Raw genomic sequence first — 108,120 nt, forward strand, 5'->3', positions numbered from 1 at the left:
CATTCACGCCGCGCTGACCCGCCCGAATCCGCAAACGCGCGCGCGTTTGTCAGGTGCGAGCGGAATCGCCCCGTTCGAGCCAGCAAATTCGCGCGCGTTCAGCGAATGCGCGCGCGTTTGCGGTGAAACCCGGCCTCGACCCCCGCCCGAGGACCCGAACCCGTGGCCGAGAGTCTTGCCACGGCCTCGGCGGGTCGGGATGTCCGCAGCGGTCAGCGCGGCGTGAATGCGGCGGCACCGGACTGCAGAGGGGCCAACCGAGTGAGTTGCGTGACGTGTTCCGGGGTCAGTTCCGCGAGTGAATTGACCTGCAGCAGTTGCATGGTGCGGATGATCTCCTCCCTCAGAATTTCGATCATGCGGTCGACGCCCGCGCGGCCACCGGCCATCAGGCCGTACAGGTAGGCCCGGCCGACGAGCGTGAACGACGCTCCCATTGCGATGGACGCGACGATGTCGGAACCGTGCATGATGCCTGTGTCGACGGCCACCTCGAAGTCGGAGCCCACTTCACGGACAACCTGTGGCAGCAGGTGGAAGGGAACGGGAGCCCGATCGAGTTGTCGGCCTCCGTGATTGGACAGAACGATGCCGTCCACACCCAGTTCGGCCAGACGCGCCGAATCCGCCACCGACTGAACACCTTTGACGACCAGCTTGCCAGGCCAGATTTCACGGATGACGTCGAGATCCTCGAACGAGATGGAGGGATCCATCGCTGAATCGACCAGCTCTCCGACCGTGCCGCCGGTAGAGGTCAGCGACGCGAATTCCAGCTTGGGCGTGGTGAGGAAGTCCCACCACCACCATGGACGCGGAATGGCGTTGGCGATGGTCGACGCGGTCAACTGCGGCGGAATGGAGAACCCGTTGCGTTTGTCTCGCAGGCGAGCCCCGGCGACCGGTGTGTCGACCGTGAACAGGAGGGTGTCGAAGCCAGCTTTCGCGGCGCGTTCGACCAGACCGAACGAGATGTCGCGGTTACGCATGACCTAGAGCTGGAACCAGTTTCGGCCGTTCGGGTTGGTGGCCTTCACGTCCTCGATCGACGTGGTGCCCAGCGTCGAGAGGGAGAATGGAATTCCAGCAGCGCCGGCGGCGGCAGAACCGGCGTATTCACCCTCGGTCTGCATCAGGCGCGTGAAGCCCGTCGGGGCGATGCCGAACGGAAGCGCGGAGGGCCCACCGAACACCGTCGTCGAGGTGTCGACGTGGGAGACGTCTCGCAGGATCGAGGGGTGGAATTCGACGTCACGGAAGGCCTGCCGGGCCCGGGAGAGTGAGATCTCGGCGTCGGCCGCGCCGTCGGTGTAGTCGAATGCCGCGCGCGGGGTGCGGCGACGGGCGATGGTGCGGAGATCGTCGATGGTCAGTGCCGCGCTGAGGCGTCGTCGACGCAGGTTCAGATCGGGCTTCTTGAACGAGAGCACCTCGCGCAGGTCGGTGGCTTTCGGTATCTGCCGGGCAATGGGCATGCGTTGTCTCGATTCTGTGGGCTGATCCTCTCCCCACCACACCACCCGAGGTGTTGGCAACGACAAGCAGGGTGGCGCACCGGTTCGATCCAAGCCTTGAACGCGCGCGCGTTTGCGAAAAATGACTGGCAATCCCCGCGAAACCCTGGCAATTTTGCGCGCGCATGGCAAGTGCGCGCGCGTTTGCGGCGAACCCCACAATTGGTACCCAGCCACCAGGTTCCTGACTGCGAGATCGGTCGGCTCATCCCTCGCGAGTGACGGCCGCCAACACTGCGGTCAGCACTCGAACGGCACCCTCTTTGTCCAGGGGGTCGTTACCGTTTCCGCATTTCGGGGATTGCACGCAGGACGGGCAACCGGTCTGACATTCGCAGGAGACGATCGCGTCCTTGGTGGCGGCGAGCCAGTCGGCGATGGCCACGTGTCCGCGGTCTGCGAAGCCTGCTCCGCCGTCGTAACCGTCGTAGACGAAGACCGTCGGCAGCCCGGTGTCGGGGTGTAATGCCGTCGACACTCCACCGATGTCCCATCGATCGCAGGTCGCGACCAACGGCAGCAACCCGATGGCGGCGTGCTCGGCCGCGTGCAGCGAGCCGGGGAATCGCTCGAACGGAACACCGCTGTGCTCCAACAACTCCGGGGTTATGGTGTACATGACGGCGCGGGTGTCGAGGGTCTGCGCCGGCATGTCGAGTTCGATGGAATCGAGGACCTCTCCCGACGGGAGGTGCCGAAGATATCCCACCACCTGATGGGTGACGTTCACCTGCACCAGCGCGACGCGGACCTCGCCGTAGTCGACGGATTCGTGCACCGCCGTGATCGCGATGTCGGTGATCTCGCGGGCCGAGGTGTTCCACTCGGGTTGTTCGGCATGCACCAGCGCGAGGCCGGCCTCGAGATCCAGCTCGTCGACCACGAAGGACTCGCCCTGATGTATGTGCACCGCACCGGGATGTGCTGTGGCAGGCGCACGTCCGCCGTCGACGGTGCCGAGCATGCGGCCGGACTCGCCGTCGACGATGGCGACCTGCACGCCCGTGCCGCCGCGAATGTTGACCGCACCGTGCGGAGACAGCTGCTGCCCCTCGGGGGTGATGAACCACCCGTGAGGACGCTTACGCACGTAGCCCTTCAGTTCGAGCTCTTCGAGTACCGATTCCGCGCTCAACGCCTCGGCCTCGGCTAGGGTGATCGGTAGTTCGACTGCAGCGCAGAGCAATTGGGGAGCGAGGATGTACGGATTGGTCGGGTCGGTGACGGTTGCCTCGACCGGCTTGTCCAGTAGGGCCGCCGGGTGATGCACCAAGTAGGTATCCAACGGATCGTCGCGCGCGACGAGTACCAGCAGTGAGCCCTCCCCGCGACGTCCGGCACGCCCACCCTGCTGCCAGAACGAGGCGACGGTGCCCGGGAAACCGGCGACGATCACCGCGTCCAAACCGGCGATGTCGACGCCGAGTTCGAGGGCGTTGGTGGTGGCCACTCCCAGCAGGGTGCCGTCGGAGAGGTCCCGTTCGAGTTTTCGTCGATCCTCAGCCAAATAGCCTGCGCGATAAGCGGCGACGCGTCGGACCAATTGCGGATCGACGTCGGCGAGAATTCTCTGGGTCCCCAACGCAGTGACCTCGGCTCCGCGCCTGGACCGTACGAACGCGAGTGTCCGTGCACCCTCGATCAACAGATCCGCCATGATGCGCGATGCCTCGGCCCCCGCCGATTTGCGTACCGGCGCACCGTTCTCGCCGGTGATCTCCTTGAGCAGCGGCGGTTCCCAGAGTGCGACGGTACGCGCTCCGTGGGGCGAGCCGTCCTCGGTGATCTCCTCGCAGGGCGCTCCGATGAGTCGACTGGCTGCGCGTCCCGGCTCCGAGGTGGTGGCACTGGCGAGAACGAACACCGGAGACGCTCCGTAGCGCGCGCAGAGGCGTCGCAACCGACGGAGTACCAGGGCGACGTTGGAGCCGAAAACACCTCGGTAGTAATGGCATTCGTCGACCACCACGTACCGAAGGTTGCGCAGGAAACGCGACCATCGCTCGTGTGCGCCGAGGATGCCCAGGTGCAACATGTCGGGATTGGTGAAGATCCAGCGCGCATTGGTTCTGGCCCACTGCCGAATCTCGATCGGGGTATCGCCGTCGTACGAGCTGGGAAACACCTCGGCGAGATCGTCTGACAGCGAACGTAACTCGTCGGTGATCGAGATGGTGGTGCGTAGCTGATCGGCTCCGAGGGCCTTGGTCGGTGCGAGATACAGAGCCGTCGCCCGGGCGTCGGCGGCCAGCGTCGTCAGAATGGGCAGCTGATAGGCCAACGATTTGCCCGACGCGGTACTCGTCGAGAGCACCACGTGACTGCCCTCGGCGGCGAGCGTCGCGGCCCGGGCCTGATGCGTCCACGGTTGTGCGATGCCCCGAGAGGTGATCACCTGCACCACTTCCGGGCCGACCCACGACGGCCATGGTGCAAAGCTGGACGATCGAGCCGGCAACTCGGCGACGTGCGTGACGGGGCCGTCGTCGGCGGGGGTACCGGCCAACACTCGATCCAGCAGCCGCTGCCCGTAACTCCGGACATCCGCACCGTCGTGCGGATGCTTCTCGCTCACTGCCGGTCTCCATGCATTCGTTCGATCTACTGGCCAGCCCTTCGGGCTTGCTGGGTCGTTCCGCAGGCTCCACTCCTGCCTAGGTGCGACCTGGGGTCCTCATGCTATCGCGGACCCGAAACGAGCGGCTCGAGCCCTGGTGAGAGCCGCATTCCACCCGTCCGGCGTTGTGTGTTGTTACAAGACGGGCAATTTGTTCGAAAAGGGTCGGTTTTCGACTGTTGCGAACGCGGAGTTCATGGTTCACTTGACGCGGTCGCAGCTTCTGTGTTCGTTCTACGCTTCGCAGGATCTTATGTTGCGGGCGCGGTACTGGGAGAGCTCGTCCATCAGGGGGAATCCTGAGGGGGATTCGTACAAGTGCAGCGGTCGGAACCGGCCCGATGGATCGAAAGTGCGCTCCATCGAATCCGGTGTTAGAAAGAGAAGGAAAAGCATGGCACAGGGAACTGTGAAGTGGTTCAACGCCGAAAAGGGCTTTGGATTCATCGCACCAGAAGACGGCTCCGCTGACGTTTTCGTTCACTACTCCGAGATCCAGGGCAGCGGCTTCCGCACCCTCGAGGAGAACCAGCGCGTCGAGTTCGAGGTCGGCCAGGGCACCAAGGGTCCTCAGGCAACGGGCGTTCGCGCAGTCTGATTCTTTTCTCTTCGGAGACGAGAACCTTCATCCCCCTTTCTCGATCGGCCGTGAAAAGCCGTTCGAGAAAGGGGGATGTTTCGTTCGTGGCGAACCACCAGGAAGAGTCGAAAGCAGTGTCTGCCGGTGTCGATGTCCTAATGTCCATGCTGTGAACCAGCTGTCCTTCTTCTCTGCCGAGTCGTTGCCGCCCGCGGTGACCGATCTCAGCGGACTGCTGGCTGCCACCGGCCACGTCGTCACGTCCTCGGGATCGGCGCGTATCTCCGTCGTCGTCGACGCGCAGTGGCGGGCCGATGCCATTGCAGAGTTGATCGAACAATGTGGTCTGTCGGCAGAGCTGGGACGGTCCGAAGAAGACCGTCCTCTCGTTCGCACCGCGTCGGTCCCGGAACTGTCCGCGCTGGCGTCGTTGTGGACCAAGGGCGCGGTGAAGGCCGTGCCTCCCGGGTGGGTGCCCGGTTCTCGGGAGTTGCGGGCATGGGTGCTCGCGTCGGGGCGTCCCGAGGCGGAGGGGGAACGCTACGTACTCGGCCTCGATCCGCACGCGCCGGAGACTCATGCGGTCCTCGCTCAATCGTTGATGCGCGCGGGCATCGCGCCGACTCTGATCGGCACCCGCGGGTCCAACCCCGGCCTTCGAATCACCGGCCGACGTCGGCTGTTGCGCCTCACCGAGAACGTCGGCGAGGCTCCTGCGAATGTGGACGCACGTACCAATTGGCCCCACGCTGAGTAGGAAGATGAATGACTGATCTGCGAGTATTTGCTCGACGTATGTCAGTCTGTTAGGAGTGGGGCAGGCAAATCTGCTTGTGAAAACGCACTAGGGAAGGTTCGGCAGCAAGGTGGCAGCACGTAACAACGGCTCGGGGGACAGCTCCGCCGAGCCGCGTCGTCTGGTCATCGTCGAGTCTCCGACCAAGGCCAAAAAGATCGCTCCCTACCTCGGGAGCAACTATGTCGTCGAGGCCTCGGTCGGCCATATCCGCGACCTTCCTCGCGGTGCTGCCGACGTGCCCGCCAAATACAAGGGCGAGCCCTGGGCACGTCTGGGCGTGGACGTCGACCACGACTTCGAGGCCCTCTACGTCGTCTCGCCCGAGAAGAAGGGCAAGGTCGCAGAGCTCAAGAGCCTGCTCAAGGACGCCGACGAGCTGTATCTCGCCACTGACCCCGACCGCGAGGGTGAGGCCATCGCCTGGCATCTCCTCGAGACCCTGAACCCCAAAGTCCCGGTTCGACGCATGGTCTTCCACGAGATCACCAAGCCGGCGATCCTCGCGGCCGCCGCCGATACTCGCGACCTCGACCAAGACCTCGTCGACGCACAGGAAACCCGCCGCATCCTCGACCGTCTCTACGGCTACGAGGTCAGCCCGGTGCTGTGGAAGAAGGTCATGCCGAAGCTGTCGGCAGGCCGTGTGCAGTCCGTGGCCACCCGCATCATCGTCCAGCGTGAACGCGAGCGGATGGCATTCCGTAGCGCCGAGTACTGGGATATTTCTGCCACCCTCGACGCCGGGGCCGAGGCAAGCCCGCGGAGTTTCGGAGCTCGGCTGGTCAACGTCGACGGCAATCGCGTCGCCGCCGGCCGCGACTTCGGTCCCGACGGCAAGCTCAAGACCGAGTCGGTCACCGTTCTCGACGAACCGCATGCCCGACGCCTCGCCGACGCGCTGGAAGGCGTCGACCTCACCGTCGCGTCCGCCGAGGACAAGCCGTACACGCGTAAGCCGTACCCGCCGTTCATGACGTCGACGCTGCAGCAGGAGGCCGGCCGCAAGCTGCGGTTCAGTTCCGAACGGACGATGCGTGTCGCGCAGCGTCTGTACGAGAACGGCTACATCACCTACATGCGTACCGACTCGACGTCGCTCTCCGCGTCTGCGGTCTCCGCAGCACGGGCGCAGGCGACCGAGCTGTACGGCCCGGAGTACGTGCACCCCACTCCGCGGCAGTACACCCGCAAGGTCAAGAACGCGCAGGAGGCGCACGAGGCCATCCGCCCCTCGGGTGACGTGTTCCAGACTCCCGGTCAGCTGCATTCGGCGCTGCAGACCGACGAGTTCCGGCTCTACGAGCTGATCTGGCAGCGCACCGTCGCGTCGCAGATGGCAGATCTGCGCGGCACCACGCTGACCCTGCGCATCACCGGAACCGCCGGTACCGGCGAGGAGTGCACGTTCTCCGCGTCGGGCCGCACCATCACGTTCGCGGGCTTCCTCAAGGCCTACGTCGAGAGCGTCGACGACGAGGCAGGCGGTCAGACCGACGACGCCGAGTCGCGTCTGCCTGCGTTGAAGGCCGGCCAGGCAGTGACGGCCACCAAGCTCGATCCCGACGGTCACACGACCAACCCGCCTGCCCGATTCACCGAGGCGTCGCTGATCAAGACGCTCGAAGAGTTGGGAATCGGTCGGCCGTCGACGTATTCGTCGATCATCAAGACGATCCTCGACCGCGGTTACGTCTACAAGCGTGGCAGCGCTCTCGTGCCGTCGTGGGTGGCGTTCTCGGTGATTGCGTTGCTGGAAGCGCACTTCGGACGTCTGGTGGACTTCGACTTCACCGCAGGCATGGAAGACGACCTCGACGCGATCGCGGGAGGCCGTGAGCGGCGCGGAGATTGGCTGCAGAGCTTCTACTTCGGCGGCGAGACCGGTGCCGAAGGTTCGGTGGCACGCTCGGGTGGCCTGAAGAAGATGGTGGGCCAAAACCTCGAAGACATCGACGCGCGCACCATCAACTCGATTCGTCTGTTCGACGACTCCGAGGGACGCGAAATCCATGTGCGCGTGGGCCGTTACGGTCCGTACCTCGAGCGCATGGTCAAGAACGACGACGATCCGGACGGCGATCTGATCAGCCAGCGCGCCAACCTGCCCGACGATCTGCCGCCGGACGAGTTGACGATCGATTTCGCCGAAAAGCTGTTCGCCACACCACAAGAGGGCCGCAAGCTCGGTGTGGATCCGCTGACCGGTCACGACATCGTGGCGAAGGAAGGCCGTTTCGGGCCCTACGTCACCGAGATCCTGCCCGAGCCGGAACCCGAGCCGACGCCGCCTCAGCCCGACATCGTGCCGATCTCGACCGGTGGCGACGGTGATGGTGGCGGTGGCGGTGGCGTCAAGACTGCGGTGAAGAAGGCTGCAGCCAAGAAGGCACCGGCCAAGAAGGCTGCCGCGAAGAAGGCCACCGGCCCCAAGCCGCGGACCGGTTCGTTGCTCAAGTCGATGGATCTGGCGACGATCACGCTCGAGGACGCGCTCAAGCTGCTGTCGTTGCCGCGCGTCGTCGGTGTCGATCCCGAGTCCAAGGAAGAGATCACCGCACAGAACGGCCGCTACGGCCCGTATCTGAAGAAGGGCACCGACTCTCGCTCGCTCGCCGACGAGGATCAGATGTTCACGGTCAGTCTCGAAGAGGCTCTCAAGATCTACGCCGAGCCCAAGCGTCGGGGCCGTCAGGGCGAGGCCAAGCCGCCGCTGCGGGAACTGGGCGTCGACCCGATCAGTGAGAAGCCGATGGTGATCAAGGACGGTCGATTCGGGCCGTACGTCACCGACGGTGAGACCAACGCAAGTCTGCGCAAGGACGACGAGGTCGAGACGATCACCGACGATCGCGCGTCGGAGTTGTTGGCGGACAGGCGTGCTCGTGGCCCGGTGAAGAAGAAGGCACCGGCGAAGAAGGCCGCTGCCAAGAAGGCTCCGGCCAAGAAGGCTGCCGCGAAGAAGGCTCCGGCCAAGAAGGCTGCGGCCAAGAAGACCGCCACGAAGACGACGGCGGCCAAGACCACGACGAAGAAGGCTGCTGCCAAGAAGGCACCGGCGAAGAAGACCGACGGCGAGTAGCTCGCGAACTCGAAGTTGTGGATGGAATCGGCAGCGATTATGTCCATAGCTTCGAGTTCGGCACTGTCCGGGAACAGTGCGCCGGGAGTAGTCGGTCCCAACCGTTAGGGTTGCCAGCATGGCGGGTGTGTTCGATCGTTTGGTCGGTCAGGAAGATGTCGAGGCCGATCTGACGGCTGCAGCAGTGGCTGCTCGTACGGGCGTCGACTCGTCGGCAATGACGCATTCGTGGCTCTTCACCGGCCCTCCCGGGTCCGGGCGTTCCATCGCCGCTCTGTGCTTCGCTGCGGCGTTGCAGTGCACCACCGAGGGCACTCCCGGGTGTGGGCATTGTCAGGCGTGTTCGACAACGATGGCAGGCACTCACGGCGATGTTCGGCGCGTCATCCCGGAGGGTCTGAGCATCAGTACCAAGGAGATGCGAGACATCGTCTCGGTCGCGTCGCGTCGGCCGAGCACCGGTCTGTGGCAGGTGGTCGTCGTCGAGGATGCCGATCGACTCACCGAGGGTGCCGGAAACGTACTGCTCAAGGTCGTCGAGGAGCCGCCCGCTCGGACGGTGTTCCTGTTGTGCGCTCCATCGGTCGATCCGCAGGACATCTCGGTGACGCTGCGCTCGCGCTGCCGGCACGTCTCGTTGGTGACGCCCACAGTGCCGGCCATCGCACAGGTGCTGCAGACCCGCGACAAGCTCGACGCCGAGACAGCGGAGTGGGCCGCGTCGATCAGCGGCGGCCATGTGGGCAGAGCACGCCGACTCGCGACCGACGAGGACGCGCGGGCGCGACGCAAGCGGGCACTTGCCCTGGCGTCGGCCGCGGCCCGTCCCAATCAGGCGTACCTCGCAGCCGAGGAACTGGTGAAGGCTGCCGAGGACGAGGCCAAGGAAATGAGTGCCACTCGTGACGAGGCCGAGACCGAGGAGTTGCGCACGGCCCTCGGAGCCGGAGGCACAGGTAAGGGCGCTGCCGGAGCATTGCGCGGCTCGGCGGGCGTGCTCAAGGACCTGGAGAAGCGGCAGAAGTCTCGCGCCACCAGAACCGGCCGCGACTCGCTGGACCGGGCGTTGATGGACCTGGTGGGCCTGTACCGCGACGCGCTCGCGCGTTCGTACGGCTCGACCGCGACGGCTACGCACCCCGATATGGCCGAGCAGGTCGAGCGAATGGCGAAAGCCGTACCGCCCGAGGCTCTGCTGAAAAGTATCGAGGCGATCCTCGAATGCCGAGAGTCTTTGGCTGTCAACGCAAAACCCAAATTTGCGATCTATGCGATGGTCGCGACGCTCGGGGACGTGCTGCGTTAGGAGCAGGCCCGCATCGAGGCTCGGGGGAGGGCGATTTTCGTTTCGACCCGATGCTCCGTTAGACTCACCAACGCCGAAAGGCACGCCGCCTTAGCTCAGTCGGTAGAGCATTTCACTCGTAATGAAAAGGTCAAGAGTTCGATTCTCTTAGGCGGCTCAGACTCAGCCCCTCACCGATACAAATCTGTGAGGGGCTTTTTCGTATCCCGCTCCGGTGAGCATCGGACCCGTCAGCCTCGCGGACCCCGCGACATCCATCACCGAACGAACAGGAACACCACATGATCGACGCCGTCATCTTCACCAACTACTCCGATACCGAAACCCCCGTCCGAATCAGCACCATCGACGGACACCAGCATGTCGGCAAGATCGGGGCCGTCGACAACAACGATGACGACGGTGGCTTCATCACCGTCGCCCTCACCGAGGTCCCCACAGGGTCTCCCTACGTCACCGTCGTCATCGCTGTCGACGCGATCACCGCCATCGAAAGCTGAACCGCAGACACCCTGACCTTCCGCACCACCGTCGACGGGCACACTGGACGAGGTGTTCGCCTCCCTCGCCCCGGCCCGTCGTCGTCTCGCGTACGTCGTAATCGCTCTCGTCCTGATCGGGCTCGTCGTGGCCGTGGCGGTCTTCGTCGCATCGCGGTCCACGAACGACCCTGTCGCAAGCGTCGACCAGTCGGTTCCCGGCCCGGTGCTGCTGGTACCCGGGTTCGGCGGATCCACCGATGCTCTCGAGGTACTCGCGGCGGAACTACGGGAGAACGGCCGCGACGCCACCGTCGTGGCCCTGCCCGATGGTGGCGTCGGCGACCTGACCGCACAGGCGCAGACACTGCGCGACGCCGTCGACGCGGCACTGACTCGGACGGGAGCGACCTCGGTCGACGTCGTCGGGTACTCCGCCGGCGGGGTGGTGGCCCGGATCTGGGCTGCCGATCTGGGCGGTGCCGAGCAGGCTCGACGCATCGTGACCCTGGGCTCCCCGCACCACGGCACCCAGGTGGCGGGGCTGGCTGCCCAGGTCCTGCCCGACCGGTGCCCGACGGCCTGCCAGCAACTGGCCCCGGACAGCTCCGTGCTGGCCGGCTTGAACTCGGGCGACGAGACGCCGGACGGGCCGCAGTGGGTGTCGATCTGGACCGAACTGGATCAGGTGGTGACGCCGCCATCGTCGGCCCGGCTCGACGGGGCGATCGACATCCCCGTCCAGAGCGTGTGCGCGGACTCGGCCGTCGACCACGGAAACCTGCCCCGTGATCCTCTCGTCGGCGCGATGGTCTCGGCCCAGTTGGACGGCAGCTCTACCGTCGAGCTCGGCGCAGCCGACTGCAGCCGTCTCAGCTCGTGATGTCCTTGGTCGTGAAGTTCGCCCACGCAGCCCCCAGGAGCACGACGACGTAGACGCCCTGCAATCCGACGCCGCGCACCAGGTCCCGCGTCGGCACCGGGTCGCGGAAGAGATCGACGAAGGCCAGCCAGTACCGCGTCGGAAGGTACGGCGCGATGGCGTCGGCGGCGTCCAGCGTCAGCAGTAGCGAGCTGGCGATGAGGAAGGCCAACGCGCCCAGCGTCGCCGCGAGTGGCGAGTCAGTCAGGGTCGACAGGAACAACCCCATCGCGGCAACTCCGAGCATCGACAGGGTCACGTAGAGGACCGCTATGACGGTGCGTACGGCGACCTGTTCGTCGGTCAGTACCGTGCCTGACACGCTCGAGACGCCGGCCAACGACGTGGTGTCGAACAGCGTCGTGCCGACGAAGTATGCGACGGCTGCCACGATGACGACGGCCAGCAGCACGAACGCGGCCACCGAGATCAGCTTCGCGACCAGTAGCTTCGTTCGTCCCACCGGGCGAGCCAGCAGGTAACGCAGGGTGCCGGCCTGGGCCTCCCCGGCGACGGAATCGCCGGCGATGACCGACACCGCGACGGGCAGGAACAGCGGGAGCACGATGGCGAGAGCGGCGAGTGGGAAGAGCTGGCCGTTCGTGGTCACCGCGGACAGGAAGGCAGGGCCGTCGCCGGGACGCGGACCGACGTCGGTGAGGGCCAGCAAGCCCGCGACGATGGTCGGCAGCAGGTTCAGCAGGAGAATGACGACCCAGGTGCGGGGTCGGCGAAGCATCGCGCGCAGTTCGACGCCGATCATGCGGTCACCTCCGATCGGACGGAACCTTCGCGAGGGCCAGCGGGACCGTCGACTCGGTCCGAGCTGGCACCGGTGACCGCCAGCACCGACTGCTCGAGGCTCATCTGCTGCGGGCTCAACTCGCTCACCCGGACTCCGCCTTCGACGAGCAGTCGATTGAGCAGGGCCGGATCAGGGTGTTCGATCACGAGTTGCTGCCCGTCACGCTCGAGCACGGTGGCGTCCTCCACGTCGGACAGGACCGTCACCGCGTCGGCGGGGTCGGGGGTACGCACGAGCACTCGGCCGGTGGGTTGTTGGAATGCAGAGAGCTGATCCTGCAGAACGAGGCGACCTCGATCGAGCACTCCCACTCGGTCGCACAATTGCTCCACTTCGGCCAGCAGGTGGCTCGAGAGGAAGACGGTGGTGCCTCGGGAATGCAAGTCCAGCAACAACTCTCGAATCTCGAGGATTCCCTGTGGATCGAGGCCATTGGTCGGCTCGTCGAGTATCAGCAGCTCGGGGGTACGCATGAGGGCCGCGGCCAAGCCGAGGCGCTGCCGCATGCCGAGCGAGTACTGCTTGACCGGCCTGCGTCCGACCCCGGCGAGGCCCACCTGCTCGAGGGCCTCGCCGACGCGGGCGGTGCGGGTGCGCCGAGAACCACCGGGGCCGGCCGCGTCGAGCAGCGTGAGGTTTCGTCGCCCGGAAAGATTGGGGTAGGCGGCGGGGTTCTCGATCAGTGCACCCACCCGCGGCAGCACGCTCCTGCGTCGTCGGGGCATCTCCTCGCCGAGCACCTGCATCTGCCCGGAGGTGGCCAGGACCAGCCCGAGCAGCATCCGAACGGTCGTCGTCTTGCCGGAGCCGTTCGCGCCCACGAAGCCGTAGATGTCGCCGGCGCGCACGTCGAGGTCGACGCCGTCGACGGCCCGCACCGATCCGTAACGCTTGGTGAGGCCGGTCGTGCGGATCATGTGGCTGCTCCTTCGAGCTGCTGGGCGGCGGTGGCCAAGGTTTCTGCGGTGACGGTGCCGGAGAGCAGATATCGGCGGCGGTCTCCGGCGGGCTCGGTGATCAGGACGTTCAGCGGTCCGATCGACAGCGCCACGCTGTCGCCGGTCACGACTGCGCCGGGAGCGGCCCGCAACTGGTCGACGAGCCCGCGCGCGGCGCGACGCGGCAGCGGAGCGGCGATCAGCTCGGTCACGCCGCGGCCGTATATCCCGACGGAACCCGGTTCGTCGCGGGCCCGCAGATCCAGTCCGGACAGAGTCGACGGAAGACGGGGAGAGTCGATCCCGTCGGCGAACGAGGCGATGTCGAGACCGTCCTGCTGCTGCACATCGGTACCCGGGGGCGGGACGAAACGGACGGTGTCGGCGTCGGGCATCTCGGGTGAGAAGTCCAGGAACGCGGTGCTGACAACAGGGCGAGCGGCCCCGCCGGCGAGCACGTCGACCTGCAGTGGCAGCCCGCTGTCGGGGTCGGCCCACACGTCGACCTCGGTGATGGTGCTCTGCGACTCGGCGGGGACGAGCCGCAGGCCAGGGGCGTCCCGGCCGGCAATGCGGCGGGTCGGCAGCCGGGTGACCTCGTCGGTGGTCGCCTCACTGAGCAACCGCTGCCCGAGCTCCGGCGGCAGCAGATCGGCCTCGCGCGGCAGACGCAGGCTCGGTTCGGGGACCGGGTTTGCCACGGCCGTGTTCTGTTCGTAGTCCCATCTCCACAGCAGAGCCGGGGACCGGTAGAGACCGCGTTCACCGGCGAGGCGGACGGTGTCGACGCGAAAGCTGTCCGGGGCGCGGTACCAGGCGCGCAGGGTCGTGGTGTCGCCCAACAGATCCGGTAGGCCGCCGAGTCCGTCGGTGACCGGCAGGGTGACGCCGCCAACGGCCTGGGCGTAGCCCGAATACGGTGTTGCGGTGGAGGACTGGACCCGAGACAGCAGTTCCGCCGCACCGATGTCCGACGCGGCGACGGGCAGGCGCTCGATCACCGAGGGCGCGGCGACGAGCACGGCGATGCCGAGCACCACCGCCAGCCACCGCCACTGTCCACGCACCTCATCGACCGTACGGACGTAGCCGATGTGCCGCATGTGCGTGGTACAAAACTCGCGGCTAGCGGACGAGCACGAACTCCGCGAGACCGTAACTCACACCGTTGATCTGGAGCTCGATCGAGTGCGGGCCGGGGTAGTACTTGCGTGTGGTCAACGTTCTGAACGAGTGTTGCCGCGCTACCTCGATGCGCTCTCCGGGCGCGATCGTCTTGGTCGTCAGCTTGAACGTCTTTCCCGTCACCCCGCCGTTCGCTTTGGTGTGGTGCACGACGTAGTCGATCGCGACCTTGGCGGGCTCGACGCCGACGTTGCGAATTTTCGCGGTGAATCCCAGGCTGTCGCCGATCTGCAGCTCGCTCACGTCCGCGACTGGGCCCGTCACCTCGAGGTCGGCCGGGGCGAAACCCAGTAGCGCGAGCGCGTCGGTGTTCCCCTTCTTGATCACCGTCCGAAGCGCATGGCGCGCAAGCCGGTCGGTGTTGGCGTCCGGCTCGCCCAGCCACCGCGCCGCGGTCCCGACGACGACATCCGGGATGTCTCGGCTGAAGTCGTTGAGATGGTTGGCAACCGATCGCCGAACGTAGTCGCTGTCGTCTCGGTACAGCCTGTCCAGAATCGGCACGGTGACGCCGGGGCGCGCAAGTATTTCGGGCACTCTCACCGACCACGGCAGGTACGGTCGAGTGCCTTCCGACGCGAGGCGGCGTACGTGTTCGTCCGGTGATTGCGTCCACTCGGCCGCGATGGCGAGAGCCCGATCCAGATCGGTTCGGAGGAAGGTCCGGATGGCGAATTCGGAGGTCAGTCGGCCGGTGAGCTCGGCGAGCAAGGACATCCCGTCGTCGAACGCGGTCGCAGTGCGCTCGTCGACGGCCTTCGATGCGACAGCACTCGTCACGGGCCAGACCGACCAGCCTCGAAAGTCGGGATCCCCAGCGGCCAGTCGGATGGTCCGAGCGAACTGGGCGTAGTCGCCCGGCAGCCCTGTCAGTAGCGCGTCACGCAGCAGGTCGGCGCGGGCGCGGAGTGCGAGTGGACCCAACCCGTCCGACGACTCTCGAAGCAACGACAGATCCGCGTTCGGAGCAGCCGTACGAATGGTCCGAAACAGCGTGTGGGCTGCGTCCGGACCGAGTAGTTCATCGGCGAAGGGCATGAAAGCTTCATACCCGACGCATCGCGTTCGTTCGGCGGCGGACCGAAGGTGCGGATTTTCCGGCGAAACGCCCGATCTTCGGCTGCCCGAACGGCAGCAGTGTAAAAAGAACTGCGATAACCTTCGCGAAACACAATGTGCTGAAACGCTGGTCAATGCGGGTATCCGGTGGTGAAGTATCGAATTCCGGTCTCGGTCCGATCATTCTGTGCAACGCGCTACGAACCTTGGGGGGGTCGCATCGTGCTCGTCGTCGACTCGAACCGACTCGTGAGCCCGGTGTACCGAGCCGATGAGCGATCGCGGTGAGCGGGTGGCTCTGGGTGGTGATCCTCAACGGGATCACCGCTGCTGCTTACTCGGGGATCGTGCTGTTCATCGTCCGAGGGCTGTTGCGAACCGGGCAGTTTCGTAACAACCGGCTCGCGGTCGCCACCGCCGCGATCTTCACGACGTGTGCCGCCCGCCACTTGATCCATGCGTGGCATCTGACGGCCGGGCTCGGCACTCACACATCGCATCTCGGTACCGATTCCGGCATGGGAACCCTGGACGCGATGCGGGAGTCGATGGGCGGGACCGTCGATGTGATGGTGACGGCCTCGACGGCAGTCGCCGGCGTCGTCTACCTGGGGATGCGCCGCTTCTACGGACCGTTGCTCCGCTCACCTGCGATGTTCGACAACGCGAGCGAGGCCCGGTACCGGCAGCTAGCGGCGAACCTCCCGCACACGTCGGTGCTGGTCGTCGATCGCGACCTGCGATTCATACTCGTCGAAGGTGCCGGACTGCTGGCGGAAGGATACGACCCGCGGCGGATGGAGGGGCAGCTGCTGCAAGACACTGTGCCGCCGGAGGTCTATGCCCGGCTGAAGCCGTTACACAGCGGCCATCGATGGGGAGGAATCGTCCTTCGACTCCGTGGGTTCCCGGACGGGTGCGATCTTCGCCGTGAAGACCAGACCTCTGCGCGATGACACAGGTCGAATCGTCGGCGCGATGGTGCTGTCCCAGGACGTCACTGCCGAGCGTGAGGCGCGCGCCGAGCTCGAGCAGGCGCGCGCGTTCCGTGATGCGGTGCTGACGGCATCGCCGGACGTCACCATCGTCACCGATGTCGATACCGGGACCGTGAAGTGGGCCTCGCGCAACGTCAGGTCGTTGTTGACCGGGCCGAACCAGGACGGCTCACCCGGCGACACCGCCGCCCCCGAGGACGGGTTGGAGTCGGTGGTGCCCGAGGACATCGACGTCGTCCGGGCAGCGGACCGGGACGCTGCCTCCCTGCCGGATGGGGAGAGCGTCAGCATCCGGTACCGGGTGCGTGCGGCGGACGGCTCGCACCGGCGCTGCCGCGGCGGTGCTGTTCTGCGATTTGGACGGGTTCAAACGAATCAACGACACCGGTGGCCATGCGGCCGGAGACGCCGTGCTGGTCGAGGTCGCTCGCCGCTTGCGCTCGGTGCTGCGAGCCGAGGACTCGATCGCCCGCGTCGGCGGCGACGAGTTCGTTCTGGTCCTCGATGCGTTGCCTGCGGAGAACGGGACAGGCAAGCCTGCGGGCGGCGCGCTTGCCGCACAGGTCGCCGAACGAATCCGGACGGTACTCGCAGCGCCCATCGCGTACGGAGGCCGTAAGTACGTGGTGTCGGCAAGCGTCGGGATGGTGTTGGTCCGCGGGGGCGTCAGTGCCCAGGAAGCGCTGCGCGATGCGGACTCCGCGATGTACCGGGCGAAGCAATTGGGCAAGGACCGAATCGAACTGTTCGACGACGCGCTGCGGGTGCACGCGATCGAGCGTGCGTACATCGAACAGACCCTGAGGGACGCGCTCGATCCTGATCGCGGCGGTTCCGCGACATTCGGTGTGGCCTACCAACCGGTCTACGATCTCGGCAGTCGGCGACTCGTCAGTTTCGAGGCGCTCGCTCGCCTGCGGGACAGCACGGGCACAGCGATTTCACCCGACAGATTCATCCCGGTGGCCGAGGACACGGGGCTCATTTCCGATCTGGGTGAGCGCGTGCTCGACGACGCTCTCGGCACCCTCGCGCGGTGGAAATCCGAGAACCCGCCTACCTCCGCGTCCGACGAGCCCGTCACGATGGCCGTGAATCTCAGTGCCCGACAGGCTCAACACGTCGACATTTGTGCGGCAGTGGAAACAGCCCTCGAGCGGCATCGAATGGCTCCGGGGGACCTCGTTCTCGAACTCACCGAGTCCGTGTTGCTCGATTCCGGCTCGTCGGTCCTGCGTCAACTCGGCGAATTGCGCATGCTGGGTGTGGGAATCGCCATCGACGACTTCGGAACGGGCTTCGCGAGCCTGCGATACCTCGCTACGCTGCCGGTGAGCGCAGTGAAGATAGACCGGTCCTTCACCTCCAGCATGACCAGTGACGCGACGAGCAGCAGCATCGTCGGAGCAATCATCAATCTGGCCCGCGATCTGAAACTCGGCTGCGTGGTCGAGGGCATCGAAACTCTCGACCAACTCGAAGCGCTGCCCAATTCTGTTCAGGGACAGGGCTATCTGCTGGGCAGGCCTGCCGAGATCGCGTCGGATACCTGGAACTCCTGAGTGGTACTGCTGGGCGTGCTCGACGAATTTCTCGCCTGAGCTGCGGTAACCGGGAAGCATTGCGCGCTGCGACGCGTTGAACACGAGTAATGGATGATCTTCTGGTTGCCCCCACTCGACTCTGGACACCCTCGCGTGTCCTGGTCACCAAGTCTGCGTCCGAGCTACCGCACACCGCGGAAATTCTCCGTCGGTGCGAAGCAGCAGGCGTCGCCGACATCGACATTCTGTCCGGTGACCGCCTCACCGGACTGCGTGGTGAGTCCGAGCGCGAGACCTACGCACGAGCCAAGTCGACGATGGCCGTGGTGGTCGCCCCGCCGAGTGTGCTGAAACCGCAACCGATTCCGCCGAGCGCGGACTGGCGGATCGACCTGGCCAAGGGATGCCCGGCGCATTGCCAGTACTGCTATCTCGCCGGCTCCTTGTCCGGTCCGCCGATCACCAGGGTCTTCGCCAACCTCGACGACGTATTGGCCGGTATCGGCACTCACGCAGGCCGCGGTTCCATCACCTCCGGCACCGACGAGCGCGGGCACGAAGGCACCACATTCGAGTTATCCTGCTACACCGATCCTTTGGGGATCGAACACGTGACGGGCTCTCTTGCCGAGGCCGTTCGCAGAGTGGGCGCGGGCGTGTACGGCGACGACGTATCGCTGCGTTTCACCACCAAGTTCGACGACGTCCGCGAGTTGGTGACGCTCGACCACGGCCGCCGAACGCGAGTTCGGCTGTCGGTCAACGCCGATGACATCGCGCACCGCTTCGAGGGCGGCACGGCACGTATGCCGGCTCGGATAGAAGCTCTGCGGCAGTTGGCACTGGCCGGTTACCGAGTGGGGTTGACGATCGCGCCGATCATGCCGATCCCGCAGTGGCGCGAGCAGTACGGTCGATTGCTCGCGAATGTCTCCGACGCGTTGCGCGATGTGACCGATCTCGATCTGACCGCCGAAATCATCACTCACCGCTTCACGCCGTCGAGCAAGGATGTGTTGTTGAGCTGGTATCCGGGAACGAAACTGGAGATGGACGAGGGCGCGCGCACAGCGAAGAGAAACAAGTTCGGCGGCGTGAAATACGTCTATCCGAAGGACACGATGGCCGAGATGCGCAGCTGGTTCGTCGACGAACTTCGCGACGTTCTGCCCGACGCGCAGCTGCTGTACTGGACGTGAACCGTCACAGGGCATCGAATCGGTCTCGCGCTCGGTCGATGTCGTCCATGTGCGTGGTTGCCCACGCTAGCAGGACGTCGACGGGAGTTCGAAGCGTTTTGCCCAGGGGAGTGATTCGATATTCCACCGCCACCGGGCGGGTGCTCAGCACCGTGCGTTCGATGATTCCGTTGCGTTCGAGCTTCCGCAGCGTTGCGGTGAGGGACTTCTGAGTCACCTCGGGAATCCCGCGGCGGAGATCGTTGAATCGGCAGGGGCGCTCGCACAATTCGTTGAGTACTTGCAGCGACCATTTGTCCAGCACCTGATCCAACAGTTCGCGGTGCGGGGCAGTGATTGTGAGTTCTGCGGTGCCGTCGGCGGTATCGGTCATGAAACCAGGTTCCCTTGAAGTGTCCTTTGTGTACCAGGTATCAACGTTATACCTGAATTTCTACGACGAAGGACCAACCATGAGCGTCACTCGATTCACCCCGCCCGGAATGATGCAACCCACCCCGTATCACCACGTGGCGGTGGGTCAGGGTTCTCGACACATCCACGTCAGCGGTCAGATCGCCCGGAACGAGGACGGGTCGGCCATCGATACCGACGACCTCGCCGGTCAGGTTGCGCAGGCTCTGCGCAATACCGCGATCGGATTGACCGGTGCAGGAGCAACATTCGAGGACGTACTGCGGCTGACGTTCTACGTCACGCACTGGGCTCCCGAGCTGATCGGTGAGTTCATGGACGGCGTCACGCGCGTCGCCGACGAGATCGGACTGCCGACTCCCATGCCGCCTGCGTCGTTGATCGGAGTGGATTACCTCTTCGAACCGGACGTGCGGGTCGAGGTGGAAGCAACCGCGATTCTGGACTGAATCCGCGGATAGGCCGGTGACTTCTCGGCGGTGCGGAGGTCGATACCGGCAAACCCACCCGGCCTCTGGAGTGACATGGCGATTCTGACCTACAACCTGCATGTTTCCCTCGACGGCTACATCGAGGATCCCGACGGCAGCCTCGACTACTCGATGCCCGACGAGGAATCGCATCGGTTCTCGAATCGACAGACCGTGGAGACGAGCGTCTTTCTGTTCGGACGGCGGCTGCACGAGGCCATGGAGGACTACTGGACCGACCCGGAACGGGCGGCCGGCGACCCCGTCGAAGCCGAATTCGCCGAGCTGTACAAGGCAACTCCCCGGGTGGTCTTCTCGGACACCCTCACTTCCGTGCCCGACGGTTGCCGGCTGGTCCGTAGTGCCGATGCCGTCGCGGAGGTGGAGCGAATGAAACGGGAGACCGAGGGCACGTTGGCCGTCGCCGGCGCGTCGTTGGCCGCATCGTTGTTCGACTCTATCGACCAGTTCGAGCTCATTGTCGTCCCGACGATCCTGGGTGGTGGAAAGCCGTACTTCCCCGTGGGGCACCGACTGAACCTGGTGCTGGAAGAGCAGAGGCACTTCCCCACGTCGGGCTGGATGTATCTGCGGTACAGGGTGGTTCGATAAGCAGACCTGTCGTCCGGCCCGATCGCGCAGAATGGGCTCATGACATCCGGTGATCGTCGTCAGTGGTGGACCTTGCCCGCGCACCAGCGGTGGCTCGACACGGAATCGGCTCGGCTCCTCCGGTTCGGTAGCTCGCTCGAGCATCCTGCCGGGGGAGCGGCGTGGTTGAACGACCGCGGACATCCGGACCTGAGACATCCGGCCCTGACCTACATCACTGCTCGGATGGCGCACGTGCATTTCCTGGCCTCGATGCAGGGGTATCCCGGGTCTCGTAGGAAAGCCGATCGAGTGTTCGACGGTCTACTGACGACGTTGCGGGACAGCACGAACGGCGGGTGGTTCGAGTCCAGCGCCGACGCCTCGTCCCCCGACGCGACGAAGACGGCCTACACGCATGCCTTCGTGGTGTTGGCGGCAGCCGCAGCCGCAGCGGCGGGACACCCCAGTGGACGGGGGCTTCTCGACGAAGCCCTCGAGGTCGTGGATCGGCGATTCTGGGACGAGAACCACGGCATGTGCGCAGACACCTGGAATGCGAGCTGGACCGCGCTCGACGGTTATCGCGGTATCAACGCCAACATGCACATGGTCGAGGCACTGCTGGCGGCGGCCGATGCGGGTGCGCCCGAGGTCTGGCGGAGCAGGGCAGTACGCATCTGCGACAACGTGATCGGCTGGTCGCAGGCGAACGACCATCGGATACCCGAGCATTTCACTGCCGAATGGCAGCCGATGCTCGAGTACAACAGCGGCGACACCGCAAACCAGTTCAAGCCGTACGGAGCAACGGTGGGGCACGGTTTCGAGTGGGCTCGGCTGCTCGTGCAGGCGAGTCTCGTGGCCGACAGCCCTCGTGGCCACGATTACGTTGCCGCCGCCGCGTCCCTGTATCACCGCGCGGCGCAGGACGGATGGCAACCCGGCCCGTTGCCTGGCTTCGTCTACACCACCGACTGGACCGGGCGACCGGTAGTGACAGAGCGTCTGCACTGGGTGCTGTGCGAGGCGATCGCGGCCGCCGCGACACTGGGTCGTCGGACCGGAGAAGAGCGCTACGACAACGACTATCGCGCATGGTGGGACATCGCCGCCGACTCCTTCATCGACCTCGTCGACGGCTCCTGGCACCACGAACTCGACGCGGACAACAGGCCCGCAGCCACGGTGTGGAGTGGCAAACCCGACCTGTACCACGCTGTGCAGGCAACATGGATCAGCCGAGGTGTGAACAGCTCGAGTATGGTGGCGGCGCTGCTGGCGGCCTGAGTGGCCGCATCGGACGAAAACCGTCCGTTGGGTATGTAGTGTCGTCTCGTGCGCGAAGGTAGAAGACACAACGCCGTCATCGACTTATCGGTCATCGTCACGGTGGTCGCACTCGGTGTCGTTGCGGCCGGACTGCTGCATTCGCCGGAAAGTGAACTGCCGCGCGGAAATGCTGTGTCATCCGGAGAGGCCGCACGCGACGGTGACTACTCCATCGTCTCCGAGCCCGTCGAGTATCCGGCCGACATTCCGGGGTGCTCCGAGGTCGAACCGCCCCCGCCCAGTGAGGATGGGCGCCTCATCTCGGTCATCGGAAGTCAGGCTCCGTCCTACGACAATCCTGCCTACCCGTGGTTGACCGCGAGCAAGGCAGGAGCGATGACCGACGCTCTTGTGGGCGCACTTCCAGCGGATGTCACCGTGAAGTTGGCCGCCCCATCCCAGTCGCTGACCTTCCAACCGGTGGAGGACTTCGGCGGTAACGTGCCGGAGGGCCTCGAGGCCAGCACCAGTGCCCGTGGCGATCTAGTTCGTGCGGGGGTGTCTGCGTTTGCCAGCGTCGATGTTCGACCGTCGTCGACGGGGATTCCGGCCTGTGTCGCAGGCGTTCTCGATGCCCGCAGTACCGAACCCGATGGGACGGTGGTCGATACCGACGACAGTTGGTACGAGATCGGCGGTGACCGCACGAACAGTCGCAGAGCGACGGCGTATCACCCTGACGGAACTCTGGTCACCGCGAATCTCAGTACTACCGTTCGTCCCGAATTTCCCTTGGATACATCCGATTTGACCCGAATCGCGGCGCTGCCGGGCCTCCGAGTCGGTTCGCCTGCACCGGCGGGAAGCGCTGAGCCGCGTCAGGATTGCTCGGTCCCGTTCGTCGGGGAGGCGACTGCGGTGAATATCGACGAGGTGTCCTTGGACGCCGCGAACGAGGCGTTGTCGACAACCTGGCAGGCGCTACCCGATGCGCCGGTACTGAACCGGCCGATCGGGTCACTGGTACCCGATCGCACGGGCAGGGGTGCCTGTACGGACATCGACGTAGTGAACTCCGATGTAGCGCTGTCGATTTCTGTGTCCTCCGGCGCGGCACTCCCGGTGGCGAGGGACCCCTACGATCCGGAAAATGCGTACGAACCTGTTGTCGAGTTGCGAACACTGCCCGACGGTTCGGTGCTCGAATCGTACGACGTCGATCTGTCGAGCAGCATGACCGCGGAGGACGGAACCATGCGGTTGGCGAGGTCGGTCACGCTGACGCGACCGTCCGGCGTGCAGGTGTCGGTTCGGTCGACGGCGGATTTCGTTCCTGGCGGGGGCCGTTCGACACGGCCGGAACCGCTGCCATTCGAGCTACTGAATGCAGTGGCCCAAGCTCCGATCACGGAGTGGCCGTGAAAGATTCGACGACACGCACTGTTCTCGCTGCAGCCGCGGTGATGGTGGCAGTGGTATCCGTCGCCGCGGCTGCGGTCGTGCTGGTGAATGTGGACGTGTCCGTGAAGCCGTCGATGGACGATGCAACGACGTCGGCCTTCGACGAGATGCCGACGTTCTCGGAGGAGACGGAGACAATTGAGGCACCGGCTGGGCCGGCGCTCGAGCCCAGCTGGCGGATCGACGCAGAGACCGTCTACGGCAGGCAATTCGCTGCATTCCGTTCGCCGACCACAAGTTTGACGTTCGATCTCGGGGTCACGGGCGTGATCGACGCCGGCGATGTTCTCGTCACCGCAATGGGCCTGCCGAATCCACGGTCGTCTTCGCTCGATGCAGTCGAGTTCGTGGCCCTCGATGCCGACGACGGCAGTGTGCGATGGAAGGCGTCGCCCGGCACAGTCGACGAGTGTGCGAGTGTTCCCGTTCAGGGCGACATCGTCTGTCTCGACACGTATTCCGATGTGCAGTCCCTCGTCACTATCGGTACGAACGACGGGGTGGTGAAGCGGATACCGGTCCCCGAGGACTGGTACGTCTACGCGATCGAGAGCGACGGGACATCGGTGCTGTTGTTGGAAGGCAGCCCTGAGGATGGCGAATCCGTGTTGCACGGCGGGTCGGTGAATGCACTCGACCGAATGTGGACGCTACCGATCACCACATCCATGGGGTGGGAGGGCCTGAGTGGCACGGTGATTCACACGGCCGACGGGCGAGGCGTCGTGACGATGGGCGGAGAGGCTACATTTTTCGATCCGACCACCGGAGCACCCGTCGAGGGTCTCGACATGACCTCGGACGACACCGTCGTCGACTCCACCGGCGCTACTGTCTGGGAGTTGCCGGATCCGTTCGATACGGACAAGGTCATCGGCAACACTCGTTATTCGATCGACGGTCCGGCGTATGTCGCGACGACGGATTCCGGTGATGTGCGGTGGCATTGGACCATCCCGGCTGGATCCGATGGGTTCACCGACAGCGGCACTATCGCCCAGACGCGGTCGGGTGTGTTCTTCCTCGGAACCGATTCGATGGTTCGTCTCGAATCGGTTCCGAGTTGACGCCGAGCAGCACTACCGTGCGGCAGTGCTATTCCCGGTGCGGAGTGCGCTCACCGGTGTTCGGGTCCACGTCGAACAGTTGATCGGTGTTGTCGGGGGAGTAGACGACGGTGTCGACTTCCCGCGCGCGTCGTCGGGCACCGTCGCGAACGGCGAAGAACGCGGCTGCGAACAGTACGACCACGGTGATGCCGGCGACGATCGCCCATCCCTCGAAGCCGCCCGCCAGAGCCGCGATCAGACCGCCCGCGGATGCGATTCCGGCGAAGATCAAGATGACGGCCAGCATGTTCTCGACTGCACGTGCCCAGCTCGTTTTCGAAGGCCTTTTCTCGACCATGGGGATGTTCCTCTCACTAAGTTCCGTCGCCGAATACCCGAAACCCGGTCGTCTAAGCCCTGCGGTGCTACTGGGCCTTGCGTGCGCGGTACGCGGCAACTGCCGCGCGGTTGCCGCAGGTGGTGCTGCAGAAGCGGCGAGAGCGGTTTCGGGAGAGGTCGAGAACCAGCCCGTTGCAGTCCGGATCGGCGCAGACGTCGAAACGAGAGAGCTCGTCGGCTCGGATGACGTCGATCATGGCCATCGCGGTCTCGACGACGATGCGGGTTGCCAGCGGACTGTCGTCGGCGACGGCATGGATGTGCCAGTCGAGAGTGTCGTGCCGGACCAGTCGGGGCAGGGCCGAGGATTCGGCAAGCAAGCGGTTCACCTCGAGCACGGCATCGTCTCGACTGCTGGTGAGCAGTGATCGCAGGGTCGGACGCAGTGCCCGCACCGCCTCGAGCTCGGCGTCGTCGCCGTCGAACCGTCCGGAGTAGCCCTGGTCGGTGAAGAACTCGGCCAGCTCCTCGCGGGTGGTCAGCGTGTCCGGGTCTTCGGCGGAATTGACCAATGCCACGGCGGACAGAAGCGACAGTTCTGCGTCATGAGCAAAAAGCATGTTGACACCTTACCAATTCACTCCCTACTGTCACATGTCATGACGGCTTACACTCATGACGCGCTGGTGGATCGCGCAGCTGCACACGACGCTGCGGCACGGTCGCGTCGACTCTCGGGGCTCGGGTTCGCGCTCCTGTCCGCGGCATCGTTCGGGCTCTCCGGCTCACTGGCCAAAGGCCTGCTCGATGCCGGCTGGACCGCCGGTGCCGCCGTGACTGCGCGCATCCTGCTCGCGGCAGCGGTGTTGCTGATTCCGTCGATTCTCGCGCTGCGTGGACGCTGGGGCCTGTTGGTCAAGAATTGGAAGCTGCTCGTGGCCTACGGTGCCTTCGCGGTGGCCGGTTGTCAGCTCGCGTTCTTCAACGCCGTCGGCCGAATGGACGTGGGTGTCGCACTGCTCATCGAATTCACCTCGCCCGTAGCCGTCATCGGCTGGATGTGGTTTCGGCACCAGCAGCGTCCGGGCCGGCTGACGCTGGTCGGTGCGCTGTTGGCCGCAATGGGGCTGGTACTCGTTCTCGACCTGATCTCCGGCGCGGACGTCGACAGCGTCGGCGTGCTGTGGGCGCTCGGTGCGATGGCGGGAGCCGCCGTCTACTGGGTGCTCTCCGCCGACGAGAGCAACGGCTTGCCGCCGATCGTGCTCGCCGGGGGCGGTCTGCTGGCAGGTGGACTCATTCTGCTCGCCGCTGGGCTGGTCGGCATCGTCCCGTTCGCGGCTCCGCTGACCGACGTCACGTTCGTCGATGCCGTTGTGCCATGGTGGGTTCCGATCATCGGTCTCGGTGTGGTGACCGCCGCTCTGGCGTACGTGCTCGGAATTGCAGCCGGTCGACGCCTCGGCTCGCGGCTGGCGTCGTTCATGGGTCTGATGGAAGTTGTTGCGGCGCTTGTGTTCGCGTGGCTGTTGCTCGGCCAGGCTCCGGGACCGATCCAATTGGCCGGTGGCGCACTGATTCTGCTCGGTGTCGTCGTCGTCAAATCAGGTGAACGCGTCACCTCGGACGAACCTGTGGAGCCGCTGCAGAGCAGAGCATGACAGCTGCTCAGCCGTCGACGCGTCCGAATACGACGGCGGCCAGAATGGTGTGCGCGCTGGCGATCACGGAGTCGAGAGGTTCGCGTTCGGGGGACAGCAACCATTGCTGAGCAATGGTGAGTACCGCGCCCACCAGGCCCATCGCCAGCGTTTTACGGTTCGGCCCGGCCAGGCCACGGCTGGACCCTACGGTGTCGGCGACCTGTAGCACCGTCGCCGAGAACGAGGTGGTGGTCTTGCGGTACAACGCGTCGACGGTGGGGGATACGCCGAGGATTTCGACGAAGGCGATACGAGCGGATTTCGGCTGCTCGGCGACGAACGTGAAGAATCCGGTCAGGGCTCCTCGGAGCACCTGTTCGCTGGACTCCGTTTCCGAGGCCGCTCCGGCGAGGATGCTCTCGCGCATCGCGTCGGTAGCGCGGGCGTAGGTGGCCATCAGCAGGTCTTCGCTGTTGGTGAAGGACTCGTAGAAGTAGCGCTTGGTCAGGCCCGCTTCGGTGCAGACTTTCTCCACGGTCGCCGTTCGGTACCCGGTGGTGCCGAACACTTCGACGGCGGCATCGAGCAGGCGGGTTCGACGCTCCTGCTGCCGCTGCTGCGGGGGAGCTCCGCGATACGTCCTGCCGACGTCACTGTGATGGGTAGTCACAGACAGATCTTGACACCGCTCGGTATCAGATGCAAAGTGTTCGCAGGAATGCATCTCGATCGAGGGGGAGACATGGCGTCATCGACGCTCCGGAACAAGGTCGTTCTGATCACAGGCGCGGCACGAGGAATCGGTGCCGAGACCGCACGTGCGTTGGCAGGTCGTGGAGCCAAGTTGGTACTCGTCGACGTCGACGAGGCTCCGCTGCGGGAGGTCGCGACGCAGCTGAAGGCCGAGGCGTTCGTCGCCGACGTCCGAAATCTGGACGACATGCAGCGCGCCGTCGACGGCGGCATCGAGGCCTACGGAGGCATCGATCTGGTGCTCGCCAATGCGGGAATCGCCAGCTACGGATCGATCCTGCAGGTGGACCCGGCCACGTTCCAGCGCGTCATGGACATCAACGTGATGGGCGTGTTCAACACCGTCCGAGCTGCGTTGCCGTCGCTGATCGAACGCAACGGCTACATCCTCGTCGTCTCCTCGCTGGCCGCGTTCACCCCGTGCCCCGGCTTGGCCGCGTACAACGCCAGCAAGGCCGCAGCCGAGCATTTCGCCAATGCGCTTCGGCTGGAAGTGAACTACCGAGGAGTCGACGTCGGCTCGGCCCACATGGCCTGGATCGATACCCCGATGGTCCAGGACGCGAAGTCCGATCTCACGGCATTCCAGGATTTGCTCGCGGTACTGCCCGGCCCCCTCGGGAAGACGATGACCGTCGAGCAGTGCGTGGATGCGTTCGTCGACGGCCTGGCCAAGCGCAAGCGCCGCGTCTACGTACCGCGGTGGGTGGGTGCGGCGTCCTGGTTCAAGGCCGTCATCACCTCGCGCGTCGGCGATCGCAGCATGTTGGCGCACGTGCCAACGATCCTGCCCAAGATGGACGAAGAAGTAGCGCGTCTCGGTAGGTCCGAGAGCGCACGCAACAAAATCAGCTGACCCCCCCACCGAAGGAATCGTTGCTCATGACTGCCGTACTGACCACCCCCGAGGTCGATGTCCTCATCATCGGTGCCGGCCTGTCCGGGATCGGTGCCGCGCGTCACCTCGGGCACGATCTGCCCGGGAAGACGTACACCATCCTCGAAAGCCGCGGGGCGATCGGTGGCACCTGGGATCTGTTCCGCTACCCCGGTATTCGCTCCGATTCCGACATGTACACCCTCGGGTACAGCTTCAAGCCGTGGACGGGAGAGAAGTCCATCGCCGACGGTTCCGACATCCGTAACTACATCGTCGAAACCGCGCGAGAAGCGGGTGTGGACAAGCACATTCGATACCACCACAAGGTCGTCGCCCTCGAATGGTCGTCCGAGCAGCAGTTCTGGACGGTCACGGCGCAGCGCAGCGACACCAACGAGACCGTCACGATCACCGCGTCGTTCGTGTTCTCCTGCAGTGGTTACTACAACTACGACAAGGGTTTCAGCCCGGAGTTCGTCGGCCAGGAGAACTTCGGTGGGCAGGTGATCCACCCGCAGCACTGGCCCGAGGATCTGGATTACGCGGGCAAGAAGGTCGTCGTCATCGGCAGCGGTGCAACGGCGATCACGTTGGCACCCAATCTCGCTCGCGAGGCCGAGCACGTGACGCTGCTGCAGCGCTCGCCGAGCTACATCCTCTCGCTGCCGTCCAAGGACCCGATTGCGCAGACACTGCGTAAGCGACTGCCGAAGAAGTTGGCGTATAGCGTGACTCGGCTCAAGAACGTGTCGATGGCCATGTTGATCTTCACGTTGAGCCAGAAGTACCCGGAATTCACGAAGAAGCGGATCCGGAAGATGCAGGAGGGATGGCTGCCGAAGGGATACGACCTCGACACCCACTTCACCCCGTCCTACAACCCGTGGGATCAGCGCCTGTGCCTGGTGCCCGACAACGATCTGTTCCGCTCGATCCGCAAGGACGAGGTCTCGATCGTCACCGATCACATCGACAGCTTCACCGAGACCGGCCTGAAGTTGAAGTCCGGCCAGCACCTCGACGCCGATATCGTGGTCACTGCAACGGGATTGAACCTGTCCGCACTCGGCGGCGCGACCTTCCGCGTCGACGGTGAAGACGTGGACCTGCCCAGCACCATGGCGTACAAGGGCATGATGCTCACCGGCATCCCCAACTTCGCTTTCGTCGTCGGATACACCAACGCGTCGTGGACACTCAAGGCCGATATGGTCTCGAACTACGTCATGCGTCTGCTCGCTCACATGGACGAGAACGGGTACAGCACCGTCGAGCTCGAACGCGATCCCTCCGTGGACGAGGAGCCGTTCCTCGATTTCGCCGCCGGTTACGTGCTGCGGGCCGTCGACAACTTCCCGAGGCAGGGCAGCGAAACTCCGTGGAAGCTGCGGATGAATTACTTCCGCGACCTGCCGGTTCTGCGGTACGGCAAGCTCGTCGACAAGGCGATGAAGTTCGGGCGGCCTCGATCGAAGGCCGCGGTCGCCTCCTGACGGGAATAGATCGAGTCCCTGATCGTTTGTTCCGGACATGAAAATTGGCATCATCGGAAGTGGATTCATCGGCGGAACGCTCGTGCGTCGGTTGACGGCGCTCGGTCACGAGGTTCGATTCTCGAACTCACGCGACCCGGAGACTCTGGCGGAGCTGACGTCGGAAACCGGAGCGACGGCGGTGTGGGCAGCGGACGCGGCGCAGGATGCGGACCTGGTCATCCTCAGCATTCCGCAGAAGAACGTGCCCGACCTCGCCGCCGGTATCGCCGGCGCACGCAAGCCCGGAGCGCCGATCATCGAAACGAACAACTACTACCCGCAGCAGCGCGACGGTCTGATCGAAGACATCGAAGGCGGCACACCCGAGAGCGTATGGGTGTCGCAGCAGCTCGGTGAGCCGGTGATCAAGGCGTTCAACGGAATTTGGTACAAGCATCTGCTCGAGAAGGGTGTTCCTGCCGGAACCGACAAGCGCATCGCACTGCCGATCGCCGGGGACGACGCAGAGTCGAAGAAGTTGGTGTTCTCGGTGATCGACGAGCTCGGCTTCGACCCGGTCGATGCCGGTTCTCTCGCCGAGTCCTGGCGTCAGCAACCGGGAACCCCGGTGTACGGCAAGGACTTCGGCGTCGACGACACGGTGAAGGCGTTGGCCGAGGCGTCCCCGGAACGCTCCGCGGAATGGAAAGCTTGAGCCGAGCTGCTGAACTACCTGACGCGACCCTCGCGGAGTGTGCGCTCCGCGAGGTCGCGTAGCGGCCCGGTCAGGGCCGAATCGCCGACCCGGCACGATTGCTCGCCCACCGACACGTTCCACACGAAGGTGTCGCGGGCCTGCGACTCGGCCGGCTCGGGTGGGGGCGGCTCAGCCAGGTACGGGCGCGCAGCCTCGACCAGCGACTGCCATTCCGGCTCGTCGGTCTCGACCACTCCGCGCTTGGACATTCCGGCGATCCCGCCGGTTCGCAGTACCTCGATGCGCAGGCTCATGCCCCTCGATCACACCCGATCGTCGCTCGGCTCCCGTGTTGACTGAACTCCCACGGTAGACCAACCGGTGGCCACGGCCCGTGCGACGTCGGAATCGGCACCGAATCGCTTCTGCGCTGCGAGCAGCGTCGCCGCGGAGAAACCCGCGAAGTCGACCGTCGGTGCCAGACCCCCGACAGTCATGGTGTCGAACCAGACCTGCCCGACGCGGTCCCACGCCGGGCCACCCAAGGTGGTTGCGGCGACGGCGAACGCGCGGTTGGGAATGCCCGAGTTGATGTGCACACCGCCGTCGTCCTCGGTGGTGACGACGAAGTCGTCCATGCTCGCCGGCTGTGGGTCTTTGCCGAGTACATCTTCGTCGTACGCGGTACCGGGCTCGAGGAGCGAGCGCAGCGCCTTGCCCTGCACCGCAGGCAGGAACAGACCTTCGCCGATCAACCACGACGCGTCCTCGGCGTTCTGCTTCGCGGTGTACTGCTCCACGAGTGCACCGAACACGTCGGAGATGGATTCGTTCAGTGCGCCGGCCTGGTCCTTGTATTCGAGCGGGGTGGTGTACTGCGTGAACCCGTGCGCGAGCTCGTGCGCGATGACGCCCAGAGAAACGGTGAAGCGGGCGAACACTTCGCCGTCGCCGTCGCCGAACACCATGCGAGAGCCGTCCCAGAACGCGTTGTCGTAGTCCCGGCCGTAATGCACCGTCGCATCGAGGGGCAGGCCGCTGCCGTCGAGACTCGAGTAGCCGTACACCTCGTCGAAGAACAGATACGTGGCACCGAGACCGTCGTATGCCTCGTCGGTCGCAGCATCACCGGTGGGCTCCTCACCCTCGGCGCGAACCTGCTGACCCGGGAGGTCGCGGGTCGCTTTCGCATCGGAGATGGTGCGTTCGAGGGTGCCGCCGGTCCGCGGTGCGATGGCGGTACGTGCCTGGACGACCTCTCGGCCCGCCCGCATCTCGCGGTCGGCCAGCAGAGTCGCGCGGGCACCGGCTCCCTGCAGACGCTCGAGCAGAAACGGTGGAACTACGCCATGCGAGTGGAGCCTGCGGAACGATCCGGAATCGGTATCTTTCGTCATGTGCGGTGACCCCCTAGGTCCGTGGCATGTGCGGTGATGGTTCCCAGTGTGCCCGAGGGCACCGACACATTCGGGTCCACCGCACCGAGCTCACTCACGCAGCGTCGACAGATCGATACTGTCCACCTCGCTCGGGGGACGCAGCGCGGTGACGGTCGCCCAGTTCCGTGCCAGTAGGGAGGCGTCGGAGTCGTCGTCCTCGGCGTGGATTTCGTCGAACCGGACGGTGACGAAATCTTCTCCGCGATCGCCTATTTCGGCCTGCACCGCGCCGTACCGGGCCAGCGAGGCCGGAACGATCCCGGCAAAATCCGACCGTGCAACGTCGGGAATGTTGACGTTGACGACCGCATCGACGGTCAGATGCGAGATCATCCATGTCACCGCCAGATGCGCGACGTGTTCGGCGGTGTCCCAGTGCGACGGCCGGGTGGCGAGCGACGACAGCGCCATGGCGGGAACCCCGTGCGTCAGGGCTGTCAGCGCCGCGCCCACCGTCCCCGAATGCAGCACGGCCGCACCGGTATTGGGGCCGTGATTGATGCCGGAGAGGACCACGTCGGGTGGATCGCCGAACGCACCTCGAGTGGCGACGAACGCGATGAGGGCCGGTGAGGCCTGTACCGCATACACTTCGACACCGCGCAACCCCTCGATCTCGGTTCGCCCGATACCCAGGTGATCGTCGACGCCCATCCCCGTCAGCGATGCACTGGCACCGCTGCGTTCCTCGTGGGGTGCGGCCACCACGACGTCGAGGCCGGCGTCGAGCGCGACCCGCGCCAGCAGCGCGATGCCTGCGCTGTCCACACCGTCGTCGTTGGTGATCAGCGCCCTCATTTCTTGCCAGCCTTGCCGTACGGACGCACGTCGACCGATTCGGTGAGTCCGAGAACCAGGTCTTTTCGGCCGCTACCGAGGCCGCGGCGGGTGACGTTGGCAGTGCCCGCGCCGCCGCCCAGGCGGAGCGCCTCCGGCATCGACAGTCCCTGAGCGATTCCGGCGGCGATGCCGGCGCTCATCGAATCGCCTGCACCGTGGTGGTCGACCATCTGTAGACCCGGGGTGACGATCTCCAGCACGTCTCCTTCGACCAACGCCAAGGCGGGGTCTCCCGCTCGGGAGATCACAACCACCTCGGCACCGTCGTCGTGCATCTTTTTCATCGCGTCGATCAGGTGCTTCGGGTCCTCGGACTCGGCTCCGCCGTCGGCAATGAGGTCCTCGTGGCTGACCTTGAGCACCGTGAGGCCGCCGGCGAGGGCGGCCAGCATGGTGGGGCCTGACAGGTCCGCCACCACCGGGACGTCGAGCGCACGTAGGTCTGCGCACAGTCGCTCGTAGACCTCGGGCGGCACGATGTTGTCGGCGTGCGGACCGCCGAGAATTGCCACGTCGCTGCGGGCGCCGGTGGCCAGTGCCGCGCCGAACAGGTCGTCGAGCGCGTGCCTGGCCAGCGGCGGCGGATCGACCGTGGCCAGTACCTCGCGCTCTCCGCTTCGGCGATCGTGCACGTAGGAGCCGCTTTCCTGGCCGATGTCGACGGAGACGACGGAGATGCCCTCGCTCTCGACGATGCCCCGCAATACGGCACCGATCTCGCCGCCGAACACCCCGGCGAGGGTTACATCGAGACCCAGCACCGACGCCATCCTGGCGATCCAGTGACCCTGACCGCCCGCGTGCACGTGCAGTTCGGTACTGCCGTTGGGGGCAGCGTCGAGGGTCACCGTCAGTAGTGGGGACGGCGCGAAGACGAGCGCGCTCGGTGCGCGAGAGGAGGTGGACATCGTGAGCGAATGCCCGATATGTCAGGTCCGAAACAGCTACAACTCGAAAACGTGGACTCAGAATCGACGACGCAGGCGCATCCCGATAGGGCGTCCGTCGGGGTCGACGAACAACCGGTAGGCGAGTGCGGCAAGTCGCTGCTGCCAGACGGGCGGCACCGTGATCTCGTGCATTCGCAGTCGGCCGACGGGCCGGGGCTTCGCGGACGGGTTGCGGTGCCAGTTGTCCAGGGCCGTCGCGCTCGCCGAGATCACGTCGAAGAACTGCTGCGGGTCGACGAGGTCGGCGTCGTCGCCGTCGGCCCGCCCGAGGTGTTCGCGGATCAGTTCGAGTCTCAGGTTGCGCGCGTGGGTTCTGGCGCCGTCGCCGAGGCCTGCTGGGTCCAAGGGTGCCCGATCGTCGCGCTGCTCGTCGACAATGGCCGCGGTCAGCTCCGAATCATGGGTCCAGGAGCGGCGATTGAAGTTGTCCGACCCCACTGCCGCCCACACGTCGTCGATGATGCAGACCTTCGAGTGCACGTATACCGGTATGCCACGGTCGTTTTCGATGTCGAGTACCAGTACGCGGTCACCGCCGGCTGCGCGGATGACCCCGAGCGCCGCCGAGTGTCCCAGCAGCGCAGAGGGAATGGTCAAGTTGCTGTCGTCGTCGAGGTGCTTGGGGACCACCACCACCAGCCGCAGGTTCGGCTTGCGGCGCAGTGCCGCGGCGAACACGCGCGCGACGTCGACGGACCACAGATACTGGTCCTCGATGTAGATCAGCTCGGTGGCACGGTCCAGGGCTTTGGCGTATGCGCGGGCCGCGCTGCGCTCGCCTCTCGTCGCGAACGGGTAGGCGGGGCGTCGACGCGGGTAGGTACGCAGCAGCTGAACCGAGCACGTGCCCTGCGGCTCCGGGGCGGCGGCAGCGGGTGGCAACTCCGACGGTTCACGCGTGACTCCGCGCAGGAAATCGGGAATGGCATGCCACGGTAGACGCGAGAGCGCCGCGGGATCTTCCCACCGTTCGCGAAAGACGTCTTCCACGTCTCGTACCGCCGGGCCCTCGATCTGCACCTGCACGTCGTGCCAGGCGGGAATCTCGCCGTACTCGGGCGGGAAGGGGCGCGAGACGGGATCGCCGAAGTGATCGGCGTCGTCGCGTCGAGCTCGGGCAAGATCGATGCCTCCGACGAACGCGACGTCGGGCAGATCTTTCCTGCCGTACCGGATGACGACGAACTTCTGGTGGTGGCTTCCGGTCACCAGCACACGCTGGTCGAGAATGACCTCGCCGCCCGCTTCCTCCAGCCGCAGCGCGAGCTTGCGGTTCTTCGGACCGGTGAAACCGAGGGTTTCCATGTGGGAGCGCCACACCATCCCCTTGACGACGCCACCGCGGTGCGCGACGGCGGCCAGCGCATCCTCGACGGTCACGCCGTCGTCGGTGAGCAGCTGCTCCGGGTCCCCGCGCCAATCGGTGAAGAGCACCAGATCGTCGCGCTCGGTCTGCTCGAGGGCCCGTGCGAGTGCCGCGAAGTACGTCTTGCCGTGCACGAGGTTCTCGACGCGATTGCCCTCGGTCCAGGCCGAAATTCGGGTGTCGTCGTTGCCTCGCTCGGGCGCGGTCAGGAACCATGGGTGCCCCGGATCGAAACTGCGCTCGGGAGCTGTCAGAGCAGAGGTGGACCGACCGAATTTCTCGGCAACTCCGTCTACGACGCGCCGGATGCGCTGCACTATCACGATGGCATTGTTCCACCCGGTTTGAAGGCCACAGTGGGCGGGCACCCCGGCGATATGACTCAGGTACCCAACGTCACGCTCAGAAACGGCAAGCAGATTCCCCAGCTCGGTTTCGGCGTCTTTCAGATCGACGCCGACGAGACCGCGAAGGCCGTCGAAACGGCGCTCGAGATCGGCTACCGACACATCGACACCGCGCAGATGTACGGCAACGAGAAGCAGGTCGGCGAGGGCATTCGTAACTCCGGCATCGACCGCGAATCGGTGTTCGTCACCAGCAAGCTCAACAACGGTTTCCACCGGCCCGACGACGCGCGCTCGGCGTTCGACAAGACGCTCAGCGACCTCGGGACCGACTACGTCGATCTCTTCCTCATCCACTGGCCGCTGCCCACCCGGTACGACGGCGACTTCGTCTCCACGTGGAAGACGTTGGAGGAGTTCGCGGCCGACGGCCGGGCCCGCAACATCGGCGTCTCGAACTTCCAGCCCGCTCACCTCGATCGCCTCGCCGAAGAGACCGAGACGGTCCCCGCGGTGAACCAGATCGAGGTGCACCCGTACTTCGTCAACCACGACGTGTGGGCCTACGGCCGCGAACATGCCATCCCCACCGAGGCGTGGTCGCCGATCGCTCAGGGCAACGTTCTCGACGACGCGGAACTGAAGCGAATCGCCGACGCCGCAGGCAAATCCGTTGCACAGGTGGTGCTGCGCTGGCACATTCAGCGTGGCAACATCATCTTCCCGAAGTCGGTGACTCCGGAGCGCGTGAAGGCCAACTTCGACATCTTCGACTTCGAGCTGAGCTCGGCCGACGTCGATGCGATCACTGCACTCGACAAGGGCGAGGAAGGCCGGAACGGTCCGAATCCGGACACGTTCGACATGATTCCGGACTAGAACGTAACACTGTGGGCCCGAGCGTCTTCGGACGTTCGGGCCCACAGTGCTGTTCGGACGGCTGTCAGTGCTTCGGTGCTTCGGTGCTTCAGTGCTTCAGGGTTGATCCGGTGGCGGCGACGACCTGTTCGGTGGTCACGCCAGGTGCCAGTTCCACGAGCTCTAGCGTGCCGTCGCCGACGACGTCGATGACGGCCAGGTTGGTGATGATGCGGTCGACGACGCCCTGGCCGGTCAGCGGCAGGGTGCACGCGTCGAGGATCTTCGGATTGCCGTCGCGGTCGGTGTGTTCCATGACCACGATGACGCGTCGAGCCCCGTGCACCAGGTCCATCGCGCCGCCCATGCCCTTGACCATCTTGCCGGGGACCATCCAGTTGGCGAGGTCGCCGTTACGGGAGACCTGCATGCCGCCGAGAACGGCTGTGTCGATGTGGCCGCCTCGGATCATGCCGAAGCTCAGCGACGAATCGAAGTACGACGCACCGGGATTGACGGTGACGGTCTCCTTTCCGGCATTGATGAGGTTGGCGTCGACCTCGTCCTCGGTGGGGTATGGGCCGGTGCCGAGGATGCCGTTCTCCGAATGCAGAGTGACGTTCACCTTGTCGGTGAGGTAGCCCGGGATCAGCGTCGGCAAGCCGATGCCGAGGTTGACGTATTCGCCGTCGACCATCTCGGCCGCCGCACGCTCGGCCATCCGGTCTCGGGTCCATCCTGCGGTCATGCTCGAACTCCTGAACTGACGGTGCGCTTTTCGATGCGCTTGTCCTGTGGACCGGTATGTACGACACGTTGGACGAACACTCCGGGGAGATGCACCTGGGCCGGGTCGATTTCGCCCGGCTCGACGAGCTTCTCCACCTGAGCGATGGTGATCCTGCCCGCCATCGCTGCCAGCGGATTGAAGTTCATCGCGGTCTTGTCGAACACGAGATTGCCTGCGGTGTCGCCGATCTCGGCGTGCACGAGAGCGAAGTCGGCGTTGATCGCTTCCTCGAGCACGTAGCGTTTGTTGCCGAACACCCGTGTTTCCTTGGGCGGTGACTCGATCGAGACTGAACCGTCGGCGTTGTAGCGCCACGGCATTCCGCCGTCGGCGATGGGGCTGCCGACCCCGGCGGGGGTGAAGAAAGCGGGTATGCCGGTGCCACCGGCGCGGAGACGTTCGGCGAGCGTGCCCTGCGGTGTCAGCTCCACTTCGAGTTCGCCGGCGAGGTACTGCCGGGCGAACTCCTTGTTCTCGCCGACGTACGACGCAGTGACGCGGCGAATACGTCCGGCTGCCAACAGGATTCCCAATCCGTAGCCGTCGACGCCGCAGTTGTTGGAGAACACCTCCAATTCGTCCGCGTCGGTGTCGGCGATGGCCCCGATGAGGGCATCGGGGATGCCGCACAGGCCGAAGCCGCCGACCGCGATGGTCGCTCCTCTACCGATGTCCGCCACCGCGTCGGCTGCGGAGTCGTAGGTCTTTCCTGTCACGTGAACTCCTGATGTGTTCGTTGAGCAAACGATGGGTTCAGTGAACTCGACCAGCGGGCAACGTGGCTGGTTTGAGAAATTTTGCTCGAATGTCGAACATGAAGTGCGTTGGCGTTCACTCAGCGGACGTACAGTGGTGCGGTGACCGTACTCGATGCCAACGCAGGCGTCATCGCCAAAGTGTGTGCTCTGCTGCGTGCCGCCAGTGCGGCGGAGGCGGCCGGTACCTCGACCACCGAGTTGGCGAGGTCTGCTGGCGTTGCGCGCCCGACGGCGCATCGGCTGTTGACGGAATTGGCCGACGAGGGATTCGTCGACCGCGATACGGGAACCGGACGGTGGGCACTGGGACCGGAAATCTATCTCCTCGGCTCCATGGCCGCGTTGCGCTACGACGTCACCGATCAGGCCCGAGATATCGTGCAGGACTTGGCAATGCGGAGCGGCGAGAGCGCGTTCCTGTCCGCGCGTCGAGGTGGCGAGACGGTGTGTCTGCTTCGGGTGGAGGGCAGCTTCCCGCTACGGTCGCATGTGCTGTACGAGGGCATCCGATTACCGCTGGGTGTGGCCTCCGCAGGCTTGGCCGTTCTCGCTCATCTCCCGGACCGCGAGGTCGACGACTACCTCGACGGAGTCGATCTGGTGCCCGAGTGGGGAGCCGATCATTCGGAGTCGGCGATTCGCCACCGGATCGAGCTGACGCGGTCCTCGGGCTACGCCGTCAACCCGGCGTTGCTCGTGGAAGGCAGCTGGGGACTGGGCGCGGCGGTGTTCGACCGCGGCCGCAGGCCGGCATGGGCGTTGAGTCTGACCGGTGTGGAAACGAGGTTTCGAGAGGACAGACGTCGGGAGTTGGGAAAGATGCTGCTCGACGCGGCGCATCGGCTCACCCTGCAGGTGGGCACCCGTCCCGATCCGATCTAGCCGTCCAGTTCTTCGAGAATGTCTGCGGCATCCTGGCTTCCGCCGGCTGCCAGCCGCTGCAGTTCGTCGCGGTCCTCGCGCTCTCCGGCGATTTCGACGAGCATGTCGACGGCGTCGCTGTTGCCGGCTGCGGCAAGTGAACGCAGGTCGTCGACGGTGCCCTGCTCCACCAATTCGTCGATCGCGTCCTGGTCACCGCCCGCAGCCCGTGCACGTAGCGCGGTCAGGTCGGATGGCGTGGGTTCGGTCATGTTCGGAGTCTAGGTCGCCGGTGCGAGGCGAGGAACAATTCTGACGTACGCGATCATGCCGATCAGCTCCACCAACGTCTGCGTCACCACGACGACTGCGGCGAGGGAAAGAGCCGGCGGCAGCGCGAGCGCGAGAGGCAGCACCACCAGCGAGTTCCGGGTCGCCCCGGAGAAGATCAAAGCCCGGGTCGCGGGCACGTCCTGGCGGGTGACCCGAGCCGTCGCGAGTCCCACGACGGCCATGACGACCAGGAACGCCACGAAGATCGGCACTGCTGCGATCAGCTGAGATGCCTCGCTGCGGACTGCGTCGACCTGAGATGCGACGACGACGGCGAGGGTCGCCATCATGATCGGCACCATCGCCGCTGCCATGGCGTCCATGATGCGAGTGCCGAGGCGTGTGCGTCGTGCCAACCACTGCGTTGCCGCAGCCAATGTCAGTGGCAGCGCGATCAGTAGGACGAACGCCTCGACGAACGGTGCGACGTCGATGATCTTCACCAGGTCGGGTCCGACGAACAACCAGAGATACAGCGGCAAGAACGCGATCTGCAGCAGCATCAGCAACGGAGCAGCGGCGAGAAGTCGTTCCGATGCCGCCCCGGCCAACCCGCTGAAAACGATGACGTAGTCGATGCACGGAGCCAACAGCACGAGAAGTATCCCGACGAGCACCGCTTCGTTACTCGCAACGAACCGGGTCAGACCGAACACGACGATCGGAACGAGCACGAAATTGAGCACCACGACGCTGAGCAAGAAATTTGTGTCGCGCATCGATACACCGATGGCGGAGAACGGAACTGAGTGGAACGTTGCGTAGAGCAAGACGATCAGCACCGGATTGATGGCGATCTCGAACGCGGGAGCCGATGCCGGTGCCGCCGACCCGACAACAACTCCGACGGCCAACGCCAATAGGTACAGCGGGATCTGGAACTTCTCCAGCCACGCCACTGCCGAACCGGTCACGTGGTACTCGTTGGTGAAGTGCAGAGGGTGGGCACGTACCGAGGATAGGCGTTGTCGAGTATTCGGGGGATGTGGCTCGGGTACGCGATCATCGCCGCGTCGGTCCGACGACCTGGGGTTCGACGGGTCCGGCGTTTTTGTCGGTGGGTCGGGATACTCTTCTTTCAGTTCGAACATGCGTTCTTGTTTCGATTCACTGGGGGGTGAAGAGATGGCGATACCGACGGTGTCGTTGGATGCGTTGACCGCTGCTGCGCGGGAAGAGAATCGGCTGGCGGCTCGCAAGATTTCCGCGTGCTACGACGTCCATCGGAGCTGGATCACTCTCGACACCAAGCACAAGCACTACAGCCGGTATGGGCGCACCGAGATGGCGGTGGCGTTGGGGTGTTCGGCGACGGTCGCCGAGGCGTATGTCTCGGTCGGGGTCGCCCTGCACACTCGACTGCCGCTGGTGAAGAAGGCATTCGAGGCTGGGGAGATCGACCTTCCGCGAGTGAGGGTGGTGTGCCGGATCCTCGACAACCTCTCGGACGACATCGTGAGGTCGGTCGAGGACGAGATCGTCGAGGCGGCCCGACTGTCGTCACCGGGGCCGTTGGAGAAGGAGATCTGGGACATTCTTCTGCGAGTCGCGCCAGAGGAAGCAGCTGCACTACGCGAGTTCGCGAAGAAGTTCCGCAATGTTTCCTACGCCCCGGCCGGCGAATTGGCCCGGATCCGAGCAGAATTGACCACCCCCGAAGCGGCGGCCGCATGGCAGCTCCTGGAGGAAATGGCCGACACGCTCTGCCCGAAAGACCCACGTGGCAAACAAGATCGGCTGTGTGACGCCTTCATGGCGCGGATGCACGGAGAACCCCGGCTGGAATGCCTGTGTCAACGTGAGGACTGCCCGAAGAAAGATGCAGAGCTGCCGGACCGTCGGGTGCCGTTGACGATGGTCACTGTCGATATCGCGACACTGATCGGATTGCTCGCGAACCCGGCGTACCTGGCCGGGCACGGATCCATCGATCCCGACCTCGCGCGGGAGTTGGCGCGCAACAGTCACTGGCAGGTCCTGCTCACCGAGGCGGTGACGCTGGCAGAAAAACTCGGACTGGCAGTGCAGAACCCGGAAACCGGGGAATGGGAACAACGCTTAGCAGAAACCACAGCCGAGCCGAGTGCGACAGAGCCCGAGCCGGCAGAGCCCGATACGGCAGAGCCTGACGCGGCAGAGCCTGACGCGACAGAGGCTGACGCGGCAGAGCCCGACGCGACACAAACCAACGCGGAACCGGATACGCGAGTAACGCGGACTGATACTGGCACTGGCACTGGCACTGGCACTGGCACTGGCACTGGCACTGGCACTGGCACTGGCGCTGGCACTGCAACGAACACAGCAGCGCCAGTACCGTCGATACCGCCACCTTCGGTACCGCCACCGTCCCTACCGGACCCAGGACCGCATCCCGGCGCAGGGCCGGGCCAGGGTTCAGGTTCGGTTGTCGCAGAATCGCATTCGAAGCCAACCCCGACACCGCCTGAGCCGACCGACTACGACGAGATCCAGTACCGGCAACGACGTCGGAATGCCTTGGCCTCCGCTGCAGCCCTGTTCTGTACTCACACACCCGTCGGCAGGGGCACACGGCACAGCTCTGCCCTCGACCTATCCTCGGAGGTCCGCCCCGACAACCCGACGATCCGCGCCGCAGGCCGCACCGCACAGCGCACTTCCTCAGGCGTCTATCTCGGCAACGCATCCCTGGCCGCAGCCCTCGAAGCCGCCATCGCCGCCGACCCCACCCTCGGCAAGTCCGTCCGACGCGACCCACTCACCGACCGAGCCCTGATCTACCGGCCCGACGCCCTCACCACCGCGGCAGTCCGGCTACGCGACCGCCATTGCCGTTTCCCCGGCTGCCACCGACCCGCCGAACGCTGCCAACTCGACCACATCATCGCCTTCGATCACGCCAATCCACTCGGCGGCGGCTGGACGACAGTCAACAACCTCCAATGCCTCTGCGAATACCACCACAGCGTCAAAACCGCAGGCTACTGGAAAGCCGTCATGCTCCCAGGCGGCGCCACCCTGTGGACCTCCACCTCGAAGACCACGCGAATCACCCTGCCCGCCAACGGAACAGCCGTACCCATCATCGGCAACGACCTCCGACCGTACATACCCACCAAGCCCAAACGATCCGGCATCATTGCCTACCCCGACCCACCGGACAACGAACAGCCCGAGACAGACGACACGGCAGCACCGCCCTTCTAGAGGCCGCGTTCTTAGGTGCAGCGTTCAGTAGTCGAACGCCTCGAACCTGACATCTTCACCGGCCACCCACTCCAGAACTGCTTGGTGCAGAGGCCGATCCGCGCACACGTAGAACTGTCGTCGCCCCACGTGGCCTACGGCTTTGACGTCGGACTCGGTCATTCGTCGTATGTATGTCCGGGCTCGGAGCTGTTCGAGAGTGCCTGCCTTGGCATGCCCGTCGGTGTCCAACTGTCCGGTGATGAACATCGTGATCGCCGTCCCCAAGTGGCCGACCTGCTCGATGACGTCGACGGCGAGAGCCAGGTCCTCTGCGCGGATGCTCCACAGCAGGGTCAGCGCGAGTCCGGATTCGTGGGCAGCATGCGCCTGCGCCATGAAGGGCGTGATCCCGATCCCCGATGCCACGACCACTACGTCGTCGGTATCAGGCTGCGTATCGCCGTATCTGGTGTCGTCCTCGCCGCCGAAGCCCATGACAGGGACGGCCAGGTCCGACCCTGGAGTCCACCGCGACAGCAGGCGGCTGACCGGTCCGTGCTCCCGAACGGTTATCTCGAATACATTGCTGCCCGAAGTGTTCGGTTCGCTGGACACCGTGAACGTTCTGATGAAGTCGTCGTTGAGGGAGCTCGGGTCATGATCGCGCATGTGCGACCAGCCACGATCGAGTCGATCCGAGAAGTCGAGGGTGACGTGTTGCCCTGCACGCCATCGCACCGGCGTCGACGACTCGCCCGGAGAAAGCCGGAATGTGTAGCGCGATATCGTCGGTGTGATCGGCAGCTTGTGGATCAGCGAGGCAAGCATTCTGTCCGCTGATCTGGGCCGCCGGCCCGAACCTCCGACCTCGCGGGCCAATCTTCGAACCGGCGGGTTGTACGGCGACGGGTCGAGCAGCGTGCCTCGGAATGCAAGGCCCTCTCTTACGAAGCGCACTGCCTCGATATCGATCCGTACAGCCATACTGCTACGTGGCAGAACGCTTTCAGCGGCATCTCCGATCAGTACCTCTGCGCGTCCCGTCAGGTAGAGGATGTCGCCGGTGTCGAAATCGGGAAAGGTGAGTCCCACTGCCCGGTCGGAAGTGATGTTTCCCAACGTCTGGTAGAGGCGGTTCCCCGAGTACTCCGGGTACACCAGGGTCACGCCCTCCGTGTCGGAGTTACTGAATATCCGGACGAATCCTGGTGCCCCACCGCGGATGTTGGTGTCCATGCTGTGGGCTCCGTGTCGGCTGGAGATGAGGAACGTGTCGGATCTGCCGATGAGGGCGAGGGCGTCGGCTGGTAGGGGGAGCGAATCGGTGATCAACTGCGGAGATGATGCGTAGGGTGTTATCGCCCGCTTGTTCAGATATTTGGGGCAGTTTCCGAGGGTTTCGTCGACTGCGACATTCACCTGTACGTCGATAGGTTCGCTGGTCTCCGAAGGCGTTGTGTTCGTTCGCCTTTCCATCACCATCCCGTCGTGCAGCCGTCCTGCGATCTTGACCCGGCCCCTGTGCTCGAGATCGATGACGAGGCCCGAGACCAGCCTTCCTCGTCCGTTCGTGGCTTCGTCGCCCACGAGACCCTCGAGCACTGGGTCGGTACCCGTCCAGTGAGCGCCCGGATCTGCGGGACGAGGTTCGAGCCGGGTCCGAAACCTCACTCGGAGAACACTGTCCGCGGCCACGGTTGCTGTTCCCGGAGCGCCTCCGAGCAGCGTTGTCCACACGCGGCCGTCGACGCCGATCGTCCCCAGCACCACGAGTGGGCTCCGGCTCATCCAGGGTCCGTATGCGGCGGGCAGCCCTGGGACAGTGGGGTTGTCCTCGTACGGCACCTGCAGAAGACGGTGCATCGTCTCCTCCCCTGGATGCCACTGGCTCGGCATGTGGTCGTCATCTGCTCGCATGACGTCTGGCCTTTCTCGGAGGCTGTTGGCCTTGCTATTGGGAATAGCTGGTGCGGAATCGAGAACAAGTTCTCTATCAGGCTGCGTGTCGCGCCCCGGAAGATCGGTGCAGGAAGGTGGTGATCAGGGTGGCGACGTCGTCGAGGTGGCTTTCGAGGAGGAAGTGGCCCCCGTCCAGTAGATGAATTTCCGCGTCGGGGAGATCGCGCAGGAACGCGCGCGCACCGTCGGGTCCGAAGATCTCGTCGTTCTTGCCCCAGACAGCAAGGAGCGGGGGACGACAATCGCGAAAGTAGCGCTGCACCGCGGGATACAGGCGGACGTTGGTCGGATAGTCGGCGAACAGCCGCAGTTGGATCTCGTCGATGCCGGGGCGGGTGAGTAGCGCGTGGTCGTGGATCCAAGCGTCGGGACTCAGGAGCGTCGAATCGGAGACACCGTGGACGTACTGCCATCGGACGGCGTCCAGTTCGAGTGCTTCGCGCAGCGGAGCCGCGGTTTCCGGTGTGCGGTTATTCGCGTAGGTCCATAGAGGAGCCCAGAACGAGTCGACGAACCCTTCCTCGTAGGCATTTCCGTTTTGAGTGACGATGGCGGTGATGCGATCGGGATGGCTGAGGGCGAGACGCCATCCGACGGGTGCGCCGTAGTCCTGGGTGTAGATCGCGTACCGGTCGAGACCCAGCTGCTCGAGGAGGTGATCGGTCACCGCGGTGAGCGTGTCGAAGGTGTAGTCGAAGTTGTCGACGGATGGAGCTGCCGAGTATCCGAAGCCGATGAGGTCGGGTGCGATCACGTGAAAATGCTTGCCCAACAACGGGATGAGGTGTCGGAACATGAAAGAGCTCGAGGGTGTTCCGTGCAGCAGCACGATGGTGGGATCGGCGGGATTGCCGGCCTCGCGGTAGAAGACTTCGAGTCCGTCGACGGTGGTGGTGTGGTGATGAACGGCGACCATGAATAACCCCTATAGGTAGTTGATGTGGTTACTCCCATGACGGAACCACACTGGCCGTAACCTGTCAAGCGGTCTATGATGGTTACATGGACACCGCGGAAGCACGGGCGATCGATGAGGCACTGCTGATCGACCTGCTCAACACCACACCGGTCGTGGATGATCAGCCGATCGATCTCCTGGCGGGCGACGCCGACGGCCGAGACTGGCTGAGTGCACGCGGCGGGACCGGAAGCGCCGAGGAGCTTCGGGTGTGTCGCGCTGTGCGTGACGACCTTCAGCGGGTGGTGCGGGGTGAGGCGTCACCGTCGTCGCTGAGAACGTACTTGGATGGCCTCTCGCGGGTGCCGGTGCTGACCGATGACGCGCTGGACTGGAATCTGCAGGTGGCCGAGGATCGCCGACTGGCTGCGCGAATAGTGCTGGCCTGGGCGGAGATTCGTGAGACTATTCCCGGCGCACTGCGTCCGTGTGCGAATGACGAGTGCCGCCTGTTTCTCCTGGATCGCTCCCGTGCGGGCACCGCGCGGTGGTGTTCGATGGCCACGTGTGGCAACAAGATGAAGGCCCGACGGCACCGTGCTCGGGCAGCGGGCGACTGATTGTCGCGCGCCGCAGCGGGCGCAGGGCGATCGCCCTCGTCGCGAACATTCTGCTGGCCGGCGCGGGGTGTGCCGTCTCCTGCTCGGGCGCAACACGCGAGCCCACGACCGACCGATCGTGGGCTCGTCGTGCAGGAGGTGAGAGTCGCCCTCGGGCGCTAGGACCCGAGGGCGACCAGGGCTGGGGGTGTCAGACCAGGTTCCGAATGTGGTCGCGCGTGAATTCGATGCGCTCGTCGACGCGGCCGTCGCCGACCTTGTTCACCCACTCCGGATCGGAGAGCAGCGCCCGTCCGACGGCCACCAGGTCGAACTCGCCGTCCTGGAACTGACCGGCCAACGCGTCCAGTCCCGTCACACCGGAGGCCGCGTCCTCCGACCATGCCGAGGTGAACACCGAATCGAGGCCCACGGAGCCGACGGTGATGGTCGGAACGCCGGTGAGCTTGCGCGTCCAACCGGCCAGACCGAGCTTGCCGTCCGCTCCGTCCAGTTCGGGGAATGCCGGATCCCAGTGCCGACGAGTCGAAGCATGCAGTACGTCCACGCCTGCGTCGACCAGCGGCGTGAGGACGCGATCGAGTTCGACCGGGTTCTCTGCGAGTCGAGCGTCGAAGTGGTTGCTCTTCCACTGCGAGAAGCGGTACACGATGGCAAAGTCCTCACCCACCGCGGCGCGGATCGCGGCGACAACCTGTGCGGGGAAGCGGGTCCGGGCCTCGAGAGATCCGCCGAATTCATCGTCACGCACATTGGTTGTTGCCCAGAGGAACTCGTCGAGGAGATAGCCGTGAGCGCCGTGCAATTCCAGGCCGTCGAAGCCGGTGTTCTTCGCGTTGACGGCAGCCTGAACCCAGTGCGAGGTCAGTTCGTCGAGATCGGCGTCGGTGAAGGCGCGCCCGACCGAGGAGCCGTCGAGAGCGATGCCGGACGGGCTGACGGTGGTGACGTCGGGGAACAGGCGTGGCTCGGTGCCGCGCTCGACCCCCAGGTGCCACAGCTGGGGGATGATCGCGCTGCCCTCGGCGTGGACCGCATCGACGACGCCCTTCCATCCTTCGAGGCTGGCGTCGCCGTAGATCCTCGGTACGCGGGTGTGCGGTCCTGCGGCGGGGTCGGGGATGTACGTACCCTCGGTGATGATGAGGCCGGTGCCGCCTGCTGCACGTTTGCGGTAGTACTCCGCCACGTCCGGGCCGGGGATGCCGTCGGGCGAGAACGCCCTCGTCATCGGGGCCATCGCGAAGCGGTTACGCAGCTTCAGCGACTTGACCTCGAACGGCTCGAAGAGCCCGGCGGTGGACAGGTGCGGTGTTGTCGTTGCAGTTTCGGTCACGCCTGCGCACAACCTGGTCGGACTCCGAGCTATTCCCCCTCCCGGACTGTTAGCGTCGAAACACTATGAGCCAGTCGCCGCTGATATCAGCTTCCGAATTACACGATCTGTTCGAGATGGGTCGCGGCCCAGTGGTCCTGGACATTCGGTGGACCCTTCAAAACGGTAGCGACAGAGCAGGTTACGAGGCGGGGCACATCCCGACCGCGCAATTCGTCGACCTCGGTACGGAACTGGCGGCACCGCCAGACGATCGTGGTCGCCATCCGCTGCCTGATGCGGACACGTTCGTCGCGGCAATGCGGGGAGCCGGAGTCGGCGACGATTCCGCGGTGGTGGTCTACGACGCGGGCCCGGCAACTGCGGCTGCGCGGGCCTGGTGGTTGCTCCGCTACTTCGGCCACCGGGATGTGCGCGTCCTCGACGGCGGGTTCGCGCGATGGGTCGACGAGGGATATTCCGTCGGCACCGAGCCCTCGATCGTGGCGGCCGGATCGTTCACGGCGCGGCCACCGCTGGCCCGGGTCCTCGAGGTCGAGGACGTGCTGGCCTTCGCCCGCGAGAACGTCCTGCTCGACGCCCGCGCACCCGAACGGTTCCGCGGCGAGGTCGAGCCAGTCGATCCCGTGGCCGGCCACATCCCCGGGGCGATCAACAGGCCGACGACCGACAATGTCGATTCCGACGGGCGCTTCCTGCCCCCGGAGGTACTCGATGGCGCATTCGGTGGACTCGTGCCGAAGGGCAAGGACGTCGCCGTCTACTGCGGCTCGGGCGTGACCGCTGCACATCAGGTTCTCGCACTGGAGTTGGCAGGTATCGATGCGGCGTTGTATCCCGGCTCGTGGTCGGGTTGGATCGCCGATCCGACGCGGCCGAGGGCATGACACACCGGGGCTGAGCTGGCAGTTCATTCAACCAGGGTTGAACTTGAATCTGACTTCAACTATACCTGGGGAATGAAGGTTGCAGGCAAGGTCGCCATCGTCACCGGAGGTGGTGGCGGAATCGGCGGAGCCATCGCCGCCAGACTCACCGAACACGGAGCCCGCGTCGTCGTCTCCGATGTGGACGAGTCCACGGCCCGATCCGTGGTCGACGCCATCGAGCGAGACCGGCCGGGCACAGCCGTCGCTGCCGCGGCCGACGCGTCGGACATCGGGGATATCGAGCGGCTGATCGCGGTCGCCGAAGAGTCGTTCGGTCCGGTCGATCTGTATTTCGCAAACGCCGGCATCAGTGGTGCCCCCGGGCTCGACGCCAGCGAACAGGACTGGGACCTGTCCTTCGACGTCAATGTGCGCGCACACATCCGCGCTGCGCAGCTGTTGGTGCCCGGTTGGCTCGAACGTGGTGAGGGCTACTTCGTCAGTACGGCCTCGGCAGCCGGCTTGCTCACCCAGATCGGTTCCGCGACATACGCGACGACCAAGCATGCTGCGGTCGGGTTCGCCGAATGGCTCAACGTCACCTACGGCAATCGGGGCATTCGCGTCAGCTGCCTGTGCCCGATGGGCGTCAATACCAAGCTGCTCTACGAAGGCCGCGAATCGGGAGATGCCTTGGGAGCGGCCGCAACTGCCGCGGTACTGAGCGCGGGCGCTGTGCTCGAGCCGCTCGACGTCGCCGACGTGGTGCTCGACGCGATGGACCGGGAGCAGTTCCTGATCCTGCCCCACGAGAACGTACTGGACATGTACCGCAACAAAGGTGCCGATTACGACCGGTGGTTGCGCGGCATGCGCCGCTACCAGGACAGCTTGCTCGACAACCAACAGGGGAACTGAACGTGGCATTTTTCGAGACCAGCGACCGCGCAAAGAAGTACGAGTCGGATCTGTTGGAGTTCATGGACTCTCACGTCTATCCGGCGGAGGCGGTGTACGAGCAGCAGATGCTCGAAGCCGGGGACCCGCACTTCCATCCCCCGATTCTCGAGGACCTGAAGAAGGAAGCGCGCTCGCGTGGACTGTGGAATCTGTTCCATCCGCACCCCGAGTGGGGCCCCGGCCTGACCAACCTCGAATATGCCCCGCTGGCCGAGATCATGGGCCGCAGCCTGCTCGCCCCCGAAGCCTGCAACTGCAACGCACCCGATACCGGCAACATGGAGGTGTTCACCCTCTTCGGTACCGACGAGCACAAAGAGAAGTACCTGAAGCCGTTGCTGGACGGCAAGATTCGTTCGGCCTTCGCGATGACCGAGCCCGACGTCGCCAGTTCCGATGCCACCAACATCGCGATGAAGATGGACCGCGACGGCGACGACTTCATCCTGAACGGGCGCAAATGGTGGACGTCGAACGCGATGCACAAGAACTGCAAGGTTCTGATCGTCATGGGCAAGACCGACCCTGAGGCAGCAACGCACCGGCAGCAGTCGATGCTCGTCGTGCCCATCGATGCGCCCGGCGTCACCGTGCTGCGCAACCTGCCCGTCTTCGGCTACGTCGACCGCGAAGGGCACGCCGAGGTGCTCTTCGAGGACGTGCGGGTGCCGGCGAAGGACGTGCTGAAGGGGCCGGGTGAGGGGTTTGCGATCAGTCAGGCTCGACTGGGGCCCGGCCGCATCCACCACGCGATGCGGACCATCGGTGTTGCGGAGCGAGCGCTCGAATTGCTCTGTCGCCGTGCGGTTTCACGGGTGACCTTCGGCAAGCCGGTCGCCATGCGTGCGAACATCCAGGACTGGATCGCCGAGGCGCGCATCGAGATCGAGAAGACGCGGCTGCTGACGTTCAAGGCCGCCTACCTGATGGACACCGTCGGAAACAAGGAAGCACGCACCGAGATCGCCGCGATCAAGGTCGCTGCGCCCGAGATGGCGCTGAAGATCATCGACCGCGCCATTCAGGTGCACGGCGGCGGCGGAGTCAGCAACGACTTCCCGCTCGCCATGATGTACGCACACGTGCGGACGCTGCGGCTCGCCGACGGTCCCGACGAGGTGCACAAGATGTCCATCGCGAAGATGGAGCTGCGCAAGTACATGTGAACGTAGCTCACCCCAGGAAGGCAAGGCTGTGCTAATTTCTGCCGATGACAAGGACCTTCCTGGGGTGCGCCTTTGCCGTCGCCACGGCCCTGACGCTGGCATCGTGCAGCAGTAACACCGCTGACGACGCCGGCTCCGACACCCGCATCGTCACCGTCGACACACTCGCCGGACCCACGCAGATCACGGGAACGCCACAGCGCATCGTCGCGTTCGGGCAGCAGTGGGTGGACGCGCTGCTCGAATTCGACGTGCAACCCGTCGGGTATGTCTCCGCCGGATCGAACGGCGACGAACGCGGGCTCTACCCCTGGCAGTCCGCAGTGGGTACGGATGCCCAGATGCTCGACCCGGCCGCCGTCGATCAGATGGGGGCTTCGGTGCCGACCGAGCAGATCGCGGCGCTACAGCCCGACCTGATCCTGCTGTCGGGGATACCGTCGATAGAGCCGTACAAGAGCTTGTCCGACGTCGCGCCCACGATATTTCCGAAGGCGGAGAAGTTCGAGACGTGGGAATCGCAGATCGAGACGCTCGGGCGGGTGCTCGATCGCGAGGACGATGCACAGAGCATCATCGACGAGGGGCATGCCGTAACCGATGGCATCCGTCAGCAGTACCCGGAGCTCGACGGTAAGTCGGCTGTGTTGTCGCAGTTCGTTTTCGACAGTCAGCAGCTTGCGGTCGTCGCCGACCCGGAGGACGGTGCCGCGAAAGTCTTCGACAGCATCGGACTCGACGTCCCGCAGGATTTGGTGAACTCGCCCGACATCTCTCACGGCCGGATCGTGCTGAGCCCCGAACGGCTGGACGTTCTCACCGCAGACCTCGTGGTCATTCTCCCCAACGGCGGCACGCGCGAAGACCTCGAACAACTTCCGGGATTCACCAGCCTGCCCGCGGCGACCGGCGGCGGAGTTGCCGTCGTCGACTACGCGACGGTGGTGGGATTCAATACACCATCGAAAGCGTCGGTCGAGTTCTCGCTGAACGAGATTCGTCCGCAGCTCGAGGCTGTGGGTATCTAGTTGTCGGGTGACCAGGACGGGTCGCGTCCGATGAAGGCCATCAACCTGTCCTGGGCGGATGCGTTGTCGTCGACGTCGACGGTGGGGCCGAACTGCCCGCTCTCGCGGAGCACACGATCCATCGGTTTCATGGTGATCAGCGCTGCGGCGCAACGCTCTTCGCCGAGATCGGGTTCGCGTCCCAGGGCTTTGGCCAAGTCCCAGGTGTGCATCCACACATCGGCGGTATAGAACCGGTCGATCGCGTCTTCGACCGGCATGTCGCCGATGTGCGGATTGCTCAGGATGCGGCCTGCGGGGGCGTCGAGGATGGCTTGGATGTCGGCGACGTGTCGCGCCCACGCGGCGGCAGGATCGCGCGCCACGTCGAGTTCGGTGAGCTCGACACCCTCGACACCGCCGAGGAAACCCCGTGACCAACCGACGAGGTGTTCGACGACACCCAGCGCGTTCCACTCCGGTATCGGAGTGGGCCGAGACCACGCGTCCCCGGAAACGGATTCGACCAACGCCGTGAACGCGGCGGCGTCCCGTGCATGCTGCGCAGCCGGTCCCGTCAACAGTGCATCGAGTTTCTCGTAGCCCTCCCTGACTCCCACATCCATTCCGCTGGAGAGCATCCCGTCTCGGGTTGTGAAGTCGGACAGGACGCTCAGCACCCTCAATCGCGTGCCGCCGTCGTCGCGGGCCTCGAAAGCCATGGTCTCGAGGGCGACCGAATCCGGATCGCCTTCGTAGGTGAAGGTCCACACGATCCGCTCGTTCGCGCGAACCTCGTGGAAGCTGCCGAAGAACGACGCGATCTCCTCGCCGTCGCGGTCGTTCGCGAACGACCATGCGCCGCCGGTTCGCGCGTCCCACGCGATGATTCGCGTCGTCACCGACCGTGGGCCTACCCACTGCCGATACAGATCGGGGTCGACGTGTGCGCGGAACACCTGCTCGGGCGACGCATCGAACTGCCTGATGATCTCGATGGTGGGTACTTTGTCGTCCGCTACTATCTCGGTTTCGTGCTCGGTCATGACACGTCCTTCTGAGAGTCGTCTTGTGTTACAACGTGATACAGCAGGTCGTCGAGACGTCGGTAGCGCTGCTCGGCCTCCTGGCGGTAACGCTCGATCCACTTCGCCATCAGTCCGAACACCTCTGCATCCAAATGCACCGGTCTGCGCTGGGCGTCTTTGCTGCGCGTCACCAGCCCGGCGTCCTCGAGCACCTTCACGTGCTTGGAGACTGCCTGCAGGCTCATGTCGTACGGCTCGGCCAGTTCGCTGACGTTGGCGTCGGCACCCGCAAGCCGAGCAACCATGTCACGCCGAGTGGGGTCCGCCAACGCTGCAAAGGTTCGATTGAGCTGCTCGATAGGGTCGTCCATGGTCACCCACCTCCTCGAATACAGCCAAGATATGCCCCTCGAGCTGTGTAGTCAACCAATTGGTTTATAAAGGATGATTCGGTGCCCTACGCTCGACTCATGAGCTTGGGTGACGATGTGGTGTCCGATCTTGTGTCTCTCGACCCGGGTCATCCGGTGCGTGTGGCGGTCGATGGGGTGACGGCATCGGGAAAGTCGACGTGTGCTCGGTGGCTGGCCGAAGCCGTTGTGGCGCAGGGTCGATCTGCCTTGCATGTCACCATGGACGGCTTTCATCACCGGCGAGCCCATCGGTATCGGCAGGGTCGAGCATCTGCTGCGGGCTACTACGAAGACGCATACGACTTCGGGGCGCTGATTTCCCATGTGTTGGATCCTCTTGGGCCGAACGGGAGTGGGTGTATTCGGCGTCGAGTGATCGATCTGGCGTCTGACGAATTGGTCGAGGACGCCCCTGAGTACGTTCCCTCGGATGCAATTCTCGTCGTCGATGGAACGTTCTTGCATCGGCCACCGCTACCGGACTATTGGGATTACTCGATCTTCGTCGACACGCCCTTCGATGTCGCGAGGTTGCGCGGAATTGCGCGTGACGCCGATGCGCTGGGTGGTGCACAAGCGGCCGGCGACGCGTTCGATCAGCGCTATCACGCTGCTTGCCGGATCTACTTGCGCGAGGTGGGACCTCGTGAAAAAGCAACGCGAGTGATCCCCGGGATTGACAGCCTGTTGTCAAAAGCGAATGATTGACAGTATCCTGTCAATCGACGTGAGGACCGTCCCATGATGACCGTTGCGCTGTATGCCACCGACACCATGGCCGATTGGGAGTACGGCTACCTCATCGCCGGGCTCGCAATGGCCCGCGAGCAGAATCCCGACGCCAACCGGTTGCTCGTCGCATCGGAGTCGGGGGAGGCGGTGACGACGATGGGCGGCCTGAGGATTACCCCCGACGTTGCGTTGGCCGATCTTCCGCCCGTCGACGCGCTGATCCTGCCCGGTGCCGGCACGTGGGAATCCGCCAACGGGGCGGCGTTGGAACTGGCCGCCGAACTTGTTGCGGCGGGCACTCCGGTCGCAGCAATCTGCGGGGCAACCTACGGGCTGGCTCGGACCGGCCTGCTCGACGACCGGCCACATACCTCGAATGCCGCCGAATTCCTCACTCAGGCTGCGGAATACCGCGGAGCAGAGCGTTACCGCGAGGAGAAGGCAGTGTCCGACGGCACCGTCATCACCTCGGGAGCGACCGCACCGATCGAGTTCGCCAAGCTGGTGTTCGAGCGCCTGGAGGTGTTCCCGCAGCCCATCATCGACGCATGGTACGGGCTCTACACGACGGGGGAGCGCAGATTCTACGACCAGCTGACGGGCGCATGAGCCGACGAACGCCGGAGGGAGATGCGCTCACCGAGGTGGTCCTGCCGGTCTTCGAGCTCAACGGCGAATTCCTCGCTGCCGCACAGGACATCACCGAACCGACAGGATTGACGCCGGCCTGGTGGCAGGTTCTCGGGGCCACTCTCGACGAGCCGCTCTCGGTGGCCGATATTGCGCGACGCGTCGGTCTGGGTTTGGCGCGGCAGAGTGTGCAACGAACCGCAAACCTGTTGGTGGACAGGGGCTGGGCCGTCTACATCGAGAATCCGAACCACAAGCGAGCGAAGCTCCTCGAGCCCACCCCGAAGGGACGCGAGACCGTAGCCACTCTGCGAGATGCTCAACACGCGTGGTCGGACGCGGTCGGCGCCGCGGTGGGTGAGGACGAATTGCGTGCTTTTGCACAGACTTTGGAGAAGATCGTTGCGGCATCCCGCGCCTACCGCGGTGGCCGTGCATAATTCGGGGATGTCAGCGCTCGCGATCGTTCTGTCCGGGCTCCTGGCCGGTTTGCTCTCGCAATCCGACGGGGTCGATATCTTCGGCGACACCAGCGTCGGGGGTGTGGTGTTCTCCAGCGGCGGAGGGGGAGTCGCCTTAGCAGTGATTCTGGCGTCGGGTCTGGCCATGCTCGTCCGTCGGCGCAGTATTTTGGCCGGCCTGTCCATCGCTGCGGCCATTGGTGCCGGGGTGACGGCACTGATGATGCCCTCCGACCTCGCCGAGGTGGTGGCAGGCGGAGTTCTGTTGGGATGCAGTGCAGTACGGGCGAACGGTGTACGAGCTCGGCAAGCACTGTCGATCGGGTCGTTCCTCGTCGGACTACTCAGTGCAGGCGCGGTCGAGGCCTTGCAGCATCCGAGTATCCCGCGGCGCTACGCCGACTACCTCACCGAATCCGATATCGGCCCGCCGGTGGTCGTTCCTGTGCTGTGCGTACTGGTCGTAATTGCAGTGGCCTCGGCAGCTCGTGTCGACCGCAGCGACGACCATGTGCCACCGGAACGGAGCATCCGCACGGTCGGGGCGATACTACTGATCTCGATCGGTGGCTTGCTGCTCAATATGATGTTCGTGCAGATGCTGTTTCGAGCTGAAGACGGCTTCGGTGGAAGCTGGTACTTCGGCCTCCTCGTCGTACCGGTGCTGTTCACTGCCGCCGCTCTGCTACCGGGTCGCGGAGGCATTCTTGTGCTCGCCGGGACAGCCGTGTTGCTCACCTCGACCACCACCTCTGGGGTGCGCATCGATGTTTCGGACGGTATCTGGGTGCTCGGGCTCGTGGCAATCACGGCAGTTGCGGTGACAGTGGGCGCGGCACTCGGGCTGCGCTGGGGTCGACCGATCGTCGGCTTGGCGACCCTGGCGGTGGTGTGTACGACCGCGCTGTTCGAGCGCCCCCCGTGGGACAACGTGCACTACGCGGCAAGTCTGGTGATCTTCCCGGCCGCTGCGGCCTACCTGTACGTGGCGTGCACGCCGGCTACTCCCACGCCCTTGACCATCGGCCTCGCGGTACCGGTGGCGATCACGGTGCCGATGGTCGTCACCTACGGTTGGACTGCGTACACGCCGCTCACATCCGCCCTCCACCACTCGACGTGGCCCAGTGCCGAGCTGTGGCTCTCGACGGGCGCGGCAGTGGCGACGGTGGTCCTCGCAGGCGTCGGGACGCGGTTCCTCGGTCGTCGGCCACTTGTGAATTGAACACCGGAGTACCGTTTTCTTACATGGCTTACAGATACCTCGGAAACAGTGGACTGAAGATTTCGGAGATCACGTACGGCAATTGGTTGACCCATGGTTCGCAGGTGGAGAACGACATCGCGACCCAGTGCGTGCGTGCGGCTCTCGATGCAGGCATCACCACATTCGATACCGCCGATGTCTACGCCAACGGGGCTGCGGAAACGGTCCTCGGTGACGCGTTGAAGGGCGAGCGTCGCGAATCGCTGGAGATCTTCACCAAGGTCTACTTCCCCGTCGGACCCAAGGGCCCCAACGACACCGGTCTGTCCCGCAAACACATCTTCGAAGGCATCGATGCCTCGCTGCGTCGCCTCGGTACCGACTACGTCGATCTCTACCAGGCCCACCGCTATGACGTCGAGACCCCGCTCGAAGAGACCATCGCCGCGTTCGGCGACGTCGTCCGTCAGGGCAAGGCCCTCTACATCGGCGTCTCGGAGTGGACGGCAGATCAGCTCCGCGCCGGCCAGGAACTGGCACGGCGGAACGGGTTCTCGATCATCTCGAACCAGCCGCAGTACTCGGCCTTGTGGCGCGTCATCGAGGATCAGGTGATCCCGACGTCCAAGGAACTGGGCATCTCGCAGATCGTCTGGTCACCCATCGCTCAGGGCGTGCTCACCGGCAAGTACCTACCCGGACAACCGCTGCCCGACGGTTCGCGCGCCAAGGACGACAAGGGCGGCGACAAGATGATCGCGCGCTACCTCGACGATCAGACGCTCACCCGGGTGCAGGCACTCAAGCCGATCGCCGACGGTCTCGGAATCACCATGGCGCAGTTGGCTGTTGCTTGGGTTCTGGCCAACGACAACATTTCCGCCGCGCTGGTCGGGGCATCGCGTCCTGAGCAGATCGCCGAGAACATCAAGGCGTCCGAGGTCACCCTGGACGCGGATGTACTCGCCAAGATCGACGAAGCCCTCGGCGATTCGGTCGAGCGTGATGCGGGCAAGACCGGCTCCCCGGAAGCCCGGTTGGTCTAGAGATTCGTCGCCCGGTCCACGTTTGACGGGGCGGAGCTGCGATACTCGGCGTTAATGTGGACCATGCGCTCACCACTCCGTAATCGCAGCACCGCCCCGGCTCCCGCATCCCCAGCCCGGGTGGTGGTGGTCGGCGGCGGGTTCGGCGGCTTCTACGCACTGCGCAAGATGCAGAAGCTGTTGGGCCCGGACCGCGCCTCGTTCACCCTCGTCGCGCCCAACGACTACCTGCTCTACAGCCCGTTGCTGCCCGAGGTAGCGACCGGCGTGCTTGATCCGCGGGACATTGCAGTGTCGACACGACAGACGTTGCGGCGCACCAAGTTGGTGCTGGGGCACGTCACGTCCGTCGACTTCGAGAATCGATGCGTTCGTGTCGCCGGCCCCGACGGTGATTCGGAACTGGCCTGGGACAAGCTGATTCTGGCCCCGGGTTCGGTGACGAGGCAGTTCGACATCCCCGGTGTCGCCGAGCACGCACACGGTCTCAAGACCCTGAGCGAAGCGGTGTTCATTCGCAACCACGTGTTGAAGCAGTTGGATGCAGCCGACGAACTGCCCGACACGCCGGAGGGCCGCGCCGAACGCAAGGAACGGCTCACCGTCGTCGCTGTGGGAGCCGGCTATACGGGCACCGAATTCGTTGCGCAGATGCAGAATTGGATTCGCGGTATCGCTACCCGGTGGGCGACGGTCGACCCGTCGGACATTCGGTGGTTGCTCATCGACCTCGCGCCTGCGGTGCTGCCGGAACTGGGCGAGCGACTCGGCAAGGAAGCAATGGAAGTCCTCGCGGCTCGCGGCGTCGAGGTGCGTCTCGGGGTGTCGGTGGAGTCGGCCACGGCGAACTCGGTGACGCTGACGGACGGCGACGTCGTACCGACACGCACCCTGGTGTGGGGAGCGGGCGTGGCTGCGAGCCCCCTCATCGCGCAACTCGATTTGCCGACCGAAAAGGGCCGGCTTGTGGTCAACCCCGACCTCACGGTCCCCGGCGTGGACGACGTCTGGGCCATCGGTGACGCGGCCGCGGTGCCCGATATCGCCGCCGACCCGTCGAAGCCGACGCCGCCCACCGCTCAACACGCGCAGCGGCAGGGCACAGCGGTGGCCAAGAACGTCGCCGCGTCCCTCGGTGTCGGCACTGCTCGACCGTACCGACACAAGGATCTGGGACTGGTCGCCGACCTGGGCGGATTCGACGGTGTGGCAAAGCCTTTGGGAGTGCCCCTCACCGGAGCCGTCGCGAAGTTCGTCGCCCGCGGTTATCACCTCTATGCCCTGCCCACCGCCTCCGCCCGGGTGCGCGTGGCCACCGATTGGCTGTACTCGACGGTGCTGTCCACCCGCGTGGTCAACCTCGATCAGGTGCGCTCCGAGGATGCGTTGATCGCCAAGGCGCAGGGGACCGGCGTGTACGACTAGGCAGCCATGTGCGCGGAAACTCGTAGCCCACTACGAGTTTCCGCGCACGACCGTCACCGAAGGTGATGCACCTCCTGCAGCCCGTAGACCGGGGTGTCGATACCCTCGTAACGCGCCTTGATCTGCAGCGCCAAGTACAGCGAATAGTGGCGTGACTGATGCAGATTGCCGCCGTGGAACCAGAAGTTCTCCTGCTGCGTCGGCTTCCACATGTTCCGCTGTTCGCCCTCCCACGGACCGGGATCCTTGGTGGTGTCCGAGCCCAGGCCCCAGCACTTGCCTACCTTGTCGGCGGTCTCCTGGTCGATGAGATCGGCGACCCAGCCGTTCATCGAGCCGTAGCCGGTGGCGTAGACGATGAGGTCCGCCGGCAGTTCGGTCCCGTCCTCGAGTACGACGCCGGTCTTGCTGATCCGCTCCACCTGTCCGGCAACGAGTTTGATCTTGCCGTCCGCGACGAGCTCGGATGCGCCGACGTCGATGTAGTAGCCCGAGCCGCGGCGCAGGTACTTCATGAACAGACCGGAACCGTCGTCACCGAAGTCGTGCTGGAAGCCCGCCTTCTCGAGACGGTCGTAGAAATCCTTGTCCTGCTCCGCGATCTGCTGATACACCGGGATCTGGAACTCGTGCATGATCCGGTACGGCAGCGACGCGAACGTGAGATCTGCTTTGGCCGTGGTCATTCCGGACTCCACCGCGCGCTCGGAGTACAGATCGCCGAGAGCGATCTCGCACAACGAGTCCGACTTGACGATGTGCGTGGACGAGCGCTGCAGCATCGTGACGTCGACGCCCGTCTCGTACAGCGCCTTGCAGATGTCGTGCGCCGAGTTGTTGGAACCGACGACCACCACGCGCTTGCCGACATAGGCGTCGGGACCGGGGTGTTCGCTGGAATGGTGCTGCTCGCCCTCGAACTCGTCCATGCCGGGGAAGTTCGGTACGTTCTTCTTGCCCGACATCCCGGTGGCCATCACCAACTGCTTGGGCCGCAGGATCACTTCCTCGCCGTCGCGGTCGACGACGACGGTCCACTCCTTCGCGGTCTCGTCGTAGGTCGCGGACTTCGCGGTCGTCTTGCTCCAGTACGGAACCTCCATGACCTTGGTGTACATCTCGAGCCAATCGCCGATCTTGTCCTTCGGCGCGAACACCGGCCAGTTCGGCGGGAACGGCAGGTAGGGCAGATGGTCGTACCAGACCGGGTCGTGCAGGCACAGTGACTTGTATCGGCCACGCCACTGATCTCCGGGGCGCTCGGCACGGTCGACGACGATCGCCGGGACGCCGAGTTGACGGAACCGAGCACCGAGGGCGATGCCGCCCTGCCCGCCGCCGACGACGAGGACGTACGGCTGCACGCTGTAGCCGAGCTCCTTCTCCTCCATCTCCTTCTTCTCGGCCCAGTTCTGGGTATCGGCATTCGAGCCGTGCACGGCACCCTTGATTCGGGACTTGCCCTGCCGCTCCTCGTATCCCTTGAGCTCCTGCATCGTCGTCAGCAGCGTCCACGCCACGTCGTCACCGGTCTCGGCGTCCGTCGTCAAACGCAGATGTCCCTTGCCGCGGCTCGTCGCCGTCTCGAATGCGATCCACGCCGAGACGACGCCGTCTGCTTCGTCGGGGGTCTCGGTGGTGTGAAATCCCGTCGGGTCGGTATCGGCGAGCCTCTCGCCCAGCATGTCGGCGACGCCGTCCCGGCCCTCGACCGTCTTGAGGTTCCAGGTGAACGTGACGAGATCGCGCCAGAAGCTGCTGACGGCGAACATGCCGGCAACACGAGGAATGTCCCGGGCGACCAGGGCGTCCTCGAACTTCGACAACCAGGCGTCGACCCGTTCCTGCGGGGTGTGCGTGCGGGTGATCGAGTCGGGCTCGATGGTCTGGGTCATGAAAACTCCTTGCGATGAAGAGGTGCCGTGTATGTGACCCAGCACACTCTCTTCGGATAGCCGGGTCGAGAGTTGCAATGCGTTGCAGCGGCTCATGCCGGTGACAGCTTCTTCAACCCCAACGACTGGAATCCGACGACGTAGATCAACGTCCACAGCACCAGCCAGTCGACGAAGCCCAGTGCGTTGCCGGAGATGCCGGCCGCGACGACGGGTTCGTGGAGCACGTGCTCGGCAAGAACGTAGTAGTAGGCCAGGAACGTGCCGATGGCCAGCGCGAAGGTCAGTACTGCGCGTCCCGCCGCGGGGAAGCGATTGCCGAAGCCGTTCGCCCAAAAGATCATCCAGAATGCCCAGCAGACTCCGATCTGTGCCGGGAACTGGTTGATCACCGTGCCGAGTTCTGCGGTGGCTTCCGAGCCGACGAGTAGCTTCGCGAGCGGAACCATCAGGAAGTAGATCGCGGTGCCGAGCACCGCGTTGCCGACGGTGGCAGCCAGTGCGGTCCGTCCGCCGCCGCCGGCCAATTTCCAGGGCCAGTTGTCCAGGGTCTGGCCGGTCAGGATCACCGAGACGACGATCGAGTAGAACCAGCCGAGTGCGGTGTCCACGGACATCAGGGGATCGGTGGCCGAGAGGGAGACCGACGGCAGTCCGAACACGAAGTACAACGCGAGGGTCGGGACGGCGACGAATGCGATCTCGCACAGCCCGATCAGCGGTTGCTTCATGCGCAGCACGGTCCACGGCCAGTGTTGCCAATTGAGGACCACCATGACCCAGGTGCCGAATCCGAACAGCACGAACAGCGCTCCGGCGAAGTAGCCCAGTCCACCCTCCCGAGTGCCGGCGAAATCCGGATACAACGCCCCGAGGCCGCTGCCGAGGATCCAGGTGACGGCAACGGCGAACGCCGCCGTCGAAGTCAGGATCGCGAGCCCGCGCACCGGTTGCTTCAGAGAGTCGAATCCGGCGAATTCACAATCGAATCCGACGAACACGATGAAGAGAATGGCCCAGAACAGCGCGGCGTTGAACGGCAGCGGATAAAAGTTCCAGGGACTGGTGGTGGGATCGGCGAACACATACCAGGTCGCCAGCGACACGGCCGTGACCACGGCGAGGTTGGCCAGTCCGAATATGAGCCAGTTGCCCTGTGCTGAAGCCGTTTTCGGCTCGTCGAGGGGTCGGTCTGCGGTTGCGGTCATGGGGGTCTCTTCTCGGTGGGTCGACAGGGTCGCCGTCACTATGAGCTGAATCACAGCTCACCGTCAGGGTTGCGGGAGGTTGCAGTGCGGCCGATTCGATGCAACGCACTGCAACCCTGTCGGAAGTGGTCGTCGTCACATAAACCTGTGTGCATCCAATTCAGTCAGGAGTGAGAACCGATGCGTGCAGCTGTGTATTACGGCCCGAACAAGGTGGAGATCACCGACGTACCCGAGCCGAATCCCGGTGCGGGGCAGGTCAAGGTCAAGGTCGGGTTCAACGGAATCTGCGGAACCGACCTACACGAGTACTACGCCGGCCCCATCTTCATCCCCACCTCGCCGCATCCGCTGACCGGCCAGGAAATGCCCCTGGTGCTCGGACACGAGTTCTCGGGCACGGTCACCGAGCTCGGCACGGGTGTCACCGGCATCTCGGTCGGCGATCGCGTTGCCATCGAACCGCTCTACCGCTGTGGACACTGCGGACCCTGCCGGGCAGGAAACTACAACATCTGCGCGCAGATCGGCTTCCACGGACTGATGTCCGACGGCGGAATGGCCGAATACACCGTGGTCCCCACGGACATGATTCACGCCCTACCCGACAACGTCTCTCTCGAACTCGGTGCCCTCGTCGAACCGATGTCGGTTGCCTATCACGCTGCGACACTGGGGGATCCGAAGCCCGAGGACACCGCGATGGTGTTCGGAGCCGGCCCCATCGGCATCGGCCTGTGGTTCGCGTTGCGCGGTAAGGGACTCGACAACGTCTACGTCGTCGAACCGTCGCCGACGCGTCGCGCCTCGATCGAAGCGCTCGGTGCCAAGACCCTCGACCCGACGGCAGTGGACGTGCCCGCCTTCATCGCCGATCTGACCGACGGCAACGGGGCCGACGCCATCTACGACGCGGCCGGTGTGCAACCGGCCGTCGAGACCGCGCTGGGCTGCATCGGTGCTCGCAAACCGCTCGTCAGCGTCGCGATCTACGAAAAGCCGCTCACCACAACGCTGCAGAAGCTCGTCATGAACGAATCCCGCATCCAGGGATCGCTCTGCTACACCTCCGCCGACTACGAGGCCGTCATCGATCTGATGAGCCAGGGCCACTACGACACGACGGGCTGGGTGGACAAGATCACGCTCGACGGCGTCATCGACGACGGATTCGAGGCGCTGCACGCAGGCACCAAGATGAAAGTTCTGGTCGACCCCTCGACGGGTGTACCCGCATGAGCGCGGTGCTGGTGACAGGGGCCGGTCAGGGCATCGGACGGGCGATCGCGTTGCGGTTGGCCAACGACGGGCACGACATCGCGTTGGTCGACCTGGCCGAGGACAAGATCGCCGGCGTGGCCGACGAGGTGCGTCGAACAGGCTCGAAGGCAACGACATTCGTCGCCGACTTCAGTGATCGCGATCAAGTGTTCGCGGCCGTCGAACATACCCATAAAGCGCTCGGCGGCTTCGACGTCATCGTCAACAATGCCGGAATCGCACAGGTCGCGCCGCTCGACGACGTCCGCCCGGAAGACACGAAGAAGATCTGGGCCGTCAACGTCGACGGTGTGCTCTGGGGAATTCAAGCTGCGGCAGCCACATTCAAGGCGCTCGGCCAGAAGGGCAAGATCATCAACGCTTCCTCGATCGCAGGCCACGACGGGTTCGCGATGCTCGGGGTCTACAGCGCAACGAAATTCGCGGTCCGGGCATTGACCCAGGCTGCGGCCAAGGAGTACGCCTCGGACGGCATCACCGTCAACGCGTACTGCCCCGGCGTTGTCGGCACCGACATGTGGGTGACCATCGACAAGCGCTTCGCCGAGCTGACCGGTGCCGCCGAGGGGGAGACCTACGACAAGTTCGTCGGCGGTATCGCTCTCGGTCGGGCGCAGACTCCCGAGGACGTCGCCGCGTTCGTCTCGTATCTCGCCGGACCCGACTCGGACTACATGACCGGACAGGCACCGTTGATCGATGGTGGTTTGGTCTACCGGTGACCCCGCATGAATCCGCTTTGTGAGCTGGAGCACAATTGACAGCGATGACGCAGTCGACAGGCCCTGAACCTGCGCTGGCGGCCGGCGAAGACCCGCGCCGCTACGCGCAGATTCTCACTGCCGTGTACGACGCGACCATGACCGGCGGGAAGTCTCCCGCGCGTCCCCGCGAGGTCATCGGTGACTCCTGGCGGCGGTTGCAGACCCTCGGTATCGACCCGGAACTGGGCAATCCTGCCGAGAGACAGATGGACGCGTCCGATCTCGAGTTCAGTCGACGGGAATCGGGGTTGTTCGACATTCTGGACGACCTCGCCCGTGGCCTGGAATCGGTGGTGCAGGACGGCGACAACATTCTCGTCGTCGCCGATCGGAACGGTCGAGTGCTGTGGCGCAGCGGATCGACGTCGGTGCTCGACCGCGCCGACGGTCTCGGGTTCGTCGAAGGGGCCAACTGGGCCGAGGACTCGGTGGGCACCAATGCCATCGGGACAGCATTGGTCTCACGCCGCGCTGTGCAGATCTTCTCGGCCGAACACTATGTGCGCAGCCATCATTCGTGGACCTGCGCCGGAGCGCCCATTCGCGATCCGCGTACCGGCCAGGTGCTCGGCGCCATCGACGTCAGCGGGCCGGCCAAGACGGTGCACCCCACCACCATCGCCCTGGTCGACGCCGTGGCGAGGTTGGCGGAATCGCAGCTGCGCGAGATTCACCGAACCACCTTGGATCGACTGCGTTCGGTGGCCGCACCGATGCTGGCGCGCCTGCAGTCCCCGGCGCTGGCCGTCGACGCGAACGGGTGGGTCGCGGCCGTCGAATCGGTGGCACTGCGCAATCGCATCCTGCTGCCCGAGGACCTCGCGACGGGACGCTTCTGGCTGCCGAGCCTCGGGGTGTGCGACTTCGAACCCCTGCCCGGTGGATGGCTGGTGCGACCCACTTCTCATGGTCGTTCCGCCGGCTCCACTCCTGGCGACTCGGCGGACTCGTTCGTCGCGGAGTCCGGTAACACGACGACGATTCGCATCGACCTGCGCGATTCGCAGAGGCCTCGTATGGAGGTGCGCAGCGAGGTGGGGGAGTGGACCCACGAGCCGACGCCCCGGCACGCCGAGATTCTCTACCTGCTGGCCATCCACCGGCAGGGACGCACCGCGTCGCAGATGGCTGCCGACCTCTTCGGCGACGACGGCCGCGCGATCACCGTGCGGGCCGAGATGTCCCGCCTGCGCAAACACCTCGCCGGCATCATCTCCACCCAGCCCTACCGGCTGGACGAGTCGGCGACGGTCGACGTGATCACGCCTGCGGACATGAACAGGCTGCTACCGCATTCGTCGGCCCCCGCTATCCGGGCCGCACGGGGCTGAGCCGTAGCGCAGAATCGGGGAATGAACCGCCTCGCCCGCATCCTCGACGCGTCGGATCCCGGGCAGTTACGGCTGCGCGGTGCCTCGGCGACGACGCTGACGGTGTTGCTCGCGATGGTGGTCCTGCTGCTCGGTACTCGCGCCATCGGCCAGCCGGTCACCGTGGCGATGCTCGGCACCGTGGTGGCGATGCAGGCGTCGGCGTCGGTCAAGGACAAAGACCAGCACAGCAGGCTCGTCACCACCGCCCTGATGGTGCTGCCCGCCTCGGCGGCAGTGACGGTCGCGGCGCTGCTCTCGCGGCTCGGCGCGGTGGCCGACGTCGGATTCATCGCGGTGTTGTTCGCGGCCGTATGGGTGCGCAGATTCGGACCCCGTGGCACCGCGCTCGGCATGGTCGCGTTCATCTCGTACTTCTTCGCGTTGTTCCTTCAGGCGACCCCGGGGCAAGTGCCGATGCTGATCGCGGCGATCGTCGGCGGAGTGCTCATCGCTCTGTTCGTACGGGCGGTGGTCTTTCCGGACCGACCGATCGTGGAGGTGCGGCGGCTGCTGTACGCCATGCGAGCGGTATCGGAATCGGTGCTCGCGGCGGCATCGGCGCGTGAGGACCGTGATCTGGAACTGTTGCGGCGCAGGCTCGATCGGCTCGGAAACACCGCCCTGATGATCGACGACTGGCTCGACCGTCACGACGCGGGACAACTGCTCAGCGTGACGAGTACCGACCTGTCGCTTCGTGTGTTCGACGCCCAGATCGCCACCGAACAACTCGTCAGCTCACTGTGGGCTCTCGATCCCGCCAAGCCGTGGCCGACCGCGCTGGGGCAAGCGACCACCGCGCTGGGATCGTGCCTGCAGAACGCCCCGTCCGCCGAGCAACTCAAGGCCGCCCGACGGTTGGCCGCCACGGCGGCCGAGCGCGCCGACCCGTCGACCCCCGCCGGTATCGCGACGGTATCCGCGCAACGAGCGGTGCAGGCACACATCGCCATTCATCACATCACCACCAATGCGGTGGCTGTCACGTCGAGTCCTCGACAGGCTGCTGTCGAGCCGGCGGACAAGGACAAGCCTGCCGGCCTGAACCCCAGCACCAAGGCGGCAATCCAGGTTGCTGTCGCGACCAGCGCGGCAACGGTATTGGGGGAGCTGGTCTCACCGGATCGTTGGTACTGGGCCGTGTTGACGGCGTTCCTGGTGTTCACGGGGGCGTCGACGCGCGGCGAGATTCTGACCAGAGCCGGCCAACGCATCCTCGGCACGATGGCGGGAGTGCTTGCGGGAGTGGTGATCGCGGCACTCGTCGGCAATCACCAATCCGTTCAGTTGGTGCTCATCGTCGTCTGTGTCTTCTTCGCGTTCTACCTGGTGACCGTCGCGTATGCGTTGCTGTCGTTCTTCGTGACCATTCTGCTCGCGATGCTCTACGGGCTGCTCGGCACGTTCAGCATCGAGGTTCTCGAGCTACGGATCATCGAGACTGCAGTCGGCGGAGCCGTCGGTATTGCGTCCGCCTACTTCATCTTCTCGACCGGGACGCGAAAGACATTGGTGGACAAGGTCGATACGTATCTCGACCAATTGGACGCCCTGATCGACACCAGCGTCGAATCGGTGATCACCCCGGGAAATGCCACCGACCTCGTGGCGTCGACGCGCACGCTCGACAACGCGCTGAAGGAGGTCGTGACGGCGGGGAAGCCGCTCGTGCTCGGGCCGACGACCCGCAGCCGGCGAGGGGCGAAGCGATTACTGCGGGTGCTGACCGTCAGCGGCCGATCCGCACACGGCCTGGCGCGAGCGGGTGTAATCGCCTCGCGCGCCGATCCCGCATCGATGCCCTCGCCCGAGACGGCCCAGGCTTTGCGTGAGGCCGCAACCCTGGTGCGTGACACCGCCCGGCAAGTGCAGGCGGCGATCGCGGGAAAGCGCGTCGATCAGCCCGAGAAGGTGACCGACACAACGGTATTGGATGTGTTGCTCACCAGCACCAACTCACCCGGACCGGTGCGGATCGCGGTGCGAGCGCTGAACATCATGAATCGGACGCTCGCGGACGTCCTGACCCGGGCTTGACCTTCACACGGTGACAAGGTCTTGGCTGACGGCCATGATCGACTCACTTCGGCACCAGAACTCTTCCGTGCGGCTTCGGGCTGCGCTCGACATCGGAATATCGAAGAACCCAGAACTCCTTGACGCGCTGCTCGAGCGTTGCGCCGTCGAACCGGATTTTCAGGTTCGAGAGATGTTGACGTGGGCATTGATTCGTCTCCCCGCTGCGTCGACGGTGCCCAGGCTGATGCATGAAGTGCGCACCGGCGGCGCACAGGCTCGCAGTCAGGCGTTGCACACGTTGTCGAAGGTCAAGGACCGGTCGGCCTGGCCGGTGATCACCGAGCCGCTCATCACCGACTCCGACGACGAGGTGGCCCGAAGCGCGTGGCGGGCGGCGGTCGTCCTGGTCCCCGACGGCAGCGAGCAGTGGTTGGCGACGACGCTGTCCACTCAGCTGGGGCGAGGCGGGCGGGAGTTGCAGCGCAGCCTCAGCCGCGCACTGGTGGTACTCGGGTCGGTGATCGAGCCGATGGTGCGCGAGGCCGCGTCGAGCAAGGATGTTGCTGTTCGCGCGCACGCGCTGGCGACGGAGTCGCTGCTGCGAGACCCCGACAGCGGATTTGCGTTGTTCGAGGCCCAGCGCGTCGATGCACTTGGCGCAGCCGACCCGACGGGGTGAGATAGGCAGATGTTGATCGGTGAGGTGGCGCGGCGGTCCGGGGTCAGCGCGCGCATGCTTCGGCACTACGACCGGCTCGGGCTCGTGCAGCCGACCTCGCGGACTGGCACCGGATACCGCGAATACTCTCCGGCCGACGTGCGTCGTCTGTTCCACGTCGAATCGCTCCGGTCGCTCGGGTTGTCCCTGCACGACGTCGGGCGTGCACTGGACGATCCGAGTTTCGCGGCGACGGGACTCGTCGACGAGCTGGCTACCCGAGCCGAAGAGCGCATCGCGCGAGATACCGAGCTGCTGACGCGGTTGCGCCGCATCGGGAGCGCCCGACCGGAGGATTGGGAGGACGTCCTCGGTGTCATCGGCATGCTCGGAGACCTGGACTCGGTGAGCGCGGGGAAGCGGCAGTCTGCGGCATTGTCCTCCGTCGGAGATCGCCCCATCCCGGCCGAGGCTCTGGCCGAGGCGGTGTTGCGCGAGCCCGCAACCAACGTCGCCGGCGCGCTGCGATGGGCACTCGCGCAGACCGGGAGCGACGCCGTCTCGGCGCTGCGGCAGGGCCTCGACTCACCGGATCCCGAGGTGCGTCGCCGCGCCGTCGATACCGTCGTCGAGATTCCGCATCCCGACGCCACCGAGGTGCTGCGGGAGGCGCTGGGCCACGAGGACGGGCAGGTACGACGACTCGCCGCGCTGGAACTGGGTGCCCGAGGGGTCGTCGACGCGATTGCGGTGCTGATCGACATGGTCCACGAGGGTACGAACGATGTGGACGCGGCTGACGTGCTCGGTGAGCTCGGCTACGAAGACTCGACAGTCGCGGCCCTCATGGACGGTCCGAGTGAGATTGCGGCGCGCCTACGGGTGACCCAGGCGCTGGCCAGCATTCCGGGTCCGGCGGCGGCGCAGGCTCTGCGCGAGCTGACTCAGGATGCGGACCGCTCGATCGCGCTGACGGCGACCTACCTGCTGGATCGGAGAGAACGAGCCGCTTCGGTACCGTCGACGTCATGAAGGCACTCGGATTGCTCGCGGCACTGTCGATCACATTGGCCGCGACTGCCTGCTCCACCTCGACCACCCCGGCCGCACCCGCCGAGCCCGCTGCCGAGAACCAGGTCACCGTCGCCGACCGGATGTTCACGCCGCAGTCTCTGACGATCACGGCGGGCGAGACCGTGACCTGGGTGTTCGCCGACCGCGCGATGGCACACAACGTCGTCGCCGACGACAAGTCGTTCCGCAGCGAACTGATGCAGTCGGGGCAGTTCACCCACACCTTCGACACCGCGGGCACCTACACCTACCACTGCACCCCGCACCCCGACATGACCGCGACGATCATCGTCGAACCGTGATGGACTGCTAGTCATGGCAACCCGGACGCGCTGCATCGCCGCTCCTCTCGGCGTCGGCCTGGCCGCAGTCGGCGGTGCTGTGCTGCTGCACATCCGCGATCCCCGAACCTCGACGTACCTGCCGTGCCCGTTCCACGCCCTGACCGGACTGTGGTGTCCGGGTTGCGGTGCGACCAGGGCTTTCGGCGACCTCACTCGCGGAGACATCGTGGCTGCCGCGTCGAGCAACGTCGTGGCGGTGGTGCTCGGTGTCGTCGCGATCGGTGTCTGGGCCGCGTGGCTGCGAGCACGATGGACGCAGACGCCACTGACGCTGCCTCGTCCCAATCGCCCGACCGTCGTCGTCGGGGTTGCCCTATTGGTCTTGTTCACCGTGGTGCGCAACACTGCGTGGGGCACCGCCCTCGCCCCGACCTGACATCCCTAGGAGGCTGCTGTGCTGCTGCAAATCTTCTCGATCATCGTGCTGCTGGGCGTGCTCATCGCGCTCATCCCCACGGCCCGACGCGTCTTCAAGAAGGGTGACGACGAATGAGCGACTCACTGCGAGATCGGGTGCGAGCGAAACTGCTCGCCCAGATCGCCGACGACGGAGGCACGGCAGCCGAGCAGGCAGAGGGCGACGACCCCCGCCTGAACGCACTGCGCGACGACCTCGAAGCACTGGACGCAGCCCCCGACGGAGACCCGGTGATCGACGACATCGCCGCCAGGCACTGGGTGCCCTGACCGCTGTCTCCCCCTCTGGACTCCCCTCGGGGAGTCAATGTGACATTTGGTGGCCTTTTCGGGGGTCAATGTCACGTTGAGTGGACCGTCGGGATAGGTCGAGTTGGGTGGACTGCTGAGGCGCATCTAGTATCTATGTTGTGTCCGAGACGAGATCCGCAGCCGATACGGCGTATCTGACTGTCAAGGAGCTCATCATTTCGGGGGAACTTCCCGGTGGTGAGCTCGTCAGTGAAGGGGAGATCGCGACGCGGCTCGACATCAGCCGCACACCGGTCCGCGAGGCATTCCTTCGCCTCCAGGTCGAGGGATGGATGCGCCTTTATCCCAAGCGCGGGGCGCTGGTCGTCCCCATCGCGGTGGGTGAGGCGGAGAGCGTCGTCGACGCGAGGCGATTGGTCGAGGCCGGCAGTGTTCGCGCCTTCGTCGGCGATGCGGATGCCCGCGCACGAGTGGTCGAGGCGCTACGCGACAACCTGCGAATCCAGGACAAGCTCGCAGCCGACGGCACCGCAGCGGAGTTCAGTGCCGCCGACGCAGATTTCCATCGGACCGTCGTTCGCGCCGGCAACAACCCGTTGCTCGACGCGTTCTACGACGGACTTCGCGAGCGACAGCGACGGATGACAGCGGCATCCCTGACCCGTGATCCGGGTCAGATCTCCCGCATCGTCGACGACCATCGCAGACTCGCCGACCTGATCGAAGCCGGGGACGCAGACGAATTCGAGCGAGCCGTCGAACAACACATGCTCAGGGTGCACGGCTTGCGCACAGACAGAGGGGGAACACGATGACCGAGGCCATGATCGACGACGACGTCCGACAGACGACGGCCAAACGCTGGCTGTTGGTTGCCGTCGGCATGTTCGCCGTCGCCTGGGGCGGCAACGAATTCACACCGCTTTTGGTGATGTATCGACTCGACCACGGCTTCTCTGCCGTGGTGGTCGATACGTTCCTGTTCGCGTACGTTCTGGGCATCATTCCGGCGATGCTGATCTGTGGTCCGTTGTCCGATCGGCTCGGCCGACGCCCGATCATGTTGCCCGCGCCCGCAATTGCCGCGGCCGGGTCCATTCTGATCGCCCTCGGACCCGACAACGCCTACTTGCTCTTCGGCGGACGAGTGCTCAGCGGCATCGCGCTCGGAATCGGTATGGCCGTCGGCGGCAGCTGGGTCAAGGAACTTTCCAGTCGCGACGCCACCGCCAAGCCCGGTGCCGGAGCGCGCCGCGCCGCGATGTCGTTGACGGCGGGATTTGCCCTGGGAGCCGGCGTCGCCGGTGTGCTGGCGCAGTGGGCACCCTGGCCGACGCACCTCGCGTACAGCGTGCACGTGCTGATCTGCATCGCCGCGTCCATCGGCATCCTGTCGGTCCCGGAGACACGCAGCGCCGCAGCATCTTCGGGGAGGAAGAGCCTCGTCGACGATCTCAAAATCCCGTCTGCGTCGCATCGACGCTTCCTGTTCGTCGTGTTGCCCTTGGCCCCCTGGGTTTTCGGTGCGGCCAGCGTCGCCTATGCCGTGCTGCCGTCGCTGATGGCCGACGCGTTGGCCGACGAGCCCGGTGGCGGTTACCCCGTCGCCCTGTCCGCGGCGATGGCGGTGATCGCCCTCGGTTCCGGATTCGCGATCCAGGCTGTCGGGCGTCGGATCGACACACCCGCCAATGCCCGCGGCGCTTTGGTTGCGCTGTCTCTGTTAGTGGTCGGTATGGCTGTCGCGGCGTGGGCGGCGTCGGTGCTCACCATCGCCGCGGCATTGATCGCGGCAGCGGTGCTCGGGTGCGGGTACGGCATGGCGCTGGTTTCGGGTCTGCAAGAGGTGCAACGCATTGCGGGCCCCGACGATCTCGCCGGCCTTACCGCTGTGTTCTATTCGCTGACGTATCTCGGCTTTGCGGTGCCCGCTGTGCTGTCGGCGCTGACCGAAACCTGGCCAGGGGTGGTCACGTATCCCATCATCTTCGGATTCGGCGCGGTGATGGCGGCACTGTGTGGCCTGGTGGTGCGATCGAAGACGTCCGCTCACCTGCCCTAGGGTCGTGCGCGTTGTGCGTACCTGGAGGGACGCACAACGCGCACGAGGGAGGGCAGGTGCTCATCCCGTTTGGTCCGACCCAGCTCGGGGTAGCCCTCAGCGCATGAATACGAACGGACGTGCTCCCGCCCGTCGGCGTCGTCGTGTCGGCTCCGATTCGATTATCGCTGCATGTGCGGCTCTTGCTACCGTCGGCGCTCTGGCCGGCTGCTCGAACGACCCGGTCATCGCGCAAGATACCGGCGCAGCAGAGGAGGCCGGCAGTATCGAGTTGCAAAGCGTCACCGTGCAAGCAGAGCTCACCGGTGCCACGCCCGACAGTTCCGCCTCGGCGTACGGAAACGCGAACCTGGAGTTCACAGCGGTGAACACTGCCGGGACAGGGACGGATCGCTTACTTGGAATAACTTCTTCCGCGGCGTCTGCGGTGACTATCGACGCCACCGCCGACCAACTCGTTATCGAACCCGCGACGTCTATCGCGGCCGGCCAACCGGTGGAAAACCTGGATGGTGGAGACGACGGAACCGACCAGCCGTTCACCGTGACTCTCGAGTTGACCGACGGAGAACTCGCGCCGGGAACTTCGATTCCTGTGACCTTCGAGTTCGAGCGCGCCGGTTCTCTATCTGTGGACGCCCCCTTCGATGTGTACGAGCCAGGAGAGCTGAGCGACACGGCACGGCCGCTACCTCCTGAGGTCACCCCCGCGCCGTGACGCACGCCGGTCGGAACCGAGCGGATCGCTGCGAGTCGGCCGGTTCGGCCCTAGGATCAGCGCCATCATGTTGCAGTCCTCGCGCACGGTCCCGCCGTATCGGGTGCCCCCGACAGCTTTGATCGTTGGTGTCACGGTTTGGAATCGACGCGAAGCGTACTGGTTTCTCGTCGCGGTGATCGTGCCTGCCGCATGCTGGTCGAGGTATCCCGCGCTGGTGCCGTACATGTTCGCGATCGTTCTGTTCGGGGCTCTGGTGTTTCGCTACCGACGGATCGCCTCGTGGGTGTCGATGCTGCGCTGGGGAGTGATCGCACACGTCGAGACCGTGGACACGGCACTACGCGGCGATCGCAACCTCCGACTCGCACACGCCACCGGGTGGAACGTCCAACGGCGTTGGTACACAGGACCGTTGACGGAATCCACGGTCCGCTATCGAGCGGGGGATGCGCGCGGGCACCTGTTCGTTCGGGGACTGCCGTTCACCACCGGTGTGGTGCTCGCGCACTCGAAACAACCGGCTTCAGCGATGGTCATCAGCGACTTCCCCTGCGATCTGAAACTGGACGGCAAGGGACGCTGGGCGGCGTCGTTCCCGACGGGCTTCTGGCGACAGGCGTCGGCGACGGTCGCGCTGTACGGCTACGCCGTGGCAGGCCTTGCGGTCTCGCTCGGGTATCGCTGACGACAATCGGCTCCCCAGACTCGGAAATATGCCTCTGATCGGAGGCACATTTCCGAAACCGGGGAGCCGATTGCCCGCTGGACCTACGGCAACGACGGCAATTGCGTGTCCACAAGCCATGCGTCCCACAGGGTTCGGGGGCAACCGAAGCGAGAGGCGAGGTCGGTGAAGTCGGCGGTCGCCACGGTCGAGTAGCGGTATTTGGAGGTCCATTCCTGGATCAGGCCGAAGAATCGTTCGTCGCCGATGGTGCGTCGCAGTGCGTGCAGGGCCAGAGCGCCCCGCTTGTAGACGCGGTCGTCGAAGATGCGGGCGGGCCCGGGATCGGTGAGCTGCAGATCCATCGCGAGCCCTCGCTGAATGGTGTGAGCTCGCTTGGCCTTGTCGTGAGCCGTTGCGCCGCCGGAGTTCTCGGCCCAGATCCATTCCGAGTAGCAAGCGAATCCTTCGTGCAGCCAGATATCTGCCCACTTGCCGAGGGTCAGGGAATTGCCGAACCACTGGTGCGCCAATTCGTGTGCAACCAGACGCTCGTAGTACCGGGAACCCGAACAGTGGTTCGCACCGAAGATGGACAGGCCCTGCGCCTCGACCGGGATTTCGAGATCGTCGTCGGTCACCACCACGGTGTACGCCGCGAAAGGGTAAGGGCCGTAGAGCCGTACGAAGGTATCCATCATCTGCGGTTGACGGCCGAAGTCGTGATCGAACTGCGCTCGTAGCCGCGGGGGCGTGATCGCGTTCATCGGCACCGGTCCCGGGCTGACGACGCGATGCTCGTACGGCCCGATCTGAATGGTCGCGAGATAACTCGCCATCGGCTCGGGCTGCTCGTACACCCACGTGGTCCGGCTGGCCCGAGTCTGCTTGCGTACCAACGTGCCGTTGGCCACCGCGTAGTACGGCGAATCGGTGGTGATGGTGATGCCGTAGCTGGCCTTGGACACCGGGTGGTCGTCACACGGAAACCACGACGCGGCACCGTTCGGCTGACTCGCGACGATCGATCCCTCGGTGAGCTCCTCCCAGCCGACCTCACCCCAGAAACCGTTGATGGGCTTGGGTGTTCCGCCGTACGCCACCGTGACCACCAGTGCCGCTCCGGACGCGATGGGCTTGGCGGGAGTGATCTTCAGCTTGCCCCGCTGGTGGCTGAATTTCACCGAACGTGACCCGTTGACCGACACCTTCGACACGTTCATCGCCGGGCCGAGATCCAACGCGAATTTCGAGACCGTCGCCGTGGTGACCGCGGTGATCTTCGCTTTGCCCGTCAATCGGTTGCTCTCGACCTTGTACTCGAGGTCGAGTTCGTAGCGCGAGACGCGATAGCCGCGATTGCCGTTCTGCGGAAGATACGTATCGATCGGATTGTCACTGGAGTCGACGTCGAACACCGGTGCCACGAGCCTGTCCGGCATTGAAGATCACCCCTCGTTTCGGTCGTCGCGAATCCGCGGAAAGGGATCACCCTTGGCCCACGGCGCGATCGGATTGCCCTGCCAACGAGTATGCGCGGGAACCGTATCGCCGCGCATCACCAGAGAGGCAGGCCCCACCGTCGCACCATCACCTATACCCGATGCAGGCAAAGCGACACAGTGCGGTCCCAGGGTTGCGCCTCTGCCGAGATCGACGGTGTCCATGGACATGATCCGATCATGGAACAGGTGCGTCTGCACAACGCACCCTCGGTTCACCGTCGCACCGTCGGCCAACGTCACGAGGTCTGCCTCGGGGAGCCAGTACGTCTCGCACCACACACCTCGACCGATGTCCGCCCCGAGCCACCGCAGCCACATGTTGAGCACCGCGGTGCCCTCGGCAGCGCGCGCGAACCACGGTGCGGCGACGGTCTCGACGAACGTGTCGGCCACCTCGTTGCGCCAGACGAACGAACTCCACAGCGGATGATCGGTCTTGCCGATCCGGCCGACCCACAGCCACTTCGCGGCCGCCGACACAGCTGCAGCCACGAAGCCGGCGACGAGCAACACGACACCGCTGAGCGCGGCAGCGAGCCAGTAGCCGATCGAGTCGGCAATCGCGGTCAGTCCGAACAACACGCCGAGCCCGATACCGAACGTCACGACGACGGGAATCAGCCGGCACGTCTCTACGAGTGAACGGGCGATCTTCAACTTCCGAGGCGGGTCGAACGTGCGCGATGAGTCGGCACTGCCTGCCGCGCGGCGCAACCGGACCGGCGGACTACCGAGCCACGACGAGCCCGACTTCGCCTTGTCCGGAGTTGCCGACAGCACCGCAACGAGACCGTTCTTCGGGACGGTCCGCCCCGGTCCCGTCATGCCGGAGTTTCCGAGGAACGCCCGCTTGCCCACCTTGGCGTCGCCCAGGTGCATCCAGCCGCCGCCGAGTTCGTAGCTCGCGACCATGGTGTCGTCGGCGAGGAACGCGCCGTCGGCGACCGTGGTGAACTTGGGAATCATCAGCACGGTCGACGCCTCGACGTCCTTGCCGATCTTCGCGCCCAGCAACCGGAGCCAATGCGGTGTCAGCAGCGACGCGTAGAGCGGGAACAGGAAGGTGCGCGCCGAATCCATCAGGCGTTCGGTGGCCCACACCTGCCAGCCGATGCGGCTGCGCACGGGGTGGTAGCCGCCGACGAGCCCGATGCCGAGCAACCGGACCGCGACGACGGTGATCAGCGCGAACACCGCCAACGACACCAGAGTGGCGACGGGCAGCATCACCAAGCCGCGCTCGAAGGCCCCCAGCACGGAGTCCGCGGTGTGAATCCACCAGCCCATCAGCACCAGGCTGACGCCGATGGAGAACAGGGCCATGCCGGAGAGGAACAGCGACGCGACGCCGTAGGCGAACACCCACTTGGTGGCGCGCGGCGGGGTCTCCGCCGGCCACGGATGATCGGCCTTGCCCACTTTCTGCGCGGGCGAGCCGGACCACATCTGGCCGGCCTTGACTCGTCCGACGACGGCGGAGCCGGCCGTCACGACCGCGTTCTTGCCGACCTTGGTGCCGGGCAGCAGCGTGGAGCGTGCGCCGACAGTGGCACCCGCTCCGATCTCGATGCCGCCGATGTAGACGAGGTCGCCGTCGATCCAATGACCGGACAGGTCGACCTCGGGTTCGATGGAGCAGCCGTCGCCGAGTTCGAGCATGCCGGTCACGGGCGGCAGGGTGTGCAGGTCGACGCCCTTACCGATCTTCGAGCCGAGAGCGCGCGCGTAATAGACCATCCACGGTGCGCCCGACAGGTTGGACGCGCCACTGGCATCGGTCAATCTCGTTGCCGCCCATAGTCTTATGTGCATGCTGCCGCCGCGTCGATATGCGCCGGGTTTCAACCCCGCCAGCAGTATCCGCGAGCCGATCACCGAGATGGCCATGCGCCCGACCGGGGTGATGAACAGGACGAACGCGAGAAGAATCCACCACCACGACAGCGTCGGAGCCCACGGCACGTCGTCGAACCAGGCCATGACGTTGAACAGCAGGCCGAGCCAGGTGACCCACTGCAACCCGGTCAGGGTCGTCAACGGCACGGTCGCCAGAATCTGTGCCCACTGCGCGGTGCGGGACGTCGGTGCCACATCGCGGGGGATTGCCTCCACGACAGGCTTCAGGTCGTCCAGATACTGTGCCAGAGAACCCAACCGCGGGTGGTCGTAGAGCTGCGCGACGGTGATCTCGGGGAACCGCTCGCGCAGTGCCGTCACCAGCTGAGCGGCCGACAGTGAACCGCCGCCGTTGGCGAAGAAGTCGGCGTTCTCGTCGTTGACCTGAGCGCCGAGGATGTTGGTCCACAACTCGGCCACCCACCCCGCGGTACCTCCGAGCGCCGACGCGCCCGCCATGCCGGGCAGCGGCCACGGGAGCGCATTGCGGTCGACCTTGCCCGAGGTACGTGTGGGCATCTCGTCGACCAGCGCGAGCCGCGGTACGAGCGCCGACGGCAACTGCTCGGCCAACAAGGCGCGCGCGGCCTCCAGGTCGAAGTCGGGATTGGTACTGGCGAGATATCCCACCAGAACCGAGTTGCCCGCAGCGGTCTTGCGGACTGCCGCGGCCGCACCGCCGACGCCCGGAAGTGCTTGCAGCGCATTGTCTATCTCGCCCAGCTCGATGCGTCGGCCGCCGAGCTTGACCTGGTCGTCGGCGCGGCCCTGGAACAGCAGTCCTTCGAGCTCGAGCTTCACCAGATCGCCGCTGCGATACGCCCGGTCCCACCCGAGAGAGGGCATGGGTGCGTACTTCTCGGCGTCCTTGGCCGGATCGAGATACCGGGCGAGGCCGACGCCGCCGATGACGAGCTCGCCCACTTCGCCGACCGCCACCGGAGTGCCCGAGGCGTCGACGACCGCCAGATCCCAACCGTCCAGCGGTAATCCGATGCGGACCGGACCTTTACCGTCCATGATGGACGCGCACGCGACAACCGTCGCCTCGGTGGGGCCGTAGGTGTTCCAGACTTCCCTGCCTTCGACGGCCAGCCGCTCGGCCAGCTCGGGTGGGCATGCTTCGCCGCCGAAGATCAACAGCCGCACCGCTTCCAGTGCCACGGCGGGCCACAGTGACGCCAGCGTAGGCACCGTCGAGACGACGCTGATGTCTCGGGAGACGAGCCACGGACCGAGGTCGAAGCCGGACCGCACCAGAGAGCGCGGGGCGGGTACGAGGCAGGCACCGTGCCGCCACGCCAGCCACATCTCCTCGCAGGATGCGTCGAACGCGACCGACAGGCCGGCGAGCACTCGGTCTCCCGGCCCCAGCGGATCCTTCTGCAGGAACATCCGGGCCTCGGCGTCGACGAATGCCGCGGCGTTACGGTGGCTGACTGCAACACCTTTGGGGGTTCCGGTCGAACCCGAGGTGAAGATCACCCACGCGTCGTCCTCGGGTGTGGGCAGCTCGGGCACCGGAGTACCGGCACCCAGTTCGGGCGCATTCTGTTTCGGCGCGGTGCCGGCAGCGATTCCGCCCGCAGTGACGATGGCCGTCACCTGCGCCTCACCGAAGACCAATTCGGCGCGCTCTTCCGGATCGTCGGCGTCGACGGGTACGTACGCAGCCCCGACATCGAGGATCGACAGAATCGCGACATAGAGCGAGAAGGACCCCGACGGCATCCTGATGCCGACGCGGTCGCCGCGCCGGACACCGGCGTCGGCGAGCCACTGGGCACCCTCGGCGATGTCGTCCAGCAGTTCGGCGTAGCTGACCGACACCGTCCCGTCGTCGATCGCGGGTGCATCCGGGAAGCGATCGGCGGTCTCCTGCAGTACGTCGATCAGTGTGCGGGCCGGCGGGGCAAGGGGCGAGCGGAGAAACGCGGCCGGAGCAGGTGCGATATCCGTGCTCGAACCCGGCAGATCGTTCTCTTGGTGCACAGGCAACCGGGTGTCCTTCTCGTTCGTTGGCAGATGACTCTTGTGGTGCTGGGGAAAGCAGCGCCGTTGGTTATCTCACGTTCTGTTTGCCAGCAGGTGAACGAGCGCGCCTTCCCACCGCGGAAATCCTACTGCTGTGTCGGAGCGATCCCCGGCTTGACAAAACCGTGGCGGGTTTGCCAGTGTCTTGACCACGGTCACGAGTACCAGCATCGAGCCCCGGCTTGCTGGTCGGCAACCCTCCTTCGCGGTGGGGTGCTCCGGGTGACGACCAGGCTGACACCGAAAAATCGGTGCGGCAAGCGCGGACTCGTTCACGAATATCTTCCGTTGCGGGTCCCTCGAACGTGAGGGCTTGATCTGTCATGACGTCTGTACTTTCCCGTCCCTGCACTCCTTTTGCCCCTGTTTCCGGCACGGAGTTGCAGGTTCCGTTGGTTCACGGCGGCACGTGCACCTACGCCAATTTCGATTACGCGGCCAGCGCGCCTGCGCTGTCCGCAGTGACCGATCGGATCGCGGAGTTGCTGCCGTTCTATTCGAGCGTGCACCGCGGGGCCGGCTACGCGTCTCGGGTGTGCACCGCGGCGTACGAGAAGGCGCGTGAGACCGTGGCTGGATTCGTTGGTGCACAGCCGAATTCAGTGGTCGTGTTCACGCGCAACACCACCGATTCGCTCAATCTGTTGGCCGCGTGCGTGCCGGGGGACACTGTGGTGCTCGATATCGAACACCACGCCAACCTCCTGCCGTGGCGCAATCGCCGAGTGGTGGTCGCAGCATCGACGCTGGCCGAAACGCTCGCCCGGCTCGACGCCGAACTGGCTGCGAAACCTGCTGCGCTACTGGCCATCACGGGTGCATCGAACGTCACCGGCGAAGTGCTCCCCATCGAGCAATTGGCCGATCTCGCGCATCGACACGGTGCCCGGATCGTCGTCGACGGCGCACAGCTCGTTCCGCACCGTCGAGTGGACATCGCCGCACTCGGTGTGGACTATCTGGCGTTCTCCGGTCACAAGCTCTACGCCCCGTTCGGCGCGGGTGTGCTTGTGGGAAGCCGTGATTGGCTCGACGCGGGCGAGCCCCACCTGGCCGGCGGCGGTGCCGTGCGCAGTGTGACGATCGAGCACACCGACTGGGCTCCCGCACCGCAGCGTCACGAGGCGGGAACGCCCAACGTGCTCGGTGTCGTCGCGCTGGCGGCGGCGTGCGAGGCCATCGCGTCGTTCGACGAGGACGCCGCGACGACGCACGAGCGGGAATTGTCCACCCGATTGCGGGACGGGTTGGCCGCGCTGAAGGGTGTCGAACTGCTGCAGGTGTGGGCCGACGCGCCCGACGTCGTCGGCATCGTCACCTTCACCGTCGCCGGCCACGACCCCGGTGAAGTGGCGGCGTACCTGTCGGCCGAACACGGCATCGGAGTGCGCGACGGAAAGTTCTGCGCCCACCCGCTGCTGCGCCGGCTCGGTCATGCCGACGGTGCCGTGCGGGCCAGTATCGGTCTCGGCAGTTCCTCGGCCGACGTGGACCGACTCGTCGACGCGTTGGCAGCGTTCGTCGAGTCCGGGCCGACATGGGCTTACGCCGAAGAAGCCGGGTGGTGGAACCCCGTACCGGACCCTCGGCCGTTCCCCGCCCTGGCCGATGGGGCCGCCGGGGTTGGATCCCCGTGCAGCCCCGCAGGCAGTTAGCATGGCGTCATGACCGTGAGTGTCGTGTCGCGTGGCAATCGCCACTGGTGCAACAGGTATGTCGATCTGTGCCGCACTGCGTCCGGGTCGTGTTCGAGTTCGGCTCCGCTCCGACCGCATGCGCATCCCGACCGACGAATCAGGACCACCACTCATGTCGCACAATCACACCCGCATAGCCATCGAATCCGCTGACGTCTGGACCGAGCTGACCGCCGGGCCCGAGGTGAACACCGTCAGAATCGTTGCATCGGACCTGCGGGAAGCTCAGCAGCAACGCGCCCGGTTGCACGCAGAAGCCGTCGACCGCGGTGAATCGGCCGACAATCTCGCGGTCTTCCTCGATCTCGAGATCTACATCGCTGCCGACGCCAGGACGGCCCGTCGGGAATTCGCCGCACTCGACGCGCCGGCAACCCCGTCGTCCATCCGGTACGTCGGTACCCCGTCGGGACTGGCAAGTTTGATCTCCGACGTGACCGCGGCCGACGTCGCCGACGGCGTGACGCTGCAGGTGCACGGCGAGATCGAGCGGCAGTCGACGTTCCTGGCCGCGGGAGTGTTGCCGCTCCTCGAATCGCGCGGCACCCGCCTCGACACCGACGTCGTCGACGCGATCCTCGGCGCACCCCGAATTGCCCCGACCCTTGCTTCCTAGGTCGATCGAGCTCAGGTGACGTCGATCGCCAGACCTGCGGTGATGCGCAGCAACTCGGAGTACGACGAGCGGAAGATCGTGTCGATGTGCCCGGCCGCGGCCCACAGTTCCGGGTGGGCCGCCAGGTCCTGATCGACGAACGTATCCAAATTCGTCGGATGGCCCACCGGAGCGATTCCCCCGATCGGCTGGCCGGTGGCGTGCTTGGCGGTACGCAGATCGGCCCGGGCGAGCGTGCCGCCGAGACGCTCACCGGTGTGTTCGAGATGAACATTGTGAGCCCCGGACACCAGGAGCAACACCGGCTCGTCGTCGAGCAGAAACACCATCGACTTCACGATCGCACCCACATCGACGCCCAACGCAGCTGCGGCGTCGGCGGCGGTGTGGGTGCCCTCGGGACTGTTCACCACCACCCCGTGATGACCACGAGAAATCAGGGTGTCGGCAACGTGGGCTGCATTCGGATGAAGTAGCCGGGACATGCCCCAACCCTATTGCCACACGACCGTTTACGCAGACAGGTCGAGATCACCGAACAGTCTCAATCGCGCCATTCCCCCGTCGGGGAAGATGTCCATTCGCACCTCCGACACCGGGGCGTCGTGGTCGAGGACGAAGCGATGCCGAGTGTCGGGCTGCAGTGTCGTTCGCGGCAGCAGTTCGATCCAGTCGCCGTCGCCCAGTCGCCCTTGCAGGGATGCCGCGCCGGGGGCGTTGCCCAGGAAGCAACTGGTGTCCAGCTCGGCCAGCCGGATTCGGCCCGTGCCGGCGAGCTGCACCTGCACCCAGTCGTTGGCGTCGTTGCGTCGACGCGAGGTCTCCCAGCCTTCGCCCATCGAGCGCGGCGGGCCGGGGAACAGCAGATTGTTGGGGGAGCTGTAGAACATGTTGGAGCAGGCCGAGACGTATGCGCCGTTCTCGAGCGCGGCCAGGTCGACGGGCCCGACGGCGAGGAACTTCGGGTCCGGGACGCCGCGGCCCAGTACTCGCAGCCGAGCGACGCCGCCGTCCGGGTAGATGGACAGCTTGACGTGCGTCCACCGGGCGTCGGACGCGACCTCGAATCGGTTCTCGCTGTCGCCATCGACGGAACTACGGGCGACGATGGTCGTCCATTCCGTCTCGTACAGCTCGGTCGGTGACGGGAATCCGGTCACCTCGGCGGCCTCGATCGAAACTTCCGGCGGATAGTTGCCGGTGAACCAGGACGTATCGACGATGACGGCCGACACGATGCCGGCAGCTCCGAGTCGCACGATCGCCTCGTCGTATCCGGCCTCGCGTCGGCGCCGCGTCTCCCACCCGTCGTAGATCTGCCCCTTGTGCCCGAACGTCGCGGTCGAGTAGTCGGCTTTGCCCGGTGTGATCAGATTTTCCTTCTCGGCGAACGTCTCGTCGTTCGCCCACACCACTGCGCCACCGAGTGTGCGGACAGCGAGATCGGGCATCGGCAGAGGGAAGGTGGCAGTCATGGGATGCCACTTTACTGGCTCGGCATCGATTCACCGGCGCTGCGACGACGGCGCAGAACCGCTGCCGCAGCCATCAGCAGCACGCCGATCAGGATGTAGAGACCCAGTCCGAGTGCCGGCTGCCCGACCCCCGCACCCGCGAAGTACACGATGCTGCGTACTCCTTCGGTGCCGATGCCCGGGGTGATCCACCGGCCGATCGACGCGTACACATGCGGCAGTACGTTGGCTCCGAAAGCGCCTCCAGCGCTGGGATTTCCGAGGATGACGAACAGCACGATCGCCGCCGGTACCGCGGCCACTCCGATCAGGGCTCGCAGGCCCATCGTGAACAGCCCGGTGGCGAAGACGACCCCGGTGCCCAGCAGGGTGAGCGGAAACCAGTGTCCGGCAAAGGTTCCGAGTACATGGGTGGTCAGCAGTGCTCCCAGTGCGCCCGAGGCAATCGAGTACGCGGCGAGAATGCCGACGTGGACACAGGTTTCGCGTCGGGTCGTCGGTGCCCCGATGAGCAGACCGAAGGCGGCCGCGAGGAGGTAGCCGCCGACGACCCAGCCCACCGACAGGTAGAAGCCGGACAATCCACGGTTGTCATGCACGCCGACCGGGATTTCGTCACGCACCACGAATTGGCGTCCCTGAGCGGCATCGACCTCGGTGAAGATCGATTCGAGGGCGGTCGCCACCGAGCTGCCGGCAGCGCTCGCGGTGATCAGTGTGTCGGTGCCGCTCGAGCCGACGACGTAGGCGCCGAGGATGTCCCGATCGCGGAGCAGGGTGCGAACCTCGGCGGTATCCGCTGCCGTACGCGCGTCGAGCGGTGCCCCGTCGACGGCGTCGAGGCGGTCGGCGGTCTGCTGGTCCAGGCCGGCGGGAAGCCCGGCCTCGGTCACCACGGCGATCGGAATCGCGTGGGGAGTCGGCTGATGGAACGCCGACACGTAGCTGATGATGAAGCCGAGTTGCAGCACCAGCACTGCGGCGGCGAGTAGTGACATCTTGCGCATGAAAAGTGCTCCTGAACATGTCGAGACTCGAAGACCTTGTCGATACCCGAGGTATTCAATACTCTAGGTATCGTGAATGCCGAGCAGCAAGAAGAGTGGCGATCGACACAGCCACAGCGCAGGCCGCAGCGCACCGATGTGCGAGAACGACTGCTCGCCGCAGCGGCCGACGAGTTCACCGAGCGCGGATACGCGGCGGCCAAGCTCACCGACATTGCCGATCGTGCCGGCTTCACGAAGGGGGCCGTGTACTCCAACTTCGATTCCAAGCAAGGGCTGTTCGCCGAACTGCTGGCACAGCGCTCACTCGACCTCGCCGCCCGAGTACTCGCTCACGTGTCCGACCTGGACCCACAGGCGGCTGCGGGAGCCGGCGGCGGCGAAATCGCGTCCTGGGTGGTCGCCGAGCCGCGGTGGCCACTACTGACCGTCGAATTCGGGATTCTCGCGGGCCGTGACCCGGTGATTGCCGAGCGCTACCGCACCGACCGTCGTGCCCTCCGCTCCGAGCTCGAACGACTCATCGCCGATCGAGCGGTGCAGTGGGGTGTGGGGGAGGCGTTCGATGCTCGACGCCTCGCGATGTCCTTGGCTGCGTTGATCTCCGGATTGGCCGTGGAACATTCGGTGGATCCGGAGGAGATCGACCGGTCCGTCATTGCCGATGCCGTGTCGGAACTGTTCGCCGGAGCGATAGCCAGAGCACAGCTCGATTGAGGGCTGCGCTACCGGGTACTCCGGGTTCATGACTGCTCAGAATCCAGAACCCGATGAGACTGCCGGCCTCGAAGCGGGCGGTAGCGTGACGCCGGGCGATACTCCTCCAGCCGAGACAGCAGTCGGTGGGCCCAACCACGAACCGCCGCAGCGCAGCCGAGTGATGCCGATCGTCGTCATCGTTCTGGTGGCATTGTTGGCGATCGTGATCGCCGGTGGCTTGATCGGCCGAGTCGTCGGCCTCTTCGGCTGACCTCGCAATATCAGTACGGCGGCCAGCCGCCTTCGGGACCCAACAGTCGGCCGAGGCGGCGGTGATCGATCGCGATCAACTCTCTGCGCATGACCAGCCGTTCGGTCGGTTCGTCGTTGTCGAGTCGGTGGCCGAGCTCCATCAGCACGTCCCTGGGTTCGAAACCGTCGGGAGTCATCATCAGGTTCGAGACGTACCGCCAGCCGAATTTCGATTCGTACGCGCGCGCTGCGGTGCCCAGGGCGCTACGTGATTCTGCGTCCATGGCCGTGCACATCTTGTTCGGCTCGGGCAGCGTCGCGGCCAAGGCGTCGATGACGTTGTCGGACAACTCGTTCAGCTCGGCGGCCGCCGCAGTGAACAACTCGTCCCGCGACCGGTACGGGCGGCCGTCCGCGAGACGTGAGGCCCAGGCAACCGAGCAACAGCACTCGTAGAGCGCATGTACCGCCTTGCGACGCGGCAGATCGTTGAATGTCTCGAGACCCAACCCCTGATGCATCAACATGCATGAATGATGAGGGACCGGAGTCGGCCATTGCCATATCTGAGCAGGCTCTTAGCGCAGACGTTACTCGGCGTAACACGCCCTGTGGGTACTGCTGCGTCTGCCGCTAGGCTCGCAGGCATGACCGAACGGAACTGGACCGCATTCTCTGTGGAGATCGCAGACCACATCGCGCACGTGACACTTCTCGGGCCGAACAAGGGCAACGCCATGGGCCCTGATTTCTGGAGCGAATGCCCAGAACTGTTCGACCGACTCGATGCCGATCCAGAGGTACGGGCCGTGGTTCTCGCGGGCTCCGGAAGGAACTTCACCTACGGTCTCGACCTGCCGGCCATGGCAGGAACGTTCGGGCCGCTGATGGCCGACCAAGCACTCGCCGGACCCAGGACCACGTTCCACGACACCATCAAGACGATGCAGAAGGCCGTCAACGCCGTGGCGGACTGCCGCAAGCCCGTCGTCGCCGCAGTGCAGGGTTGGTGCATCGGTGGCGGCGTCGACCTCATCACCGCCGCCGACGTGCGATACGCCAGCGCCGACGCGAAGTTCAGCGTCCGCGAGGTGCGTGTCGCGATCGTCGCCGACATGGGATCTCTCGCTCGACTCCCCGCGATCATCGGCGACGGCCACCTGCGTGAGCTCGCGTTGACCGGCAAGGACATCGACGCGGCGCGCGCCGAGAAGATCGGCCTGGTCAACGACGTGTTCGAAGACCACGATGCCGTCCTCGCGGCCGCCCGCGAGTGCGCCGCGGCCATTGCTGCGAACCCGCCCCTGGTGGTGCAGGGCATCAAGACCGTCCTCGACCATTCCCGGTCGGCGAGCGTCGACGACTCGCTGAGATTCGTTGCGGCCTGGAATGCGGCTTTCCTCGCCTCACACGATCTCACCGAGGCCATCACCTCGGTGTTCGAGAAGCGTCCGGCCCAATTCACCGGTAGCTGACGTGGTCGAATACGCCGAAGAGCTGGGTACACAGCTGGTTCGGCTGCAGCGGATTCGGGAGCGCAACATCGCGCAGATCTCGTCCTCGGGCGGCGTCGACGGTGCCGCCTACGTATGCCTGTTCCGCCTGCTGCGCGACGGACCGATGCGGTCCAGCGAGCTCGCCGCGATGGTCAACTCGGACCCGTCCACGGTCAGCAGGCAGGTAGGCCAGCTGGTCGAGCGAGGACATGTCGCTCGGGTACCCGACGAACGTGACGGGCGGGCATTCGTTCTGGCCGTCACCCCGTCCGGCGAGGAAGCTGCAGCCGCCATCCAGCAACGCCGTACCGAGAACCTCGGACGAGTCATCGAAGGATGGGCCGAGGAGGATCGGGCGAAGCTGGTCGGTCTGCTGGACCGATTCTTGACCGATTACGAGACCATCAGACCGGACCTGCCCACTCAACGCCCGGGTAACGTCTGAGCCTCGGACTCCGAGAACTCGGTGCCGACGGTCGAGTCGTTTCGTACGCTCGAGCCCTGCCTCGACGGCCGGGGCGCGACGCCGTCGTACCCGGATGCTCGGACTGCTCGGAACGGACGGAGGGGACGCGATGCCAACCGATCACGACGTACCCTCCCCGTCGTCCGAGATCGGACCCCGATCGGGCTCGATCCGGCTCGAGCGTCGCGTGGCCAGGGGTATCGCAGTGCTCGTCCCGTCGTTCGGCGTGATCGGCGCGATCATCATGCTGTCGGACGACGGTCCGGTGGGTACGACGGCCGTGCTGATCTGCACGATCGTGCTGCTCTCCACCCTGCCGGTGGGAGCGTGGTGGTGGTTACGGTCGGTGGACGCCTCGCACATGCCCGGATGGTTCGTGATCTATGCGGACGTGGGGGTGTCGGGGCTACTGCTGACCTTTGCGGACCGGGACCTGGCTCTGTACGGGGCTGCCCTGTTCTCGGTGATCGGCACCTACATCGCGTACTTCTCCCGCCGCAACGTACTGAAATTTCACACGGCGTTCGTCAACGCCGTCATTCTGCTGCTCGCGGTACTGGCCGTCCTCGAACGCCCGGACGACCCGGCCTCGATCGTCGCGCGCGCTCTCGTCACGGTGCTCGTGGTCAACTCGGTGCTCGCCTTTCGCGCAGTCATCCAACGCCAGCTCGACCTCGCCAACACCGACTCCTTGACGGGCCTGCTCAATCGGCGCGGTCTGGAACTGCGGCTCGAGCGGATGCTGGGCAGATTGGCCGACACCGAATCCGTGGCGTTGATGGTGGTCGATCTGGACCAGTTCAAGCGGGTCAACGACACCTTCGGCCACGCGATGGGTGACCGGGTTCTTCGCCGGACAGCGCGGCGGCTGAGCGCTGTCACCGGTAGACGTCCGTGCGTGGCGCGGACCGGAGGTGAAGAGTTCACGATTGCCGTTCCGGTCGACGCCGACTCCGCGAAACACCTGGCCGACGACATTCGCGAGGCGGTGCACGATCCAGGCGACGACGTGCCGGTGACGGTCAGCATCGGGGTCGCGATACTCGATGCCGGCCGGTGGCGGTCGGCCGATTCGACCTACGAGTCGGCCGAGTTGATGCACAACGGACTGCTCGACGCCGACGCAGCGATGTACGAGTCGAAACACGCGGGTGGAAACAAAGCAACGGTGTACACCGGCACCTGACATGCCGATGTACACCGTTGGTCGTTCCCGGGAAACGTTCTGGGGAGAACGATTCGAGCCTTCAGCGCAGAGCGCTCTTCGGGTCGTTCCACAGCTGGTCGGTGAAATCCTCCAACGCGACGAGCACGATGGTGTCCTCGGTGCGCCGAAGAATCGACTTGCTGGCCCGCACCTGAACGATGTCGCCGGTCTTGTCGGTCATCCGCCACAGGGAGTCCGCACGGGTGGCGACGGTGGTCAGGAACATCTCCGCGACGTTCACGCCCTCCGGAGCTCGATCCGGGAAGATGTCGTGCAGGTGGAAGTCCTCTCGTTCTGTCCGGTCGAGTCCGAACAGATCGTCGAAGGCCTCGTTCGCGAACACGATGGCACCGGTGGGATCGACAGCCAGAATCGGTACCGGGATCCGGTCGAGAACGACGGTCACCGGCAGATCGGGGAACTGGGTCGGGTCCGATATCGGCCGCGACTCCAGATTGCGCCGATCACCGGCGGTGCCGTTGGAAGTGCTGTCGGTCATACGTCTCCCCAAACTGTGGTTCGTCGGCACACGGCCGAAACGAGGTGTTGTGATGCCGAAAGGATCAGTGACCCGGATTGTCCGTCAAACGCTTGAAGGACGCAGCGATTTCGGCCTCGGCTTCTGCGCGACCCACCCAGTCTGCACCGGTGACGTGCTTGTTGGGTTCGAGATCCTTGTAATGGACGAAGAAATGCTTGATCGCGTCGAGCTCGAAGGTCGAGACGTCGCTCAGATCCTGGATGTGATCCCAGCGGGTGTCGCCGGCCGGCACACACAGCACCTTGTCGTCGCCGCCTGCTTCGTCGACCATCTTGAACATGGCCACCGGGCGGGCCTCGACGATGACACCGGGGTACACCGACTCGGGCAGCAGCACCAGCGCGTCGAGAGGATCGCCGTCCTCGCCCAGGGTGTTCTCGATGAAGCCGTAGTCGGCCGGATACGCCATCGCGGTGTAGAGGTAGCGGTCGAGGCGAACACGTCCGGTGACGTGGTCGACCTCGTACTTGTTGCGCTGCCCCTTGGGGATCTCGATGGTGACGTCGAACGACACGTGCAGTCCTCACTGTCTTGGTTCGAGCCCGAGCGGGCTCGAGTGGTTTGCGAATGTCTCTATGGTGGCGGCGCAAGGCTACCGGACCCGAGGATACTGTTGACTCGATGATCATGGGTACGACCACGGCAATGACGGAGGAACGGTGGCGGGGCTGACACGGCGATTCCTCGGTCCCATGGCGGGGCGCAGACGCAGGAAGAAGCGGTTGATCCTCACGCTGTGCGCGGTGTTCGTCGTGGTCCTTGCCGTCACGACCGCCGCTCTGGTGCTGCCCAGGGTCTCCGAGAGTGCCGACGCCGCGATCGCACCCCCACCCGAGACGGTGCTGCCGAACCCGTCGATCACCGCGTTCCCCGACTCCGCCCCGGTGCCGAGCGCAGCCGGTCTCGCGGGCGCGCTCGCACCCGTGGTGGACGACGCCGCGCTCGGCACCTTCACCGGAACCGTGGCCGACGCGCAGACCGGCCAGATCCTGTGGTCGCAGAATCCCGACACGCCCATGACTCCCGCATCGACGACCAAGGTGCTCACGGCAGCGGCCGCGATGGTCGCGCTTCCGTCCGACCACCGCGTCGCGACCCGGGTGGTCCAGGGCAGCGGTGAGGGCAACATCGTGCTGATCGCCGGCGGTGACCCCACGCTCACCGCCCTGCCGGTGGGTACGACCGGGTTCTATCCGGGAGCGGCACGCATCGACGACCTGGTGGAGCAGATCCGTCGCAGCGGAACCGCAGTACGCAGCATCAGCGTCGACACGTCCATCTACTCCGGCGACACGATGGCCCAGGGCTGGTTCCCGGCCGACATCGCCGCCGGATCGATCACCCCGATCGAACCGATCATGCTCGACGGCGGCCGCTCGAACCCCCTCGTCGACGAATCGCCGCGCAGCACCACGCCTGCCCTCGATGCCGGCCGCGCCCTCGCCGCGGGACTCGGCGTCGACCCCGCTGCGGTGACGACGGGCAAGGCGGCGGAGGGTGCCGATCAGATCGCATCGGTGCAGTCGGCCCCGTTGCGAGATCGGCTGCAGCAGATGATCTATCGGTCCGACAACGTGCTCGCCGAAGCGGTGGGCCGAGAACTCTCGCTCGAGATGAACACGGCGGCAAGCTTTTCCGGGGCGGTGGCGTCCATCGGCCAGACCCTGTTCTCGGTCGGCTTCGACATGGCCGGTCTGGCGTTGCAGGACGCGAGCGGACTGTCGGTCGACGGCAGGATTCCCGCGCGCCTGCTCGATCAGGTGTTGACGTCGGCAGCCGGGAGCGGTCAGCCGGCGCTGCGGCCCATGCTCGACTACCTGCCGGTCGCCGGTGCCACCGGAACGCTGTCCGATCGGTACGCCTCGGGTGATCGTACCGGTGCCGGCTGGGTTCGTGCGAAGACCGGAACTCTCTCCGCTGCAAGCGCTTTGGCGGGATACGTCGTCGACGTCGACGGCCGGATCCTGACGTTCGCCCTGATGTCCAACGACCGGCCACCCGATGTCAGTCGACCCGCCCTCGATGCCGTCGCATCGACCCTGAGAATGTGTGGTTGCCGATGAGCACCGAAACAGCAACCGCCGACGACAACGACGCCACGTCCGGGTTCGCCGGCGCAGTCGACTGGGCGGTGGCCGCGAAGGCCGGAGCGAGATTGGCCCGCCCGGGACCGGCCACCTCGCGATACACCGCCGACGCGGCCGTGGAAGAGCTTGCCGCAGCATCGATTCGGGCCGAGGGTCCGGTGCGGGAGACGACAGGCCTGGCCGATGGCCTGCCGGTGCCCGACGCCCAGGTGGTCGATCGAGCAGGATGGATCGCAGCGGCGGCCGCGTCGATGAAGCACCTCACCGGGGACGAGAACGAGGCACCCCCGACCGGTCTGCTCGGTGGCAAGCCCGCCGGGTTGCAGGCCGGTGCCATGCTCGCGTTCCTGTCCAGTGCCATTCTGGGACAGTACGATCCGTTCACCGGTGAGAGCGGCACCCTGCTGCTGGTCGCACCCAACGTGATCGCCGTCGAACGTGCACTTCGCGTCTCACCCAGTGATTTTCGGCTCTGGGTATGCCTGCACGAGGTGACCCACCGAGTGCAGTTCTCCTCCGCGCCGTGGCTCGGGCAGTACATGCGGGACAACGTCGGATTGCTCTCCGACGGCACCGACGAGCCGATGTCCGATGTCCTCACTCGGTTGAGCGGCGCTCTGAAGGCCAGGAAGAACCCCGGCGGATCCGCCGAGGACGCCGGCATCATCGGTCTGCTCCGCGCGACCCAGCCCGAGCCGCAGCGGCAGGCGATCGACCGGCTTCTCGTTCTCGGAACACTGCTCGAAGGTCACGCCGACCACGTCATGGACGCCGTCGGACCGGCCGTCGTGCCGTCGGTGGTGCAGATCCGCCGCGCATTCGATCGGCGACGCCAACGCAAGGTCAACCCCGTGCAACGCGTCGTGCGCACACTGCTCGGGATGGACGCGAAGATGGCGCAATACGTACGCGGCAAGGCATTCGTCGATCACGTCGTCGGCTCGGTGGGAATGGAACGCTTCAACACGGTGTGGACCGGGCCGGACACTCTGCCGTTGCTGTCGGAGATCGAGGACCCGGATGCGTGGGTCGCGCGAGTCCTTGGCTGAGCCTGCGGAACGACCCATGCTGCCCGAGTCTCCGGCGTTGCTGGAGGTTCGGCGTGCAGTGCGGGGTTGGTTGGCGGCGCATCCCGGCCCGGTAGCGGTGGCGCTGTCCGGTGGTGCGGATTCACTGGCGCTCACTGCGGCGACGGCAGCCGAGGCTCCGAACGTGACGGCGCTGATCGTCGATCATGGGCTTCAGGCGGGATCCGCGGAGGTGGCTGCCGTCGCCGCCGAGCGTGCCCGGTTGCTGGGCGTCGACGACGCCCGAGTGCTGACAGTGACCGTGGCCGGTTCGGGCGGGATGGAAGCCGCGGCTCGCCGAGCCCGATACGACGCATTGGACGGCGCGCGCGGCGAAGCCTCGGTACTGGTGGCGCACACTCTCGACGACCAGGCGGAGACGGTGCTGCTGGGCCTCGGTCGCGGCTCGGGGCCGCGGTCCATCGCCGGAATGGCAGCGTTCGACGACCCGTGGGGTCGCCCGCTCCTCGGGGTGCGCCGCGCCGTGACGCGAGCCGCGTGCGCGGAGCTGGGACTCGAACCGTTCGAAGATCCGCACAATTCCGATCCCGACTTCACCCGGGTGCGACTACGCCACGAGGTGTTGCCGTTGCTCGAGGACGTGCTCGGTGGGGGCGTCGCTCCGGCTCTGGCCCGCACGGCCGAGCAGCTGCAGGACGACGGCCGGGCGCTCGACGCCATCGCCGCGGCCGTCGTCGATACGAACACGCGCGAGTTGGACGTCTCGGCGATCGAATCGTCCGACCCTGCGATCCGCCGCCGAGTGGTGCGGCGGTGGCTTCTCGGCCGGGGTGTGACGTCGTTGTCGGACCGTCAGATCCGGGCTGTCGATGCGCTCGTCGTGCGCTGGACCGGGCAGGGCGGAGTTGCGCTGCCTGGGGGAACGCCGGAGGCGAGGTTGGTGTGCTCGCGTCGGCATGGCAGGCTGAGCGTCGGCCTGGAGAACGAATGAAGGGAAACCCCGTGTACGAGGGCGACATCGAATCGGTTCTCATTTCCGAGGAACAGATCAAAACACGGACCGCGGAACTCGCAGAGGAAATTGCCAAGCGGTATCCCGAGGGTGCTCCCGAAGGCGACTTGCTGCTGGTCGGCGTTCTCAAGGGCGCGATCATGTTCATGACCGACTTCGCGCGGGCCCTGCCCATCCCGGCGCAGCTCGAGTTCATGGCGGTGAGCTCCTACGGCTCGTCGACGTCGTCCTCCGGCGTCGTCCGGATTCTCAAGGACCTCGACCGCGACATCACCGGACGCCACGTGCTGATCGTCGAGGACATCATCGACTCCGGTCTGACGCTGAGCTGGCTCAAGCGCAACCTGGCGACCCGGTCGCCGGCCTCGCTGTCGGTGGTGACGTTGCTGCGTAAGCCCGACGCGATCAAGGTCGACGTCGAGGTCGCGAACGTGGGCTTCGACATCCCCAACGAGTTCGTCGTCGGCTACGGCCTCGATTACAACGAGCGATACCGCGATCTGCCGTACATCGGTCTGCTGGACCCGAAGGTGTACAGCTGATCCGAGTTCTTTCGGTTCCGCCCGTGTCGCTGCGCTGGACCGTCCGTCAATGGACCATTGCCGCGCCGAGACGTATGCAATGGTCCATCGATCCGGATAGTGTGCGGCGATACACGGGGAACTGCCGGGGGAGTGCAGTCGTTGGAGGGGAAGAAGCGTCGACGCCGACAGGCGCGTGGACGCAGAGCGCCAGGTAAGAGCGAGTCCGATGTCCGAGTCTCGCGGTAGCCTGGAGTATCCGGCGGGCAGGGAGCAGCCAGCGCGCGGGAGCGGACTGAAAGGACACGGCCGAGTCGGCTGAAGCTGTATGAATCGGAAGACAGTAATACGAAATCTCGCCATCGTTTTCGGCATTCTGTTGGTGATCTATGCCTTCAGCTACTTCGGTAACGACACGCGGAACTGGACGTCGGTCGACACCTCGGTGGCGATCGCCCAGCTCGACGACCGCAATGTCGAGTCCGCGCAGATCGACGACCGTGAGCAGCAGATTCGGCTGACCCTCAAAGAGGCCTCCGACGCCACGGACAACGAGAAGCAGATCATCGCGAAGTATCCGGACTCGGCGTCCGAGCAGATCTTCGACAAGGTCGACTCGCAGGGCTTGAACAGCTACAACACCACCGTCACCCAGGAGAGCTGGTTCAGCTCGTTCCTGCTGCTCATTCTCCCGATGGTGTTGATCCTCGGCGTGATCATCTTCGTGATGAGCCGTATGCAGGGCGGCGGCCGCGGCGGTGTCATGGGCTTCGGCAAATCCAAGGCCAAGCAGCTGACGAAAGATATGCCGAAGACCACGTTCGCGGATGTCGCGGGCGCGGACGAGGCTGTCGAAGAGCTCTACGAAATCAAGGACTTTCTGCAGAACCCGGCGCGCTACCAGGCCCTCGGTGCCAAGATTCCGCGCGGCGTCCTGCTGTACGGCCCTCCCGGAACCGGCAAGACGCTGCTGGCGCGCGCCGTCGCAGGCGAGGCGGGCGTCCCGTTCTTCACCATCTCCGGCTCGGACTTCGTCGAGATGTTCGTCGGCGTCGGTGCATCCCGCGTGCGCGATCTGTTCGAGCAGGCCAAGCAGAACAGCCCCTGCATCATCTTCGTCGACGAGATCGACGCCGTCGGCCGCCAGCGCGGCGCAGGCATGGGCGGCGGACACGACGAGCGCGAGCAGACGCTCAACCAGCTGCTCGTCGAAATGGACGGCTTCGGTGAGCGCACCGGCGTCATCCTCATCGCCGCCACCAACCGGCCCGACATCCTCGACCCGGCCCTGCTGCGTCCGGGCCGCTTCGACCGTCAGATCCCGGTCGGCGCCCCCGACCTGGCCGGCCGTCGAGCGATCCTGAAGGTGCACTCGGCCGGCAAGCCCGTCGCGCAGGATGCCGACCTCGAAGGTCTGGCTAAGCGAACCGTCGGAATGTCGGGTGCAGACCTGGCCAACGTCATCAACGAAGCGGCACTGCTCACCGCTCGTGAGAACGGCACCGTCATCACCGAGGCGTCGCTCGAAGAATCCGTCGACCGCGTCGTCGGTGGTCCGCGCCGCAAGAGCCGCATCATCAGCGAGCACGAGCGCAAGATCACCGCGTACCACGAGGGTGGCCACACTCTCGCGGCATGGGCGATGCCCGACATCGAGCCCGTGTACAAGGTGACCATCCTCGCGCGCGGTCGCACCGGCGGTCACGCGATGACGGTCCCGGAGGACGACAAGGGCCTGATGACGCGGTCGGAGATGATCGCGCGCCTGGTGATGGCCATGGGTGGACGCGCCGCGGAAGAGCTCGTGTTCCACGAGCCGACCACCGGAGCGTCCTCGGACATCGACCAGGCCACCAAGATCGCCCGCGCTATGGTCACCGAGTACGGCATGAGCAGCAAGCTCGGTGCCGTTCGCTACGGACAGGAACAGGGCGACCCGTTCCTCGGTCGTTCGATGGGACAGCAGTCCGACTTCTCGCACGAGGTCGCCCGCGAAATCGACGAGGAGGTGCGCAAGCTCATCGAAGCCGCGCACACCGAGGCGTGGGCCATCCTCAACGAGTACCGCGACCTGCTCGACACCCTTGCCTCCGAGCTGCTCGAACGTGAGACGCTGACCCGCAAGGACCTCGAGAAGATCTTCCACAGCGTCACCAAGCGCCCGCGCATCACGCTGTTCAACGACTTCGGTGACCGTAAGCCGTCGGACAAGCCGCCGGTCAAGACTCCTCGCGAGCTCGCAGCCGAGCGCGGCGAGCCGTGGCCTCCGGTACCACCGGCACCGAAACAGCTTCCACCGCAACAGTTTCCGCAGCCCAGCTACGCCGGGTCGCCGCAGCTGACCAAGGGTGGGCAGCAGAACGGCAGCAACGGTTACAACGGCGCACCCAGCAACGGCGCCCCCGGCACCGGCGAGCTCGGACCGAACACGGGTGCCGGTCGACGTAGCGCGCCTGCCCCCGGCGACTACAACGGGGCTACCAACGGTGGCGGCTACAACGGCGCTACCAACGGCGGTCCTGCCAACGGAAGCTACGGCGGGCCGACCACAGGCGGCGGATACTCCGAGGGCTATCGCCGGCCCGAGCCCCGATCGGGTCCCAATGGTTCGGGCCCCGATTACGGCGCTCCCGCCGGCTGGTCGGCACCCGGCTGGCCGCCGCGCGATCAGCCACAGGTGCCGCGCTACCAAGGCCCGTCCACGCCGCCGGCTCAGTACCAGCCTCCGCGTGAGCAGGACTCGGATCAGGGCTACCGTCAGCATCCGACGTATCAGCAGCCGCAGTCCTACCAGCCGCCCCAGCCGCAGCAGTCGTACGACCCGCAGCAACCGCAGCAGTCGTATCAGCCGCCGCAGTACCAGCCGGATCCGTTCCGGCCGGACGCCGGGGAGCACGGTCGCACGTCCCGGCACGAGCCTCCCTACGGCGAGAATTCCGAGGGCGCGCCGGAGTCGACTCCCACATGGGAGGTTCCGGAAAGCTCGCACAACTACCCGCTGCCCGGAGACGATCGACCCGCTCATGGTTCGTCGGAGGAGTCGCAACAGGGTGAGCACGGCGACCGTCACGGAAACGACGACGGCGACGCCGGCCCACGCACCCAACGGTGGGAAGGACCGGGCGGCTCACACCGCTAGTCCGATCATTAGGCTGACTGGGTCGACCGTCACGGTCGACCCAGTGCGTCGTTTCGAACCCGTGCTGTTGTCCGTCGGCGAGCCGTTCACACCGAGCAGCACGCCCGCCCAGCTGCCACATTCGCGGAGCCCAACCGGAGGTACGTTCTCGTGTCAGTCAACAGGACCGACGAGTCGACAGGCGACTCGGCAGAAGTCCCAGCCGCCGTGCAATCCGCCGCCCCGCAGCAGGGAATCGCGGAGACGGTGGCCTATGCCACGGGCGCGGTGTTCGACCAGCCCCGCGCGGAGGCCGCGGTACGCGAGTTGCTCATCGCCGTCGGTGAGGATCCCGACCGCCCGGGCCTGCTCGATACCCCGGCTCGTGTCGCCCGGTCCTACCGAGAGATCTTCGCCGGCCTCTACACCGATCCGGACACCGCGCTGAACACGACCTTCGACGAAGGCCATCAAGAACTGGTTCTGGTTCGCGACATCCCCATGTACTCCACGTGCGAGCACCACCTGGTCTCGTTCCACGGCGTCGCCCACGTGGGATACATCCCCGGCAAGAGCGGCAAGGTGACCGGTCTGTCGAAGCTGGCCCGCGTGGTGGACATGTACGCCAAGCGTCCCCAGGTGCAGGAGCGGTTGACCAGCCAAATCGCCGACGCGTTGATGCGCAAGCTCGACCCACGCGGCGCAATCGTCGTGATCGAGGCCGAGCACCTGTGCATGGCGATGCGCGGTATCCGCAAGCCCGGTGCCAGCACCACCACCTCGGCGGTCCGGGGTCTGCTGCAGTCCAGCGCGGCATCGCGTTCGGAAGCCTTGGACCTGATCCTCCGGAAATGACGGTTCCGGTCCGATCACGATGATTCTCGCGCGCTCCGTTCCCGCTGCGCCCATCGTCATGGGCGTTCTCAACGTGACGGCCGATTCGTTCTCCGACGGCGGTCGCTACCTCGACGTCGACGCGGCTGTCGAACACGGCCTGGCGATGCATCGGCTGGGAGTCGACATCGTCGACGTCGGCGGGGAGTCCACGCGCCCCGGGGCGGACCGCGTCGACCCGTCGGTCGAGGCACAGCGCGTCGTACCGGTCATCTCGGCGTTGGCCGCCGAAGGCGTGAGCGCCAGCGTCGACACGATGCGCGCACACGTCGCCGCTGCGGCGATCGAGGCCGGGGTGTCGATCGTCAACGACGTCTCGGGCGGTCGAGCCGACCCCGCAATGGCCGGCGTGGTCGCGCAAGGCGGGCTGCCGTGGATCCTGATGCACTGGCGGGCCGCCGACTCGACGTTCCGGCACACCGGCCCGGCCGATCACTACGACGACGTGGTCGCCGACGTCCGCCGCGAACTGCTCGAGCAGGTCGACCACGCAGTGAGCGCCGGGGTCGACGCGTCGCGGATCGTGCTGGACCCGGGCCTCGGATTCGCCAAGAACGCAGAGCACAACTGGCAGCTGCTGCGCGGACTGCCCACCCTGGTGGAATCCGGTTTCCCAGTTCTGGTGGGTGCGTCCCGCAAACGTTTTCTGGGCTCGCTCCTCGCCGAACCCGACGGTTCACCGCGTCCACCGGACGGCCGGGAGATCGCGACGGCCGTCGTCTCGGCCCTCGCCGTCGCCGGCGGCGCGTGGGGAGTGCGGGTGCACGACGTCCGGTCGTCACTCGACGCGGTCGCCGTCGTGCGGGCATGGCAGGGTGGTCGCGCATGAGCGAGATCAACAGTGCCGCTGCAGGGACTCGTCGCGGTGACCGCATCGAATTGCGCGGGCTGACCGTCCGCGGCAATCACGGGGTCTTCGACTTCGAGAAGCGAGACGGCCAGGACTTCGTCGTCGACATCACCGTCTGGATGGATCTCTCGCCCGCGGCCGAGACCGACGATCTGACTCGCACGCTGCATTACGGCGAACTGGCCGAACATGCCGCGGCGGTCGTAGCGGGCCCGTCCCGGGACCTGATCGAGACGGTCTCCGCCGAGATCGCCGAGGTGGTGCTCGGTTACGACTCCCGAGTCGACGCAGTGGAGGTGGTGCTGCACAAGCCGTCGGCTCCCATTCCCCTGACGTTCGGCGACGTTGCCGTGGTGGCCTATCGGGAGCGAAAGTGAGCCGTGCAGTGCTGTCGATCGGCAGCAACATCGGCGACTCGATGAGCCACTTGCGTTCTGTCACAACGGAATTGGGTTCGCGCGTGGTGGCGTGCTCGGCCGTGCATCGATCTGCTCCGTGGGGTGGCGTCGAGCAACAGGACTTCCTCAACGCGATCGTGGTGGCCGAGGACGATGCCTACGGCCCGTGGGACTGGTTGCGTCTGGCGCAGCAACTCGAGGAGGCAGCGGACCGCGTTCGAGTGCAGCGTTGGGGACCCCGCAGCCTCGACGTCGACGTGATCGTGTGCGACGACGTCATCAGTGACGACCCGCGCCTGATTCTTCCCCATCCCCGTGCACACGAGCGCGCGTTCGTGCTGCTGCCGTGGCTGGACGTCGAGCCCGACGCCACGCTTCGGGTCGACGGGGCGGACGTGCCGATATCCGAGCTGCTCGAGCGTCTGAGTACGGACGAGCGAGCGGGAGTCGTCCGTCTCGACGGCGACGGTGATCGACTGTGGTGACCAATCCCACCAAGATCTGGGATGTCTTGGGTTTGTTTCTGATCGCCGCAGTGGGCACGTGGCTGCTGGTGCGGGTTTTCTACGGTTCGTTTCCGCCGATCCCGGTGTACGCCGGAGCGTCGCTGTATCTGGTCGCGGTGGTGGAAGTGGTGACCGCGGTGATCGTCCGCAATCGCATCGCCGAGCATCGAGTGGGTACCGGTCTGCACGACCTGCATCCGTTGACGGTCTTCCGGGCGCTGGTGTTGGCGAAGGCGTCGCTGCTGGTGGGAACCGCTCTGGTGGGGGTGTGCGTCGGCTTCCTGGTGTACGTATTGCCACGAGCGGCAACGGTGCGAGCGGCGTCGGCGGACCGAGCCGGAGCGATCGTGGCCCTCGTCGCGGGCCTGGCCGTCGTCGCCGCCGCGGTGTGGCTCGAGCAGTGCTGCCGCACCCCGGAAGATCGGGACGACGAGCGCTCCCGATAACGTATCCGTCCCTCGATCGTTACCTTCGTTGTGTACGTGATCGGTCGGGGATGACCAGATGCGACCGACAGGCCGGTTACCCTTGAGAACATGACAGATCAGACTCGCGCCAAGAAGGGACGCCGAAAGCGGCGTAGTGCGAGCCAGCTGTTCCTCGCGGCGCTCGTCGTGTTCGGCATCGTCGCCAGTGTGCTGTTGTTGTTCAGCGAAAGCGTTCAGTGGATGCGCGTCGGGGTGCTCTCGGCGCTGTGGGCCGCGGTGATCGGTGCGTTCGCGATGACAAAGTACCGAAGGGAAGCGGCCGCGGATCAGACCAAGGCCAAGGACTTACAGACCGTCTACGAACTGCAGCTCGCCCGCGAGATCTCGGCCCGACGCGAGTACGAGATGAGCGTCGAAGCCCGAGTGCGCAACGAGACTCGGTTGGAATCGGACGAGGTCGCTGCGCTGCGTAACGAACTGGCCGCGCTGCGCCAGAACCTGCAGGTGCTGTTCGAGGGCAATCTGCCGACCGAACGGGTCGCACTGCGCGCCGAGGCGATGCGGATGCAGGAACTCGGTGGCCGTGGCTACGACAGCTATCAGCCCGCCCCGTCCGGGTTGTACGTACGGGGTGGCGGCAACGGCAACGGACCTGCAGGCCCCGGCTTCAACGGCGTAGGTACGCCCTACGACGAGCCGGTCACCGCCGAGACGTCGGTGGTCTACCCCGAGGATCCCGACGAAATGCCCCGCGCGACCGCGGCACCTGAAGCCGATTCCCGGTACGCACAGGACGCGTCTGCCGAGCAGGGTTCTGCACCGGAGGGTTCCGACGACGTCACCGACGCCGGGCAGAACGACCGCACCGAGCCGCCGGCCGCGCAGTCCCGCCCCTACGGGGCACCGAGGCCGGCCGGGCGGGTGAGCCCGCCCACCTCGCCGTTCACCGCATACAACTTCGAGCAGACGCGTCGACCCGCGGCCGAATCCGAACCGGCCGAATCAGCAGCGGTCGAGGACGCCGAACCTGTCGAGGAGGCCCAGGCTCAACAGGCCCCCGAGTCCGAATCGGCCGAAGAAGCGGCCACGTACCCGGAGTCGCGCCGATCGCTGCGCGATTCGGCCGATGCGTTCTTCGCAGCCGACCGCGTCGACGACACGCCTGCCGAGGAGACGGCGGATGCACCGCGACGCGGACGCAGGCGCGCCGAATCCCCCGAGGAGGCGTCCGGCGCGCACTCCAACGGCCGTTCCGTCGCCGAGATCATGGCCGGGCTGGCAGGCGGCGATTCGGCCGACACGACGACCACCGACGCCGGCACGCGTCGCCGTCGCCGTCGCGCAGACTGAGAACCAGATCACACCGGTTTCCCATGGCACGTTCGGTGCCGCTGTCGCTATTGTTCCCTGCAGGACGTCTGGTACCCGCCGAGCGGGACTGGAACGAACGAGAGGAAAATTTCGGTGACCTCATCAGGGTTCACTGGTGGTCTGTCTCCGGCTCGCTTGACCGTGGGTGTCGTCTCCGCCGGTCGGGTCGGTACGGCATTCGGTGAGGCGCTCGAACGCGTCGGACACGTTGTTGTCGGTGCCGCCGCGGTATCGGACGCATCCATCGCGCGAGTACGTGATCGATTGCCCGAGTCGCAGATTCTGCCTGTCGACGAGGTTGCCCGTCGCGCCGAACTGCTGATTCTGGCGGTACCGGATTACGAACTGGCCTCGATCGTCGCCGGTCTCGCCGCGACCGGGGCGGTCGCGCCGGGCAAGTTGGTGGCGCACACCTCCGGCGCGAACGGCGTCGCAGTACTGGAGCCGTTGGCTGCCCTGGGCGCGGTTCCGTTGGCGATACATCCGGCGATGACATTCAGCGGCGGACCCGAGGACACCGACCGGATGACGGCCGCGTGCTTCGGCATCACCGCAGGCGACGAGATCGGTTACGCGGTAGCCCAAGCCCTCGTCCTCGAGATCGGCGGCGAGCCGGTGCACGTGCCCGAGAACAACCGGGCGCTCTACCACGCGGCGCTCGCTCACGGCAGCAATCACCTCGTGACGTTGGTGGTCGACGCGGTCGAGGCACTGCGAGTTGCGTTGGTCGGTCCGGGTTTTCCTGGATCCGACGCCGAACGGGGTGTGCCCGAGCGCGTTCTGGCTCCGCTGCTCGAAGCTGCACTGGACAATGCGCTGCGCAACGGACAATCCGCACTGACCGGCCCGGTGGCCCGAGGCGATACCGCGGCTGTGGGCAAACACCTCGAAGTGCTCGAGGCCGTCGATCCACGGATCGCCGCCGGGTACCGTGCGCTGTCGCTGCGGTCCGCCCAACGTATCGGTGCCGCAGCCGATCTGATCGAGATTCTGGAAGGGAAGCGATGACCCTCGCGGGCAGCTACACGAAGGGGCAGTTGACGGTTCACCACGATCCCGCGGTGATCACGTCGGTGTCCAAGGCCCTACGTGGCGTCGGCAAGCAGGTCGCTCTGGTGCCGACCATGGGCGCATTGCATGCCGGCCACCTGCAGTTGGTGCGCCAGGCGAAGCTCACCGGCGCGGTCGTGATCGTGTCGATCTTCGTCAATCCGCTGCAGTTCGGCGTGGGGGAGGACCTCGACGCCTATCCGCGGACCCTCGACGCCGATGTCGAACTGCTCCGCGGCGAGGGCGTGGAATTGGTATTCGCGCCGTCCGCGTCGGACATGTACCCGTCCGGGCCGCGCACCACGGTCCATCCCGGTCCGCTCGGTAGTGAACTCGAAGGTGCCAGCAGGCCAACGCATTTCGCGGGAATGCTCACCGTCGTGGCCAAGCTGCTGCAGATAGCCGCTCCGCATCGGGCGTACTTCGGGGAGAAGGACTACCAGCAGCTGACGCTGATCCGGCAGATGGTGCGAGACCTGAACTTCGACGTCGCGGTCATCGGAGTCCCGACGGTTCGCGAGCAGGACGGTCTGGCGCTGTCCTCGCGCAACAGGTATCTCGATGCCGAACAGCGTGACGCTGCAATGGCGTTGTCCGCTGCACTCGTGGCCGGGGCGCACGCCGCTGCCGGTGGTCCGGAGGCGATCATCGCCACCGCGCGTGCCGTACTCGACCAGGTGCCGTTGGTCCAGGTCGACTACCTCGAAGTGCGCGACCCGCATCTCGGCCCGGCTCCCGAACGCGGGGACGGAAGACTGCTCGTGGCCGCCAAGGTCGGCACCACGAGATTGATCGACAACGTCGGTGTCGCAGTCGGCACGGGCTTTCTCGAATACCCCGACGATCCCAAAAGTGGAGAGTGACACGATGTTTCGTACCATGATGAAGTCCAAGATCCATCGCGCCACCGTCACGCATGCCGATCTGCACTACGTGGGCTCGGTGACCGTCGATCAGGAGCTGATGGAAGCAGCCGATCTGCTCGAAGGCGAGCAGGTCACCATTGTCGACATCGACAACGGTGCGCGGCTGGAGACCTACGTGATCACCGGCGAGCGGGGCAGTGGCGTCATCGGAATCAATGGGGCCGCAGCGCATTTGGTGAATCCGGGTGATCTGGTCATCCTGATCGCCTACGGGGTCATGAACGAGCAGGAGGTTGCCGACTACTCACCACGGGTGGTGTTCGTCGACGACAAGAACCGGCCGGTCGAGCTCGGCAGCGACCCGGCTCATGCGCCCGCCGGTTCGGGTCTGATCACGCCGCGCGATCTGCGGGCCGACTCCGTGCTGGTCTGACTCGATGCTTCTCGCAATCGATGTACGCAACACCAGCACGGTGGTCGGGCTCTTCACCGGCACCGGGGATCACTCGAAACTGCTGCGCGATTGGCGTATTCGCACCGATCCCCATGTGACGGCCGACGAGCTGGCGTTCATGTTGCGGGGGTTGTTGGGCGAACAGGCCGAGCAGATCACCGGGGTGACGGCTCTGTCCACGGTGCCGTCCGTGCTGCGCGAGATGCGGACGATGCTCGTACGCTACTGGGATCACGTGGTGCACGTTGTGGTCGAACCCGGTGTGCGGACCGGGGTTCCGCTGCTGGTCGACAATCCCAAAGAGGTTGGTGCCGACCGCATCGTCAATACCCTTGCTGCGCATGATCTGTACGACTCGGCGTGCATCGTGGTGGATTTCGGCACCACCACGTGTGTCGACGTCGTCTCGGCCAAGGGCGAGTTCCTTGGCGGAGCGATCGCGCCCGGTCTCGAAATTTCGGCGTCGGCCATGTCGACTCGCACCGCGACGCTGCGTGAGGTCGAGATGGTGCGGCCGCGATCGGTGCTGGGCAAGAACACCGTCGAGTGCATCCAAGCGGGCACCATCTTCGGTTTCGCCGGCCTGGTGGACGGGCTCGTCGGACGCATCAGACGTGAGGTGCCGGAGGTCAAAGGCGCCGACGTCGCGGTCATCGGTACCGGAGACATCGCCGCGCTGATCCTGCCCGAGTCGACGACCATCGAGCATCACGAACCCGACCTGACGCTCGAAGGACTTCGACTGGTCTACGAACGCAACATGGCAAAGCGGCGGCCACGCTGAGTGTTTCGGTGAAGCGGGGTAGCGCGTCGGGCGTTCGTGTGTCAGAATCGTCCGCGTGATGACGTGCATGGCCACCCAGGAGTGTTGTCGAGGCTGACCGCTGCCTCGTTCGTTACACACCCCTGGAGTAGAGCTTCATGCTTTCCACACCTGTATTTTCTGCACCCTCCCGACCCCGATCGTCCTCACGGTCGGTCTCGACGTTGCCGACGCGGCTACGTCCACCCGACCTGCTGCGCATCACCGATCAGGGCGCATCGGACGTCCTCGAGGGGCGGTTCGACCACCTGCTTCCCGGCGGTGGACGGTGGCCGACGGACGAGCGTTGGGCCACTCGCCTGCACTCCGACGACGATCTCGACGTCTGGTTGATCAGCTGGGTTCCCGAGCGATCCACCGAACTGCACGATCACGCCGGATCGCTCGGTGCATTGACCGTCCTGAGTGGTTCTTTGCTCGAATACCGTTGGGCGGGAACTGAACTGAAGGAACGTCATCTCGACGCGGGAGATCAGGCAGCCTTTCCGCTGGGATGGGTGCACGACGTGATGCACGATCCGGCGTCGAACACGACCGGGCCCACCCTCAGCGTGCACGCCTACTCACCGCCGCTGACGGCGATGTCGTACTACGAAGTGACCGAGCGCGCCACGCTGCGCCGGACCCGCAGCGAGCTCACCGCCGAACCCGAGAAGGCCACGAGATGACCATCGTCGAAATGCTCGAATCCGCTCGCGAGACCATCGATCGCATGACCGTCTTCGAACTCCGTGACGCTGTCGACCGCGGCGCGGTCGTCGTCGACATTCGCCCGCAGGCGCAGCGCGCAGTCGAGGGCACCCTGCCCGGTGCGTTGGCCATCGAACGCAACGTTCTCGAATGGCGTCTCGATCCCACCAGTGACGCGCGGCTGGCGATCGCCACCGACCACGACGTCGAGTGGATCGTCATCTGCTCCGAGGGCTACACCTCCTCGCTCGCGGCCGCGTCGCTCAAGCTGCTGGGTCTGCACAAGGCCACCGATCTGGTCGGCGGCTATCAGGCACTGAAGTCGGCCGGGCTGCTCGGGTGTTGACGCAGGCCAAGCACTGCGTTCGCGAGGCTGAGGCCGTCGCAGCGCACTGATCGTCCTGACAGTCCTGGACTGTAAAGTGTGTGCGCGTGAGTGATACAGCTTCTACCCAGCCGGCCGACGACACCCCGGAGCAGCTACGGATTCGTCGCGCCAAGCGCGCTGCGTTGCTCGAGCGCGGGGTCGAGGCGTATCCGGTGTCGGTTCCGCGGACCCATTCGCTGCTCGAGATCCGCACCCAGTTTCCCGAGCTCGACGCCGACACGACGACCGGCCTGATCGTCGGCGTCGTCGGCCGCGTGATCTTCGTCCGTAACACCGGCAAGCTGTGCTTCGCCACCCTGCAGGAGGGCGACGGCACCCAGCTCCAAGCCATGATCAGCCTGGCAGGTGTCGGCGAGGACGCCCTCGCAGCGTGGAAGGCCGACGTCGACCTGGGCGACTTCGTGTTCGTACACGGCGAGGTCATCAGCTCCCGTCGAGGTGAGCTCTCGGTGATGGCCGACGCCTGGCAGATCGCGTCGAAGTCGTTGCGGCCCTTGCCCGTCGCGCACAAGGAACTCAGCGAAGAGACGCGTATTCGGCAGCGCTACCTGGATCTGATCACGCGTCCGGAGGCCCGAGAGACCGCCCGCAAGCGCATCGCCGTCGTCAGAGAACTACGCAATGCACTCGAGCGTCGCGGGTTCCTCGAAGTCGAGACCCCGATGCTGCAGACGCTGCACGGCGGCGCGGCAGCCCGGCCGTTCGTCACGCACTCCAATGCCATGGACACCGACTTGTTCCTGCGGATCGCGCCGGAGCTGTTCCTCAAGCGCTGCGTCGTCGGCGGTATCGAGAAGGTGTTCGAGATCAACCGCAACTTCCGCAACGAGGGTGCCGACTCCTCGCACTCGCCGGAGTTCGCGATGCTCGAGACGTACGAGGCCTACGGCACGTACGACGATTCGGCGAAGATGACGCGGGAGCTGGTCCAGGAAGTGGCCATAGCAGCCCTCGGATCCACGGTCGTCACACTGCCCGACGGCACGACCTACGATCTCGGTGGCGAGTGGACGACGCTCGAGATGTACCCGTCGCTGTCGGAGTCGCTCGGATTCGACGTCACCCCCGACACCACCGTCGACGAGTTGCTCGCCATCGCCGACAAGGTGGGCGTCGAGGTGCCACGCAAGGACGGCGTCCCGATCTACGGCCACGGCAAGCTCGTCGAGGAGCTGTGGGAACACCAGGTGGGCGACGCGTTGACCGAACCGACGTTCGTCCGCGACTTCCCGGTCGAGACGTCCCCGCTGACGCGTCAGCACCGCAGCAAGCCAGGCGTCACCGAGAAGTGGGACCTGTACGTCCGTGGGTTCGAGCTGGCCACCGGCTACTCCGAGTTGGTCGATCCGATCATCCAGCGTGAGCGCTTCGAGGACCAGGCGCGTCAGGCTGCCGCAGGCGACGACGAGGCGATGGTGCTCGACGAGGACTTCCTCGCGGCCATGGAACAGGGAATGCCGCCGACCACCGGAACCGGTATGGGAATCGACCGTCTGCTGATGGCGTTGACCGGGCTGGGTATCCGAGAAACGATCCTGTTTCCGATCGTCAAGCCGTCGCAGGCCTGATCGGAGGCCAGAAAGCTGTTCGCCAGCAGCGGACAGCGATCGGGAAACGTTTTGCAAAGTGCCTGCGTTATGAACAGTAAGCACACGAGGCGGTCCGTCTCGTTGCCGGATACGCAGTATTTCAGGGGTGGAGGGTCGGCGTTCGTCACGTCGGCCAACTACAGTGAGACACAGTCTTACCTTCGAATGCACAAGCGACCGAGTGTTCAGGACACTGCGGCGCTGGAAGAACTGGTGGGCGAGCTACCACCCACCGAGAAGTGAGGGAGAGCGATGTTCGAGAGGTTCACCGATCGCGCGCGGCGTGTTGTCGTCCTGGCTCAAGAAGAAGCCCGGATGCTCAACCACAACTACATCGGCACGGAGCACATTCTGCTGGGCCTCATCCACGAGGGTGAAGGTGTTGCAGCAAAGTCTCTCGAGTCGCTGGGCATCTCCCTCGAAGGAGTTCGCAGCCAGGTAGAGGAAATCATCGGCCAGGGCCAGCAGGCTCCGTCCGGTCACATTCCGTTCACTCCGCGCGCCAAGAAAGTACTCGAGCTCAGCCTGCGTGAAGCACTGCAGCTCGGCCACAACTACATCGGCACCGAGCACATCCTGCTCGGCCTGATCCGCGAAGGCGAAGGCGTCGCAGCTCAGGTTCTGGTCAAGCTCGGAGCCGACCTCAACCGCGTGCGCCAGCAGGTCATCCAGCTGCTGTCGGGCTACCAGGGCAAAGAGCCGTCCGAGAGCGGCAGCGGCCGCGGCGAGGCGGGCACCCCGTCGACGTCTCTGGTTCTCGACCAGTTCGGACGCAACCTCACCCAGGCCGCGCTCGAAGGCAAGCTCGACCCGGTCATCGGTCGCGCGAAGGAAATCGAGCGCGTCATGCAGGTGCTGTCGCGTCGTACCAAGAACAACCCTGTTCTGATCGGCGAGCCCGGTGTCGGTAAGACCGCAGTCGTCGAAGGCCTGGCTCAGGCCATCGTCAACGGTGAGGTTCCCGAGACGCTCAAGGACAAGCAGCTCTACACCCTCGACCTCGGCTCGCTCGTGGCCGGCAGCCGTTACCGCGGTGACTTCGAGGAGCGCCTGAAGAAGGTGCTCAAGGAGATCAACACCCGCGGCGACATCATCCTGTTCATCGACGAGCTGCACACGCTCGTCGGCGCAGGTGCCGCCGAAGGTGCCATCGACGCAGCGTCGATCCTCAAGCCGAAGCTGGCTCGTGGCGAACTGCAGACCATCGGTGCCACCACGCTCGACGAGTACCGCAAGTACATCGAGAAGGACGCCGCTCTCGAGCGTCGTTTCCAGCCCGTCCAGGTCGGCGAGCCGACCGTCGAGCACACCATCGAGATCCTCAAGGGTCTGCGCGATCGCTACGAGGCACACCACCGCGTCTCGATCACCGACGGTGCACTCGTCGCTGCCGCCACCCTGGCCGACCGGTACATCAACGATCGGTTCTTGCCCGACAAGGCAATCGACCTCATCGACGAGGCGGGCGCGCGGATGCGCATCCGCCGGATGACCGCGCCGCCAGACCTGCGTGAGTTCGACGACAAGATCGCCGACGCACGCCGGGAGAAGGAATCGGCCATCGACGCCCAGGACTTCGAGAAGGCTGCGAACCTGCGCGACAAGGAGAAGACCCTCGTCGGTCAGCGTGCCGAGCGGGAAAAGCAGTGGCGTTCCGGTGACCTCGACGTCATCGCCGAGGTCGACGACGAGCAGATCGCCGAGGTCCTCGGAAACTGGACCGGCATCCCCGTCTTCAAGCTCACCGAGGAAGAGACCACGCGTCTGCTCCGCATGGAAGACGAGCTGCACAAGCGGATCATCGGCCAGGTCGAGGCAGTCAAGGCCGTCTCCAAGGCGATCCGTCGTACCCGTGCAGGTCTGAAGGACCCGAAGCGCCCGTCGGGCTCGTTCATCTTCGCCGGCCCGTCCGGTGTCGGTAAGACCGAGCTGTCGAAGGCACTCGCGAACTTCCTCTTCGGTGAGGACGACGCGCTCATCCAGATCGACATGGGCGAGTTCCACGACCGCTTCACCGCCTCGCGTCTGTTCGGTGCTCCTCCCGGATACGTCGGCTACGAAGAGGGTGGCCAGCTCACCGAGAAGGTCCGCCGCAAGCCGTTCTCCGTCGTCCTGTTCGACGAGATCGAGAAGGCCCACTCGGAGATCTATAACACGCTGCTTCAGGTCCTGGAAGACGGTCGCCTGACCGACGGACAGGGACGCACGGTCGACTTCAAGAACACCGTGCTGATCTTCACCTCGAACCTCGGTACCGCAGACATCTCGAAGGCTGTCGGTCTCGGCTTCTCCTCGGGTGAAGGCACCGGCTCGAACTACGAGCGCATGAAGCTCAAGGTCAACGACGAGCTGAAGAAGCATTTCCGCCCCGAGTTCCTGAACCGTATCGACGACATCGTCGTGTTCCACCAGCTCACCCGAGACGAGATCATCCAGATGGTCGATCTCATGCTCAACCGAGTCGAAGGTGCGCTCAAGAACAAGGACATGGCGATCGAGGTCACCGAGAAGGCCAAGTCGTTGCTGGCCAAGCGTGGATTCGACCCCGTACTGGGTGCACGGCCATTGCGTCGCACCATCCAGCGCGAGATCGAGGACGCCCTGTCGGAGAAGATCCTCTTCGGCGAAATCGAAGCCGGCCAGATCATCCTGGTCGACGTCGAGAACTGGGACGGCGAAGGCGCAGGCGAGGACGCGAAATTCACGTTCCGCGGTGAGAAGAAAGCCATCATCGTCCCCGACGAGGTCCCGGTCGATCTGGCCAAGGCCGCCGGAGACAGCGACAGCGAGTAAGTTTCACCAGTTCCAACACAACGGGCGATCCTCTTCGGAGGGTCGCCCGTTGTCGTATGCCCACAAGCCAACCAACACCCTCCCCCCCTGCCG

Annotated in this window: 103 protein-coding genes, 1 tRNA gene, 2 pseudogenes and 1 riboswitch; of the genes and pseudogenes, 72 read left to right on the forward strand and 34 right to left on the reverse strand. The window is 65.4% G+C overall.

Going from position 1 to position 108,120, the window contains the following annotated elements:
• Positions 1-212: 212 nt before the first annotated feature.
• Positions 213-1,475, reverse strand: a pseudogene (locus tag CH285_RS00080) (alpha-hydroxy acid oxidase).
• A 244-nt stretch (positions 1,476-1,719) separates the two neighbouring features.
• On the reverse strand, positions 1,720-4,089 hold the full coding sequence (locus CH285_RS00085; RefSeq protein ID WP_094642861.1) for a DEAD/DEAH box helicase: 2,370 nt from the start codon (positions 4,087-4,089) through the stop codon (positions 1,720-1,722).
• 436 nt (positions 4,090-4,525) lie between these two features.
• On the opposite strand from CH285_RS00085, the gene CH285_RS00090 reads away from it, so the two are divergent.
• From CH285_RS00090 to CH285_RS00120, 7 genes are all read left to right on the forward strand, one after another.
• On the forward strand, positions 4,526-4,729 hold the full coding sequence (locus tag CH285_RS00090) for a cold-shock protein (protein ID WP_005248460.1): 204 nt from the start codon (positions 4,526-4,528) through the stop codon (positions 4,727-4,729).
• 151 nt (positions 4,730-4,880) lie between these two features.
• A complete protein-coding gene (locus CH285_RS00095; protein ID WP_032364537.1) occupies positions 4,881-5,468 on the forward strand; it encodes a hypothetical protein in 588 nt (195 codons plus the stop codon).
• Positions 5,469-5,577: 109 nt separating this feature from the next.
• Positions 5,578-8,589 carry a type I DNA topoisomerase gene (gene topA, locus CH285_RS00100; RefSeq protein WP_094642862.1) on the forward strand — a complete coding sequence of 1,004 codons (3,012 nt, stop codon included), beginning with the start codon at positions 5,578-5,580 and terminating at the stop codon, positions 8,587-8,589.
• A 118-nt stretch (positions 8,590-8,707) separates the two neighbouring features.
• Positions 8,708-9,895: a DNA polymerase III subunit delta' gene (locus CH285_RS00105; RefSeq protein WP_027494468.1), complete on the forward strand. Its 1,188-nt coding sequence runs from the start codon at positions 8,708-8,710 to the stop codon at positions 9,893-9,895.
• An 84-nt stretch (positions 9,896-9,979) separates the two neighbouring features.
• A tRNA-Thr gene (locus tag CH285_RS00110) sits at positions 9,980-10,052 on the forward strand.
• Between the two features lie 124 nt (positions 10,053-10,176).
• Entirely contained in the window at positions 10,177-10,395 is a 219-nt protein-coding gene (locus tag CH285_RS00115; protein WP_027494450.1) for a hypothetical protein, read from the forward strand.
• 52 nt (positions 10,396-10,447) lie between these two features.
• Complete coding sequence (locus CH285_RS00120) at positions 10,448-11,257, forward strand: lipase family alpha/beta hydrolase (protein WP_094642864.1); 810 nt, start codon at positions 10,448-10,450, stop codon at positions 11,255-11,257.
• On the opposite strand, the gene CH285_RS00125 is transcribed toward CH285_RS00120, so the two are convergent.
• From CH285_RS00125 to CH285_RS00140, 4 genes are read right to left on the reverse strand one after another with little or no spacing between them, the layout of a single operon-like run.
• A complete protein-coding gene (locus tag CH285_RS00125) occupies positions 11,247-12,059 on the reverse strand; it encodes an ABC transporter permease (protein ID WP_027494448.1) in 813 nt (270 codons plus the stop codon). The genes CH285_RS00120 and CH285_RS00125 overlap by 11 nt on opposite strands.
• Positions 12,056-13,018, reverse strand: coding sequence for an ABC transporter ATP-binding protein (locus tag CH285_RS00130; RefSeq protein ID WP_032386024.1), 963 nt, complete (start codon positions 13,016-13,018; stop codon positions 12,056-12,058). Before CH285_RS00130 ends, CH285_RS00125 begins: the two co-directional genes overlap by 4 nt.
• On the reverse strand, positions 13,015-14,106 hold the full coding sequence (locus CH285_RS00135) for a LolA family protein (RefSeq protein WP_141215046.1): 1,092 nt from the start codon (positions 14,104-14,106) through the stop codon (positions 13,015-13,017). The genes CH285_RS00130 and CH285_RS00135 overlap by 4 nt, the downstream gene beginning before the upstream one ends.
• A gap of 58 nt (positions 14,107-14,164) precedes the next feature.
• Entirely contained in the window at positions 14,165-15,262 is a 1,098-nt protein-coding gene (locus CH285_RS00140; protein ID WP_094642867.1) for a DNA alkylation repair protein, read from the reverse strand.
• A gap of 305 nt (positions 15,263-15,567) precedes the next feature.
• Between CH285_RS00140 and CH285_RS00145 the strand changes: the two genes are divergently transcribed.
• The 3 genes from CH285_RS00145 (at position 15,568) to CH285_RS00155 (ending at position 19,024) form a co-directional block, all read left to right on the forward strand.
• Positions 15,568-16,239 carry a hypothetical protein gene (locus tag CH285_RS00145; protein ID WP_094642869.1) on the forward strand — a complete coding sequence of 224 codons (672 nt, stop codon included), beginning with the start codon at positions 15,568-15,570 and terminating at the stop codon, positions 16,237-16,239.
• Positions 16,240-16,586: 347 nt separating this feature from the next.
• Complete coding sequence (locus tag CH285_RS00150; protein ID WP_176458650.1) at positions 16,587-17,843, forward strand: putative bifunctional diguanylate cyclase/phosphodiesterase; 1,257 nt, start codon at positions 16,587-16,589, stop codon at positions 17,841-17,843.
• Between the two features lie 89 nt (positions 17,844-17,932).
• Positions 17,933-19,024, forward strand: a complete 1,092-nt coding sequence (locus CH285_RS00155; RefSeq protein WP_032384035.1) for a spore photoproduct lyase family protein — start codon at positions 17,933-17,935, stop codon at positions 19,022-19,024.
• Positions 19,025-19,028: 4 nt separating this feature from the next.
• On the opposite strand, the gene CH285_RS00160 is transcribed toward CH285_RS00155, so the two are convergent.
• The gene (locus tag CH285_RS00160) at positions 19,029-19,397 is read right to left on the reverse strand and encodes a winged helix-turn-helix transcriptional regulator (RefSeq protein ID WP_032364524.1); all 369 of its coding nucleotides are present in this window, start codon (positions 19,395-19,397) and stop codon (positions 19,029-19,031) included.
• A 79-nt stretch (positions 19,398-19,476) separates the two neighbouring features.
• Here CH285_RS00160 and CH285_RS00165 point away from each other — a divergent pair, with 79 nt between their 5' ends.
• From CH285_RS00165 to CH285_RS00185, 5 genes are all read left to right on the forward strand, one after another.
• The gene (locus tag CH285_RS00165; RefSeq protein ID WP_027494441.1) at positions 19,477-19,887 is read left to right on the forward strand and encodes a RidA family protein; all 411 of its coding nucleotides are present in this window, start codon (positions 19,477-19,479) and stop codon (positions 19,885-19,887) included.
• A 75-nt stretch (positions 19,888-19,962) separates the two neighbouring features.
• Positions 19,963-20,520, forward strand: a complete 558-nt coding sequence (locus CH285_RS00170) for a dihydrofolate reductase family protein (RefSeq protein WP_094642872.1) — start codon at positions 19,963-19,965, stop codon at positions 20,518-20,520.
• 39 nt (positions 20,521-20,559) lie between these two features.
• Positions 20,560-21,789 carry an AGE family epimerase/isomerase gene (locus tag CH285_RS00175; RefSeq protein ID WP_094642874.1) on the forward strand — a complete coding sequence of 410 codons (1,230 nt, stop codon included), beginning with the start codon at positions 20,560-20,562 and terminating at the stop codon, positions 21,787-21,789.
• Between the two features lie 48 nt (positions 21,790-21,837).
• Positions 21,838-23,193 (forward strand): hypothetical protein, encoded by a 1,356-nt coding sequence (locus CH285_RS00180; protein ID WP_094642875.1) that lies wholly within the window; start codon positions 21,838-21,840, stop codon positions 23,191-23,193.
• The gene (locus CH285_RS00185) at positions 23,190-24,299 is read left to right on the forward strand and encodes a hypothetical protein (RefSeq protein ID WP_094642940.1); all 1,110 of its coding nucleotides are present in this window, start codon (positions 23,190-23,192) and stop codon (positions 24,297-24,299) included. Before CH285_RS00180 ends, CH285_RS00185 begins: the two co-directional genes overlap by 4 nt.
• A 28-nt stretch (positions 24,300-24,327) precedes the next feature.
• On the opposite strand, the gene CH285_RS00190 is transcribed toward CH285_RS00185, so the two are convergent.
• On the reverse strand, positions 24,328-24,588 hold the full coding sequence (locus CH285_RS00190; protein ID WP_052053276.1) for a hypothetical protein: 261 nt from the start codon (positions 24,586-24,588) through the stop codon (positions 24,328-24,330).
• A 118-nt stretch (positions 24,589-24,706) separates the two neighbouring features.
• Positions 24,707-25,240, reverse strand: coding sequence for a CGNR zinc finger domain-containing protein (locus CH285_RS00195; protein ID WP_032384032.1), 534 nt, complete (start codon positions 25,238-25,240; stop codon positions 24,707-24,709).
• A 39-nt stretch (positions 25,241-25,279) separates the two neighbouring features.
• On the opposite strand from CH285_RS00195, the gene CH285_RS00200 reads away from it, so the two are divergent.
• Positions 25,280-26,281: an EamA family transporter gene (locus CH285_RS00200; protein WP_032406597.1), complete on the forward strand. Its 1,002-nt coding sequence runs from the start codon at positions 25,280-25,282 to the stop codon at positions 26,279-26,281.
• Positions 26,282-26,288: 7 nt separating this feature from the next.
• Here CH285_RS00200 and CH285_RS00205 read toward each other — a convergent pair whose 3' ends face one another.
• Positions 26,289-26,933 carry a TetR/AcrR family transcriptional regulator gene (locus tag CH285_RS00205; protein ID WP_032406596.1) on the reverse strand — a complete coding sequence of 215 codons (645 nt, stop codon included), beginning with the start codon at positions 26,931-26,933 and terminating at the stop codon, positions 26,289-26,291.
• Between the two features lie 72 nt (positions 26,934-27,005).
• On the opposite strand from CH285_RS00205, the gene CH285_RS00210 reads away from it, so the two are divergent.
• Genes CH285_RS00210 through CH285_RS00220 form a run of 3 tightly spaced genes read left to right on the forward strand, consistent with a single transcriptional unit; the run spans position 27,006 to position 30,086 of the window.
• A complete protein-coding gene (locus tag CH285_RS00210; RefSeq protein WP_094642876.1) occupies positions 27,006-27,872 on the forward strand; it encodes an SDR family oxidoreductase in 867 nt (288 codons plus the stop codon).
• 26 nt (positions 27,873-27,898) lie between these two features.
• The gene (locus tag CH285_RS00215) at positions 27,899-29,389 is read left to right on the forward strand and encodes a flavin-containing monooxygenase (protein ID WP_094642877.1); all 1,491 of its coding nucleotides are present in this window, start codon (positions 27,899-27,901) and stop codon (positions 29,387-29,389) included.
• Positions 29,390-29,426: 37 nt separating this feature from the next.
• Positions 29,427-30,086 carry an NADPH-dependent F420 reductase gene (locus CH285_RS00220; RefSeq protein ID WP_094642879.1) on the forward strand — a complete coding sequence of 220 codons (660 nt, stop codon included), beginning with the start codon at positions 29,427-29,429 and terminating at the stop codon, positions 30,084-30,086.
• Positions 30,087-30,100: 14 nt separating this feature from the next.
• On the opposite strand, the gene CH285_RS00225 is transcribed toward CH285_RS00220, so the two are convergent.
• The 5 genes from CH285_RS00225 to CH285_RS00245 form a co-directional block, all read right to left on the reverse strand.
• Positions 30,101-30,382, reverse strand: a complete 282-nt coding sequence (locus tag CH285_RS00225; protein ID WP_027494430.1) for a protealysin inhibitor emfourin — start codon at positions 30,380-30,382, stop codon at positions 30,101-30,103.
• Between the two features lie 9 nt (positions 30,383-30,391).
• Positions 30,392-31,465, reverse strand: coding sequence for a M4 family metallopeptidase (locus CH285_RS00230; protein ID WP_094642880.1), 1,074 nt, complete (start codon positions 31,463-31,465; stop codon positions 30,392-30,394).
• 90 nt (positions 31,466-31,555) lie between these two features.
• The gene (surE, locus tag CH285_RS00235) at positions 31,556-32,305 is read right to left on the reverse strand and encodes a 5'/3'-nucleotidase SurE (RefSeq protein WP_032369346.1); all 750 of its coding nucleotides are present in this window, start codon (positions 32,303-32,305) and stop codon (positions 31,556-31,558) included.
• Positions 32,302-33,255: a 1-phosphofructokinase family hexose kinase gene (locus CH285_RS00240; RefSeq protein ID WP_094642882.1), complete on the reverse strand. Its 954-nt coding sequence runs from the start codon at positions 33,253-33,255 to the stop codon at positions 32,302-32,304. The genes surE and CH285_RS00240 overlap by 4 nt, the downstream gene beginning before the upstream one ends.
• Before the next feature lie 57 nt (positions 33,256-33,312).
• Positions 33,313-34,986: a phospholipase D family protein gene (locus CH285_RS00245; protein WP_094642884.1), complete on the reverse strand. Its 1,674-nt coding sequence runs from the start codon at positions 34,984-34,986 to the stop codon at positions 33,313-33,315.
• Positions 34,987-35,040: 54 nt separating this feature from the next.
• On the opposite strand from CH285_RS00245, the gene CH285_RS00250 reads away from it, so the two are divergent.
• Positions 35,041-35,889, forward strand: a complete 849-nt coding sequence (locus CH285_RS00250; protein ID WP_032364727.1) for an aldo/keto reductase — start codon at positions 35,041-35,043, stop codon at positions 35,887-35,889.
• Positions 35,890-35,977: 88 nt separating this feature from the next.
• On the opposite strand, the gene CH285_RS00255 is transcribed toward CH285_RS00250, so the two are convergent.
• A complete protein-coding gene (locus CH285_RS00255; RefSeq protein ID WP_032406592.1) occupies positions 35,978-36,616 on the reverse strand; it encodes a 3-oxoacid CoA-transferase subunit B in 639 nt (212 codons plus the stop codon).
• Complete coding sequence (locus CH285_RS00260; protein WP_094642886.1) at positions 36,613-37,374, reverse strand: CoA transferase subunit A; 762 nt, start codon at positions 37,372-37,374, stop codon at positions 36,613-36,615. The genes CH285_RS00255 and CH285_RS00260 overlap by 4 nt, the downstream gene beginning before the upstream one ends.
• A gap of 141 nt (positions 37,375-37,515) precedes the next feature.
• Between CH285_RS00260 and CH285_RS00265 the strand changes: the two genes are divergently transcribed.
• The gene (locus tag CH285_RS00265) at positions 37,516-38,298 is read left to right on the forward strand and encodes an IclR family transcriptional regulator (protein WP_032384209.1); all 783 of its coding nucleotides are present in this window, start codon (positions 37,516-37,518) and stop codon (positions 38,296-38,298) included.
• Here CH285_RS00265 and CH285_RS00270 read toward each other — a convergent pair.
• Together CH285_RS00270 and CH285_RS00275 are read right to left on the reverse strand one after the other, a co-directional pair.
• Positions 38,295-38,549 carry a hypothetical protein gene (locus CH285_RS00270; protein WP_094642888.1) on the reverse strand — a complete coding sequence of 85 codons (255 nt, stop codon included), beginning with the start codon at positions 38,547-38,549 and terminating at the stop codon, positions 38,295-38,297. The two genes, CH285_RS00265 and CH285_RS00270, sit on opposite strands and share 4 nt — an antisense overlap.
• A 9-nt stretch (positions 38,550-38,558) precedes the next feature.
• Positions 38,559-39,524, reverse strand: coding sequence for an arsenic resistance protein (locus CH285_RS00275; protein WP_176458651.1), 966 nt, complete (start codon positions 39,522-39,524; stop codon positions 38,559-38,561).
• 211 nt (positions 39,525-39,735) lie between these two features.
• On the opposite strand from CH285_RS00275, the gene CH285_RS00280 reads away from it, so the two are divergent.
• Positions 39,736-41,799 (forward strand): HNH endonuclease signature motif containing protein, encoded by a 2,064-nt coding sequence (locus tag CH285_RS00280; RefSeq protein ID WP_176458652.1) that lies wholly within the window; start codon positions 39,736-39,738, stop codon positions 41,797-41,799.
• 24 nt (positions 41,800-41,823) lie between these two features.
• On the opposite strand, the gene CH285_RS00285 is transcribed toward CH285_RS00280, so the two are convergent.
• Together CH285_RS00285 and CH285_RS00290 are read right to left on the reverse strand one after the other, a co-directional pair.
• Positions 41,824-43,644, reverse strand: a complete 1,821-nt coding sequence (locus CH285_RS00285; RefSeq protein WP_176458653.1) for a pyridoxamine 5'-phosphate oxidase family protein — start codon at positions 43,642-43,644, stop codon at positions 41,824-41,826.
• 130 nt (positions 43,645-43,774) lie between these two features.
• Positions 43,775-44,656 (reverse strand): alpha/beta fold hydrolase, encoded by an 882-nt coding sequence (locus CH285_RS00290; protein WP_094642894.1) that lies wholly within the window; start codon positions 44,654-44,656, stop codon positions 43,775-43,777.
• 86 nt (positions 44,657-44,742) lie between these two features.
• On the opposite strand from CH285_RS00290, the gene CH285_RS00295 reads away from it, so the two are divergent.
• A complete protein-coding gene (locus tag CH285_RS00295) occupies positions 44,743-45,258 on the forward strand; it encodes a CGNR zinc finger domain-containing protein (protein WP_094642896.1) in 516 nt (171 codons plus the stop codon).
• Between the two features lie 190 nt (positions 45,259-45,448).
• Here CH285_RS00295 and CH285_RS00300 read toward each other — a convergent pair whose 3' ends face one another.
• The gene (locus tag CH285_RS00300; RefSeq protein ID WP_176458654.1) at positions 45,449-46,594 is read right to left on the reverse strand and encodes an NADH:flavin oxidoreductase; all 1,146 of its coding nucleotides are present in this window, start codon (positions 46,592-46,594) and stop codon (positions 45,449-45,451) included.
• A 65-nt stretch (positions 46,595-46,659) separates the two neighbouring features.
• Here CH285_RS00300 and CH285_RS00305 point away from each other — a divergent pair, with 65 nt between their 5' ends.
• From CH285_RS00305 to CH285_RS00320, 4 genes are all read left to right on the forward strand, one after another.
• Entirely contained in the window at positions 46,660-47,481 is an 822-nt protein-coding gene (locus CH285_RS00305; RefSeq protein ID WP_094642898.1) for a sulfurtransferase, read from the forward strand.
• A 72-nt stretch (positions 47,482-47,553) separates the two neighbouring features.
• On the forward strand, positions 47,554-48,381 hold the full coding sequence (locus tag CH285_RS00310) for an SDR family oxidoreductase (RefSeq protein WP_027494413.1): 828 nt from the start codon (positions 47,554-47,556) through the stop codon (positions 48,379-48,381).
• A 62-nt stretch (positions 48,382-48,443) separates the two neighbouring features.
• On the forward strand, positions 48,444-49,589 hold the full coding sequence (locus CH285_RS00315) for an acyl-CoA dehydrogenase family protein (protein ID WP_239536539.1): 1,146 nt from the start codon (positions 48,444-48,446) through the stop codon (positions 49,587-49,589).
• Positions 49,590-49,633: 44 nt separating this feature from the next.
• A complete protein-coding gene (locus tag CH285_RS00320; RefSeq protein ID WP_094642900.1) occupies positions 49,634-50,617 on the forward strand; it encodes an ABC transporter substrate-binding protein in 984 nt (327 codons plus the stop codon).
• Here the strand turns inward: CH285_RS00320 and CH285_RS28555 are convergent.
• Together CH285_RS28555 and CH285_RS00330 are read right to left on the reverse strand one after the other, a co-directional pair.
• The gene (locus CH285_RS28555; RefSeq protein WP_094642902.1) at positions 50,614-51,642 is read right to left on the reverse strand and encodes a TIGR03086 family metal-binding protein; all 1,029 of its coding nucleotides are present in this window, start codon (positions 51,640-51,642) and stop codon (positions 50,614-50,616) included. The two genes, CH285_RS00320 and CH285_RS28555, sit on opposite strands and share 4 nt — an antisense overlap.
• Entirely contained in the window at positions 51,639-51,995 is a 357-nt protein-coding gene (locus CH285_RS00330) for an ArsR/SmtB family transcription factor (protein WP_094642904.1), read from the reverse strand. The genes CH285_RS28555 and CH285_RS00330 overlap by 4 nt, the downstream gene beginning before the upstream one ends.
• A 99-nt stretch (positions 51,996-52,094) precedes the next feature.
• Between CH285_RS00330 and CH285_RS00335 the strand changes: the two genes are divergently transcribed.
• From CH285_RS00335 to CH285_RS00360, 6 genes are all read left to right on the forward strand, one after another.
• Entirely contained in the window at positions 52,095-52,745 is a 651-nt protein-coding gene (locus CH285_RS00335) for a hypothetical protein (protein WP_032364506.1), read from the forward strand.
• Positions 52,746-52,778: 33 nt separating this feature from the next.
• Positions 52,779-53,378 (forward strand): DJ-1/PfpI family protein, encoded by a 600-nt coding sequence (locus tag CH285_RS00340; protein ID WP_094642906.1) that lies wholly within the window; start codon positions 52,779-52,781, stop codon positions 53,376-53,378.
• Positions 53,375-53,839 (forward strand): MarR family winged helix-turn-helix transcriptional regulator, encoded by a 465-nt coding sequence (locus CH285_RS00345; RefSeq protein WP_094642908.1) that lies wholly within the window; start codon positions 53,375-53,377, stop codon positions 53,837-53,839. The genes CH285_RS00340 and CH285_RS00345 overlap by 4 nt, the downstream gene beginning before the upstream one ends.
• A gap of 7 nt (positions 53,840-53,846) precedes the next feature.
• Positions 53,847-55,085, forward strand: coding sequence for a hypothetical protein (locus CH285_RS00350; RefSeq protein ID WP_094642910.1), 1,239 nt, complete (start codon positions 53,847-53,849; stop codon positions 55,083-55,085).
• A gap of 23 nt (positions 55,086-55,108) precedes the next feature.
• A complete protein-coding gene (locus CH285_RS00355) occupies positions 55,109-56,113 on the forward strand; it encodes an aldo/keto reductase family protein (RefSeq protein ID WP_094642912.1) in 1,005 nt (334 codons plus the stop codon).
• Between the two features lie 63 nt (positions 56,114-56,176).
• The gene (locus CH285_RS00360; protein ID WP_255032227.1) at positions 56,177-57,538 is read left to right on the forward strand and encodes an NAD(P)/FAD-dependent oxidoreductase; all 1,362 of its coding nucleotides are present in this window, start codon (positions 56,177-56,179) and stop codon (positions 57,536-57,538) included.
• 53 nt (positions 57,539-57,591) lie between these two features.
• Here the strand turns inward: CH285_RS00360 and CH285_RS00365 are convergent, their stop codons facing one another.
• Positions 57,592-59,433: a flavin-containing monooxygenase gene (locus tag CH285_RS00365; protein WP_032382166.1), complete on the reverse strand. Its 1,842-nt coding sequence runs from the start codon at positions 59,431-59,433 to the stop codon at positions 57,592-57,594.
• Between the two features lie 92 nt (positions 59,434-59,525).
• Positions 59,526-60,641, reverse strand: coding sequence for a hypothetical protein (locus tag CH285_RS00370; protein ID WP_094642916.1), 1,116 nt, complete (start codon positions 60,639-60,641; stop codon positions 59,526-59,528).
• A 180-nt stretch (positions 60,642-60,821) separates the two neighbouring features.
• Between CH285_RS00370 and CH285_RS00375 the strand changes: the two genes are divergently transcribed.
• The 13 genes from CH285_RS00375 (at position 60,822) to CH285_RS00435 (ending at position 72,291) form a co-directional block, all read left to right on the forward strand.
• The gene (locus CH285_RS00375) at positions 60,822-61,880 is read left to right on the forward strand and encodes a 2,3-butanediol dehydrogenase (protein WP_094642918.1); all 1,059 of its coding nucleotides are present in this window, start codon (positions 60,822-60,824) and stop codon (positions 61,878-61,880) included.
• A complete protein-coding gene (locus tag CH285_RS00380; protein ID WP_094642920.1) occupies positions 61,877-62,644 on the forward strand; it encodes an acetoin reductase in 768 nt (255 codons plus the stop codon). The genes CH285_RS00375 and CH285_RS00380 overlap by 4 nt, the downstream gene beginning before the upstream one ends.
• A 44-nt stretch (positions 62,645-62,688) precedes the next feature.
• On the forward strand, positions 62,689-64,017 hold the full coding sequence (locus tag CH285_RS00385; RefSeq protein WP_032369368.1) for a GAF domain-containing protein: 1,329 nt from the start codon (positions 62,689-62,691) through the stop codon (positions 64,015-64,017).
• A 21-nt stretch (positions 64,018-64,038) separates the two neighbouring features.
• Entirely contained in the window at positions 64,039-66,096 is a 2,058-nt protein-coding gene (locus CH285_RS00390; protein WP_094642922.1) for an FUSC family protein, read from the forward strand.
• Between the two features lie 34 nt (positions 66,097-66,130).
• Positions 66,131-66,757, forward strand: coding sequence for a HEAT repeat domain-containing protein (locus CH285_RS00395; protein ID WP_052068713.1), 627 nt, complete (start codon positions 66,131-66,133; stop codon positions 66,755-66,757).
• A 9-nt stretch (positions 66,758-66,766) separates the two neighbouring features.
• Positions 66,767-67,768: a HEAT repeat domain-containing protein gene (locus CH285_RS00400; RefSeq protein WP_094642924.1), complete on the forward strand. Its 1,002-nt coding sequence runs from the start codon at positions 66,767-66,769 to the stop codon at positions 67,766-67,768.
• Positions 67,765-68,112, forward strand: coding sequence for a cupredoxin domain-containing protein (locus tag CH285_RS00405; protein WP_032369371.1), 348 nt, complete (start codon positions 67,765-67,767; stop codon positions 68,110-68,112). The genes CH285_RS00400 and CH285_RS00405 overlap by 4 nt, the downstream gene beginning before the upstream one ends.
• A gap of 13 nt (positions 68,113-68,125) precedes the next feature.
• On the forward strand, positions 68,126-68,530 hold the full coding sequence (locus CH285_RS00410) for a DUF2752 domain-containing protein (protein WP_094642925.1): 405 nt from the start codon (positions 68,126-68,128) through the stop codon (positions 68,528-68,530).
• A gap of 113 nt (positions 68,531-68,643) precedes the next feature.
• Entirely contained in the window at positions 68,644-68,841 is a 198-nt protein-coding gene (locus CH285_RS00415) for a hypothetical protein (protein ID WP_027494394.1), read from the forward strand.
• 140 nt (positions 68,842-68,981) lie between these two features.
• The gene (locus CH285_RS00420) at positions 68,982-69,638 is read left to right on the forward strand and encodes a GntR family transcriptional regulator (protein WP_094642926.1); all 657 of its coding nucleotides are present in this window, start codon (positions 68,982-68,984) and stop codon (positions 69,636-69,638) included.
• Positions 69,635-70,885, forward strand: coding sequence for an MFS transporter (locus tag CH285_RS00425; RefSeq protein WP_094642927.1), 1,251 nt, complete (start codon positions 69,635-69,637; stop codon positions 70,883-70,885). Before CH285_RS00420 ends, CH285_RS00425 begins: the two co-directional genes overlap by 4 nt.
• 103 nt (positions 70,886-70,988) lie before the next feature.
• Complete coding sequence (locus tag CH285_RS00430; protein WP_032382177.1) at positions 70,989-71,603, forward strand: hypothetical protein; 615 nt, start codon at positions 70,989-70,991, stop codon at positions 71,601-71,603.
• A 67-nt stretch (positions 71,604-71,670) separates the two neighbouring features.
• Complete coding sequence (locus tag CH285_RS00435) at positions 71,671-72,291, forward strand: hypothetical protein (RefSeq protein WP_094642928.1); 621 nt, start codon at positions 71,671-71,673, stop codon at positions 72,289-72,291.
• A gap of 83 nt (positions 72,292-72,374) precedes the next feature.
• Here CH285_RS00435 and CH285_RS00440 read toward each other — a convergent pair whose 3' ends face one another.
• Together CH285_RS00440 and CH285_RS00445 are read right to left on the reverse strand one after the other, a co-directional pair.
• On the reverse strand, positions 72,375-73,712 hold the full coding sequence (locus tag CH285_RS00440) for a M1 family metallopeptidase (protein WP_032364488.1): 1,338 nt from the start codon (positions 73,710-73,712) through the stop codon (positions 72,375-72,377).
• A 6-nt stretch (positions 73,713-73,718) separates the two neighbouring features.
• Positions 73,719-77,663, reverse strand: coding sequence for a Pls/PosA family non-ribosomal peptide synthetase (locus tag CH285_RS00445; RefSeq protein ID WP_230593391.1), 3,945 nt, complete (start codon positions 77,661-77,663; stop codon positions 73,719-73,721).
• A gap of 195 nt (positions 77,664-77,858) precedes the next feature.
• Positions 77,859-77,974, forward strand: a riboswitch (SAM riboswitch).
• Between the two features lie 54 nt (positions 77,975-78,028).
• Here CH285_RS00445 and CH285_RS00450 point away from each other — a divergent pair.
• Positions 78,029-79,360 carry an aminotransferase class V-fold PLP-dependent enzyme gene (locus tag CH285_RS00450; protein ID WP_094642929.1) on the forward strand — a complete coding sequence of 444 codons (1,332 nt, stop codon included), beginning with the start codon at positions 78,029-78,031 and terminating at the stop codon, positions 79,358-79,360.
• Positions 79,361-79,514: 154 nt separating this feature from the next.
• The gene (locus CH285_RS00455) at positions 79,515-80,018 is read left to right on the forward strand and encodes a hypothetical protein (RefSeq protein WP_094642943.1); all 504 of its coding nucleotides are present in this window, start codon (positions 79,515-79,517) and stop codon (positions 80,016-80,018) included.
• An 11-nt stretch (positions 80,019-80,029) separates the two neighbouring features.
• Here the strand turns inward: CH285_RS00455 and CH285_RS00460 are convergent, their stop codons facing one another.
• From CH285_RS00460 to CH285_RS00470, 3 genes are read right to left on the reverse strand one after another with little or no spacing between them, the layout of a single operon-like run.
• A complete protein-coding gene (locus CH285_RS00460) occupies positions 80,030-80,503 on the reverse strand; it encodes a YbaK/EbsC family protein (RefSeq protein ID WP_094642930.1) in 474 nt (157 codons plus the stop codon).
• A gap of 27 nt (positions 80,504-80,530) precedes the next feature.
• Entirely contained in the window at positions 80,531-81,493 is a 963-nt protein-coding gene (gene alc / locus CH285_RS00465; RefSeq protein WP_094642931.1) for an allantoicase, read from the reverse strand.
• A gap of 11 nt (positions 81,494-81,504) precedes the next feature.
• Positions 81,505-82,500, reverse strand: a complete 996-nt coding sequence (locus tag CH285_RS00470; protein ID WP_094642932.1) for a hypothetical protein — start codon at positions 82,498-82,500, stop codon at positions 81,505-81,507.
• Between the two features lie 138 nt (positions 82,501-82,638).
• Between CH285_RS00470 and CH285_RS00475 the strand changes: the two genes are divergently transcribed.
• Both CH285_RS00475 and CH285_RS00480 read left to right on the forward strand, forming a co-directional pair.
• Positions 82,639-83,217, forward strand: coding sequence for a TetR/AcrR family transcriptional regulator (locus CH285_RS00475; RefSeq protein WP_032373887.1), 579 nt, complete (start codon positions 82,639-82,641; stop codon positions 83,215-83,217).
• Positions 83,218-83,245: 28 nt separating this feature from the next.
• Positions 83,246-83,470: a DUF6480 family protein gene (locus CH285_RS00480; RefSeq protein WP_027494384.1), complete on the forward strand. Its 225-nt coding sequence runs from the start codon at positions 83,246-83,248 to the stop codon at positions 83,468-83,470.
• 10 nt (positions 83,471-83,480) lie between these two features.
• Here the strand turns inward: CH285_RS00480 and CH285_RS00485 are convergent, their stop codons facing one another.
• Entirely contained in the window at positions 83,481-83,978 is a 498-nt protein-coding gene (locus CH285_RS00485; RefSeq protein WP_048316593.1) for a 2-oxo-4-hydroxy-4-carboxy-5-ureidoimidazoline decarboxylase, read from the reverse strand.
• A gap of 120 nt (positions 83,979-84,098) precedes the next feature.
• Here CH285_RS00485 and CH285_RS00490 point away from each other — a divergent pair, with 120 nt between their 5' ends.
• From CH285_RS00490 to CH285_RS00500, 3 genes are all read left to right on the forward strand, one after another.
• Positions 84,099-84,926, forward strand: coding sequence for a crotonase/enoyl-CoA hydratase family protein (locus tag CH285_RS00490; RefSeq protein WP_027494382.1), 828 nt, complete (start codon positions 84,099-84,101; stop codon positions 84,924-84,926).
• A gap of 1 nt (position 84,927) precedes the next feature.
• Positions 84,928-85,392 (forward strand): MarR family winged helix-turn-helix transcriptional regulator, encoded by a 465-nt coding sequence (locus CH285_RS00495; RefSeq protein WP_094715172.1) that lies wholly within the window; start codon positions 84,928-84,930, stop codon positions 85,390-85,392.
• 130 nt (positions 85,393-85,522) lie between these two features.
• Entirely contained in the window at positions 85,523-86,599 is a 1,077-nt protein-coding gene (locus CH285_RS00500) for a GGDEF domain-containing protein (protein ID WP_032364716.1), read from the forward strand.
• Between the two features lie 61 nt (positions 86,600-86,660).
• Here the strand turns inward: CH285_RS00500 and CH285_RS00505 are convergent, their stop codons facing one another.
• Both CH285_RS00505 and CH285_RS00510 read right to left on the reverse strand, forming a co-directional pair.
• On the reverse strand, positions 86,661-87,119 hold the full coding sequence (locus CH285_RS00505) for a PAS domain-containing protein (protein WP_027494379.1): 459 nt from the start codon (positions 87,117-87,119) through the stop codon (positions 86,661-86,663).
• 64 nt (positions 87,120-87,183) lie between these two features.
• Positions 87,184-87,675, reverse strand: coding sequence for an inorganic diphosphatase (locus tag CH285_RS00510; protein ID WP_027494378.1), 492 nt, complete (start codon positions 87,673-87,675; stop codon positions 87,184-87,186).
• A gap of 178 nt (positions 87,676-87,853) precedes the next feature.
• On the opposite strand from CH285_RS00510, the gene dacB reads away from it, so the two are divergent.
• The 19 genes and pseudogenes from dacB (at position 87,854) to CH285_RS00610 (ending at position 108,027) form a co-directional block, all read left to right on the forward strand.
• Positions 87,854-89,224, forward strand: a complete 1,371-nt coding sequence (dacB, locus tag CH285_RS00515; protein WP_094642933.1) for a D-alanyl-D-alanine carboxypeptidase/D-alanyl-D-alanine endopeptidase — start codon at positions 87,854-87,856, stop codon at positions 89,222-89,224.
• Positions 89,221-90,297, forward strand: a complete 1,077-nt coding sequence (locus tag CH285_RS00520) for a zinc-dependent metalloprotease (protein ID WP_094642934.1) — start codon at positions 89,221-89,223, stop codon at positions 90,295-90,297. The genes dacB and CH285_RS00520 overlap by 4 nt, the downstream gene beginning before the upstream one ends.
• A 16-nt stretch (positions 90,298-90,313) precedes the next feature.
• Entirely contained in the window at positions 90,314-91,267 is a 954-nt protein-coding gene (tilS, locus tag CH285_RS00525) for a tRNA lysidine(34) synthetase TilS (RefSeq protein ID WP_176458655.1), read from the forward strand.
• Between the two features lie 11 nt (positions 91,268-91,278).
• Positions 91,279-91,830 carry a hypoxanthine phosphoribosyltransferase gene (hpt, locus tag CH285_RS00530; RefSeq protein ID WP_027494374.1) on the forward strand — a complete coding sequence of 184 codons (552 nt, stop codon included), beginning with the start codon at positions 91,279-91,281 and terminating at the stop codon, positions 91,828-91,830.
• A 307-nt stretch (positions 91,831-92,137) separates the two neighbouring features.
• Complete coding sequence (gene ftsH / locus CH285_RS00535) at positions 92,138-94,948, forward strand: ATP-dependent zinc metalloprotease FtsH (protein ID WP_094642936.1); 2,811 nt, start codon at positions 92,138-92,140, stop codon at positions 94,946-94,948.
• Between the two features lie 207 nt (positions 94,949-95,155).
• Positions 95,156-95,782, forward strand: a complete 627-nt coding sequence (folE, locus tag CH285_RS00540; RefSeq protein WP_082519163.1) for a GTP cyclohydrolase I FolE — start codon at positions 95,156-95,158, stop codon at positions 95,780-95,782.
• 19 nt (positions 95,783-95,801) lie between these two features.
• Entirely contained in the window at positions 95,802-96,650 is an 849-nt protein-coding gene (gene folP, locus CH285_RS00545) for a dihydropteroate synthase (protein WP_176458656.1), read from the forward strand.
• Entirely contained in the window at positions 96,647-97,048 is a 402-nt protein-coding gene (gene folB, locus CH285_RS00550; RefSeq protein ID WP_045841635.1) for a dihydroneopterin aldolase, read from the forward strand. The genes folP and folB overlap by 4 nt, the downstream gene beginning before the upstream one ends.
• On the forward strand, positions 97,045-97,554 hold the full coding sequence (folK, locus tag CH285_RS00555; RefSeq protein ID WP_032364478.1) for a 2-amino-4-hydroxy-6-hydroxymethyldihydropteridine diphosphokinase: 510 nt from the start codon (positions 97,045-97,047) through the stop codon (positions 97,552-97,554). Before folB ends, folK begins: the two co-directional genes overlap by 4 nt.
• Positions 97,551-98,021, forward strand: a complete 471-nt coding sequence (locus tag CH285_RS00560) for a DUF3180 domain-containing protein (RefSeq protein WP_032369421.1) — start codon at positions 97,551-97,553, stop codon at positions 98,019-98,021. The genes folK and CH285_RS00560 overlap by 4 nt, the downstream gene beginning before the upstream one ends.
• Positions 98,022-98,111: 90 nt before the next feature.
• A complete protein-coding gene (locus CH285_RS00565; protein ID WP_176458657.1) occupies positions 98,112-99,353 on the forward strand; it encodes a DUF6779 domain-containing protein in 1,242 nt (413 codons plus the stop codon).
• 114 nt (positions 99,354-99,467) lie between these two features.
• Entirely contained in the window at positions 99,468-100,382 is a 915-nt protein-coding gene (locus CH285_RS00570; protein ID WP_094642937.1) for a Rossmann-like and DUF2520 domain-containing protein, read from the forward strand.
• Positions 100,379-101,287, forward strand: a complete 909-nt coding sequence (gene panC, locus CH285_RS00575) for a pantoate--beta-alanine ligase (RefSeq protein ID WP_027494365.1) — start codon at positions 100,379-100,381, stop codon at positions 101,285-101,287. The genes CH285_RS00570 and panC overlap by 4 nt, the downstream gene beginning before the upstream one ends.
• A gap of 4 nt (positions 101,288-101,291) precedes the next feature.
• Positions 101,292-101,723 (forward strand): aspartate 1-decarboxylase, encoded by a 432-nt coding sequence (panD, locus tag CH285_RS00580; protein ID WP_057472908.1) that lies wholly within the window; start codon positions 101,292-101,294, stop codon positions 101,721-101,723.
• A gap of 4 nt (positions 101,724-101,727) precedes the next feature.
• The gene (locus tag CH285_RS00585; RefSeq protein ID WP_027494363.1) at positions 101,728-102,528 is read left to right on the forward strand and encodes a type III pantothenate kinase; all 801 of its coding nucleotides are present in this window, start codon (positions 101,728-101,730) and stop codon (positions 102,526-102,528) included.
• A 137-nt stretch (positions 102,529-102,665) separates the two neighbouring features.
• Entirely contained in the window at positions 102,666-103,235 is a 570-nt protein-coding gene (locus tag CH285_RS00590; protein WP_094642938.1) for a cysteine dioxygenase, read from the forward strand.
• A pseudogene (locus CH285_RS00595) lies at positions 103,232-103,653 on the forward strand (rhodanese-like domain-containing protein). Before CH285_RS00590 ends, CH285_RS00595 begins: the two are co-directional and overlap by 4 nt.
• A gap of 36 nt (positions 103,654-103,689) precedes the next feature.
• Positions 103,690-105,213 carry a lysine--tRNA ligase gene (gene lysS / locus CH285_RS00600; protein ID WP_094642939.1) on the forward strand — a complete coding sequence of 508 codons (1,524 nt, stop codon included), beginning with the start codon at positions 103,690-103,692 and terminating at the stop codon, positions 105,211-105,213.
• 273 nt (positions 105,214-105,486) lie between these two features.
• Entirely contained in the window at positions 105,487-108,027 is a 2,541-nt protein-coding gene (locus CH285_RS00610) for an ATP-dependent Clp protease ATP-binding subunit (RefSeq protein ID WP_032364473.1), read from the forward strand.
• Positions 108,028-108,120: the final 93 nt, after the last annotated feature.

The sequence above is a fragment of the Rhodococcus sp. 05-2256-B1 genome, from assembly GCF_002258465.1.
Classification (GTDB): Bacteria; Actinomycetota; Actinomycetes; order Mycobacteriales; family Mycobacteriaceae; genus Rhodococcoides; species Rhodococcoides fascians.

Coding starts and splice junctions, on each gene's coding strand:
- CH285_RS00090 (WP_005248460.1), top strand. CDS start 4,526: ATGGCACAGGGAACTGTGAAGTGGTTCAACGCCGAAAAGGGCTTTGGA.
- CH285_RS00105 (WP_027494468.1), top strand. CDS start 8,708: ATGGCGGGTGTGTTCGATCGTTTGGTCGGTCAGGAAGATGTCGAGGCC.
- CH285_RS00115 (WP_027494450.1), top strand. CDS start 10,177: ATGATCGACGCCGTCATCTTCACCAACTACTCCGATACCGAAACCCCC.
- CH285_RS00125 (WP_027494448.1), bottom strand. CDS start 12,059: ATGATCGGCGTCGAACTGCGCGCGATGCTTCGCCGACCCCGCACCTGG.
- CH285_RS00130 (WP_032386024.1), bottom strand. CDS start 13,018: ATGATCCGCACGACCGGCCTCACCAAGCGTTACGGATCGGTGCGGGCC.
- CH285_RS00140 (WP_094642867.1), bottom strand. CDS start 15,262: ATGCCCTTCGCCGATGAACTACTCGGTCCGGACGCAGCCCACACGCTG.
- CH285_RS00155 (WP_032384035.1), top strand. CDS start 17,933: ATGGATGATCTTCTGGTTGCCCCCACTCGACTCTGGACACCCTCGCGT.
- CH285_RS00160 (WP_032364524.1), bottom strand. CDS start 19,397: ATGACCGATACCGCCGACGGCACCGCAGAACTCACAATCACTGCCCCG.
- CH285_RS00165 (WP_027494441.1), top strand. CDS start 19,477: ATGAGCGTCACTCGATTCACCCCGCCCGGAATGATGCAACCCACCCCG.
- CH285_RS00170 (WP_094642872.1), top strand. CDS start 19,963: ATGGCGATTCTGACCTACAACCTGCATGTTTCCCTCGACGGCTACATC.
- CH285_RS00175 (WP_094642874.1), top strand. CDS start 20,560: ATGACATCCGGTGATCGTCGTCAGTGGTGGACCTTGCCCGCGCACCAG.
- CH285_RS00190 (WP_052053276.1), bottom strand. CDS start 24,588: ATGCTGGCCGTCATCTTGATCTTCGCCGGAATCGCATCCGCGGGCGGT.
- CH285_RS00195 (WP_032384032.1), bottom strand. CDS start 25,240: ATGCTTTTTGCTCATGACGCAGAACTGTCGCTTCTGTCCGCCGTGGCA.
- CH285_RS00200 (WP_032406597.1), top strand. CDS start 25,280: ATGACGGCTTACACTCATGACGCGCTGGTGGATCGCGCAGCTGCACAC.
- CH285_RS00210 (WP_094642876.1), top strand. CDS start 27,006: ATGGCGTCATCGACGCTCCGGAACAAGGTCGTTCTGATCACAGGCGCG.
- CH285_RS00215 (WP_094642877.1), top strand. CDS start 27,899: ATGACTGCCGTACTGACCACCCCCGAGGTCGATGTCCTCATCATCGGT.
- CH285_RS00220 (WP_094642879.1), top strand. CDS start 29,427: ATGAAAATTGGCATCATCGGAAGTGGATTCATCGGCGGAACGCTCGTG.
- CH285_RS00225 (WP_027494430.1), bottom strand. CDS start 30,382: ATGAGCCTGCGCATCGAGGTACTGCGAACCGGCGGGATCGCCGGAATG.
- CH285_RS00230 (WP_094642880.1), bottom strand. CDS start 31,465: ATGACGAAAGATACCGATTCCGGATCGTTCCGCAGGCTCCACTCGCAT.
- surE (WP_032369346.1), bottom strand. CDS start 32,305: ATGAGGGCGCTGATCACCAACGACGACGGTGTGGACAGCGCAGGCATC.
- CH285_RS00240 (WP_094642882.1), bottom strand. CDS start 33,255: ATGTCCACCTCCTCTCGCGCACCGAGCGCGCTCGTCTTCGCGCCGTCC.
- CH285_RS00250 (WP_032364727.1), top strand. CDS start 35,041: ATGACTCAGGTACCCAACGTCACGCTCAGAAACGGCAAGCAGATTCCC.
- CH285_RS00255 (WP_032406592.1), bottom strand. CDS start 36,616: ATGACCGCAGGATGGACCCGAGACCGGATGGCCGAGCGTGCGGCGGCC.
- CH285_RS00270 (WP_094642888.1), bottom strand. CDS start 38,549: ATGACCGAACCCACGCCATCCGACCTGACCGCGCTACGTGCACGGGCT.
- CH285_RS00280 (WP_176458652.1), top strand. CDS start 39,736: ATGGCGATACCGACGGTGTCGTTGGATGCGTTGACCGCTGCTGCGCGG.
- CH285_RS00285 (WP_176458653.1), bottom strand. CDS start 43,644: ATGCACCGTCTTCTGCAGGTGCCGTACGAGGACAACCCCACTGTCCCA.
- CH285_RS00290 (WP_094642894.1), bottom strand. CDS start 44,656: ATGGTCGCCGTTCATCACCACACCACCACCGTCGACGGACTCGAAGTC.
- CH285_RS00295 (WP_094642896.1), top strand. CDS start 44,743: ATGGACACCGCGGAAGCACGGGCGATCGATGAGGCACTGCTGATCGAC.
- CH285_RS00305 (WP_094642898.1), top strand. CDS start 46,660: ATGAGCCAGTCGCCGCTGATATCAGCTTCCGAATTACACGATCTGTTC.
- CH285_RS00310 (WP_027494413.1), top strand. CDS start 47,554: ATGAAGGTTGCAGGCAAGGTCGCCATCGTCACCGGAGGTGGTGGCGGA.
- CH285_RS00315 (WP_239536539.1), top strand. CDS start 48,444: ATGGACTCTCACGTCTATCCGGCGGAGGCGGTGTACGAGCAGCAGATG.
- CH285_RS00320 (WP_094642900.1), top strand. CDS start 49,634: ATGACAAGGACCTTCCTGGGGTGCGCCTTTGCCGTCGCCACGGCCCTG.
- CH285_RS28555 (WP_094642902.1), bottom strand. CDS start 51,642: ATGACCGAGCACGAAACCGAGATAGTAGCGGACGACAAAGTACCCACC.
- CH285_RS00330 (WP_094642904.1), bottom strand. CDS start 51,995: ATGGACGACCCTATCGAGCAGCTCAATCGAACCTTTGCAGCGTTGGCG.
- CH285_RS00335 (WP_032364506.1), top strand. CDS start 52,095: ATGAGCTTGGGTGACGATGTGGTGTCCGATCTTGTGTCTCTCGACCCG.
- CH285_RS00340 (WP_094642906.1), top strand. CDS start 52,779: ATGATGACCGTTGCGCTGTATGCCACCGACACCATGGCCGATTGGGAG.
- CH285_RS00345 (WP_094642908.1), top strand. CDS start 53,375: ATGAGCCGACGAACGCCGGAGGGAGATGCGCTCACCGAGGTGGTCCTG.
- CH285_RS00350 (WP_094642910.1), top strand. CDS start 53,847: ATGTCAGCGCTCGCGATCGTTCTGTCCGGGCTCCTGGCCGGTTTGCTC.
- CH285_RS00355 (WP_094642912.1), top strand. CDS start 55,109: ATGGCTTACAGATACCTCGGAAACAGTGGACTGAAGATTTCGGAGATC.
- CH285_RS00360 (WP_255032227.1), top strand. CDS start 56,177: ATGCGCTCACCACTCCGTAATCGCAGCACCGCCCCGGCTCCCGCATCC.
- CH285_RS00365 (WP_032382166.1), bottom strand. CDS start 59,433: ATGACCCAGACCATCGAGCCCGACTCGATCACCCGCACGCACACCCCG.
- CH285_RS00370 (WP_094642916.1), bottom strand. CDS start 60,641: ATGACCGCAACCGCAGACCGACCCCTCGACGAGCCGAAAACGGCTTCA.
- CH285_RS00375 (WP_094642918.1), top strand. CDS start 60,822: ATGCGTGCAGCTGTGTATTACGGCCCGAACAAGGTGGAGATCACCGAC.
- CH285_RS00380 (WP_094642920.1), top strand. CDS start 61,877: ATGAGCGCGGTGCTGGTGACAGGGGCCGGTCAGGGCATCGGACGGGCG.
- CH285_RS00385 (WP_032369368.1), top strand. CDS start 62,689: ATGACGCAGTCGACAGGCCCTGAACCTGCGCTGGCGGCCGGCGAAGAC.
- CH285_RS00390 (WP_094642922.1), top strand. CDS start 64,039: ATGAACCGCCTCGCCCGCATCCTCGACGCGTCGGATCCCGGGCAGTTA.
- CH285_RS00395 (WP_052068713.1), top strand. CDS start 66,131: ATGATCGACTCACTTCGGCACCAGAACTCTTCCGTGCGGCTTCGGGCT.
- CH285_RS00400 (WP_094642924.1), top strand. CDS start 66,767: ATGTTGATCGGTGAGGTGGCGCGGCGGTCCGGGGTCAGCGCGCGCATG.
- CH285_RS00405 (WP_032369371.1), top strand. CDS start 67,765: ATGAAGGCACTCGGATTGCTCGCGGCACTGTCGATCACATTGGCCGCG.
- CH285_RS00410 (WP_094642925.1), top strand. CDS start 68,126: ATGGCAACCCGGACGCGCTGCATCGCCGCTCCTCTCGGCGTCGGCCTG.
- CH285_RS00415 (WP_027494394.1), top strand. CDS start 68,644: ATGAGCGACTCACTGCGAGATCGGGTGCGAGCGAAACTGCTCGCCCAG.
- CH285_RS00425 (WP_094642927.1), top strand. CDS start 69,635: ATGACCGAGGCCATGATCGACGACGACGTCCGACAGACGACGGCCAAA.
- CH285_RS00430 (WP_032382177.1), top strand. CDS start 70,989: ATGAATACGAACGGACGTGCTCCCGCCCGTCGGCGTCGTCGTGTCGGC.
- CH285_RS00435 (WP_094642928.1), top strand. CDS start 71,671: ATGTTGCAGTCCTCGCGCACGGTCCCGCCGTATCGGGTGCCCCCGACA.
- CH285_RS00440 (WP_032364488.1), bottom strand. CDS start 73,712: ATGCCGGACAGGCTCGTGGCACCGGTGTTCGACGTCGACTCCAGTGAC.
- CH285_RS00450 (WP_094642929.1), top strand. CDS start 78,029: ATGACGTCTGTACTTTCCCGTCCCTGCACTCCTTTTGCCCCTGTTTCC.
- CH285_RS00455 (WP_094642943.1), top strand. CDS start 79,515: ATGTCGCACAATCACACCCGCATAGCCATCGAATCCGCTGACGTCTGG.
- CH285_RS00460 (WP_094642930.1), bottom strand. CDS start 80,503: ATGTCCCGGCTACTTCATCCGAATGCAGCCCACGTTGCCGACACCCTG.
- alc (WP_094642931.1), bottom strand. CDS start 81,493: ATGACTGCCACCTTCCCTCTGCCGATGCCCGATCTCGCTGTCCGCACA.
- CH285_RS00470 (WP_094642932.1), bottom strand. CDS start 82,500: ATGCGCAAGATGTCACTACTCGCCGCCGCAGTGCTGGTGCTGCAACTC.
- CH285_RS00480 (WP_027494384.1), top strand. CDS start 83,246: ATGACTGCTCAGAATCCAGAACCCGATGAGACTGCCGGCCTCGAAGCG.
- CH285_RS00485 (WP_048316593.1), bottom strand. CDS start 83,978: ATGTTGATGCATCAGGGGTTGGGTCTCGAGACATTCAACGATCTGCCG.
- CH285_RS00490 (WP_027494382.1), top strand. CDS start 84,099: ATGACCGAACGGAACTGGACCGCATTCTCTGTGGAGATCGCAGACCAC.
- CH285_RS00500 (WP_032364716.1), top strand. CDS start 85,523: ATGCCAACCGATCACGACGTACCCTCCCCGTCGTCCGAGATCGGACCC.
- CH285_RS00505 (WP_027494379.1), bottom strand. CDS start 87,119: ATGACCGACAGCACTTCCAACGGCACCGCCGGTGATCGGCGCAATCTG.
- dacB (WP_094642933.1), top strand. CDS start 87,854: ATGGCGGGGCGCAGACGCAGGAAGAAGCGGTTGATCCTCACGCTGTGC.
- CH285_RS00520 (WP_094642934.1), top strand. CDS start 89,221: ATGAGCACCGAAACAGCAACCGCCGACGACAACGACGCCACGTCCGGG.
- tilS (WP_176458655.1), top strand. CDS start 90,314: ATGCTGCCCGAGTCTCCGGCGTTGCTGGAGGTTCGGCGTGCAGTGCGG.
- ftsH (WP_094642936.1), top strand. CDS start 92,138: ATGAATCGGAAGACAGTAATACGAAATCTCGCCATCGTTTTCGGCATT.
- folP (WP_176458656.1), top strand. CDS start 95,802: ATGATTCTCGCGCGCTCCGTTCCCGCTGCGCCCATCGTCATGGGCGTT.
- folB (WP_045841635.1), top strand. CDS start 96,647: ATGAGCGAGATCAACAGTGCCGCTGCAGGGACTCGTCGCGGTGACCGC.
- CH285_RS00565 (WP_176458657.1), top strand. CDS start 98,112: ATGACAGATCAGACTCGCGCCAAGAAGGGACGCCGAAAGCGGCGTAGT.
- panC (WP_027494365.1), top strand. CDS start 100,379: ATGACCCTCGCGGGCAGCTACACGAAGGGGCAGTTGACGGTTCACCAC.
- panD (WP_057472908.1), top strand. CDS start 101,292: ATGTTTCGTACCATGATGAAGTCCAAGATCCATCGCGCCACCGTCACG.
- CH285_RS00585 (WP_027494363.1), top strand. CDS start 101,728: ATGCTTCTCGCAATCGATGTACGCAACACCAGCACGGTGGTCGGGCTC.
- CH285_RS00590 (WP_094642938.1), top strand. CDS start 102,666: ATGCTTTCCACACCTGTATTTTCTGCACCCTCCCGACCCCGATCGTCC.
- CH285_RS00610 (WP_032364473.1), top strand. CDS start 105,487: ATGTTCGAGAGGTTCACCGATCGCGCGCGGCGTGTTGTCGTCCTGGCT.